The organism is Microtetraspora fusca (assembly GCF_001570365.1).
GTDB classification, from domain to species: Bacteria; Actinomycetota; Actinomycetes; order Streptosporangiales; family Streptosporangiaceae; genus Microtetraspora; species Microtetraspora fusca.
Genome location: NZ_BBYK01000072.1, coordinates 1 through 96477, shown reverse-complemented (window position 1 = coordinate 96477; position 96477 = coordinate 1). Strand labels below are relative to the sequence as shown.

General features: G+C 69.9%; 91 protein-coding genes, 1 other RNA gene and 1 pseudogene. 56 read left to right on the top strand and 37 right to left on the bottom strand.

The genetic code is table 11. From position 1 onward, the window contains the following. On the top strand, window positions 1–407 hold a 407-nt coding region (locus AWQ68_RS34380), incomplete at its 5' end, for a type II toxin-antitoxin system PemK/MazF family toxin (protein ID WP_157546157.1). A 362-nt stretch (window positions 408–769) separates the two neighbouring features. Then, window positions 770–1477, top strand: coding sequence for an alpha/beta fold hydrolase (locus AWQ68_RS34375; RefSeq protein WP_066948922.1), 708 nt, complete (start codon window positions 770–772; stop codon window positions 1475–1477). A gap of 45 nt (window positions 1478–1522) precedes the next feature. On the opposite strand, the gene AWQ68_RS34370 is transcribed toward AWQ68_RS34375, so the two are convergent. Continuing rightward, on the bottom strand, window positions 1523–2158 hold the full coding sequence (locus AWQ68_RS34370; protein ID WP_066948919.1) for a LysE family translocator: 636 nt from the start codon (window positions 2156–2158) through the stop codon (window positions 1523–1525). Between the two features lie 196 nt (window positions 2159–2354). Here AWQ68_RS34370 and AWQ68_RS34365 point away from each other — a divergent pair, with 196 nt between their 5' ends. Then, window positions 2355–3074: a glucose 1-dehydrogenase gene (locus AWQ68_RS34365; protein WP_066948912.1), complete on the top strand. Its 720-nt coding sequence runs from the start codon at window positions 2355–2357 to the stop codon at window positions 3072–3074. A 12-nt stretch (window positions 3075–3086) separates the two neighbouring features. Here AWQ68_RS34365 and AWQ68_RS34360 read toward each other — a convergent pair whose 3' ends face one another. Further along, window positions 3087–3809 carry a VOC family protein gene (locus AWQ68_RS34360; protein ID WP_066948910.1) on the bottom strand — a complete coding sequence of 241 codons (723 nt, stop codon included), beginning with the start codon at window positions 3807–3809 and terminating at the stop codon, window positions 3087–3089. 306 nt (window positions 3810–4115) lie between these two features. Beyond that, a complete protein-coding gene (locus AWQ68_RS34355; protein ID WP_218007156.1) occupies window positions 4116–4412 on the bottom strand; it encodes a carboxymuconolactone decarboxylase family protein in 297 nt (98 codons plus the stop codon). 229 nt (window positions 4413–4641) lie between these two features. On the opposite strand from AWQ68_RS34355, the gene AWQ68_RS34350 reads away from it, so the two are divergent. Together AWQ68_RS34350 and AWQ68_RS34345 are read left to right on the top strand one after the other, a co-directional pair. Next, on the top strand, window positions 4642–5889 hold the full coding sequence (locus AWQ68_RS34350; RefSeq protein ID WP_066948908.1) for an MFS transporter: 1248 nt from the start codon (window positions 4642–4644) through the stop codon (window positions 5887–5889). A 581-nt stretch (window positions 5890–6470) separates the two neighbouring features. Then, a complete protein-coding gene (locus tag AWQ68_RS34345) occupies window positions 6471–7742 on the top strand; it encodes a M48 family metallopeptidase (RefSeq protein ID WP_066948905.1) in 1272 nt (423 codons plus the stop codon). Between the two features lie 270 nt (window positions 7743–8012). Here AWQ68_RS34345 and AWQ68_RS34340 read toward each other — a convergent pair whose 3' ends face one another. Next, window positions 8013–8447: a hypothetical protein gene (locus AWQ68_RS34340; protein ID WP_157546154.1), complete on the bottom strand. Its 435-nt coding sequence runs from the start codon at window positions 8445–8447 to the stop codon at window positions 8013–8015. A 287-nt stretch (window positions 8448–8734) separates the two neighbouring features. Continuing rightward, on the bottom strand, window positions 8735–8977 hold the full coding sequence (locus AWQ68_RS34335) for a hypothetical protein (RefSeq protein ID WP_066948899.1): 243 nt from the start codon (window positions 8975–8977) through the stop codon (window positions 8735–8737). A 1037-nt stretch (window positions 8978–10014) separates the two neighbouring features. Here AWQ68_RS34335 and AWQ68_RS44460 point away from each other — a divergent pair. From AWQ68_RS44460 to AWQ68_RS34305, 5 genes and pseudogenes are all read left to right on the top strand, one after another. Further along, the gene (locus AWQ68_RS44460; RefSeq protein ID WP_218007155.1) at window positions 10015–10257 is read left to right on the top strand and encodes a plastocyanin/azurin family copper-binding protein; all 243 of its coding nucleotides are present in this window, start codon (window positions 10015–10017) and stop codon (window positions 10255–10257) included. Beyond that, window positions 10254–11222 carry a metallophosphoesterase family protein gene (locus AWQ68_RS34325; RefSeq protein ID WP_066948894.1) on the top strand — a complete coding sequence of 323 codons (969 nt, stop codon included), beginning with the start codon at window positions 10254–10256 and terminating at the stop codon, window positions 11220–11222. The genes AWQ68_RS44460 and AWQ68_RS34325 overlap by 4 nt, the downstream gene beginning before the upstream one ends. Window positions 11223–11353: 131 nt before the next feature. Then, a complete protein-coding gene (locus AWQ68_RS34320; protein ID WP_066948892.1) occupies window positions 11354–11884 on the top strand; it encodes a DUF6529 family protein in 531 nt (176 codons plus the stop codon). 379 nt (window positions 11885–12263) lie between these two features. Then, a pseudogene (locus AWQ68_RS34315) lies at window positions 12264–12605 on the top strand (tyrosine-type recombinase/integrase); the annotation flags it as partial. 807 nt (window positions 12606–13412) lie between these two features. Next, the gene (locus AWQ68_RS34305) at window positions 13413–13730 is read left to right on the top strand and encodes a hypothetical protein (RefSeq protein WP_157546148.1); all 318 of its coding nucleotides are present in this window, start codon (window positions 13413–13415) and stop codon (window positions 13728–13730) included. Between the two features lie 649 nt (window positions 13731–14379). On the opposite strand, the gene AWQ68_RS44455 is transcribed toward AWQ68_RS34305, so the two are convergent. The 5 genes from AWQ68_RS44455 to AWQ68_RS34280 all read right to left on the bottom strand — a co-directional run bounded on the left by AWQ68_RS44455 (window position 14380) and on the right by AWQ68_RS34280 (window position 18156). After that, the gene (locus AWQ68_RS44455) at window positions 14380–14775 is read right to left on the bottom strand and encodes a hypothetical protein (RefSeq protein ID WP_218007154.1); all 396 of its coding nucleotides are present in this window, start codon (window positions 14773–14775) and stop codon (window positions 14380–14382) included. A 19-nt stretch (window positions 14776–14794) separates the two neighbouring features. Then, an RNA gene (gene rnpB / locus AWQ68_RS34295) (RNase P RNA component class A) lies at window positions 14795–15198 on the bottom strand. Window positions 15199–15274: 76 nt separating this feature from the next. Beyond that, window positions 15275–16573 (bottom strand): bifunctional RNase H/acid phosphatase, encoded by a 1299-nt coding sequence (locus AWQ68_RS34290; protein ID WP_066948884.1) that lies wholly within the window; start codon window positions 16571–16573, stop codon window positions 15275–15277. Further along, window positions 16570–17310 (bottom strand): zinc ribbon domain-containing protein, encoded by a 741-nt coding sequence (locus AWQ68_RS43055; protein ID WP_066948881.1) that lies wholly within the window; start codon window positions 17308–17310, stop codon window positions 16570–16572. Before AWQ68_RS43055 ends, AWQ68_RS34290 begins: the two co-directional genes overlap by 4 nt. A 30-nt stretch (window positions 17311–17340) precedes the next feature. Continuing rightward, window positions 17341–18156: a Nif3-like dinuclear metal center hexameric protein gene (locus tag AWQ68_RS34280; protein ID WP_066948879.1), complete on the bottom strand. Its 816-nt coding sequence runs from the start codon at window positions 18154–18156 to the stop codon at window positions 17341–17343. A 125-nt stretch (window positions 18157–18281) separates the two neighbouring features. Between AWQ68_RS34280 and AWQ68_RS34275 the strand changes: the two genes are divergently transcribed. The 4 genes from AWQ68_RS34275 to AWQ68_RS34260 all read left to right on the top strand — a co-directional run bounded on the left by AWQ68_RS34275 (window position 18282) and on the right by AWQ68_RS34260 (window position 22858). Further along, entirely contained in the window at window positions 18282–19319 is a 1038-nt protein-coding gene (locus tag AWQ68_RS34275) for a dipeptidase (protein ID WP_066948876.1), read from the top strand. A gap of 11 nt (window positions 19320–19330) precedes the next feature. After that, window positions 19331–20431, top strand: coding sequence for a M20/M25/M40 family metallo-hydrolase (locus tag AWQ68_RS34270; protein ID WP_066948963.1), 1101 nt, complete (start codon window positions 19331–19333; stop codon window positions 20429–20431). Window positions 20432–20516: 85 nt separating this feature from the next. Then, a complete protein-coding gene (locus AWQ68_RS34265; RefSeq protein WP_066948873.1) occupies window positions 20517–21374 on the top strand; it encodes a hypothetical protein in 858 nt (285 codons plus the stop codon). A 185-nt stretch (window positions 21375–21559) separates the two neighbouring features. Then, a complete protein-coding gene (locus AWQ68_RS34260) occupies window positions 21560–22858 on the top strand; it encodes a HAMP domain-containing sensor histidine kinase (protein WP_245656384.1) in 1299 nt (432 codons plus the stop codon). A 1-nt stretch (window position 22859) separates the two neighbouring features. On the opposite strand, the gene AWQ68_RS34255 is transcribed toward AWQ68_RS34260, so the two are convergent. Beyond that, window positions 22860–24455 carry a thiamine pyrophosphate-binding protein gene (locus tag AWQ68_RS34255; RefSeq protein ID WP_066948961.1) on the bottom strand — a complete coding sequence of 532 codons (1596 nt, stop codon included), beginning with the start codon at window positions 24453–24455 and terminating at the stop codon, window positions 22860–22862. Window positions 24456–24574: 119 nt separating this feature from the next. Next, window positions 24575–25591, bottom strand: a complete 1017-nt coding sequence (locus AWQ68_RS34250) for a 2-hydroxyacid dehydrogenase (RefSeq protein ID WP_169809041.1) — start codon at window positions 25589–25591, stop codon at window positions 24575–24577. A gap of 313 nt (window positions 25592–25904) precedes the next feature. Here AWQ68_RS34250 and AWQ68_RS34245 point away from each other — a divergent pair, with 313 nt between their 5' ends. The 5 genes from AWQ68_RS34245 to AWQ68_RS34225 are packed head-to-tail and all read left to right on the top strand — an operon-like array spanning window position 25905 to window position 31529. Further along, complete coding sequence (locus AWQ68_RS34245) at window positions 25905–27737, top strand: SCO2524 family protein (protein WP_066948866.1); 1833 nt, start codon at window positions 25905–25907, stop codon at window positions 27735–27737. A 2-nt stretch (window positions 27738–27739) separates the two neighbouring features. Then, window positions 27740–28654 (top strand): SCO2523 family variant P-loop protein, encoded by a 915-nt coding sequence (locus tag AWQ68_RS34240; protein WP_066948863.1) that lies wholly within the window; start codon window positions 27740–27742, stop codon window positions 28652–28654. Next, the gene (locus AWQ68_RS34235; protein WP_066948860.1) at window positions 28651–29616 is read left to right on the top strand and encodes an SCO2522 family protein; all 966 of its coding nucleotides are present in this window, start codon (window positions 28651–28653) and stop codon (window positions 29614–29616) included. Before AWQ68_RS34240 ends, AWQ68_RS34235 begins: the two co-directional genes overlap by 4 nt. Window positions 29617–29642: 26 nt before the next feature. After that, window positions 29643–30578, top strand: a complete 936-nt coding sequence (locus AWQ68_RS34230; protein ID WP_066948958.1) for an SCO2521 family protein — start codon at window positions 29643–29645, stop codon at window positions 30576–30578. A 6-nt stretch (window positions 30579–30584) separates the two neighbouring features. Beyond that, a complete protein-coding gene (locus tag AWQ68_RS34225) occupies window positions 30585–31529 on the top strand; it encodes a hypothetical protein (protein ID WP_066948857.1) in 945 nt (314 codons plus the stop codon). On the opposite strand, the gene AWQ68_RS34220 is transcribed toward AWQ68_RS34225, so the two are convergent. Then, on the bottom strand, window positions 31492–32688 hold the full coding sequence (locus AWQ68_RS34220; protein ID WP_066948854.1) for an NAD(P)/FAD-dependent oxidoreductase: 1197 nt from the start codon (window positions 32686–32688) through the stop codon (window positions 31492–31494). The two genes, AWQ68_RS34225 and AWQ68_RS34220, sit on opposite strands and share 38 nt — an antisense overlap. Window positions 32689–32906: 218 nt before the next feature. On the opposite strand from AWQ68_RS34220, the gene AWQ68_RS34215 reads away from it, so the two are divergent. Then, complete coding sequence (locus tag AWQ68_RS34215; RefSeq protein ID WP_066948852.1) at window positions 32907–33710, top strand: SDR family NAD(P)-dependent oxidoreductase; 804 nt, start codon at window positions 32907–32909, stop codon at window positions 33708–33710. On the opposite strand, the gene AWQ68_RS34210 is transcribed toward AWQ68_RS34215, so the two are convergent. From AWQ68_RS34210 to AWQ68_RS34190, 5 genes are all read right to left on the bottom strand, one after another. Beyond that, a complete protein-coding gene (locus tag AWQ68_RS34210) occupies window positions 33711–35282 on the bottom strand; it encodes a glycoside hydrolase family 43 protein (protein WP_084464710.1) in 1572 nt (523 codons plus the stop codon). 491 nt (window positions 35283–35773) lie between these two features. After that, window positions 35774–37144 carry a glycoside hydrolase family 5 protein gene (locus AWQ68_RS34205; protein ID WP_066948849.1) on the bottom strand — a complete coding sequence of 457 codons (1371 nt, stop codon included), beginning with the start codon at window positions 37142–37144 and terminating at the stop codon, window positions 35774–35776. Between the two features lie 67 nt (window positions 37145–37211). Then, a complete protein-coding gene (locus tag AWQ68_RS34200; protein WP_066948847.1) occupies window positions 37212–38066 on the bottom strand; it encodes a carbohydrate ABC transporter permease in 855 nt (284 codons plus the stop codon). Beyond that, on the bottom strand, window positions 38063–39064 hold the full coding sequence (locus AWQ68_RS34195; protein ID WP_066948844.1) for a carbohydrate ABC transporter permease: 1002 nt from the start codon (window positions 39062–39064) through the stop codon (window positions 38063–38065). Before AWQ68_RS34195 ends, AWQ68_RS34200 begins: the two co-directional genes overlap by 4 nt. 93 nt (window positions 39065–39157) lie before the next feature. Beyond that, the gene (locus AWQ68_RS34190; RefSeq protein WP_245656381.1) at window positions 39158–40420 is read right to left on the bottom strand and encodes an extracellular solute-binding protein; all 1263 of its coding nucleotides are present in this window, start codon (window positions 40418–40420) and stop codon (window positions 39158–39160) included. A 214-nt stretch (window positions 40421–40634) separates the two neighbouring features. Between AWQ68_RS34190 and AWQ68_RS34185 the strand changes: the two genes are divergently transcribed. Both AWQ68_RS34185 and AWQ68_RS34180 read left to right on the top strand, forming a co-directional pair. Then, a complete protein-coding gene (locus AWQ68_RS34185; protein WP_066948839.1) occupies window positions 40635–41651 on the top strand; it encodes a LacI family DNA-binding transcriptional regulator in 1017 nt (338 codons plus the stop codon). A gap of 114 nt (window positions 41652–41765) precedes the next feature. Continuing rightward, a complete protein-coding gene (locus tag AWQ68_RS34180; protein ID WP_169809040.1) occupies window positions 41766–43595 on the top strand; it encodes an alpha/beta hydrolase in 1830 nt (609 codons plus the stop codon). Between the two features lie 22 nt (window positions 43596–43617). On the opposite strand, the gene AWQ68_RS34175 is transcribed toward AWQ68_RS34180, so the two are convergent. Next, window positions 43618–44883: an MFS transporter gene (locus tag AWQ68_RS34175; RefSeq protein WP_066948834.1), complete on the bottom strand. Its 1266-nt coding sequence runs from the start codon at window positions 44881–44883 to the stop codon at window positions 43618–43620. A gap of 379 nt (window positions 44884–45262) precedes the next feature. Here AWQ68_RS34175 and AWQ68_RS34170 point away from each other — a divergent pair, with 379 nt between their 5' ends. The 3 genes from AWQ68_RS34170 (at window position 45263) to AWQ68_RS34160 (ending at window position 49611) form a co-directional block, all read left to right on the top strand. Further along, the gene (locus tag AWQ68_RS34170) at window positions 45263–47578 is read left to right on the top strand and encodes a chitinase C-terminal domain-containing protein (protein ID WP_066948832.1); all 2316 of its coding nucleotides are present in this window, start codon (window positions 45263–45265) and stop codon (window positions 47576–47578) included. 309 nt (window positions 47579–47887) lie between these two features. Continuing rightward, window positions 47888–48508: a copper resistance CopC family protein gene (locus tag AWQ68_RS34165; RefSeq protein ID WP_066948829.1), complete on the top strand. Its 621-nt coding sequence runs from the start codon at window positions 47888–47890 to the stop codon at window positions 48506–48508. Next, the gene (locus tag AWQ68_RS34160; protein ID WP_218007152.1) at window positions 48505–49611 is read left to right on the top strand and encodes a CopD family protein; all 1107 of its coding nucleotides are present in this window, start codon (window positions 48505–48507) and stop codon (window positions 49609–49611) included. Before AWQ68_RS34165 ends, AWQ68_RS34160 begins: the two co-directional genes overlap by 4 nt. Here the strand turns inward: AWQ68_RS34160 and AWQ68_RS34155 are convergent. After that, on the bottom strand, window positions 49569–50768 hold the full coding sequence (locus AWQ68_RS34155; RefSeq protein WP_157546145.1) for a hypothetical protein: 1200 nt from the start codon (window positions 50766–50768) through the stop codon (window positions 49569–49571). The genes AWQ68_RS34160 and AWQ68_RS34155 overlap by 43 nt on opposite strands. A 148-nt stretch (window positions 50769–50916) precedes the next feature. Between AWQ68_RS34155 and AWQ68_RS34150 the strand changes: the two genes are divergently transcribed. After that, window positions 50917–53595: an alpha/beta fold hydrolase gene (locus AWQ68_RS34150; protein WP_066948824.1), complete on the top strand. Its 2679-nt coding sequence runs from the start codon at window positions 50917–50919 to the stop codon at window positions 53593–53595. A gap of 19 nt (window positions 53596–53614) precedes the next feature. Beyond that, complete coding sequence (locus AWQ68_RS34145) at window positions 53615–54571, top strand: ABC transporter permease (RefSeq protein ID WP_084464708.1); 957 nt, start codon at window positions 53615–53617, stop codon at window positions 54569–54571. A gap of 10 nt (window positions 54572–54581) precedes the next feature. Here the strand turns inward: AWQ68_RS34145 and AWQ68_RS43050 are convergent, their stop codons facing one another. Continuing rightward, window positions 54582–54755 (bottom strand): hypothetical protein, encoded by a 174-nt coding sequence (locus AWQ68_RS43050; protein WP_157530335.1) that lies wholly within the window; start codon window positions 54753–54755, stop codon window positions 54582–54584. Between the two features lie 220 nt (window positions 54756–54975). Here AWQ68_RS43050 and AWQ68_RS34140 point away from each other — a divergent pair, with 220 nt between their 5' ends. Then, complete coding sequence (locus AWQ68_RS34140; protein WP_066948820.1) at window positions 54976–57087, top strand: ATP-binding protein; 2112 nt, start codon at window positions 54976–54978, stop codon at window positions 57085–57087. Between the two features lie 125 nt (window positions 57088–57212). On the opposite strand, the gene AWQ68_RS34135 is transcribed toward AWQ68_RS34140, so the two are convergent. After that, window positions 57213–58187: a 4-epi-cubebol synthase gene (locus AWQ68_RS34135; protein WP_157546142.1), complete on the bottom strand. Its 975-nt coding sequence runs from the start codon at window positions 58185–58187 to the stop codon at window positions 57213–57215. A gap of 415 nt (window positions 58188–58602) precedes the next feature. Between AWQ68_RS34135 and AWQ68_RS43045 the strand changes: the two genes are divergently transcribed. The 4 genes from AWQ68_RS43045 to AWQ68_RS43035 all read left to right on the top strand — a co-directional run bounded on the left by AWQ68_RS43045 (window position 58603) and on the right by AWQ68_RS43035 (window position 60645). Next, on the top strand, window positions 58603–58845 hold the full coding sequence (locus AWQ68_RS43045) for a hypothetical protein (protein ID WP_157546139.1): 243 nt from the start codon (window positions 58603–58605) through the stop codon (window positions 58843–58845). Window positions 58846–58941: 96 nt separating this feature from the next. Next, entirely contained in the window at window positions 58942–59982 is a 1041-nt protein-coding gene (locus AWQ68_RS34130; protein WP_218007151.1) for a PP2C family protein-serine/threonine phosphatase, read from the top strand. Window positions 59983–60070: 88 nt separating this feature from the next. Further along, complete coding sequence (locus tag AWQ68_RS45420) at window positions 60071–60481, top strand: hypothetical protein (protein WP_066948812.1); 411 nt, start codon at window positions 60071–60073, stop codon at window positions 60479–60481. Next, window positions 60478–60645 (top strand): hypothetical protein, encoded by a 168-nt coding sequence (locus AWQ68_RS43035; RefSeq protein WP_157546137.1) that lies wholly within the window; start codon window positions 60478–60480, stop codon window positions 60643–60645. The genes AWQ68_RS45420 and AWQ68_RS43035 overlap by 4 nt, the downstream gene beginning before the upstream one ends. Here the strand turns inward: AWQ68_RS43035 and AWQ68_RS34120 are convergent. Continuing rightward, on the bottom strand, window positions 60642–61226 hold the full coding sequence (locus AWQ68_RS34120; RefSeq protein WP_066948809.1) for a DinB family protein: 585 nt from the start codon (window positions 61224–61226) through the stop codon (window positions 60642–60644). The two genes, AWQ68_RS43035 and AWQ68_RS34120, sit on opposite strands and share 4 nt — an antisense overlap. Window positions 61227–61776: 550 nt before the next feature. On the opposite strand from AWQ68_RS34120, the gene AWQ68_RS34110 reads away from it, so the two are divergent. Beyond that, a complete protein-coding gene (locus AWQ68_RS34110) occupies window positions 61777–62682 on the top strand; it encodes a proteasome assembly chaperone family protein (RefSeq protein WP_066948804.1) in 906 nt (301 codons plus the stop codon). 57 nt (window positions 62683–62739) lie between these two features. Next, a complete protein-coding gene (locus AWQ68_RS34105; protein ID WP_066948803.1) occupies window positions 62740–63816 on the top strand; it encodes a Gfo/Idh/MocA family oxidoreductase in 1077 nt (358 codons plus the stop codon). A gap of 83 nt (window positions 63817–63899) precedes the next feature. On the opposite strand, the gene AWQ68_RS34100 is transcribed toward AWQ68_RS34105, so the two are convergent. Continuing rightward, window positions 63900–64694, bottom strand: coding sequence for a tyrosine-protein phosphatase (locus AWQ68_RS34100; RefSeq protein ID WP_066948800.1), 795 nt, complete (start codon window positions 64692–64694; stop codon window positions 63900–63902). 334 nt (window positions 64695–65028) lie between these two features. Between AWQ68_RS34100 and AWQ68_RS34095 the strand changes: the two genes are divergently transcribed. Then, window positions 65029–66240, top strand: a complete 1212-nt coding sequence (locus AWQ68_RS34095) for an SGNH/GDSL hydrolase family protein (RefSeq protein ID WP_066948797.1) — start codon at window positions 65029–65031, stop codon at window positions 66238–66240. A gap of 139 nt (window positions 66241–66379) precedes the next feature. Here the strand turns inward: AWQ68_RS34095 and AWQ68_RS45415 are convergent, their stop codons facing one another. After that, window positions 66380–66673, bottom strand: coding sequence for a hypothetical protein (locus tag AWQ68_RS45415; RefSeq protein WP_245656379.1), 294 nt, complete (start codon window positions 66671–66673; stop codon window positions 66380–66382). A gap of 485 nt (window positions 66674–67158) precedes the next feature. Beyond that, window positions 67159–67611: a MarR family winged helix-turn-helix transcriptional regulator gene (locus AWQ68_RS34085; protein ID WP_169809039.1), complete on the bottom strand. Its 453-nt coding sequence runs from the start codon at window positions 67609–67611 to the stop codon at window positions 67159–67161. Between the two features lie 62 nt (window positions 67612–67673). Here AWQ68_RS34085 and AWQ68_RS34080 point away from each other — a divergent pair, with 62 nt between their 5' ends. After that, window positions 67674–68807 carry an FAD-dependent oxidoreductase gene (locus tag AWQ68_RS34080; RefSeq protein WP_066948792.1) on the top strand — a complete coding sequence of 378 codons (1134 nt, stop codon included), beginning with the start codon at window positions 67674–67676 and terminating at the stop codon, window positions 68805–68807. Window positions 68808–68963: 156 nt separating this feature from the next. Continuing rightward, the gene (locus AWQ68_RS34075; protein ID WP_218007150.1) at window positions 68964–69347 is read left to right on the top strand and encodes a hypothetical protein; all 384 of its coding nucleotides are present in this window, start codon (window positions 68964–68966) and stop codon (window positions 69345–69347) included. 44 nt (window positions 69348–69391) lie between these two features. Here the strand turns inward: AWQ68_RS34075 and AWQ68_RS34070 are convergent, their stop codons facing one another. Further along, a complete protein-coding gene (locus tag AWQ68_RS34070; RefSeq protein ID WP_066948786.1) occupies window positions 69392–69928 on the bottom strand; it encodes an ATP-binding protein in 537 nt (178 codons plus the stop codon). 133 nt (window positions 69929–70061) lie between these two features. On the opposite strand from AWQ68_RS34070, the gene AWQ68_RS34065 reads away from it, so the two are divergent. Both AWQ68_RS34065 and AWQ68_RS34060 read left to right on the top strand, forming a co-directional pair. Continuing rightward, window positions 70062–70841, top strand: a complete 780-nt coding sequence (locus AWQ68_RS34065) for a helix-turn-helix domain-containing protein (RefSeq protein ID WP_066948945.1) — start codon at window positions 70062–70064, stop codon at window positions 70839–70841. Further along, the gene (locus tag AWQ68_RS34060) at window positions 70832–71137 is read left to right on the top strand and encodes a DUF397 domain-containing protein (RefSeq protein ID WP_066948783.1); all 306 of its coding nucleotides are present in this window, start codon (window positions 70832–70834) and stop codon (window positions 71135–71137) included. The genes AWQ68_RS34065 and AWQ68_RS34060 overlap by 10 nt, the downstream gene beginning before the upstream one ends. A gap of 87 nt (window positions 71138–71224) precedes the next feature. On the opposite strand, the gene AWQ68_RS34055 is transcribed toward AWQ68_RS34060, so the two are convergent. The 3 genes from AWQ68_RS34055 to AWQ68_RS34045 form a co-directional block, all read right to left on the bottom strand. After that, entirely contained in the window at window positions 71225–71866 is a 642-nt protein-coding gene (locus AWQ68_RS34055; RefSeq protein ID WP_245656387.1) for an HAD family hydrolase, read from the bottom strand. 40 nt (window positions 71867–71906) lie between these two features. Beyond that, window positions 71907–75782, bottom strand: coding sequence for an ATP-dependent RNA helicase HrpA (gene hrpA, locus AWQ68_RS34050; RefSeq protein ID WP_066948781.1), 3876 nt, complete (start codon window positions 75780–75782; stop codon window positions 71907–71909). Window positions 75783–75880: 98 nt separating this feature from the next. Continuing rightward, entirely contained in the window at window positions 75881–76420 is a 540-nt protein-coding gene (locus tag AWQ68_RS34045; RefSeq protein ID WP_066948778.1) for a winged helix-turn-helix domain-containing protein, read from the bottom strand. Window positions 76421–76659: 239 nt separating this feature from the next. Between AWQ68_RS34045 and AWQ68_RS34040 the strand changes: the two genes are divergently transcribed. The 4 genes from AWQ68_RS34040 to AWQ68_RS34025 all read left to right on the top strand — a co-directional run bounded on the left by AWQ68_RS34040 (window position 76660) and on the right by AWQ68_RS34025 (window position 79775). Next, the gene (locus tag AWQ68_RS34040; RefSeq protein WP_066948775.1) at window positions 76660–77559 is read left to right on the top strand and encodes a carbohydrate kinase family protein; all 900 of its coding nucleotides are present in this window, start codon (window positions 76660–76662) and stop codon (window positions 77557–77559) included. A gap of 80 nt (window positions 77560–77639) precedes the next feature. Beyond that, a complete protein-coding gene (locus AWQ68_RS34035; protein WP_066948772.1) occupies window positions 77640–77933 on the top strand; it encodes a hypothetical protein in 294 nt (97 codons plus the stop codon). An 86-nt stretch (window positions 77934–78019) separates the two neighbouring features. Then, window positions 78020–78730 carry an HAD family hydrolase gene (locus tag AWQ68_RS34030; protein WP_066948770.1) on the top strand — a complete coding sequence of 237 codons (711 nt, stop codon included), beginning with the start codon at window positions 78020–78022 and terminating at the stop codon, window positions 78728–78730. A 319-nt stretch (window positions 78731–79049) separates the two neighbouring features. Beyond that, a complete protein-coding gene (locus AWQ68_RS34025; RefSeq protein WP_066948768.1) occupies window positions 79050–79775 on the top strand; it encodes an FHA domain-containing protein in 726 nt (241 codons plus the stop codon). Between the two features lie 13 nt (window positions 79776–79788). Here AWQ68_RS34025 and AWQ68_RS34020 read toward each other — a convergent pair whose 3' ends face one another. Together AWQ68_RS34020 and AWQ68_RS34015 are read right to left on the bottom strand one after the other, a co-directional pair. Further along, window positions 79789–81255 carry a serine/threonine-protein kinase gene (locus AWQ68_RS34020; protein ID WP_066948765.1) on the bottom strand — a complete coding sequence of 489 codons (1467 nt, stop codon included), beginning with the start codon at window positions 81253–81255 and terminating at the stop codon, window positions 79789–79791. 314 nt (window positions 81256–81569) lie between these two features. Next, window positions 81570–82844, bottom strand: coding sequence for an MFS transporter (locus AWQ68_RS34015; protein WP_169809038.1), 1275 nt, complete (start codon window positions 82842–82844; stop codon window positions 81570–81572). A 185-nt stretch (window positions 82845–83029) separates the two neighbouring features. On the opposite strand from AWQ68_RS34015, the gene AWQ68_RS34010 reads away from it, so the two are divergent. The 5 genes from AWQ68_RS34010 (at window position 83030) to AWQ68_RS33995 (ending at window position 86200) form a co-directional block, all read left to right on the top strand. Further along, window positions 83030–83530, top strand: a complete 501-nt coding sequence (locus AWQ68_RS34010; RefSeq protein WP_066948760.1) for a cupin domain-containing protein — start codon at window positions 83030–83032, stop codon at window positions 83528–83530. Between the two features lie 2 nt (window positions 83531–83532). After that, window positions 83533–84183 (top strand): ArsR/SmtB family transcription factor, encoded by a 651-nt coding sequence (locus AWQ68_RS34005; protein ID WP_066948757.1) that lies wholly within the window; start codon window positions 83533–83535, stop codon window positions 84181–84183. Between the two features lie 178 nt (window positions 84184–84361). Then, window positions 84362–84757: a YciI family protein gene (locus tag AWQ68_RS34000; protein ID WP_066948755.1), complete on the top strand. Its 396-nt coding sequence runs from the start codon at window positions 84362–84364 to the stop codon at window positions 84755–84757. After that, complete coding sequence (locus tag AWQ68_RS43030) at window positions 84754–84924, top strand: hypothetical protein (RefSeq protein WP_157546131.1); 171 nt, start codon at window positions 84754–84756, stop codon at window positions 84922–84924. The genes AWQ68_RS34000 and AWQ68_RS43030 overlap by 4 nt, the downstream gene beginning before the upstream one ends. Window positions 84925–84928: 4 nt before the next feature. Further along, window positions 84929–86200, top strand: coding sequence for an RNA polymerase sigma factor (locus AWQ68_RS33995; RefSeq protein ID WP_066948934.1), 1272 nt, complete (start codon window positions 84929–84931; stop codon window positions 86198–86200). Window positions 86201–86322: 122 nt separating this feature from the next. On the opposite strand, the gene AWQ68_RS33990 is transcribed toward AWQ68_RS33995, so the two are convergent. Continuing rightward, window positions 86323–86739 carry a RidA family protein gene (locus tag AWQ68_RS33990; RefSeq protein WP_066948752.1) on the bottom strand — a complete coding sequence of 139 codons (417 nt, stop codon included), beginning with the start codon at window positions 86737–86739 and terminating at the stop codon, window positions 86323–86325. After that, a complete protein-coding gene (locus AWQ68_RS33985) occupies window positions 86736–87362 on the bottom strand; it encodes a TIGR03086 family metal-binding protein (protein WP_218007149.1) in 627 nt (208 codons plus the stop codon). Before AWQ68_RS33985 ends, AWQ68_RS33990 begins: the two co-directional genes overlap by 4 nt. Window positions 87363–87422: 60 nt before the next feature. Here AWQ68_RS33985 and AWQ68_RS33980 point away from each other — a divergent pair, with 60 nt between their 5' ends. Further along, on the top strand, window positions 87423–87911 hold the full coding sequence (locus AWQ68_RS33980; RefSeq protein WP_218007148.1) for a MarR family winged helix-turn-helix transcriptional regulator: 489 nt from the start codon (window positions 87423–87425) through the stop codon (window positions 87909–87911). Window positions 87912–88163: 252 nt separating this feature from the next. On the opposite strand, the gene AWQ68_RS33975 is transcribed toward AWQ68_RS33980, so the two are convergent. After that, window positions 88164–88856: an alpha/beta fold hydrolase gene (locus AWQ68_RS33975; protein ID WP_066948744.1), complete on the bottom strand. Its 693-nt coding sequence runs from the start codon at window positions 88854–88856 to the stop codon at window positions 88164–88166. A gap of 308 nt (window positions 88857–89164) precedes the next feature. Beyond that, window positions 89165–89818 (bottom strand): class I SAM-dependent methyltransferase, encoded by a 654-nt coding sequence (locus AWQ68_RS33970; protein WP_218007147.1) that lies wholly within the window; start codon window positions 89816–89818, stop codon window positions 89165–89167. Window positions 89819–90099: 281 nt separating this feature from the next. Here AWQ68_RS33970 and AWQ68_RS33965 point away from each other — a divergent pair, with 281 nt between their 5' ends. Continuing rightward, the gene (locus tag AWQ68_RS33965) at window positions 90100–90507 is read left to right on the top strand and encodes a cytidine deaminase family protein (RefSeq protein ID WP_218007146.1); all 408 of its coding nucleotides are present in this window, start codon (window positions 90100–90102) and stop codon (window positions 90505–90507) included. Between the two features lie 102 nt (window positions 90508–90609). Here the strand turns inward: AWQ68_RS33965 and AWQ68_RS33960 are convergent, their stop codons facing one another. After that, window positions 90610–91416 carry an MBL fold metallo-hydrolase gene (locus AWQ68_RS33960; protein ID WP_066948736.1) on the bottom strand — a complete coding sequence of 269 codons (807 nt, stop codon included), beginning with the start codon at window positions 91414–91416 and terminating at the stop codon, window positions 90610–90612. 58 nt (window positions 91417–91474) lie between these two features. Between AWQ68_RS33960 and AWQ68_RS33955 the strand changes: the two genes are divergently transcribed. The 6 genes from AWQ68_RS33955 to AWQ68_RS41575 all read left to right on the top strand — a co-directional run bounded on the left by AWQ68_RS33955 (window position 91475) and on the right by AWQ68_RS41575 (window position 96416). Continuing rightward, window positions 91475–91891: a MerR family transcriptional regulator gene (locus AWQ68_RS33955; RefSeq protein ID WP_066948733.1), complete on the top strand. Its 417-nt coding sequence runs from the start codon at window positions 91475–91477 to the stop codon at window positions 91889–91891. A 247-nt stretch (window positions 91892–92138) separates the two neighbouring features. Beyond that, complete coding sequence (locus AWQ68_RS33950; RefSeq protein ID WP_066948730.1) at window positions 92139–92795, top strand: hypothetical protein; 657 nt, start codon at window positions 92139–92141, stop codon at window positions 92793–92795. A 69-nt stretch (window positions 92796–92864) separates the two neighbouring features. Next, a complete protein-coding gene (locus AWQ68_RS33945) occupies window positions 92865–93233 on the top strand; it encodes a hypothetical protein (protein ID WP_157546128.1) in 369 nt (122 codons plus the stop codon). Window positions 93234–93531: 298 nt separating this feature from the next. Continuing rightward, window positions 93532–93681, top strand: a complete 150-nt coding sequence (locus AWQ68_RS43025; protein ID WP_157546125.1) for a hypothetical protein — start codon at window positions 93532–93534, stop codon at window positions 93679–93681. A 1070-nt stretch (window positions 93682–94751) separates the two neighbouring features. Next, entirely contained in the window at window positions 94752–95087 is a 336-nt protein-coding gene (locus AWQ68_RS43020) for a hypothetical protein (protein ID WP_157546122.1), read from the top strand. A 426-nt stretch (window positions 95088–95513) separates the two neighbouring features. Next, window positions 95514–96416 (top strand): VOC family protein, encoded by a 903-nt coding sequence (locus AWQ68_RS41575; RefSeq protein WP_084464705.1) that lies wholly within the window; start codon window positions 95514–95516, stop codon window positions 96414–96416. Window positions 96417–96477: the final 61 nt, after the last annotated feature.

The following is a 96477-nucleotide window of genomic DNA, read 5'->3' as shown; positions in this document are numbered from 1 at the left end:
CTCCCGCGGCGGGGACCCGGACCGGCACGCCGCCCACCCGGCGAGGCGAGCCCACGCGCGGGCGGCCGCACGCAGCGGACGCGGGCGCGGCGCAGCGTCCTGGCGAAATCTGGTGGGCGGACGTGCCGTTCGAGGACGGGCCCGGCTCCAAGGTGCGGCCGTGCGTCGTCCTGAGGACGCACCGGGGCGGCGCGGAGGTACTGAAGATCACCAGCCAGGACCAGCGGCGTCGCAGCGACCACATCGAGATCCCCACCCGCACCTGGGACCCCGACGCCGACCACAACAGCTTCCTCGACCTCAGCGACCCGATCCGGGTCACCACGTCCGCCTTCCAGGACCGGGCCGGGGAGCTGGACCGCGCGATCTGGCGTCACGTGTGCTCACTGCACGGGATCAGCCGATAGCCGCCGACCCCCGAAACTCGTCTCGGGATCGGCGCCGCGCAGGCGGGCAGGGACGGCCGATCCCAACGGATAGGTCGAGCCGCTCTCCTTGAAGCAGACGACGCCGATGAGGGCTCCACCGGGATCGACGAGGCCGAGTCGGACCGGATCGACGCCGAACTGTCCCACCACCTCGCCCGCACCGTCCGTACGCTGTCTCAGCCCAGCCCATGACCGAACGGGTCGCGGCTCCGGAAGTGATCCCTCTGCTCGTCCACGACATGCGCGGGCCGGAAAAGCCGCCGGCCGGATGAAGGCTGGTCCGTTTCGGCCGGTGGTGAACGTCTCCTCTTCTTGAGGAAAGCGGCGGTTATCGTCCGCGTATGGACATTACCGATCACTTCAGCACCGCTGGGGGAATCCGGCTGGCCTACCGGACGTGTGGTCCTCGTGACGCCCCACCGCTCGTGCTCCTGCACGCGCTGGGTGAGAGCGCCGCCGATTGGGACGCCGTCATCCCCGCTTTCGCCGACAACTGGCGGGCGTACGCGCTCGACTTGCGCGGCCACGGAGGAAGCGACCGGCCCGGCGACTACGGGCTGGAGTTGATGCGCTCCGACGTGCTCGGCTTCCTGGACGCGCTCGCGCTCGATCGGGTGGATCTGATCGGGCACTCCATGGGAGGTCTCGTCGCGTACCTGCTGGCCGGGAATCATCCGGAACGGGTCAGCCGCCTGGTCCTGGAGGACGTCCCGGCACCGCTCCCCCGTGAACGCGTCGTCCCCACCCGGCCGGACGGCGACCTGCCGTACGACTGGGACATGGTGCTGGCCGTCAGGAGACAGATCGACGACCCCGACCCAGCATGGATGGACACGCTGGGCCGGATCACCGCGCCGACCCTCGTCATCGCGGGCGGCCCCGCGAGCCACATACCGCAGGCACGGGTCGCCGAGCTGGCTCAGCGGATCCCGAACAGCCAAACGATGACCATTCCGGCCGGGCACCTCGTTCACGCCGCCGAGCCACGCGCGTTCTCGGAGGCGGTCCTGACGTTCCTCAGGCAGACGAAGCCGCTCCCGTCACGCTGAAGACCCTTACGGGCGGGGACGCTCGGCCAGGCAGGCCGCGTTCTACTACTCCGCGGCCACCCGTACTCCCAGGGTCACCAGTGTCAGCCCCAGCAGCCCGTCCTGCATTCGGCGGAAAGCCGGCGAGTCGAGCAACCGGCGGGCCCTCCCCAAGGCGACGGCGACCAGGCTCAGCCCGGTCAGGCTGAACAGCACAGCGATGATCGCGAGCCCCAGCGCTACCGGCACCGCAACCGCCGGCCGCCCCGCGGGGACGAACTGCGGAAGCGTGGCCAGGAAGAACAGCGCCGCCTTCGGGTTGGTCAGATTGGTCACAAACCCCTGGGCCAGCGGGGAGCCGGGCAGCAGACGCCCCAAACGCCCCGGGGCCTCTTCTGGCGCCATGACGGGCTGGGCTCGCCGTGCCGCCCACAGGGACCGCGCGCCAAGCACCACCAGGAAGGCCGCGCCGGTCAATCTGACCGCGTCGAACACCGTCTGGCTGCGCAGCAGCAGCTCGGCCAGCCCGAGCGCCACCGCCGCCGCGTGGACGAACAACCCCAGGGCGCATCCGAGCGCCGTCGCAAGTCCAGATCGCGTGCCGCCCTTGACCGTGCTGCGAACAACCACGGCCGTGTCCAGGCCGGGCGTCACCGTGATCAACAGGCACAGGCCCAGATACGGAGCCAGAATTCCCCACATGTCGTGATTATCGACGACGGTATGTCCGCGGAACGACGGAACAGCGAATAACTCGTACGGACCGGCCGGGCGGCCCCCTGCCGCTCTCCGGCGACGACGACGGCAACGGACAGCACGGCACCCGCCACCTGCGGTCTTCGCGGCGGGCGTTACCCTTCCCAATGAAGGAAGGGCCCTTCCCATTGAAGGAGGGGTGATGTCCCGGCAGAGGGCAGCGCTGGTCACCGGGAGCTCCCGCGGCATCGGAGCGGCGATCGCCGTACGGCTGGCCGCCGACGGCGCTCGCGTGCTGGTCAACTACCGCACCAACCGGGAGGCCGCCGGCGAGGTCGTCGCCCGGATCACCACCGACGGCGGTCAGGCCGTCGCGGTGCAGGCCGACGTCGCCGACGCGGACCAGCTGCGGAGCCTGTTCGACGCCGCCGAGGAGCACTTCGGCCGGCTGGACGTCCTGGTCAGCAACGCCGGCATCGCGTGCCGTGTGCCGATCGGGCAGGCCACCGACGAGGACTTCGACACCGTGTTCGCCACCAACACCCGCGCGACCTTCCTGGCGTTACGGGAAGCGGCGAACAGGCTGGCCGACGGCGGACGGATCATCGTCATCTCCAGCGGCGCCACCGTACGGTCCGCCCCAGGCCGAGGGCTCTACGCGGCGAGCAAGGCGGCCGGCGAGCAGATGGTCCGCGCCGCGGCGCGTGAGCTGGGCCCGCGGCGGATCACCGTCAACAGCGTGCTGCCCGGTGCTACCCGCACCGACATGCTGACCGAGAACCGAGAGGAGTACGCCGCCCGGACCACGCTGGGCCGTCTCGGCGAGCCTGGCGACATCGCCGACGTCGTGGCCTTCCTCGCCTCCGACGCCGGCCGGTGGATCACCGGGCAGGCCATCCTCGCGGACGGCGGCCTGTTCTGAGATCTGTTCGCGCTATCGCGGGGTCAGAACACAGAACTCATGGCCATCGGGATCGGCCATGACCACCCAGCTGACCTCGCCCTGACCGATGTCGACGCGCGTCGCCCCGAGGGAGATGAGACGGTCGACCTCCGCTTGCTGATCACCATCGGCAGGTGGAGCGAGGTCGAAGTGCAGCCGGTACTTCCCGGTCTTCGGCATCAGTGGCGGACCGCCCCAGGTGATCTTCGGACCGCCGTGCGGCGAGCGAATCGCGGTCTCCTGGTTCTGGTCCCAGACCAACGGCCAGCCCAGCGCTTCGCTCCAGAAATACCCGACCTCCTGCGAACCGTCGCTCGCGAGCGCTCCGATGAATCCGCAGTCGGCGAGGAATTTGTTGTCCGGCGCGATGACGCAGAACTCGTTGCCCTCGGGGTCGGCGAGCACAACATGACGCTCCTCCGGGCGTTGACCGATGTCGATGTGCCGCGCACCGAGTTCGAGCGCCCTCGCCACCGTCTGCTGCTGGTCCTCAAGGGACGTGCTCGTCAGATCGAAGTGCATCTGGTTCTGGCCGACCTTCTTCTCCTGGGACGGAAGAAATCGGATCCGGAACCCGGTGTCATCGCTCGGCAGGAGCGTGATGCCATCGTGGGGGTCGTCGGCCATCTCCCAGCCCAGGACTCCGGCCCAAAACCGGGCGAGACGGAGCGGCTCGTGCGCGTCGAAGCAGAGCGCGACAAGGTGACAAGTCATTTCGCTCCACACCTCCGATCTGCTGATTCAAATCCACAGGCAGGGCACGTCTTCCGCGCCCATAGGGAAAACAACGCTAGGGATTCGGGGCCCGCCAAGCGAGCCGATTTCGGCCTGACGTATAGGTGAACTCAGGTTCTGACCTGCGAGGACTGCTCGTTATCGTTCGCTGGAGTTCACGGTCGTTGTTACTCAGTTGTCATCTACTGCGGTGGTCGACGCCGCCGATGATCCGCGGCCGCAGTGGACATGCGCGAGCCCGGCCCGGATCGACCGATCCTGGCCGGGCCGCGATTGTTCTGCCGGTCAGCTCGCCATGCCGGCGAACATGCCGGGCTGGTAGGAGCCGCCCGGGTTGCGCACGATCACATTGAGCCGGTTGTTGGCGTTGATCATGGCGATCAGGGAGACCAGCGCGGCGATCTGGTCGTCGTCGTAGTGCTCGCGCGCCTGGGCCCAGGTCTGGTCGGACACACCCTGGTGGGCATCGGCGATCCGAGTGCCCTCCTCGGTGGGCGCCAGCGCGGCCCGCTCGGCTTCGGTGAACACGGTGGACTCGCGCCAGGCCGCGACCAGGTTCAGCCGGGTCGCGTCCTTAGACATGGTGGCTGTGAGCGCTGATCTGCTGCGACCCCCGGGCATGATGGCCGCACCCGTTCGGCCGTGACGGTGATCTGGCCCGAGTGCACCGGCCGCGAGCCGCACCCGCTGGATGCGCTTCGCCGCGCACGCAGGGGCTACTGGGGCCGCACGCGCGGTCCCGTACGGAGAACGCCGACGATCGGGATAACCACGTGACACACGTGATCTACGCATGTAGCGTGCCCTCCTTGTGAGCCGACTCGTCGAGACCATCGCCCCTACGCGCCTCGGCGCCGGTTACCGTCGGCTGCTGATGTCGTCATGGGCGACCAACCTCGGCGACGGCATCGCGGTCGCCGCCGGTCCTTTGCTGGTGGCCTCGTTGACCGACGACCCCTTCCTGATCTCACTCGCCGCTCTGCTGCGCTGGGCGCCACCGCTCGTATTCGGCCTGTATGCCGGCGCCCTCTCCGACCGCCTCGACCGCCGCATGATCATTGTGGTCGCGAACATGGCCCGCGCCGTGATGGTGGGCGTCCTGATCGTCACGATGCTCACCCACACTCTCTCCATTACCGCGGCGCTGCTGATCCTGGGCCTGCTCGCCACCGCCGAGGTCTTCGCCGACAACACGGCGGCGACGGTCCTGCCGATGCTTGTCGACCGTGACGACCTCGCGCTCGCCAATTCCCGATTGCAAACCGGCTTCATCACTCTCAACCAGTTGGTCGGCCCGTCAATCGGTGCAGCCCTTTTCGCGGCAGGCACGACTTGGCCATTCCTGTCCGAGGCCGTTCTTGTCACCCTGGGCGTGATCTTTGTGTCGCGTATCACGCTGCCCGCACACGGTCGCGCCACCGACAGCACAAGCAACCTCTGGCAGGACATAGCAGAAGGCTTCCGCTGGACGCTGCACCACGCGGCCGTGCGAACCCTCGTCCTGACCATCCTGGTCTTCAACGTCACCTTCGGAGCGGCCTGGTCGGTCCTCGTCCTTTACGCCAGCAAGCAGCTTGGCATGGGCGCCGTCGGATTCGGCCTGCTCACCACCGTCTCGGCCGTCGGCGGCCTCCTCGGGACCGCCCTGTACGGTTGGATCACCCAGCGGGTGAGCCTGGGCAACATCATGCGCATCGGGCTCGTGATCGAAACGTTCACCCACCTCGCCTTGGCCACGACGACGTCCCCGTGGCTGGCCTCCGCGATCTTCTTCGTCTTCGGCGCCCACGCCTTCATCTGGGGCACCACGTCCATCACGGTCAGGCAACGAGCCGTCCCCTCCGAGCTTCAGGGGCGGGTCAGCAGCGTCAACATGATTGCGTCCTACGGTGGCCTCGTGGCCGGCTCAGCCATCGGCGGCACGCTCGCCGAGCATCAGGGCGTAGCAGCGCCCTTCTGGTTCGCCTTCGTGGGATCAGCGGCCTTCGTCGTCCTGCTGTGGCGCGAACTGACCCGAATAGCCCACGCAGACGAGCAGCCACAGGCACTGGCCGCCTGACGCGGCAGCAACCGTCCTCGAACATTTACGACACTCTTCCCTGCCGACAGCCCCCAAGATCGCCTTGGCGGGCCCGGTTGGGATGGGCGAATCCCCACCAGGAGTTCGATCCCGGGTGCCGCGAGCCGCTGGATGAGGATCCCCTCGATTTACCAACAGCCCAATTCGGCAACGTTCACGGCCTCTTCGTCCCGAGCGCTGATGAAGAGTGTCGACCCCGATCAATGGATGCCGACTGGTGCCGGGACGTGTAGGTCCGTTGCTGGTCCGTAAGCTTCGTAGCCGAATCGCCTCGGCAGGTTCGCTGACTTACGCTGCCCGTCGGCGTCCTGCTCCGGGCCATAGACCCCTAAGGAGTGCTCCGGCGCTCCTGGTGCTGCGACCCGCCTCAGGAGGAATCCCCCGTGATGCCAGGAGGCATGACCCGGAGACGCGCGCTATGGCTGGTAGTGACTCATCGTCCCAAGGCCCTTATTCCCTCCTGGCTGAGAGGCGGCTCGTGGCTGCCCATACCCGGATGGGGCGGAATACGGCGCTGGGCACCCCTCCCGGCCTGGTTGAACAACGGGCTTCTCCCGACGGTGGCGGGCCTGGTGGCCGCCGCCGTCAGTTGGCGCCTGGGCAAGCTCGATCAAGATCTAATCAAGATCACTGTGATCGCGTTGATCGTTACACGACTGATTCCCTTTCCCTGGCCCAAGCGGGTGCCAGATCGCCACATCGCTCGCCGCGCGGACTACCCGGACCTGCATGCGATGGTTGATGAGATAGCCGACGCACTCGGGGCTCGACGGCCGTCCCAAGTGTGTTTCGCGCCCGTCGCAGACTCTGGCACCACCCGGCTGGGGCCGCGGCGTTCAGAGCTGTGGATCGGCTTGCCGTACGCGATGGGGTTCGAACGAGCGGAGTTGCGCGCCGTCATCGCCTTCGAACTCGCCTTCCTAGAAGCGCATCGGTCATGGTTGCTCAGCGCACTCCTGGAGGTCTGGACTTCGGAGATGCGGAAGAAACCCGCCGTTCGGGCGGAGCTCGGTGCCGTCGCCAAGGCCCTCCTCACTCAGGCCGATAAGGTCGGCTGCCGAGTGGCGGATCCGCGAACCATGGCAAACGCGCTTCTTCGCGGTGGGCTCATGTCTGATTCGTTCACGTGGTTCGGGGGCCGCTACGCGATAGACCTGCCCTCATATGGGCTCTTCCCCGTGGACCTCTACCAGGGGTGGCGCTGGAAAGTGAACGAGGATGACCTCCTGGGCCGGATCATGCCGCGCTACCTTGAGCTCCATACGACACAGACTCTCCGCGGAGGATTCACGATCGATCGGCTGGCAGAGCTTGGCGCCACCCTCGAACACCCGCCTCAGCCTGCGGAAAACCCGATCTTGTCAGCGCTCGACCCGACCGTCGAAGCACGGTTCGCCCGCTGGCTCGGCAACCTCCTCTCGAACCCATCGAGTGTGTACTGGTTCGTCACATTCGGCGAGATGCCTGACGCAGTCTGGGACGAATTGATAGGGCATCTCCACGATCGCGTCCTCCAGGCCACGGCCGAACTCGTCGGTCGGCCGAACCCAACGCTCACCGACCTGGTGGAAATCGTGGCGGACGGCCGCGGGACAGAAATCAAATGGGAGCACAGAGACTCGCTGTGCACCCACTCGTCAGCCGGAGTATGCGCCCTTTTCCCAGTCCTCCACCGCAACCTGCGATTGAAGGGCTACCGCTACACCCATGCTCTACGTCAACGACAACTCGTCGGGCCGGGTGGAGACCGTATCGATGTGGTACGGCTAGCGCAGGGAATCGAGCATGGCGATCAACTACCCGAGATTCTCGCGCCCACGGCGAGTTCGTGAATTACGCTCCCGAACCGTCGGATCCCTCCTTCGACGCGTGGACGCCATGGTTAGATCACCGAGATCCGATCTGTCCTGAGGGCTGACCTGCGGCGACTGGCCGGCTCATGCGCTGAGCTGGGCTTTCAGCATTCGCCGCTTCTCATCGTTTCGCGCTGCTTTTCGCGCTAATGTGCCCTGACGCCTCGCTTGTAAGGCAAGGTCTTTGCTACTCCCCTGGAAAAGACACTCATCGGCCCTCGGCCAGGCGTCCGTCACCAAGGCGGCAACTCAGCCCGAGCCGTATCCCTTGACGAGCCAGCGCCCGCCTTCGTTCTGGACCGTGAACGGGTGGGTCCACAGGTCGCCGTCACCGGTGAACTCGTGGGCACACAGCTTGAAGCTGACCGGGACCCGGACACACTGTTCGCCCGGTTCGCAGTCGATGGCCTCGTAGGGGTCGCCGACTTCGAGGCCCGAAATGTCGATCCAGTTCTTGAAGGGGCCCTGTGAATGCTCGAACTCCATCGAGTAGTCCTCGCCGGGGACCATCAGGGCCAGCGCCGTCTCCGAATCCTTGGCGGTCATCGCCTCCAGCCACACCGCGACGACCTCCTGCGGGGTCGCGTTCGCGGGCGGCATGGCCACTTCGTGCCGGGACGGAACGCACACGCACCCGGCCATCAATGGCAGCGCTAGCAGATAGCACCAGACCCGGAAATTCATGAATCGATATTGTAGATCGACTCAGGACTCCAGTTCATCGTGAACGAGTTCTCCGCCGACGTAGTCTTGATGCGCTTCAGGTCGGCCGGCACCCTGGGCCGGGACAAACGCCCCGAGCCCAAGGGCACCACGGTCAGGCGTCACATGTCGTAGATCTGATCACTGGGTTGGGCTGATCAGCGAGGATGCATGCGCGTTCTCCGTGAGCTGCGCTTTCGGCTTCCGCTGACTCTCAGCGTTTCACGCCGTTTTTCGGTCTCGTGTGCCCTAGATGTGCCCTGCGTGGCCTAGCTGATCCAGTTGACGAACACACCGACAGGTATGGATAGCAGCGCGCCGATGCCGATGTACATCCACTGGCGGCGGCGCTCGGCACGGATCATCTCCTGGACTACAGCAACGATCCCAAGCGGGCCGCCCAGCGTGGACCCGACGGCAAGGATGGCGATACCCACATAGCGAAAGGTCTGGCTCTCGAGGACGAGGAAAGGCGCAGACGCATCTCCGAGGTATCCCGGTGGCTCGGTCATGAGTCGATCACCACGACAGTCGATCTTTACGGGCATCTCGTGCCGGAAGCCTCCGAGCGGGCTCGCACAGCCCTGGATGCGGCGTTCAGTTCCGCGCTCGATGTGCCCCCGATGTGCCCGGGGCAGGAGTGAGCCAGGAATAGGCCAGCGGAAACTCTTACACCACTTCCGTGGACGCAACCCAGAGACGGAACAGGCCCGTAGCTTCGGCCCTCCCTCTATCCCTCGACTGCCGTCGCTATTACCGCGAGTCTGGAGTGGGCCGACCGAGCCATCCCGAGCTATCAGCTTGGGAATCGGCTGCTGATCTTCCCGCCCCGAGCTGGGAAGGGGGCGCGCAGCTCAGCGATGCTCGGGTCGCCGTGAGTCCCCGTCCCCGTCGCTCTGAGGGCCGGGCGGACTCACTGGCTAGGACTCCTTGTTCGTTTCGATACGCATGAATTGACGGGCGAGGAAACCCGGCGGGGCGATAACCTCCAGGTATTTCTCACTAAAATATCCCCGCGAATTTCAGAGCACAGCAAAACCTAGCATTCCGCGGTTTCGGGAGATTAACGCCGGGGATACGGCGAAGGTGGGACATAGGTGAGGAAATACTTTAACTATGCAACTATCTCCGGCGATATGAGCGGCAACGTCGCACGTCCAGCGGTTTCACGTGGCTTCGGTCAGTTCAGGGTAAAAACGCTCTGGATCGCGACTACCGGCCGACCCATCCGGACTTCAAGGCACCGGAGTTCACGCACTGGGGCATCGAGAGAGACATGAGTATGAGTCACGATATTTATCCCCGCATACCGCGCCTACCGGCCCTGATCGGCGCACTTGCTCTGATTGGCGCAGTTGGTCTGGTCACCGCTTGCGGCGGCCCGCCGTCCCGCGGCCCGGCGTCCCGCGGGATCACCCCGGGCGCCGGCCAGAGCCTGCCCGGCGTGCCCGGCGGCACCGGCCCGGCATCTGCCATCCCGGCGCTGCCCAACACGGCCACAGCCGCACCCACAGGCGGCGCGCCGGCCACGCCGGTGGGCCCGAACTCCGTGACGATCAAGAATTTCGCCTTCCATCCCGCTGCGCTGACCGTCAAGGCAGGCACTACGGTCACCTGGACCAACCAGGACCCTGAACCGCACACCGTGACGAGCCAGGGCCAGGGGCCGCTCCGCTCCGCCGCGCTGGCGTCCGGTGCCCGCTACCCCTACAAGTTCACCACGCCGGGCACCTACAAGTACCTGTGCAGCATCCACCCGTTCATGACCGCCACTGTGACGGTGACCCGGTGACCGGCCCTATCGATCCGCGTGGAGCCGAGCCCACGCCGGAACACGGGATGTCTCGCCGCCAACTGCTGCGCCACGCCGGCTGGTTCGGATCCGCCGTGGTCTTGATGGTGGCCGACGGCCAAGTGATCAGCAGCATCGCAGGCAGCCAGGACAGCGCCGCCGCACAGGCCGCCGCCAACTCTGGCTCGCTGCGGTTCGTGCAGATTTCCGACAGCCACATCGGCTTCACCGGCGCCGCCAACACCGACGTGAACCGAACGTTCACCGAAGCGCTCAATCAGGTCAACAGCCTGGGCTTCCAGCCCGACTTCGTCATGCACAGCGGCGACCTCACCCACCTGTCCACCCCGGGCCAGTTCGACCAGGTCAAGCAGATGATGACCGGCCTGCGTACTGGTCGCGTCTTCACGGTGCCCGGGGAACACGACTCGATCGGCGACGCGGGACATGCGTACCGGCAGCGGTTCGGCGCAAACACCCTCGGCGACGGCTGGTACAGCTTCGACACCCATGGCGTCCACTTCATCGCTCTGGTCAACACCCTGCACTTGGAGCAACTCGGGCACCTTGGCACCGACCAGATCGACTTCGTCCGCAAAGACGTCACTGGTCTATCGGCTGACACTCCCATCGTTGTGTTCAGCCATATCCCGCTGTTCGCCATGTACCCGGCCTGGGGCTGGGGCACCAATGACGCCATCAAGGTCCTAGGCCTGCTACGCCGCTTCTCCTCTGTGACCTGCCTGAACGGCCACGTGCACCAGCTGTTCACCAAGACCGAAGGCAACGTCACCTTTCACAGCGCCACCACCACCGCCTACCCGCTGCCCAAACCGGGCATGGGGCCGGGCCCCCTCCCGCAGGTGGTACCAGCCGGCCGCCTCAAGGACGCACTGGGCATCCGCACTGTCACCTACCGCAAGGGCGTAAGCGGCCTGGCCGTCACCGACCACAAGCTGGCATGAAGCCTTCCGCGGCCCTCGCCGCCCGCCTGAGCACGGCCGCCGCCATCGCCGTCAGCGGCTGAATCCACGCCGACCTCTACCTCAACGGCGGCTACCGAAGGGAGCAGACAGACGTGGGAGCCCCGCCGAGGATGTCACCGACCCGGCTTCGGCTGGCGACAGCCGCCGGGCTCGCCCTGGCCGTGACGGCGGCCCTGTACGCGTTCGGCCGGATACACACCCCGGACTACGCCAGCAGCCTGTTCGGACGCCGCGGTAACGATGCGAACATTCTCAAGGCGCAAGTCGGCACCGCCCTGCTGGGCCTGGCCTTCTACCAGCTCATATTGGCGCTGTGGATCTACCAACGGTTACCCGGGGCCGGTGCCGCCCCCCGCCCGATACACCTCGCCCATCGCATCGGCGGAGCCGTGCTGTTTGTGCTTTCCCTACCCATCGCCTACCACTGCATCACCGCCTACGGAGTGCAGACGGACAGCGCCCGGGTCGCCCTGCATTCCCTCGCCGGCTGCTTCTTCTACGGCGCATTCGCCGCGAAAGTACTCATCGTCCGCAGCCGGCACCTACCCGGCTGGGCGTTGCCGCTCGCCGGCGGCACCCTGGTCACCCTCGTCGCGATCCTGTGGTCCGCAGCGGCGCTCTGGCAGCTGGCCCAGCCGTAGGTGGTAGCAGTCAGTCACCCGCGCGCATCGACACCAACAGGGCTGGAATCCGCCAGCATCCGCGGCTCTTCCGGGTGGTGGCGCAGCGGGGCACTGACGCAGCCGTAGGAAAGACGGGGGCCGCGCCAGCTCGCACTCCGCCATCCCGTCTGCCGTCGACCCCCGCCGCGGAGCGGCAGCGGGCCGGTGACGGAGGTGCAAGCCCTCACCACGAGTGGACTTTTTCCGTCGTCGTGTCCACGTTCACGAGCAGATGCAGGCGACCAAGCTGGTGCCATTGAAGACCAGGGCGTCGAGGCGGACCGTCCCGGTCCGATGACTTGGTGCTGGAACAGATCACAGCTCACATGCAGCGTTACGCCCCAGGCGTGAACGAGGTGCTCGTGACCAACCGCTCCGGCCGGCCGGTACAGCGGTCGACATTCGGGACGTGCTGGCGTGCAGCGGTCGCCGCGGCCGGCCTGCCCAAGGGACTCGCTTTCACGACCTGAGGCACTTCTACGCGTCGAGTTTCATCCGGGCGAGCTTGAACCCGAAGGTCATTCAGGCGCGCCTGGGGCACGCCACGATCGCCGAGACGATGGACACCTACGGCCACCTGTTCCCCGACGATGAGGATCTGGGCAGAGGTGCGGTCGAAATCATGATCGCTGCGGCGCTGGCGGAACAGCACCGGAACAGCGGGACCTGCCCCGATCATAAGCGCAGGCCGGACACGTAGTGGCGGACGAGTCGGCCTGTAGGCCGGGTTCTAATTTGGCGTGGCCCCTACCTGCACGGAACGGCCCTACCCTGCGGCTGACCTGCAATTACGCTTCCGTTCGTTGTCATTGCTTGCCAGTGATTTCCAGCACCATGTGCCCCCAAAGTGCCCCCGCCCGCACGAAGCCCACCGGCCGGTGGGAAGATGACTGACATGACGATCAGCAGAAAGGTCGATGCCGCGTAGGCGGCCTGGCCGCGTCCGCGCGGGGCTTCCGCGCCAGCCCCGGATGCAGGATGACGCCACGATTATCCCTGGCCTGTCCTCGGCAGCCCTCGCCGAAGTGCGGCGGATCGAGCGCCAGAAGAAGCACCTAGGGCCGGGCTCGGTCGGGGCTGCCTTTACGCGTTGGCGCATCTTCGTCCACGAACCGAATCGACGCCTCTGGAACTACGAGAGCGGCGGTTGCACCGAATGGGCCTGCTGCGGAGACCCATGGCAGGCCCGTGAGCACCTGGAAGCGGTGATGTTGGCGATGTCCCGCCGGCGGGCGCGCGAGCTCCGCAGCTTGGTCGAACCCCTGGATAGACGCTACTAATTCCATGAGCGGGCTCGACCTCGAACGGCTACCCCAGATCATCGAGATCTGATCCGTCCTGACGGCTGACCTGCGGCGACTGCCCAGCTCACGCGCTGAGCTGGGCTTTCAGCGTTCGCCGCTTCTCATCGTTTCGCGCTGCTTTTCGCGCTCATGTGCCCTGGATGTGCCCTCGGGTGCGCAGCCAGCTACAGCCGTTGCCGCTCTTGGTGGGTAACATCCTCGCCGTGGACGATCTCCAACTTTGGGACAATGAGGACCTGACGGTGGCGGCTGTCCTTGTCACCGTGCTTCTCCTATTGCCTACTGTGGTGATGGTCGCGTTCTGGATGCTTCGTCGCCATAGGGAACGGCTGGTGCCGCTGATGCGGCCCGCGCTCCGGGGCCTGGTGCGGGGACTGTGTTCCGGCTCCGTCGTAGGCGCCCTCGCCGTCTGGCTACTGTTTCGAGACGGTCGATGGGATCGTGTCCTCGCCTTCACCTTCTTGGGCGGTCTGATCTGGACCATGAGCGAGATTCGCGAGGAACTCAAGCGGAAGACATAAGCTTCTGCGATCAGCCGCGGCAACCTGTCCTGATCTCTCGTCTGCCTTCGACCCATCCGAAGGACAGCGGGCCGGCGACGCCAGGTCAGGCCCGGCCTCGTGTGTACATGTTCCCGGTGACCTTCCTCGCGCGCTGGTTGTCCTGCCTGCACGGCTGGGCTTGACCTGGAGGAGTCGGTCTGCTGGGCTCTGCCGGGGTCGATGGCGGGCGAGCGATCAGGGCTTCCAGTCCCGCCATCTACGGCCAGCACGTTCCGCGGGCCACCTCTCGGAGTCTGAGCGCCCCGGGGTTTGGGGCAGCGCCCCAAGGTTGTCGCTGCTCCTCTGGAAAAAGACTCTCATCTGCATATACCATGCCGTCAGTTCGCCGACCGTCGTTCCCCTGCTTGCCGGCGGGCAGCGCGACCGCGAGGCGGGACCGGCCGAAGAGCCGCACGCCCGCCGTGGCGAGGCGCGCGGCCCAGCCGGCTGATGCTCGTGTGCGTTCCCGCGTCATGCGGGGCCGTGGCTGGCTTCCTTGGCTGCGTTGTGCTTCCTGGTGCTCTTCCCCTGGCTGCTCTCGGGCGGGTGTCCCTCTGCTCGGTGCTCACCGGTTCCCGCCGAAGGCGGCTTGAAGACGTAGGGAAAGTTGTAACGGGGCGGCCCGAACCTAGATCAGCCTGCTTGTGTATCCCGCATCGACCAACCTCTTGAACGCCAGCTCAACTTCCGCCGGCATCTCCTGGGGGATAGCGAAGCCCTGCTTCGGGTACTCCGCAATCCGCTGAGTGTCGCCAACGATCATGTTGATTACCCGGTGGGACTGTGGAAGCAGCGGTACGCCCACCACATCGAACGTACGTTCGATTCGACGGTACGCCTCTGCAGCATCCAGCGCCAGCAACCGTTCCAGGCCACCATGACGTGGCTGACCGGCTTTCAGTTCCGTTTCAACCCAAGCGGTTGCAGTGGTGAACCAAGCGAATCTGTCGAGCGTCTGACCGTGCTTAGCCAGCGTGGGTGTGCCCTGAGTGTGCCCTGATCTTGCCTGCCCGGTGCTCCACACCAGGTCACAGGCTTTGGGGCGGACGAGTCGGCCTGTAGGCCGGGTTCTGTGGCCGGCTTTCGCCGACCGGCGACCATCCATCTAGGACCGCCGTTGCCGGCGGCCTCAAGCGGTCTACCCGCGCGGCTCGGACGGGCAGCCCTCAAACGCCGCGCGCGGGACGCTCCTCGCGGAGCGTCCCTTCTTGACCTTGCTCCAGGTGGGGTTTACCGAGCCGCCCACGTCACCGTGGGCGCTGGTGGTCTCTTACACCACCGTTTCACCCTTACCCCCGCGAAGGGGGCGGTCTGCTTTCTGTGGCACTGTCCCGCGGGTCACCCCGGGTCGGTGTTACCGACCACCTCGCCCTGTGGAGCCCGGACCTTCCTCGGCGGGATCCCTGCGCAGTACGCGGGACCCCGACGCGGCCGCCCGGCCGGCTCGTCCGCCGTGCGTCCCAGCCTAACGGCCTCCCAAGCACTGTCCAACTCGGCGGCAAGCCCCCGGGATGCCCCCCGGCTCAGCCCAGATGGGCGGTGTCGTTGAGCGCCCGTACGACGGCGGGGCCGTCGGCGTAGTAGTCGATGGCCGACAGACACGCCACGTCGAGATGCATCCGGTAGAGGGATTCCGGAGGCGCCATGAGCGCGAAGCGGAGCAGCAGCTTGATCGGCGTGACGTGCGAGACGACGAGCACGGTCTTGCCCTCGTGCTCGGCGACGATCTGCTCCCTGGCGCGCTCGACCCGCAGTCCGGCCTCCGTGAAACTCTCTCCGCCGGGCGGGGCGACCGAGGGGTCGCCGAGCCACGCGGCCAGTTCGGCCGGCCAGTCCCGCTGGATCTCGGCGAACGTGTGCCCCTCCCAGGCGCCGAAGTCGGCCTCCCTGAGATCCCGCTCGACCCGTACCGGCACGCCGGTACGCGCCGCGACCGCCTCGGCCGTCTGCCGGGCCCGCGTCAGCGGGGAGCTGACGATCACGTCGATCGCGTACGGCTCGCGCGAGAGGCGGAGCGCGGCTGCCTCGGCCTGGGCGAGACCCCGGGAAGTGAGCGAGGGGTCGCCCACCCCGGAGAAGCGCTTCTCCACCGACAGCGGCGTCTCGCCGTGCCGGAGCAGCAGGAACGACGTGGCGACCCGGGTGGGACGGGCCATCCAGCCGGTGCCCTCGGCGCGCTCCCGCCGTACGGCCGCGGAGGCGACGGACGGTCCGGGGGCCGGGGCGGTGGGCGCAGCGAGGGAGGCGGCGGGCTCGGGCGCGATCTCCGCCTCAAACGCCGACTCAGGCGCGGGAGCGACTCGGGCGGAAGGCCCGGGCGTGGCGGCGGCCTCGGCGGCGGGACGGGCGGGCTCGGCGGCGGGACGGGCGGGCTCGGCCAGGGGCTCCGCGACGCCGGTGGACTCCCACTTCAGACCCTTGGCGGCGGCGTCCATGGCCTCGTTGGCGAGGCGGTCGGCGTGGCTGTTCCGCTCCCGGGGAATCCACGTCCAGGTGACGCGGAGCCGCCGGGCGAGCGCGCCCGCTTCGAGTGCGAGCGGTCGCAAACCCTCATTCTTGATCTTCCAGCGGCCGGCCATCTGCTCGATGACGAGCTTGGAATCCATCCGCACCTCGACGGAGGCGCCCTCGCCGCCGAGGGCCAGCACGGACGAGAGCCCCGCGATCAGGCCGCTGTATTCGGCGACGTTGTTGGTCGCGGTGCCGATCGCCTCGGCGGTCTCGGCGAGCACCAGGCCGTCGGCGTCCTTCACGACGGCGCCGTATCCCGCCGGTCCCGGGTTGCCCCGGGATCCGCCGTCGGCCTCGACGACGAAGCTCACAGGCCGGACTCCGCGGTGCGGACCAGGATCCGGCGGCACTCCTCGCAGCGGAGCACCTCGTCGTGGGCGGCCGCGCGGATGCGGTTGAGGTCGGCGATGGACAGGGTGGTCCGGCAGCCGAGGCAGCGACCGCCGTGCAGCATGGCCGCGCCGACGCCGAACTGCTCGCGCAGCTTGCCGTACAGCGCCAGCAGGTCGTCGGGGATGTCGGCGGCGATCGCGGGACGGCGGTCCTGCAGCTCGGCCGCCTCCTTGTCGATCTCGGCGAAGGCGGCGTCGCGCCGGGCCTCGGCGGCGGCCAGCGTCGCGGCGGCCTCGTCGCGCTGCACCTTGAGGTCGGCGACCTGGGCGTCGGCGGCCTCGCGGCGCTCCATGATCTCCAGCACGACCTCTTCGAGGTCGCCCTGGCGGCGGTGCAGCGACGCGATCTCCGACTGGAGGCTCGCCAGGTCCTTGGGCGAGGTCACCTGCCCGGAGTCGAGGCGCTTCTGGTCACGGTCGATCCGGACCCGTACGGCGTCGACGTCTGCCTCGGCCTTGGCCTGCTCCCTGGCGAGGTCACCGGCCTCGGTCTCGGCGGCGATGGCCTGGGTGGCGGCACGGGCGAGGCTCTTGGAGAGCTCCTCGATCTCGGCGAGCTCGGGCAGGGTGCGCCGGCGGTGCCGGAACCGGTCGAGACCCGCGTCGAGCTCCGCCAGGTCGAGCAGACGCTTCTGTGCTTCGGGTGCGGCCTTCATCGCAGATCCTCAAGGTGCTCGCGGGGGCGATTACGGTGTCGTCGACGTCCACGCGTCTGTGACGATGCGGGAGACGCGCGCCTCAACATTAATGCCCTTCGCGGCCAGGGCGGACGTCAGACGCTCGGCGGCGTCGGCCAGCCACGGCCACTCGGTCGCCCAGTGGGAGGCGTCGATCAGCGCCGGCCCTCCCTCGGCCTCCACGAACTCGCTCGCCGGGTGGTGGCGCAGGTCGGCGGTGAGGAAGACGTCGGCTCCGGAGGCGCGGGCCGCCCCGAGCAGGGAGTCGCCCGCGCCCCCGCTGACCGCGACGGTGACCACCGGGCGCTCCGGGTCGCCCGCCACCCGCAGCGGCCCCGCCGTACGGGGCAGGCCGGCGGCGGCGCGCTCGGCGAACTCGCGCAGCGGGACCGGGGACGGCAGCGTCCCGACCCGGCCGAGGCCGCGTCGCGGGTCGTCGGCTGAGGGCTGCAGCGGGCGCAGCTCCCCCGGCAGGCCGACGGCCCTGGCGAGGGCGTCGGAGACGCCGGGGTCGGCGACGTCGGCGTTGGTGTGCGCGGTGTAAAGGGCGACGTCGTTCCTGATCAGCCGGTGGATCACCCGGCCCTTGAACGTGGTGGCCGCGACGCTGGTGGTGCCGCGCAGATAGAGGGGGTGGTGGGTGACGACGAGGTCCGCCCCGTATTCGAGCGCCTCGTCCACGACGGCCGCGACCGGGTCCACGGCGAAGAGGATCTTCCGTACCGGCTGCGCGGGGTCCCCGCACACCAGTCCGACGGCGTCCCAGGACTCCGCCCAGGCGGGGTCGTACAGGGTCTCGATCTCGGCAACCACGTCCGCTAGCACAGGCGCAGACTACCGTCGGCGGCGTCTCCCCGAGATCGCGGCGGTCCTCCGGCCGATCTCGGGAACGGCGGAACGGGGGCGGTGAGTGTAACGTCCGAGAGACACCGTTTAGAAGGGACTCCAGGATGCCCTCTCGGGACCTGCACAGGGACGCCGTCGTCGCCGACACCCACAACGACCTCCTCATGGCCGTCTCGGCCCGGCCGCCGCGCCAGTGGGCCTCCTTCTTCCGGCGGCAGTGGCTGCCGCAGCTCGTCGAGGGCGGCGTGGACGTGCAGGTCCTCCCGGTCTTCATCGACGAGGAGTTCCGCCCGGAGGGGGCGCTCCGCCAGACGCTGCGGATGATCGAGTGCGCCCACGTGCTGGCCGAGGGCAACGCCGACGCCGTACGGCTCTGCGTGGACGGCGACCAGATCGACGAGGCGCTCGCGCAAGGCCGGATCGCCCTGGTCCTGGCGATGGAGAGCATGCCCGGCGTCGACGCGAGCGTCGAGCTCATCCCCACGATGTACCGGCTCGGCGTGCGGGTCGCGTCGATCGCCCACTGGGGGCGTACTCCCCTGGCCGACGGCAGCGGCGAGGACGCCACCGGGTCGCGGCTGACCGCGGCGGGCGTCGAGGCCGTCCAGGAGATGGAACGGCTCGGCATGATCTTCGACGTGTCGCATCTCGGCGCGTCCGGCGTGGAGCACGTCCTGGAGATCGCGACCCGGCCGGTCATCGCCACGCACTCCTCGGCCCGCGCGCTGCGCGACCACCACCGCAACCTCACCGACGAGCAGCTTCGCGCGGTCGCCGCGACCGGCGGCGTGATCTGCGTCAACTTCCTCGCCGCCTTCCTCGCGGAGGACGCGCGCTCGGTCACGATCGACCACCTGGTGGACCACATCGAGCACATCGCGGGCGTCGCGGGCATCGACCACGTGGGGCTCGGCCCGGACTTCATCCGCGAGGTGTACGCGGACCTCACCCCGCCCTGCTGCGAGGGGAGCTCCAGCGGGCTGGACACGGACGCCGCCATCCCCGGCCTGGACGGACCGCGCGGCATGCCCCTGGTCACCGAGGGGCTGCTCAAGCGCGGCTTCTCCGAGGACGAGACCGTCAAGATCCTCGGCGACAACGTGATGCGGCTGTTCCGTTCGGAGCTGGGACGCGGCCAGTGAGCCTGGAGGCCATGCTGGCCGACTTGGAGGAGCTCGTCCTGTGCGAGTCGTACTCCTCCGACCACACGGCGGTGGCGCACAGCGCCAAGGCCGTGGCGGCGCAGGGGCTGCGCCTCCTGGGCGCGGAGCCCGAGACGATCGTGATCGACGGGGTCACCCACCTGAAGTGGACGTTCGGCACGCCCCGGGTGCTGCTCCTCGGCCACCACGACACCGTGTGGCCGATCGGCTCGCTGCGCGCGCATCCGTGGTCGGTGGTCGACGGGGGGGCGCGCGGGCCGGGCGTCTTCGACATGAAGGCGGGGCTCGTGCAGCTCTTCCACGCGCTGGCCTCCCTGCCGTCCCTCGACGGGGTGTGCGTGCTGGTCGTGGGCGACGAGGAGCTGGGGTCCCCGACGTCCCGGCCGCTCATCGAGTCGGTCGCGGCGGGCTGCGCGGCGACGTTCGTGCTGGAGGCGAGCGCCGACGGCGGCGCGCTCAAGACGGCGCGCAAGGGCGTCTCCCGCTACGAGCTGTTCGTATACGGCAGGGCCGCGCACGCCGGCCTCGAACCCGAGCGCGGCGCCAACGCCGGGGTCGAGCTGGCGCACCAGATCCTGGCGATCACTGAGATCGCGCACCGGGTGGAGTCCTCGTCCGACGCGGGCATGGTGTCGGTCACTCCCACGCTGCTCTCGTCGGGGACGAGCACGAACACCGTCCCGGCGACCGGCCGGGTGGCGATCGACGTCAGGGTGCCGGACCTCGCGGCGCAGCGGCGGGTGGACGAGCTCATGCGCGCGCTCACCCCGCGGCTCCCGGACACCCGGCTGGAGCTCCACGGCGGCCCCAACCGCCCGCCCCTCGACCCCGCGTCGTCGGCCGCGCTCTTCGCCCGTGCCGTACGGCTCGCGGACGATCTCGGAATGGGGCCGCTGCGCGGCGTCGCCGTCGGGGGCGCCTCCGACGGCAACTTCACCGCCGGCGTCGGCTGCCCCACCCTGGACGGCCTGGGCGCGGTCGGAGGCGGCGCGCACGCCGCGGACGAGCACGTGATCGTCGCGGAGATGCCGGTGCGCGCGCGGCTCGTCGCGGCCCTGGTCGGCTCGGTGCTCGCGGAGACCGCCGCGTGAGCGAAGATCCCCGCCTGAGCGGAGATCCACGACTGAGCGCGGATCGCCGCCTGAGCGGGAAAGCGGCCTGGGCGGCGAACGCGCCGTGAGTACGGACCCCGCGTCGAACCGGGAACGCGCCGCGTGGGCCGCCGCCGAGGAGGCGGCGGCGCGCTGCGGCGCCCAAATCCGCGAGCTGGACGAGATCGCGGACTTCGAGCGGGTGGTCGGGCTGTTCGACGAGATCTGGCACCCGGATCCCGCCACCCCACCCATCACCGTGGAGATCATGCGGGCGCTGTCCCACGCGGGCAACTACGTGGCGGGCGCGTTCGACGGCGACCGCCTCGTGGGCGCATCCGCCGGGTTCTTCGCCGCGCCCGCGGGCGAGGTGCTGCACTCGCACGTCACCGGCGCGGTACGGCGCGGCGCGGGCTTCGCGCTCAAGCTGCACCAGCGGGCCTGGGCGCTGCGGCGCGGCCTGACCCGCATCACCTGGACCTTCGACCCGCTCGTACGGCGTAACGCCCACTTCAACCTGACCAAGCTGGGCGCCCTCCCCGAGGAGTACCTGCCCGAGTTCTACGGGCCGCTGGCCGACATCGTGAACGCGGGCGACGAGTCCGACCGCGTGCTCGCGGTGTGGCGGCTGGACGCGCCCCATGTCGTACGGGCGTGCGGGCGTGAGCCGTACCTGCCGGAGGTTCCGCGGGGCGCGGTCGAGGGAATCTCGGACGAGGGCGGACGGCCGGTCGCCCGGCCGGTGGAGGGCCCGGCGGTCCTCGTCGCCGTCCCCGAGGACGTCGAGTCGCTCCGCCGCGCCGATCCCGCGGCGGCCGGGGCGTGGCGGCTCGCCGTACGCGAGGTCCTGGGCGGTCTCATGGCCGGCGGTGCGTGGGTCACGGGGTTCTCCGGCGGCCGCTACGTGGTGCGCGTCGAAGGAGAAGAGGCGGGGAAACCATGAAGGTCGATATCCCGGCCTGAGCCGGTTCCGCACCCCGGTTGGACCATCCCGGGAGGGACGTTTGCCCAGTTTTGACGTCAAACATCCCTCCTAACCCCAGAACCTGACCTAGTGTGATCATCTGGTCACGGGGGGATCGGGTGAGCGTTTGGCACGGGTGGTCGATACGGACACGCCTGACGGTGGTGTCGAGTGTCGTCATGGCGCTGATCTGCGCCGTCGCGTCGGTGTTCATCCTGATGGCCGTCCGCGAAAGCGCCACGGACTACCACCGGCAGCAGCTCGTCGCCGACTCCGTCCGGGTCGTGCAGGAGCTCCGGCGCAAGGGCGTCCCGACCAGCATCCCCGACCCCGGCGAGGCCGCCATCCAGCTCTACAACCCGGTCGGGACGCTCGTGGCCGCGACCCCGGACGTGAAAGGCGGGCCTCCGCTCGGCGACTTCGGCACCCCCAACATCGACACCTACGCCATCAGGCACCTGTGCGACATGCCGTCGTTCCCCGGCGAGTGCAGGATGGTGCTGGCCTTCCCGATCGACCTGGCCAACGGCGTCTGGTGGCTCTACGCCGCCAGCCCCGATGTGCCGTGGTACGTCAGCGGTCCGCTGCTCGGCACGATCACCGGCGGCTCGCTCCTGCTGGTTCTGCTGACGGCGCTCGGCGCCTATCGCACGGTCAACAAGACGCTCGCCCCCGTGGACGCGATCACCGACAAGCTGGCGAAGATCACCGCGAGCGATCTCAGCCAGCGGGTTCCGGTGCCTCACTTCCAGGACGAGCTCAGACGGCTCGCCGTGACCGCGAACCAGACGCTGGACCGGGCCGAGTCCGCGGTGGACCGGCAGCGCCGCTTCGCCTCCGACGCCTCCCACGACCTGCGCAGCCCCTTGACGGCCATGCGCGCCGAGGTCGAGGAGGCCCTGCTCCACCCGGACGAGGCCGACTGGCAGGAGACGGGCAAGGCGCTGCTGGAGAGCATGGACCGGCTCCAGCACCTGGTCACCGACCTGCTGCAGATCGCCAGGCTGGACGCCGGCGCCCCCGGGAGGAACGACCCGGTCGACCTGTCCCAGCTGGTCGCGGGCGAGCTCGACCGCAGGCCGCGCAAGGTCGTGGTGAACCGGCGGCTCACCCCCGGCGTGGTGGTGCGAGGCGATCGGGGTCGCCTGGCCCGCCTGCTGATCAACCTCCTCGACAACGCCGAACGCCACGCCGAGCGCGAGGTGACGCTCGTGGTCGAACGCCAGGGGGACACGGCCGTGATGGAGGTCGTGGACGACGGCGGCGGCATCCCGCCCGATCAGCGGGAGATGGTGTTCCAGCGATTCGCCCGGCTCGACGCCGCGCGCACCAGGGACGCCGGGGGCACCGGGCTCGGCCTGCCCATCGCCCGGCAGATCGCCGAGACCCACGGCGGCTCACTGACGCTGGAGGACTCCCCCAAGGGCGCGCGGTTCGTGCTGCGCATCCCGCTGCCCGGCTGAGTCAGCCGGGCTCCCGGAAGGAGATGACCGTGGGCAGCGGCGTCTTGAGCGCCTCGGCGACCGCGTCGCCCAGCTCCTCCGGACGGTCGGCGACCCGTCCGCACGCGCCGTACGCGGCGGCCAGGGTCATCAGGTCCGGGGCGTGCAGATCGACCCCGACCGGCGGTATCCCGCGCCGCCGCATCTCGTCCCTGATCTGGCCGAAACCGCCGTTAACCGCGACCACGATCGGCAGGCTGAGCCGCAGCTCGACGGCGGTGGCGAGCTCCTGCACGCTGAACTGCAACGCGCCGTCGCCCGCCAGCACCACGACCGGCCGGTCGGGCCGGCCGACCTTGGCCCCGATGGCCGCGGGCAGCGCGAACCCGAGCGTGCCGTACCCGGCGGGGAAGAGGAACCGGCCGGGCGGGTCCACCGGCATCCCGACGATCGCGCCGTGGTAGCTCATCATCGAGTTGTCGCCGACCACGACCGTGTCGGCCGGCATCGCCTCGCGCAGCGCGGCGAGCTGCGGGGCCCACCGCCGGGCCACCTCGCGCAACTCGGCGTCGCGCTCGCGCTCCACCCGGCCGTCCGGCATGGGCGCGTCCTTCGTCTCCGGCACCCGGGCGGCCAGCCCCTCAAGGGCGAGGCACGCGTCGGCCAGCACCGGCACGTCCGCCACGTGGTCGCCGTACATCTGGGCGGGGTCCACGTCCACGCGGATCAGCCTTCCGGTCAGGACGAACCGGTCCTCCCACAAATCCGCCGGGGCGAGCTCGGTGCCGACGGCGAGCACGACGTCGCAGGAGGCGAGCCAGCGCCGCACGACCGGCAGGCGCAGCGTCGCGCCCAGGCACAGGTGGTGACTCTCCGGGACAGAGCCCTTGCCGTTCACGGTGGTGACCACGCGCGCCCCGATGCGCTCGGCCAGCAGCATGGCGAGCCGCCCGGTTACCTGCTCGTCGTCGCCGGGCCGCTGTGCGCCACCGCCGAGAACGATCGCGGGCCGGCGCGCCCCGCGCAGCAGCCCGGCGGCCCGGTCGAGCGCGGCCGGGTCGGGCACCCGCGGCATCGGCCGGTACGGCACGGCCAGGTCGGCGCTCCCCCGGCGTTCGAGCAGGTCGGCGGGTACCTCGACGTGGACGGGGCGCGGACGGCCCTCGGCGAACGAGGTGAACGCGCGGCCCACCGCGGCCGGGATCTCGCGGATGGACGTGACGCGGTGGCTCCACGCGCAGAGCGCGCCCAGGGCGCCGGACTGGTCCTTGCTCTCGTGCAGGTAGCCGCGCCCCAGGTAGGGGTGGTCGCTCGGCACCCCCGGCGAGAGCAGCAGCACGGGCGAGGAGTCGGAGTACGCCTGGGCGAGCGCCGTCGCCGCGTTGACGGCGCCGGGGCCGGTGGTGGTGAGCGCGACGCCGGGCCGTCCGGTGACCCGGGCGTACCCGTCGGCGGCGTATCCGGCGCCCTGCTCGTGCCGGGGGGTCACGCAGGAGACGCCGCCGCGGGCCAGCTCCTCATAGACGGCCAGGTTGTGCGTGCCGGGGATGCCGAAGACCGTGTCCACACCGTGTGTCCGCAACGCGGCGACGAGCACCTCCGCCCCCGTGGCTTCCATCTCCACCCCCACACGGATTTCGACGCCAGGGCCGGTACGTGCGCATCGTATCTTCGGGTTGCCACACCGTGACAGAGGGCCGCATTTCCGGCTATCCGGATATAGAGGTATTAGATGGGCTAAATATGTCCGCGAATCACGACGTTGGGGTCGGGCCTGCCGCTCAGCAGATTGACGACGGAATCCACCGCCTGGCGGACCATCCGCTCCATCGACTGTTTCGTGTGCGACGCGATGTGCCCGGTGACGTACATGCGGTCGCCGAAATCGTTCAGCAGGTCCTTGGCGACGCTCGAATCCTGGTAGTAGCCGTCGAAGACCGCCATCGCGAGCCGCCCGCCGGCGAGCGCGTCACGCAGCGCCTCGGGATCGACGACCGAGGCCCGCGCGGTGTTGACCAGGATCGAGCCGGGACGGACCCGCGCGAGGACGCGACGGTCGATCAGCCCGACGGTCTCGGCGTTGCCGACCATGACGACGAGGACGTCGCTCCACTCGGCCAGCTCGGCGAGCTGCCGGAACCGCACCCCGAGGGTCATCTCCTGGTCTTCTCTGCGGGTGCGGTTGTAGTAGGAGACCCGACAGCCGAACCCGAGCCGCAGGATGCCGGCGATGCGGGCGCCGATCTGCCCCAGGCCCACGATGCCGATCTTCTTGCTGACCAGCTCGTCGGGCAGCTCCTCGGCCCCCGACCAGTGCGGATAGACGGTGCCGAGATGCCGGGGGATGCGCCGGCTCGCGTTGATGATCTGCCCGATGGTGAACTCCGCCACGGCGTCCGTCGTCCGCCCCGGCGTGTTGGTCACCACGATGTCGCGCCGGCGGGCCGCCGCGACATCGATGAAGGTCTCGTAGCCGATGCCCAGGAACGCGATGACCCTGAGCCCGTCCGCGAGCTCCAGCGCCTCCTCCGAGACGACCTCCTCGCCCCCGTGCAGGTAGGCCACCGCGTCCGCCAGCTCGTGCCGCAACGCCTGCGCCGTCGGCGTCTCCTTGCGCCCGATGGACACCACCCGGCAGCCCAGGCCGTGCAGCGGGGCGAGGAGCCGCTCGTCGATGCCCGCGCCGCTCACCACGATCTTCGCCGCGCCGACCGCGGCCCCCGTGAGCGCCACCTCGCCACCTGCGACATCCACGGCGGATATGTGATCGCTCGTCCGCATTTGAGGCATGATCAGGTCTTTCGGCGTAAATGGCGGGCATTTCGGATTTTCGACACAGTCGCCTTCTCGCACGGACTCGCCGTAACGGATTCGGCGCGTCGGGAAACCCGGAATACCACAACGGTGCTGACCTTCCCAAGTGTAGGTCCGGCCGGGTACGTGGTCTCTCCCCGAAGGCGATGGAATCTCTCTTGACTTATTGTTGAAATGGAATTCAGTGGTAAGAATGGCAGCCATCCGTGCCGGACGACGTCGCCCGGCCGGATCTTCGTGGCGAGGGAGATCCATGAAACTTCAGCCGCGCCAGCAGCTCCTGGAGCTCTGGGAGGCCGCCGCACGCACCTCCTACCGGGACAGGCAATGGGGGTGGGGCGGGCGCGACGGCTCCAACTCGATCGCGGACGCCGAGCAACTCCTGTGCCTGATGTACCCCGCGGCGGAGCTCCCCGGCTTCCGCCTCGACACTCCCGACGAGACCGCGGACGACGTGCTCAACGCGCTGGAGGTGCTCGGCGACAGCGTCGAGATCCCCCGGCTGCTCCTGCGCCTCTTCTCGCAATACCTGCGCAGCTACACGTACGAGGACGGCCGGCCGGACTTCTCCGGCGGCAGCTACTTCCAGCCCGCCATCCCCGGCGACGAGATCACCCCTGACCAGCGCGCGATCGACATCGTCGACTCCTATTCCATGTCGATCACGCTCATGCTCAGCATGCTCGGCTTCCTCAAGGTGTTCCGCCAGAGCGTGCGGCGCGAGGGCATCCGCCGGGAGATACGCGAGCTGGAGACCCTGGCCGGCGACCGGCTCTCCGCCGCCATGGTGGGGATGCTGCGCAGCTTCTCCGTCAACGCCTTCGAGCCCTCGTCTCCGCAGGGCGAGGCGCTGCTGCGCACCGCCAACCAGACGGGCGCGCCCAGACGGCGCGTCCTGGACGACTTCCAGAGGCGGCTCCAGGAGGTCCGCGCCGGGCTGCGCGACCTCTCCATCGGGTCCGGCGTCGTCGACCTCGACAACCCCAACCTGCTCTTCGAGTGCGGCTGGTCCTGGAGCGTCGTCAAGGACGCCCCGACCGTCGAGACGAACCTGCAGGTCGGCCAGCAGCCCAAGGGCATCGCGGCCGACACGCCCTACCTCTACTTCACCGTGAACGCCCTGGTCGGCCTCGTCGACCTGTGGTCCGAACGCACCCGCGTCCTCGGCCTGCTCAACGACGACCAGCAGAAGCTCGCCTCCGCGCTCCAACTCCGCTGGGACCTCACCCAGGCCTACTGGCGCACCGTCGCAACGTACGGCAAGGGCCGCTGGCCGCTGGAGGACATCCCGTGGCGGACCACCGACGGCAAGGAGTCCGACTACTACAGCCTCGGCGTCACCGCCATGGTCGTGCAGTACCTCGCCCGCAGCAGGGCGGGCGACGTGGACCTCAACCGGGTCGCCGGCGTCCTGGAGGAGCTGGCGATGCGGGCGCGCATCACCCGCAGGGCGGTCGCGGACGACCCGCCGGTGGCGCTGCACGCGCCGGGCGTACGGGTGAACCTCCACGGCAGCGACGAACTCGGCCCCCAGATGATCTGGGTCGTCTCCGACTTCGCCATCACGCTGCTCAAACGGACGATCTGGGTCTCCAACGTGGCGCAGAGCTCACGTACCAGAGAACGGCTGCACAACCTCGCCGACCAGATCTGGCAGCACATCCAGGCCCGCCAGTTCGCCGGCGGCGTCCACAGGGGCCTGTGGGACCAGCCGGCGAACGCCTTCCCCGACATCGGCCTCCAGTACGAGCAGCCCTCGTGGTACTTCACCGAGCGGGTCGTGGAGTTCCTCGTGTCGCTGGCGCAGGCTTCGGGCGAGGCTCCGCTGCGCAGCTCCCAGCTCGTCGAGATCGCCGGGGAGATGCTGAGCGAGGCCGAGCATCTCCTCAACAGGGAGCAGGTGCTGCGCCCCGCCCTCCCGGGGCAGCACCTGCGCTCCAGCGTCAGCGGCGTCCAGGCCGCGCTGCAGCGCGCCCGCGCCATCATGGGCGAGCGTCCGGGGAGCGCGATCGCGCTGATCAGCGACGCCCTGCTCGAACTCGAACGCCAGGCGACCGCGCGCGAGAACGCGTCGGAGGCGATGTAGCGATGCTCGTGTTCGCCATCTCCGACAAGGGCGGCACCGGCCGCTCGGTCACGAGCAGCAACATCGTCTACCGCCGCGCGCTCCAGGGCAGCGACGTGTGCTACCTCGACTTCGACTTCGGCTCGCCCACCGCCGGGGCGATCTTCAGCGTCAGCTCGGCGGCGCGCGGCACCATCCAGGGCGGGATGCACGGCTACTTCGAGGGCCGCATCGCCGACCCGCACCGCATCGACATCTGGGCCGAGACCGACCGCGAGGGGCTGCGCGCCAAGCCGCCCGGAGCGGGCCAGATGGTGCTCTTCCCCGGCGACGAAGGCGGTGGGGAGTTCTCCACGGTGAGCGAGGAGATGCTGCGGCGGTGCGTCCGGCTCTTCACCCGGCTGGAGGAGGAGTTCGACCTGTGCCTGGTCGACCTCAGCGCCGGTCGCTCGTTCGCGGCCCAGATGGCGCTCGCGGCCACCGCGCGGCTGCCCGGGGTGCCCTTCCGCTGGCTCGTCTTCCACCGGTGGACCCGCCAGCACATCATCGCGGCCCACGGCCTCGTCCGGGGCAGGCAGGGCCTCCTCGCGGCGGGCGTGGAGCACGGCCACGACGAGGAGACCCTCGCCGATCACATCCGCTTCGTCCGCACCGCCGTACTCGAACCGGACGCCGCCGAGCTGGAGGGGCTGCGCGAGACGCAGAAGGCGTGGCTGAACGAGTGCGACCGCGAGCTGCGCGAGCTGGCCCGCCGGTACGGCGTGGGCCGGACGTCGATGCTCGGCAAGATCCCGCTCGACCCCGTGCTCCAGTGGCGCGAGCAGCTCATCTCCGACGAGGACGTGCTGTCCAGCCAGATCGCGAACGCCGAGACGGTCGCGGCCTTCGACGACCTGGCCAAGAAGATCGTCGACGACAGCGCGTGGGAGGCCCTGTGACGCCGGCGTACGCCACGTTCGGCGAGGTCGAGGCGGAGCGCAGGGTCGCCTCCGCCCCGCTGTCGCACGTGTCCATCGAGCTGGGCCACCTGTACATGGAGGACTTCCAGGCCGGGCCGGAGCGGCTGAGAGAGCAGTTCCGGCACGTCGCCCCGTGGGCCGAGACGATGCGGGCGAGCTGGCGGGCCCGGGTTCCCGGCGGCCGGGCCAGGGTGAGCACCTGCTTCCTGATCGACGACTACTTCAGCAGATTCAGCACGCCGTCCGAGCTGGTGCCGATGGTGCTGGAGGCGGCGGCCGAGTGCGACCTGACCATCGACTACCTCGCCCGCGAGTCCGCCTGCGCCGAGGCGGACGGCGTGAAGCTGGCCCGCCTGGTGGAGGACCGGCTGGTCACCGACCCGCCTCCCGGCACCGACGGCTCGCGCCCGCCGGTCACCGAGACCGGCTGGCTCTGCAACGGCGCCAGGTCCCCGTACGGCGGCGCCGTACAGGTGGCGATGGGGTCGGCTCAAGGGTGGGAGCCGCCGGCGCAGAACGCCAAGCGGCGGCACTCGATCTTCGTCGACGTCGAGCTGTGGGACAGCGACAGCCGGGGCCGCACCTGGTCCTGTCCGTTCCTGGCCGCGGTCTGGCAGCTCCTGCGGCTCGGCATGATCCGCAACGACGGTGAGCTGCCGGTACGCCCGACGCCGCGCGGGCCGTCGTTTCCGGCGAGCTGGGACGAGCTCCCGGCGGTCGTCCAGCTCAACCCGGCCGCGGCCCCGTTCAGCGCGTACACGACGATGTCGGTGCTGTCGCCGCGATTCCTGCCGGTGGAGCTGGCGGTGCGGACGATCCTCAGCCAGGTCTTCGTGGACGCGGCGGTCCTGCGGCAGGTGGCCGACCGCAGCGGCGGCGAGGGCATCCCCCTGCCGGACGAGCTCGTCGATCGCATCTCCTACATCTTCCTGGGGGCCTGACCGCCGGATCCGTGATCGGAGCGCACATGCTGGTGATGGGGGAAGTCCGGACCGGGCTCCTGCAGAACTCGGGGGAGATCCCCGAGTCGCTGTGCCAGGGCGTCCTCGGACTGCTCTCCGGCGAGCGGGTGCGGATCTCGCGCCGCCCCATCGTGTACGCGGTGTCGCCCGACCAGCTCACCGGGGTGGACTGCCGGCTGGCGTCCGCGGCGCGGGCGAGGGTCCGAGGGGTCGGGACGGTGCTGTCGCGGGCGTCGGTGACCGGCGGGCGGGTGCTCCAGGGGTCGTCCCACATCCAGGTCGCGCGCGCCGAGGCCGACCACCGCCTGTCGTGGTCGCACTACCTGGCGCGGCCCGGCGTGGTCGAGGTGTTCGGCAAGATGCGCGTCCCCGATCTGGCGGACGGCTTCGCCGACAGCGGCGCGTGGAACGACTGCCTGGATCTCGGCAGCGTGAGCGAGCGGTTCATGGACGCCGTGCAGGCGTCCCCTCTGCTGGACAGGAAGGCGCCCTTCCGCAGCGCGCGGACGCGGCTGCGCTGGGTCGCGGTGGCCGAGGAGCCGGGCCGGGAGGGCCCCGGCATCCGGTTCACGCTGGGCCGCGACCGGGTGCGGACGCTGCGCCTGGTCCTGCCGGACGGGTTCACCCCCGATGTCGTGGACTTCTGTGAGGACCTGGCGCTGCACGACTGGCTGCTGACCACCCTGCTGGTGATCGTCGAGAGGGCCAGGGTGGGCACGGCGACGCGGGCGGAGGTCACCGCCAAGCTGGCCCCGGCGGTGGACCACCTGCTGCACCTGTGGATGCCGGCGGCCCGGCTGGACGACGGCTTCGCCCCGCTCTGGGAGGCGCTGGAGCGGCGTCCGGGATTCAGCCGCCAGTGGCAGTCACTGGTCGCGCGCGTACGCGACCAGATCGCGATCAACACGTTGGCTCTGCTGAGGGAGGCGGGCGGGTGGTAGGTGCCCATGCCAGGTAAGACGAGGATCTCTGCCGAGATCATCCCCCGCACCCTCCGGAAGGTCCTCATCACCGCGGCGGTCGGGGTACCCACGTACTTCCTCACCAACGACAACGGGCCGGCCTTCAACGGCGAGCACACCGCCTGGGCGCTGGTGCTGACGGTGTTCATCAGCGCCGTCGTCTTCCTGACGCAGTACCTCATCGAGGTCGACAAGCAACTCGAGGCGACCCGCCACGAGATGATCACCGGTCTGTCTCGGATCACCAAGGCGACCGAGCTGTTCAACCGGGTGGAGGCGTCGGCGGTGCAGACCGACGTGATCACGCAGCTGGTGAGCAACGCCACCCGGGTGGACAAGGAGATGCCGGCGCTGGTGCAGGCGTTCGCCCAGTCGGAGATCGCGCGGATCTCGACGCTGCTGCGGGAGCTGAGCGAGGGCAACGTCATCTACGAGGGCGAGGACCGCGACTGGCTGCTCGGCCTGACCCGCAACACCCAGCGCACCCTCGACGCCCTCAGCCTCAACGTGGTGGACCAGGGGCCGAGCGAGTTCGACGGCGGGTTCTGGACGACGGACGCGGGCCAGCGCTACCTGGAGGCCCAGCGCGACCGGCTCCGGACCGGGGTGCGGATTCGTCGGATCTTCTTCGTGGACCGCACCGAGCGGGTGGAGTCGGAGATGTTCCGCCGGATCTGCAAGATGCACACCGAGATCGGGATCGAGGTGCGCATCCTCACCCCCGAGGACCTGTCCAGTCCGCTGGGGCTGCTCGACTTCATCATCTTCGACGACGACGTGAGCTACGAGATCACGCCGTCCGCGCCGCAGGTGGGACAGATCACCACGCACACGTTCGTGCACACGCTGCTGGTGCTGGAACCGCCCCGGGTGCGGCAGCGGATCGAGCGGTTCAAGGAGCTGTGGGAGCTGGCGTCGAAGCCGTCCTGAGCGGGGTGAACGCGCGGTCCGGGCGGCAGATCTCCAGGCTCCGCGCGATTTCCTCGTCGGCGCGGCCGTCCAGCACGGCCGAGACCAGCTCGGCGGTGGCCGGGGCGAGGGTGATGCCGAGGCCGGCATGTCCGGTCGCCGCCACCAGCCTGCGATGGTCGTCGACGTACCCGATGATCGGGATGTGGTCGGCGCTCGCCGGGCGGAGCCCGGCCCAGTGGCGCTCGACCGGCCAGTCCGCCACGGCCGGCATGAGCGTGGCCGCCCAGCGGGCGATCTCGTCGCGGCCCGCGGCGGTCGGGGTGGGGTCGCCCACGCCCTCCTCGTAGGTGACGCCGACGGCGAGCCGCCCGTCGTGCCGGGGCACCAGGTACGGATATCCGGTGCGGCCGCCGGAGCTGATCTCGGCGAAGACGTGGTGGCGCAGCGGGTAGGTCGTGAAGCCGGGACGGCGCACGTTGTACGCCTCGCCCTTGATCGGCAGCATCACCGCGTCGAGGGCGGGCAGCAGCAGGCCGCTGAGGTGCCCGGCGGCCACGACGACGGTTTCGGCGTGGATCGTCTCGCCGCCCCGCAGCTCGACGCGCGCGCCACCGGGGCCGGACTCCACCCGCAGGGCGCGGGTCTCGACCCGTACGGCGACGCCGGCGCGCTCCATCGTGCGGCGCAGCGCGCCCATCAGCTCGCGCGGGTCGAGGGCCAGCTCGTCCGGCAGCAGGAAGCCGCCGACCACCGCCTCGCTGAGGAGGGGTTCGAGCGACCGGGCCTCGACGGCGGTGAGCTGCTCGACCCTGAACGGCGACGCCTCCCACTGGGGCAGGATCTCCGTCTCCAGGCGGGTCATCTCCTCGTCGTCGAGGGCCACCTGGATGTCGCCGCCGTCCAGCACCGGGACCTCGACGCCGGAGATCCCGGCCAGCTCGGCCAGCCACGCCGGGTAGAGGTCGCGGCTGTGTTTGATGACGGAGCTCAGCCGGCCGAGGCACGAGCTCTCGGTCTGAGTGAGGATGCCGCCCATCGCGGCGTCCGAGGCCCCGAGGCCGAGCTGGGACGCCGCCTCGACGAGGACGACGCTCCTGCCCTCCGACCTGATCCTGTGCGCGATCGCGCATCCGATGACTCCGCCGCCGACGATCGCGACATCACAGGTCTCACGCACGCAAGCTCCCCATGCTTCGCCGTATTCCGGCTTCCACAGTAGGTGAGGTCAGGACGTTCAAGAAGGTCACACACGCGTGCCTCATGGGAACTTTATCGCGAAAGAATCTTGAGAGTAAGGCGAACTCACACGATTGCTGAAGTGTCCTGTTTGCACCGTTGTCAAATGGCTCGTACAACTCGAATGAGGCCGGCGGAAGCAGCGGGAGAGGGACGCGGATGAGCAGAACCGTCGTCGTCACGGGCGGAGCCTCGGGGATCGGCCGGGCGCTCGCCCGCGAGCTGGTCGCGCGGGGCGCGCGTGTCACGGTGGCCGACATACGGAACGCCGAGGAGACCGCCGCCGAGCTCGGCTGCGCGCACGCCGTCCTCGACGTGACGGACGCGGGCGCGGTGCGCGACCTGTTCGCCGCCGTCCGGGACGAGCACGGCCGGCTCGACTACGTGTTCAACAACGCCGGCATCGCGATCGGCGGGTACGCGGACGAGATGACGCTCGACCACTGGAACGCCGCGATCGACGTCAACCTGCGCGGGGTGGTGCACGGGGTCCACGCGGCCTACCCGATCATGGTGCGGCAGGGCTTCGGGCACATCGTGAACACCGCCTCCCTCGCCGGGCTCACACCGGCGCCGCTGATGGCCCCCTACACGGCGAGCAAGCACGCCGTCGTCGGCCTGTCGCTGGCGCTGCGCGCGGAGGCCGCCGCCCGGGGTGTCCGGGTGAGCGTCGTCTGCCCCGGTTTCGTGGACACCCCGCTGCTCGACCACGCCAATCCGGGCCTGCCGCCGACGGAAATCGGCGAGCAGGCCCGGCGGGCGGCGGTGCGGGCGCAGGGGCGGCTCTACCCGGTGGACGCGCTGGTCCGCGACATCCTGCGCGGCGTGGCGCGGAACCGCGCGCTCATCGTGGCGCCCGCCTCGGCCCGGCTCGCCTGGCGGCTCGTACGGCTGTCGCCCGCGCTGGCCACGCGGGCCGCCGGCCTCGCCGTACGGCGGGCGCGGTGGCAGAGCGGGCGGTAGTCAGAGCCCGCGGTACTCGAACCAGTCGAACGCGGCGGAGTTCTCGCCGGGACGCCCGTTCGAGCTGGCGTACATGCCGATGTAGGCGCCGGTGAAGCCGCCCGCGACGGTGGAGGACAGGATCCGGCCGTCCACGGGCCCGCCGAGGTCGCGCCACTCGTCCGGCGCGAGGGCGTACCGCGCGCGGTAGTCCTGCCCGTGCGCCTCCACACCGAGGTGGACCCGCCCGGGCGGCACGTCGGCGCGGGCCAGGAGGCGTTCGGCTCCGGCCTCCCGTACCCGCAATTCGAGGCCGCGCGCGGTGAGCACCACGAGGATGTGGAAGTCCTCGTTCTGCACCAGCGCGAGCCCGGCGCACTCGTCACCGTCCGGGACGAAGTCGAGCGCGGTGTACGCCGCGAAGTCCCGGTGCTGCTGGCGCCGGGCGACCAGGCTCGGGCTCTCCCTGCGTGCCACCGTCTCGGGGCGGGCGCGCAGCCATAGGCGGCCGCCCGACAGACTCCAGTACGGCTCGCGCGGCGTGCGCAGGTGGTTCCAGACGGGCGACAGCCGTACGCCGTCGAAGTGGTCGCAGACGGGGGCGGCGGGCCAGCGATGCGGGGCGAGCGCGGGAGAGCGCCGGATCGGCGTCACCTCGCCGACGACCGGCCATCCGTCCTCCCAGGTGACGGGGGTGAGGAAGGTCTCCCTTCCCAGGTTGGCGAAGTCGCCTCCGTACGGGCGGGTGGCGAGCAGCACCATCCACCACTCCCCCGCCGGGGTGTCCACCAGGTCGGCGTGGCCGGTGGCGGCGATGGGGTGGTCCCGCCCCTTGGCGCGGTGGGTGAGCACGGGGTTGCGCGGGTCCGGCTCGTACGGACCGGTCACGTGGCGGGAGCGAGCGATCATGACGGCGTGGTCGCGGGCGGTGCCCCCTTCGGCGGTGAGCAGGTAGTACCAGTCGCCGATGCGGTAGATGTGCGGGCCCTCGGACCAGACGGCGCGGCGGTGCACCGCCTCCCAGATGACGTGCTCCTCACCCGTCGGGGTCAGGCCGTCGAGCCGCCGGAGCCAGACCTCGGTCTCGCCGGGATAGCGGGCCGCGTCCTTCTCGCGGGTGCCGAGCACCCACGCGGTGCCGTCCTCGTCGAAGAACAGGGACGGGTCGATGCCCCGGGTCTCCGGCAGCCAGTGAGGGTCGCTCCACGGCCCGGCCGGGTCGTTCGCCGTGACCACGAAGTTGCCGCCGCCGCCCACGAGTGTCGTGATCATGTAGAAGACGCCGTCGTGGTGGCGGATCGTCGGGGCGTAGACGCCGTCCGAGAGCGCTACACCGTCCAGGTCGAGCTGGGACGGCCGGTCGAGGATGTGCCCGATCTGCCGCCAGTGGACCAGGTCCCGGCTGTGGAAGATCGGCACGCCGGGGAACCACGCGAAGGTGGAGGTGACGAGGTAGTAGTCCTCGCCGACACGGCAGATCGAGGGGTCCGGGTGGCAGCCGGGCAGCACCGGATTGCGGAAATACCCGGCTTCCGCGGGAAAGGCCGCCAGGCCCGGAGCGTCCTCCGTCACCCTGCTCGTCCCAGATGTCATTCGGACGGTTCCTCCTCATAAGTGATAAGTGAGCGGTCGGTTTGGGGCGCGGTGTCCACAGAAGCGGCGGAAGCGGACGCGCCCACGGATCAGTCGGCCGGCCAAGAGCGGGGGCGAGCGGGAGAGGGGTCTCGGCCCGGCGGAGCCGTCGCCGATCCGCCGGCGGCCGAGACGGGCGGGCTCCGCCTGGGGCCGGCGTCGTCCGGGAGGGCGGGTGGCCGCGCGCGAACTACGGGTACGGGCGCGACGGCGGAGGGGTCAGGCGGCCGGGCCTCGCACGCTGCGGAAGACGAGACCCGGCCACTCCTTATTGGAACATGCCAATGCGCGAATTTCGCCGCAATATCCGGTGAATTCTGCATATATCGCTGCACAACGTTCACCGCGACACTCCCTGAACTCGGCATTCTCGGCGAGGGTCACGGCCACATGCCGGGTGTCCCACGGCTCGCCGCTCAGTGGAGCGGGCGAGTCACGGTCCAAAGGGGCGCCTACCGCGCCAGATTCCCGGCCAGGAGCTCGATCAGGGGCTCCCGCCGTACGCACTGGGCGAGCGCGAAGGAGTCGGCGAGGGCCACGAGCTCGTCGTCGGACAGGCCGCGGAAGAGCTCCGCGTACTCCGGCAGCAGGGCCTGGGCGATGAGGATGTGCCGCAGGAGATCGTCGATCTGGTAGCGGGCGCCCCAGGGGTAGGGGTCCCAGTTCGGGAACTCCCGCTCCATCAGGCGGTGCAGCGGCGCGAGGTCGGCCGCCGCCTCCTCCATGGTCGATCCCCACCGGTCGGCGCCGAGCCGGTTCTTCTTCGCGATGAACGGCCCGAACCTGTCCATGTACGGCCCATCGGCGTAGACGAGCCCCTGGAGGCCGACGTCCTTGTACGTCCACAGCGACCACCCGGCCTCGTGCGCGTCGTAGATCTCGAGCTGGTCGCGCAGGATCTGGTACCGCTGAGCGTCGATCTCGGGGTCGCCCGTGTAGACGGGGCCGAACTCGCCGACCCACACCGGCGTGCCGGTCTCCCGCTGGAAGGCGGTCCGCCGCTCGAAGGCGCTTTCCAACTCGGCGCGGTCGCACCACTCGCCGCGCGTGTAGCCGGGGTACGGCCCGCCGTGCGCGAACCCGGCCAGCGCGTAGTCGTGGCAGACGAACACCGTGTTCTCGTACACCTCACGAAATATCGAGAAGTCGGTGGAGTAACGGTTCCCGTCGAGGAAGAGCACGTGCGCCGGGTCCACCGCGCGCACCGCCTTGACGAGGCGGTCGTAGAACGGCCCGACCACGCGCCCCTCGACGTCCCCGGGCTCGTTGACGGGGTTGTAGCCCGCGACCCACGGGTTGTCCTTGTACCGGTCGGCGATCGTCTCCCACATGTGGACCGCCCGGTCCTGGAAGTGCCGGTGGTGCCAGAAGAAGGCGATGTGGGTGGGGTTGTCGGAATGCCAGTGCTGGTTCTGGGCGCCGGGGAGGGCGTGCATGTCGATCACGGAGTAGATGCCCCGGTCGCCGAGCAGGCCGATGACGCGGTCCAGGTGGCGGAAGCCGTGCTCGACGATCTCCATCGGGCGGTCGTCGGATTCGAAATGCCGGTAGTTGACCGGGATGCGCACGCAGTTGACCCCGAGATCCGCCAGCAGGTCCGCGTCGGCGGCGTCGAAGAACGCGGTGAGCAGCCGGTCGAAGAACAGCTCGTAGCGCTCCTCCCCCAGCACCTCGCGCACCGCGGCCCGCATCGAGGACTCGTTCGCCGGGTAACCGGTGATGAAGTTCTCCATGTTCATCCAGCCCCCGAGGCCCACTCCGCGCAGCCGCACGGGCGCGCCGTCGGCGGTGACGAGGCGGGATCCGGACACACGCAGGGTCATCACAACTCCTTCTCAAAGGTGCCGGGACGCGGCCCGGCGGTCATCGTGTTCGGCCGAACGCCGAAGGTCATCCCTTCGTGGCACCCGCGGTGAGCCCGCCGATGAGCTGGCGTTCGGCGACGCCGTAGAAGGCCAGTGCCGGCACCATCGCGAGCACGATGTACGCGAGGACCTTGGCGGTGTCCGAGACGTACTGGCCGGAGAACTGCTGGACCCCGAGCGGGACGGTCCACCAGTTGGGGTCGGTGAAGATCACCAACGGCAGGAAGAAGTTGTTCCAGCTCGCGACGATCGCGAGCACGGACACCGTGGCCAGCGCGGGCCGGGCCATCGGCAGCAGGATCCGCCAGAAGAAGCCGAAGGCGGTGCATCCGTCGATGGTCGCCGCCTCCTCGACCTCCCTCGGGATCGTACGGAAGAAGGAGCGCAGGATGATGATCGTCATCGGCAGCCCGAAGGCGGCCTGCGGCAGGATCACCCCGAACGGGTTGTCCAGCAGCCCCATCGCCCGCACCAGCACGAACAGCGGCAGGATCGCCACCGTGAACGGGAACATCAGCCCGACCGTGAACAGCGTGTACAGCGCCTCCCTGCCGCGGAACGCGAAGCGGGCGAAGACGAAGGCCGCCATGGCCGACAGGCCCACGACGACGAGCGTCGTGGCCAGGGCGATGAAGACGCTGTTGAGGATCTGCCGCCAGAACAAGCCCGACGTGAGCACGTCCGTGTAGTTCTCCGGGACCCACGGGGACGGCAGGCCGAACGGGTTCGTGGAGAGCTGCGCGGTGTCCTTGAACCCGCCGATGAGCGCGAAGAGCAGCGGCACGACGACGAACGCGCCGAGCACCACGACGAGGGTCTGGAGCGAGACGGATCGGAGGATGACGCCCGGTCGCCGGGCCTGGGTGCGGTGGGTGCTCATCGCTGGTCCCGCATGGTGGTGATCGCTCCTTCGGTGTCGCGGCGCAGGACGTACCGCTGGTAGCCCAGCGCGAAGATCAGGCTGATCAGGAACATGACGACGCTGATCGCGGTGCCGTAGCCGACCTGGGACCGCTTGAAGCCGAACTGGAACATCGTGACGGCCATGGTCTCGGAGGAGTGGATCGGGCCTCCGGCGGTCAGGACCCACACCAGGTCGAAGAGCTGGATCGCGCCGATGACCGAGAGGAAGACGCTGATGCGGATCGTCGGCCCGAGCAGCGGCAGGGTGATGTAGCGGAACTGCTCCCACGAGCTCGCCCCGTCGATGGAGGCCGCCTCGCCCAGCTCCTTGGGGATGCCCTGCCGCCCGGCGAGGTAGAGGATCATGTGGAAGCCGAAGTACTTCCAGGTCATGACGATGAACACGGACACGAGGACGGTGGACGGGTCGCCGAGCCACTCCGACTCCAGCGACTCCAGCCCGACGGCGCGCAGGATCTGGTTCGCCAGCCCCTCGTCCGGCGACAGGATCATGGTGAACAGGACGCCCGTGATCACCTCGGACAGCATGTACGGCGCGAAGAACAGCATCCGGTAGACCGCGCGCCCGCGCATCTTCTGGTTGAGCAGCATCGCGATGCCGAGCGCCAGCGGGAGCTGGATCGTGACCGACAGGACGATGAGAACCAGTCCCCGCCACAGGTCGCCGAGAAAGACCTCGTCGCCGAACATCCGGGTGAAGTTGTCCAGCCCGACGAACTGGGTGGGCAGGCCGCCGAGGCCGTTCCACTTGAACAGGCTGGTGTAGCCGGCGACGGCGATCGGCACCAGCACCAGGAGGGTGAAGAGCACCAGCGCCGGGAGCAGGAACATCGTGATCGTCACCAGGCCGCGGAACCTCCGGCGGCGGGCCTCCGGAGGCGCCTGCGCGCGCGCCGTACGTTGATGGGCCGCGGGGCTCTCCGATCGCTCGCCCGTCAGGGCCGGGGGTGTCACGTCGCTTCGCTCCGTCCGTCGTCTCGTCGGTCCGTGTGGGGCGCGCGGGCCGGGCGGGGTCGTCGCCCGGCCCGCGTCGTCGCCCCGGTGGGCTTATTCGGACTTGGCCGTCTCGGTGATGGCCTGCGCGACCTCCTCGGGGCTCTTGGAGCCCGCGATGAGCGCCGCCACGCTGTCGTTGACCTCCTGGCCCACGGCGGGCGGGTAGGCCTGGTCGAGGTAGAGCTGGAACCCGGTCGCGGAGGCGAGCGTCTTGGCGACGACGGCGAGGTTCGCGTCCTTGACCGCGTCCTCCTCGCCCTTGAGCACGGGCAGGAGCGCGCCGGACTCCACCACCTTGCGGTGCTGGGCCGGGTCGTGGAGGAACTTCAGGAAGTCGAGCGCCTCGGCCGGGGCGTTCGCGCCGACCGCGTAGCCGCCGCCACCGCCGAAGGCGTCGGCCGCCGAGCCCTTGCCCCCCTCGACGGCGGGGAAGGGGAAGAAGCCGAGGTTCTCGCCGAGACCCTTGCCCGTGTCGTTCTCGACGGACGGGGCCCACTGGCCCATCAGCTCCATCGCGGCCTTGCCGTTGCTCACGGTGGCCGCCTGGCCGTCCGGGGTCGAGTAGCCCGCGCCGAGGAAGCCCTTCTGGAAGGGCTGGAGGTCGACGAGCTGCTTGAGGTGCTCGCCCGCCGACACGAACTCCGGCTTGGTGAAGTCGTGGTCGGCGCCCGCCTGCTTGAGCGCGTCCAGGCCGGCGATGCGCATGGCGAGGTAGGCCCAGTAGTAGTGGCCCGGCCACTTCTCCTTGCCGGCGAGGGCGATCGGCGTGATGCCCGCCGCCTTGAGTTTCTTGACGTCGTCGAGGTACTGGCTCCACGTGGCCGGCGGCTCGGTGATGCCCGCCTTGGCGAACAGCGCCTTGTTGTACCAGAAGCCGACCATGCCGATGTCGTTCGGGATCGCGTACGTCTTGCCGTCGAACTGGTACGCCTGCAGCGAGGCCGTGGTGAAGTTGCCGATCCAGGAGGCGGTGTCTGCGGAGAGGTCCTTCACCAGCCCCGCGTCGATCTGCTGCTGCAGAACGCCGCCGCCCCAGGTCGCGTAGACGTCGGGCGCCTTCCCCGACTGGGTCGCGGTGGCGATCTTGGCCTTGAACGCCTCGTTCTCGATGGGGACGTTCTTGATCGTCACGTTGGGGTGGGCCGCCTCGTACGCCTTGGCCTGCTCCGCGAGGAGGGACTTCAGCGGCTCGGTGGTGCCGATGTTCCACCACTCGACGGTGACCTTTTCGGACGCGGCCTTGTCCGCCGCTCCGTCGCCGCCCTGGCTGGAGCAGCCCGCGAGGACGAGCGCGGCCGTCGCGAATAAGACCACACCTCGTCGCGTCAACGACATGTCAGTGCTTCCCTTCCTTATCTCCGGACTCGCACGGAGCCCCGTGAAAGTTTCAGGTGCACCCCCGAATATTTCGTGACCCGGAGAATAGGTAAATGGCGCGTTACGCGTCAATAGCGTTCGTGGGAGCGATCCCATAGCGGGCAGGACAGCGGGACAGCGAATCCGAAAGTTTTCGGCTACGCTGTGATCCATGCCAGCGCAGAGACGGGTGACGATCGCCCTGATAGCCAAGGAGGCCGGAGTCTCCGTCCCCACTGTCTCGAAGGTGATCAACGGCCGGCCCGAGGTGGCGTCCGAGACCAGGCAGCGGGTCGAGCGCCTCCTCCACAAGCACGGCTACCAGCGCAGGACCGGCCACAGGGACGGGCCGGTCGGCCTCATCGACCTGGTCATCGCCGAGGTCGAGAGCCCGTGGGCGATGGAGCTGATCCGCGGCGCCGAGACCGTGGCGCGCGAGACGGAGGCGAGCGTGGTCGTCTCCGTGCTGCACACCAAGTCCGGCCCCGGCCGCGACTGGATCGACCGCATCGCGGCCCGCCGCACCGACGGCGCGATCATCGTCGGGTCGCACCTGTCCGCGCGCCAGCAGGCGCAGCTCAACGCCCGCGCCATCCCGTTCGTCGTGGTGGACCCGGACGGCGAGCCCGCCCCCGGCATGACGTCGGTGGGCGCCACCAACTGGCACGGCGGGCTGGCCGCGACCCGGCACCTGCTCGAACTCGGCCACACCAGGATCGGCATGATCGGGGGCCCGCCCGACATGCTCTGCAGCCGGGCCCGCATCGACGGGTACCGGGCCGCGCTCGAGACCGCGGGCCTCGACGTGGACCCCGAGCTGATCAGGAACGGCGACTTCCTCGTCGGCTCCGGCCGGGACCAGGGGCACGCGCTGCTGTCGCTGCCCGCCCCGCCGACCGCGATCTTCGCCGGCTGCGACATGCAGGCGTTCGGCGTCTTCGAGGCCGCCAGGCAGCGCGGCCTGCGGGTGCCGGAGGACCTGTCCGTGGTCGGCTTCGACGACCTCCCCCTCGCCCGTTCCGCCTGGCCGCCGCTGACCACCGTCCGCCAGCCGCTCCAGGAGATGGCCGCGCTCGCCGCCCGGATGGTCCTCTCCATCGGCCGGGGCGAGGTGCCCGAGCCGCGCCGGATGGAACTGGCCACCGATCTGGTCGTCAGGGAGAGCACCGCGCCTCCGCGCGTCGCGTGACCGGCCCTCCCACCGGGCGGCTCGTACCCGCTGACCTCTTCAAGGTCCGTACGGCTCGCCCGGCGCGCTAGGGTTTCTCGCGAAATGTCCAGGTGGGCGAGACGGAGCGGACGGTTGCGGGGTTGGCGTGGAGCGGCCGTCACGGCGCTCATGGCGGCGATCGTTACGGTTCTCATCGGCGGCCCCCGCATGGCGCACGCCGCCGAGCGGGCCGCGGGGACCGAGGAGCGGCCGTGCCCGGTCGCGGTTCCGGCGGGCACGACCTGCGGTTACCTGCTCGTGCCCGAGCGGCGTGACGTGCCGGGCAGCAGGACGATCCGGGTGGGCTACGCCGTCCACCGATCGACCTCGCCGCAGCGCAGGCCCGACCCCGTGGCGTACTCCAGCGGCGGCCCCGGGTCGCCGTCGCTGCGGCTCGTCGGCTTCCTGACGCAGATGTTCCCGGACCGGGACGTGGTCGTCGTCGAGCAGCGGGGCAGCCGCTACTCGGAGCCCTCGCTGGCCTGCCCGGAGGTGGTGCGCGGCCTGGTCGAGACGCTGAAGAAGCCCACGGCGACGGCGGAGGAGACCGCGCCCGTCCGGCAGGGCGCGCTGGCCTGCCAGAGCCGTTACCAGGCCGAGGGGATCGACCTGCGCGGCTACCGCACCGAGGAGATCGCCACCGACGTGGCGGACCTGCGCGCGGCGCTCGGCTACGAGCAGTGGAACCTGATGGGCGTCAGCTACTCCACCCGCACGATGGCGGAGGCCGCCGCCAGGGACCCGCGCGGCACCCGCGCCCTGGTGCTCGACTCGTTCCTCCCCGCCCAGGTCAACTGGTACGACGACGCCGCGCCCGACCTGCGGGCGACGCTGACCAAGCTGGGCGCGGCGGGCCGGTTCGACGAGATGCTGGCCCGGTACAACGCCGCCCCGGCCGCGTACCAGACGAAGGATCCGCTGACCCGCAAGCGGATCGACGTGCGGCTGACCGGCGACGACATCGCGACGATCCTCGGCGAGGCCATGCGGGAGACGGAGTTCCTCCCGCTGGTCCCCGCGCTCGTGGACGCGCTCGCGGACGGCAGGACGGAGCTGCTCCGGCCGGTCGTCGACGCGGCGGGCGACGCGCTGACCTCGCACGACTGGGGCCTGTACTACGCGGTCCAGTGCCAGGACGAGGTGCCGTTCAACACGTTCGCCGCCACTGCCGGGCCGCGGCTGTTCACCGGCGTCGCGGACGCCGCCGTGTGCGCCGCCTGGCACCTGCCCCGCAGCTTGGACGAGTCCGGCCCCGTCGAGGCGCCGACCCTGGTCCTCGGCGGGCAGTACGACCCGACCACGCCGCCGGAGAGCGCGCGGGCGGCCGCGGACGACATCCCGACCGCCCGGTTCGCCGAGTTCGCGGGCGTCGGGCACGGAGTGTTCCTGGCGAGCGAGTGCGGACGCCGTACGATCTCCGCGTTCCTCGACGCGCCCACCTCGGCCGCCTCCGGCGCGCCCGCGGCCGGTTCCGCGGGAGCGGTGTGCGATCCGGGCGCGGGCGCCTCCGCCCTGGTCCGGCCGGGTGACCTGCACCTGACGGCCGCGCCGTACCGGATCTCGCAGTCGCCGGCGCTGATCGCCCCACTCGCGGTCTTCGTGCTCGTGGCGGCGGCGCAGCTCGCGGCCGGGCTCGTCGCGCTGGTGCGCCGCCGGGGCGGCGGCGCGGTGCGCGCGCTGGCCGGGCTGACCGGGCTCGCCTTCGCCGGTCTGACCGCGCTGAGCGTCACCGGCGTGCCCGACGACATCGTGTTCGCCATCGGCCTTCCTCCGGCGATCGCCTGGTACGGCCTGCTCGCGGCGGCCTCCATGGTGTTGTCGATCATCGCCGCGTTCCGGCTGCGCGCCGCCTCGGCCGACATCGTCCCCGTGATGACCGGTCTCGTCTTCCTCACCTGGATGTACGGCTGGGCGCTCGCCTGACCCACCGCCGAAGGCGGGCCTCCTAGGGGACGCTCCTGATCTTCCAGACGAGGACGGCGCCGAGCAGGGTGAGCCCGCCCGCGGTCAGGTAGAGCACGGTGTACCCGCCGAAGCCGGCGACGATCGGGCCCGCGAGCACCGGCCCGAGCACCTGCGGCCCGGAGTTGGCGATGTTGATCAGCCCGAGGTCCTTGCCCCGGCCATCCGCGGCCGGGAGGACCTGAGTGATGAGGGCGTTGTCCACCGCGAAGTACGCGCCGAAGCCGATGCCGAGGATCAGCGCCCCGGCCAACGTCACGTGCCACTGCGGCCAGAGCGCGAGCATGACCGCCGGGACCGCGCTGATCGTGCCGGCGATCGTGACCAGGAGCTTCCGCCTGCCCAGCCGGTCGGAGAGCATCCCGGCGAGCACGGCGGTCAGGACCACGGCCCCGGTGTAGATCAGGATCAGCAGGAACAGGCCGTCGCTCGCCCTCTCCCCGGGAAACAGCCGCTCGTAGCCGACCGCGTCGGTGAGGAAGTACAGCAGGTACAGCAGTGCCATCGCGTTGCCGAGGCTCATGAGGAACCGGGTGACCCACGCCCAGGCGAAGTCGGGGTGCCTCCTCGGGCTGATCCAGAAGTGCTTGAGCGTGAAGGACGGGCGGTGCTCGCGCGGGAGGACAGGATCGCTGGTCGTCAGCACGAACGGCAGCACGCACACCGGGAGGATCAGGCCGATCAGCAGATATCCGGACGTGACTCCGGTCGCGACCATGGTCACGAGCCCCACGCCGACCACGACGCCGACCGACTGCGTGAGGCCGATCCATCCGGACACGCCACCACGCTGGCTGACCGGCACGTGGTCGGGAACCCCGGCGGACAGCGCGGCCTGCAGGGAGTTGAGTCCGATCTGCGCCAGGCACCAGCCCAGGGCCACTCCGGCGACCGTGTTCTGCGTGGACAGGAACAGCAGTCCGAGACAGCCGAGCAGCGCGCCGAGCAGCGTCCACGGGTGCCGCCGCCCGAACCTGCTCGCCGTACGGTCCGACAGCGCGCCGGCGATCGGGTTGGCGATCAAAGCGGCCGCCGCGCCGATCCCGGTGACCACGGCGAGGGCGGCTTCCTTGTTGCCGGGGGCGATCTCGCCGACCTGCTCGGGGAGGAGCACCTGCAGCGGTCCGAAATAGCCCATCCAGAGGACGAGGTTCCCGAGGGAGATGAAGGTGATCCAGCGTGGCCCCACTCGCCGTACCGGTTCGGCGAGGGCGGCAGGAAGGTCGGAGGCCTGGTCGGTGACGTTCATGGGCGTCCATTCCCGAAAGTGAGGGGTGCTCGGATGCTACGCCTCAGCCCAGAACAGGTGAATACGTAGAGCACCCACCAGACGGGCCGACTACGGCGCTCGGTCACATGAGGCCGCAGAACAGCGGGACCGGCGGGGACGTCCGGCGGTGCCAGGGCAACCGGCCACAGGTTATCTTTTTGGAAACTTTCCTAAAAGAGAGCATTGACCGCCCAGGCCGGAGGACCTAACTTCCAGATCGAGACCCCTGGGGGCGGGGTGCGCACGAAGTCCTGTCGCCTATGGAGGTGGCCCGCCCGTGTTCTCTTCCCGACCGTCCTCATCCCGATCGCCCGCCGTACCTCCGGCCGCTTCCGCCCCGAAACCCACCCGTCCGCGTGTGCGGACGGTGCTGGCGGCGGCCGGAGCGTCCCTCGCCCTCGTCGCCGGCGCGCTCACCGGAGCGGCGGCCGCGGCGGCCGACAACGAGACCTGCCGCCCCGACGGCCTCTACCGGACGCCCGGTGTGGACGTTCCGTACTGCCTGGTCTACGACGAGGCCGGGCGGGAGAAGATGGGCTCCGACCACCCGCGCCGGATCATCGGCTACTTCACCGGGTGGCGTGACGGGAAGCACGGCCAGCCGTCCTACCTGGCCAAGGACATCCCGTGGAGCAAGATCACGCACATCAACTACGCCTTCGCGCACGTCGGTTCGGACAACAAGATCTCGGTCGGCGCGAACGGCCCGGACAACCCGGCGACCGGCATGGAGTGGCCGGGCGTGGCCGGAGCCGAGCTCGACCCTGCGCTGCCGTACAAGGGGCACTTCAACCTGCTCAACAAGTACAAGAAGGTCAACCCGCACGCCAAGACGCTGATCAGCGTGGGCGGCTGGGCCGAGACCGGCGGCTACCTGGAAGGGAACGGCCGGGTCGCCTCCGGCGGCTTCTACACCATGACCGTCAACGCCAACGGCTCGGTCAACCAGGCCGGTATTGACACCTTCGCCGACTCGGCGGTGAAGTTCGTGCGCGACTACGGCTTCAACGGCGTGGACATCGACTACGAGTACCCGACCTCCATGAAGGACGCGGGCAACCCGCTCGACTGGACCGTCGCCAACGCGCGCCGGGCGAACCTCATGAAGGGGTACGCGGCGCTGATGAAGACGCTGCGCGAGAAGCTCGACCGGGCCTCCGCCGCCGACGGCAAGTACTACATGCTCACCGTCGCCACGCCCGCCTCCGGCTACCTGCTGCGCGGCATGGAGACCTTCCAGGTCGCCCAGTACCTCGACTACGTCGACATCATGTCGTACGACCTGCACGGCGCGTGGAACGAGTTCGTCGGGCCCAACGCCGCGCTGTACGACGACGGCAAGGACGCCGAACTCGCCAAGTGGGGCGTGTACACCACCTCGCAGTACGGCGGCATCGGCTACCTCAACACCGACTGGGCCTACCACTACTTCCGCGGCGCGATGCCGGCCGGGCGGATCAACATCGGCGTGCCGTACTACACGCGCGGCTGGAAGAACGTCAACGGCGGCACCAACGGCCTGTGGGGCACGTCGAACGGCTCGAACTGCCCCATCGGGCTGACGACGTGCGGCGACGGCGCGCGCGGCGTGGACAACCTCTGGCACGACGAGGAGAACGGCAAGGAGGTCGGCGCCGGCTCCAACCCGATGTGGCACGCCAAGAACCTGGAGAAGGGCATCACCGGCTCGTACGGCGCGGCCTACGGCCTGGACCCGGCGAACGACCCCGAGGACCGGATGACGGGCACCTACACCCGCTACTACGACTCCACGATGGCCGCGCCCTGGCTGTGGAACTCGGCCAAGAAGGTGTTCCTGTCCACCGAGGACGAGCAGTCGATCGGCGTGAAGGCGAACTACGTCAAGGACAAGGGCCTCGGCGGTGTCATGATCTGGGAGCTGGCCGGCGACTACCGGTGGACCGGCTCCGAGTACTTCATGGGCGACACGCTGACGACCCTCGCCTACGACACGCTCAAGACGGCCGCGCCGTACGGGGCGACCATGGCGAAGGTGAACATCCCGGCCGAGAAGCTGAACGTCACGGTCGAGGCGACCGGGTTCCCCGTCGGCGACAGCAACTACCCGATCAACCCCAAGCTGAAGATCACCAACAACTCGCAGACGACGATCCCCGGCGGGGCCGAGTTCCAGTGGGACTACGCGACGTCCGCGCCGAACAACGCCAAGGACCAGTCCGGGTTCGGGCTACAGGTGATCAGCAGCGGGCACACCGGCAGCAACGTCGGCGGCCTCAAGGGCGACTTCCACCGGGTCTCGGTGAAGATCCCCACCTGGCAGTCGCTCGCGCCGGGCGCGTCGGTCACGCTGGACTACGTCTACTACCTGCCCGCCCCCGGCCCGGCGAACTTCACGCTGACCTTCGGCGGCAAGACGTACGGCCTGGCCTTCGAGAACGCCCGGGGCGGCACGTCCCCCAGCCCGAGCGCCTCCCCCAGCGCGTCGCCCAGTGCCTCCCCCAGCGCCTCCCCCAGTGCGTCTCCGAGCGGCGGCGCGTGCACCGCGCCCGCGTGGGCGTCCGGCACGGTCTACACGGGCGGCCAGCAGGTCTCCCACAAGGGCCACAAGTGGCAGGCCAAGTGGTGGACGCAGAACGAGGAGCCGGGGACCACCGGCGACTGGGGCGTCTGGACGGACCTCGGCGCCTGCTGACCTGCCCCCGCCGAACCTCCCGGCAGAGACCCGTTCCCGGAGCCCCGCCGGCTCCGGGAACCCTCCTGACCTCCCCGGGCCGCGTGATCCGTACGCCCCCCACACGCGGCCCGGGGACTTTTCCCTTCTCCGGCGGCCCCTGCGCCGCCAGGCCGCGAGCCGCGGTGGGCCCGCCGGAACTTTTGCTCGTTCTCCGAGGGCGACGCCACAGGGGATGCGGGCTTCCGCCGACCCGGCGGGAGCCGTACCGGTGCCGGACAGGTGGGACCATGTCTGGGTCAGGAAGCATCCAATGGAAGGTCATCATCGGTGAGGCGGCTACTCACGGTCCTGCTGCTCGCCTGCGCCGCTCTGCTGGGCGTCGCGGCGCCGGCGCAGGCGCACAACGTGCTGGTCGGCAGCGACCCCAAGGACGGCGCCCAGGTCTCCACCGCTCCGGAGCGGATCACGCTGAAGTTCGACCAGCCCGTACGCCGGGACTTCGCGCGCATCGCGGTCACCGGTCCCGACGGGGCCGAGTACGCGCAAGGTGAGATCGCGACGAAGGGGAACGACGTCTCGGTCGGCCTGGCTCCGCTCGGCCCGGCCGGCGCGTACACGATCGGCTATCGCGTCGTGTCGAACGACGGCCACCCGGTCACCGGAACGATCACCTTCACGCTGACCGCGGCCGGACCGGCCGCCGGGCAGTCCTCCCCCTCGGCCGAGCCCACGCCGTCCCCCTCGGCGGCCTCGACTCCGGCGGCGGGCGACCCGCTGCCCCCGGCCGCCGGAGGGGAGCCCGGCTCCGCCGCCTCGGCCGCCGACCTCGCCGCGCAGAGCTCGTCCGGTGGCTGGGTGTGGGGTCTGCTCGTCGTCGCCGCCGCGCTGCTCGCCCTGTCCGCGTACGTGCTCGTCCGGCACGACCGCAGGCTGCGAGGCGCGGCGTGACCGCGACCGGAGCCGCCGAGAGCCCGCAGAGCACCGAGACCCCGGAAAGCACGGAGACCCCGGAAAGCACGGAGAGCCTGGAGAGCCCGGAAAGCACGGTGAGTACGGAGCCGGTGGCCCGCCCCAGGCTGGCCGTCGCCGCGCTCACCTTCGCGGGGCTGCTCACCGCGCTGGTCTCGACCTGGCTGACCCTCCCGAAGGCCGCGCAGGGCATCGTGATGCCCAGCCCCCTGGTCGACTTCGGCCTGCCCGTCATGCGGCTGGTCCTCGACGTGGCCGCGACCGCGACCGTCGGGCTCAGCCTGCTGCCCAAGCTGCTCGGCTTCGGCGATCCGGAGCGCACCGAGCCGGTCGCCTCGCGGGCGCGGCACTGGGCGGTGCTGTCGGCGCTGGTGTGGGCCGCGTCCGCGCTCGTGTCCACCGTGCTGAGCGCGGCCGAGCTGAACCCCGGCCAGGCGCCCGACGTGGCCGAGTTCGTCGAGCGGATCGGCTCCGGCCAGGGGCTGATCGTGAGCGCGTCCAGCGCGATGGTCAGCGCCGCCGTCGGCATGCTGGCGGTCAGGTTCGGCGAGAAGGTCCCGGCCGAGTTCCGCGTGCTGGTGGCGGCGTTCGGCCTGCTGCCGCTGCCGGTGACCGGTCACGCCTCCAACTGGTACTGGCACGACCTGAGCATGGTCTCGATGGAGCTGCACGTCATCGGCTCCGCCGCGTGGGTCGGGGGCCTGCTCGCGCTGGCCGTGCTGCTCGCGGGCAACCGCGACCTGCTCGCGGCGACGCTGCCGCGCTTCTCCCGGCTGGCGACGGCGGCGCTGCTCGTCGTCGGCCTCACCGGCCTCTTCAACGGAGTGGTCGAGCTGCTGCTGACGCCGGGCCAGGAGTTCCCGCTCTCGCTGGTGACCACCGGCTACGGCCGGCTCGTCGTCGCGAAGATCCTTTTCGTCGGTGCGGTGGCGCTGCTCGGGGGCAACATCCGCTGGCGGCTGCTGCCCGCGATCAGCCGGCGGGCCCCGACGGCGTTCGCCGCCTGGGTGGCGTTCGAACTCGCCGTCATGGGCCTCGCCTACGGCGTGGCGGTGGCGCTGACCCGCGCGCCCGTCGCCTGATCCCGATCGCCGTCGCGCAGGCGGTACTTCCAGGCGACGATCTCGGCGACGATCCAGACCGCGAGGAGAAGGCCGCCCGCGAGCGGCCACGAGTCCACCGGGTACGGCGGCGCGGCGAGATAGTGGCCCTGCACCGCGAGGCCGCCGTAGACGCCCGCCGTGGCCAGGGCGGCGCCGAGCACGGGCCGGACCAGGCGAGCGGCCATCGTGTCGCCCAGCGGGAGGCAGCCCATGAAGGCGAGGTCCACACCGACGGCGGCGAGCACGAAGAAGAACGGGATGGCCGAGGCCGGGAAACCCATCCCGACGAAGAGCGGCCAGACCAGCGCGCGGTAGGCGACGTACGCGCCCGCGACGGCCGTGGCCGTCCACGTCCGCCCGACCATGTGGCGGGCGATGACCAGGATGAGCATGCCCGCCACTCCGACCCAAAGCGGGTAGAGCAGGTCGGGCACCGGCAGCGAGAACCTGACGATCATCTCCCGGTCCACCGCGCGGCCGAGCTGGTTGGCGGCGAACGCCAGCAGGCTCGGCTCCGCGTACGGATCGCCGCGGTCCCAGGAGGCGATCTCCAGCACGCCGTACTCCTGCTGCTGGGCGGGGAAGTGCAGGTTCTCCAGGAAGAAGACGAACAGCGCGCCGAGGACCAGGGTGCGCCGCCGCTCGGTCCGCGCGTCGCCGCGCGGCGCGCCGAGCCACCACCCCCGGGTCACCCCGGCGATCATCAGCCCGCTGCCGATGAACAGCAGCGCGTGCGAGGGGCTCCACGCGGTGATGTCGAGGCCGTTGACGCGGTGGTTGATCAGGTCGAGCGGGATCGCGATGAGGAAGACGCCCGTGCCCCACACGATCAGCCTGGAGGCCAGGCGGTCCACGCCGTAACCGGTGTACCAGTGGACGATGGTCAGCCCGACGGCGATGACCGTGCCGACCGTGTTGAGCAGGTGCGGCGGGGCCAGGTCGTCGCGCAGCCAGCGGAAGTGCCAGGACACGTCCCAGGACGCCCCCAGCACCTTCAGGACGAACGCCGTCAACCAGCCGAGGTAGAGGACCCGGAACAGTTCCGCCGGAGTCTCCCTGCCGGCCTCCCCTCTGGTCCAGTACGGGAGGGCCCAGTCGAGGATCCGATGAGGTGTTTGCCTGAGCGTTCCAATCACGCGCGAAATGATGCCGTCCGCTCACCCGCTACGCAATCGGGGACAACCCGGATACCTCCTGGATATCCGGCCGGGGACCGGCTCGGACGGCCCCGCCGGGCCGGGCGTCTCAGCCGGTTCTCAGGACGGCCTGAGTAGGCTCCCGGGCATGACGTTTCGGGGTGGGCGGCGCGCCCTTGCCGCACTGGTGGCGCTCGCGCTGGTGGTCGCGGGCGGCCTCACCTGGTACCTGTGGCCGTCCGAGCCGCGGGTACGCGGGCAGGACGTGGCCATCTCCGTCGTGGACGGACCCGCCGACGACCAGCACGTGACGCTGGACGCCGCCTACTTCCCGCCCGCCACCGGCGGCCGGGCCCCGGCCGTGCTCCTCGCCCACGGCTTCGGCGGCAGCAAGGACGACCTGCGGGACGAGGCGGCCCGGCTGGCCGGGCGCGGCTATGCCGTACTGACCTGGTCGGCCCGCGGGTTCGGGCGCTCCACCGGCGAGATCGCGCTGAACTCGCCGGACTACGAGGTGAAGGACGTGCGGGCGCTGGTCGACTGGCTCGCCCGCCGCCCGGAGGTGCGGCTCGACGCCGACGGCGACCCCCGGGTGGGCATCGCGGGCGGCTCGTACGGCGGGGCGATCGCCCTGATGGCCGCCGCCTACGACACCAGGATCGACGCCATCGTGCCGCAGATCACCTGGTACGACCTCGCCGACGCGCTCTTCCCCGAGTCCACCGGGCAGGGGCCCGAGCACGGCGTGTTCAAGAAGATGTGGGCCGGTCTCTTCTTCAGCTCGGGCGGCAGCGCCCTGCCCGGCGGCGCGCCGGGCGGGCTGGCCGCCCTGGCCGGCGGCGGCTCCGGTGCGCCCGCGGCGCAGGGAGCCTCCCGTCAGGCCCAGTGCGGCCGCTTCCTGGCCGAGATCTGCGACATGTACCTGACCGTCGCGGAGACCGGCCGGGCGACGCCCGAGGCGGTGAAGCTGCTGCGCGCGTCGAGCCCGGTGTCGGTGGCCGGCCGGATCAGGATCCCGACCCTGCTGATCCAGGGTCAGCGCGACTCGCTGTTCCCGTTGGGGCACGCGGACGCCAACGCCCGGGCGATCGCCGCGACCGGCGCGCCGGTGGAGGTCGCCTGGATCAGCGGCGGACACGACGGCGGCGGGTCCGACAGCGACACCGAATGGGTGGAGGAGCGCACCACGGCGTGGCTCGACCGCTGGCTCAAGGACTCTCCCGTCCCCGGCGTGCGCGCCGGCCGGACCACCGCCGATGCCGGCACGCCCGGCGACGCCGTGAAGGCCGCCACGCCCGAGGGCACCGCGACCGCCTCGGCGCCCGCCGGGGACGTCGAGGGGGTCGAGGGCTTCACGGTGTCGCGCGACGGCGGCCGGGACCCCGGCACCCGCCGCTCCCTCGTGGTCCACGCGAGCGCGCCCTCGTACCCCGGTCTGGGAGGCGCCTCGCGGACCGAGGTGCCGGTCATCGGCCCGGTGCAGGAGATCGCGAACCCGCCCGGCGGCTCCCCTGCGTCCGTCTCGATCGTGCCGGGGATGAGCCTGCTCGGCGGCGCGAGCGCCAACCCCGGTGTCTCCGTGGACGTCCCCGGGCAGGCCGCGGTGTTCGAGTCCGCGCCGCTCGCCGCGCCGGTCCACGTCACCGGCGCCCCCACCGTGCGGATCAAGGTGTACGGCACGGGCGAGGTCACCCTGTTCGCCAAGCTCTACGACGCGAGCGGCGGACGGCTCGCCGTGCTGCCGTCGAGCCTGGTGGCGCCGCTGCGCGTCACCGCGTCGGAGTCCGGCGCGGAGGCGACCGTCACGCTCCCCGCGATCGACCGGCGCTTCGACGCGGGCCACCGGCTGCGGGTCGTGCTGACGACCACCGACATGGGGTACGCCACGCCGTCCGCGCCCGCCGCGTACCGGGTGGGCCTCGCCGGCGGGACCGTCTCGCTCCCCGACGACGCGTCGCTGGTCACGCCCGCGACGGGGCCGGCCTGGTGGACATGGGCCGCCCCGCTGGCCGCGATCGTGGTCGCGGCGGCGCTCCTCCTCGCCGGCCGCCGCCGTACGGCTCCCGCCGACGAGCGCGAGGACGGCGACGGCGCTCCGCTGCGGATCACCGGGCTGACCAAGCGCTACCGCAACGGCGAGAAGGCGGTGGACGACCTCTCCTTCCAGGTGGAGAAGGGCCAGGTCCTGGGCCTTCTCGGACCGAACGGCGCGGGCAAGACCACCACGATGCGGATGATGATGGGCCTGATCCACCCGGACGAGGGCGAGATCCACATCTTCGGCCGCCGGGTGGTCCCCGGCGCTCCGGTCCTGTCGCGGCTCGGATCGTTCGTGGAGGGGCCCGGGTTCCTCCCGCACCTCACCGGCCGGGCCAACCTGGAGCTCTACTGGCAGGCCACGGGACGCCCCGCCGAGGACGCCCACCTGGACGAGGCGCTGGAGATCGCCGGGCTCGGGGCGGCGCTGGACCGGGCGGTGCGCACCTACTCGCAGGGGATGCGCCAGCGGCTCGCCATCGCCCAGGCGATGCTCGGCCTGCCCGACCTGCTCGTGCTCGACGAGCCCACCAACGGGCTGGACCCACCGCAGATCGCCGAGATGCGCGCCGTGCTCAAGGCGTACGCCGAGGGAGGCCGCACGGTCATCGTCTCCAGCCACCTGCTCGCCGAGGTCGAGCAGGCGTGTACGCACGTGGTGGTCATGCGGCGCGGACAGCTCGTCTTCCAGGGACCGGTCGCCGAGCTGCTCGGCACCCACTCCCCCTCGGACGGCCCCGGCCCCCGGCTGGAGGACGTCTTCCTGGACCTGATCGGAGAGGCGCGTTGAGCCTGAAGGGAGGGCTCAGATGAGCCTGAACGGTGACGGGGCGTCCGCCCCGGCGAACACGCCCGCGGCCTCGGCCGGCGGCGTGGTGACCTCTCCGGGCGGGCCTCCGGCGTCCTCGACGCGGACGTCGGGGGCGGCGCCGGGGTACGCGCCAGGCCGGACGCTGTCGCTGCGGGTGGAGTTCGTCCGCCAGCTCCGGCGCCGCAGGACGATGGCGATGTTCGGGCTGCTGCTCGCGCTCCCGTGGGTCCTGGTGGTGGCGTTCCAGTTCGGCCCGGGGCCCGGAGGCGGGCAGGGCGGCGGTATGCGGCTGTCCGACCTCGCCACCCAGGGCGGGCTGAACTTCGCCGCCTTCGCCCTGTCGGTCTCCGCGAACTTCCTGCTGGTCGTCGCGGTGGCGCTGTTCTGCGGCGACACGGTGGCGAGCGAGGCGAGCTGGTCGTCGCTGCGCTACCTGCTCGCCGCCCCGGTGCCGCGCGACCGGCTGCTGCGGCAGAAGCTCGTCGTCGCGATGGCGTACTCGGCCGCCGCGGTGACCGTGCTGCCGCTGATGGCGCTGCTCGCGGGCACGGTCGTCTTCGGCTGGAACGACATCCAGGTGCCGGGCACCGGCGAGACGATCCCGGCCGGGGACGTGCTGCCGAGGTTCGCCGTCGTGGTGGCCTACGCGCTGGTGAGCCAGCTCGTCGTGGCGGCCGTCGCGTTCCTGCTGTCGGTCGGCACGGACTCGCCCCTGGGCGCGGTCGGCGGCGCGGTCGGGCTGGTGATCGTGAGCAGCATCCTGCAGGCGGTGGAGGCCCTGGGCTCCATCCGCGAGTTCCTGCCCACGTTCTGGAACAACGCCTGGACCGACGCGCTCTCCCCCGACCCCGACTACAGCGGGATGATCAAGGGCGTCGCCGTGTCCGTGACGTACTCGGTGATCCTCGTCGCGTTCGCCTTCCGGCGGTTCCGGGCCAAGGACGTGGTGTCCTGACCCGCACCGACTAGTCCCAGTGCGGGGGGCGTTCCTCGATCAGTCGCGCGTCGTCGGACTCGGCGTCGCCGCGCCACTCGCCCCAGCCGAGGTCGGTGTCGTCGCTGGTCTGGTCAGGCAGCACCGACAGACCCTCGTCGAAGAGGTCCACCGGCCGCATGTCATCCGGATGCCGCTCAGTCACATGACGATGTTAACCGGCGCGGCCGCCGGGCGCGGGTCCCGCTCGCACGTCGCCACCGCGCACTGGGGGCGACAAATCACGGTAATCCCGTACGAACCACGCTGAGCGGCGATTTCCCGCAAAGGTGGGATTCGAAGATCCCCGACCCAAACATTCAACCCTCAGCAAAGGTACGACGCGGAAACAGGTAGCAGGCCGGACGCGACCCCCGTGAGGCGGTATGGCAACGCCATCAGGATGGCGTCGAGAGGGCAACCTGCCCGCGGAGCTGACCAGCTTCGTGGGCCGGACCAGGCTTCTCACCACCATCAGACAGCGACTGCACGACTCCCGACTGGTCACCGTGACCGGGATCGGAGGTGTGGGCAAGTCCCGCACGGCCCTGCGCATCGCCCATCTGATGCGCCAGGAGTTCAAGGACGGCGTCTGGTACGCCGATCTCGCGCGGCTGCAGGACGCCGGCATGGTCCAGCACACGATCACCGCGTCGCTGGGCATCGCCGACCAGTCGCACCGGGCGGGTTCCGAGACCCTCGCCGAGTGGCTGGGCGACCGCGAGATCCTGCTCATCCTGGACACGTGCGAGCACCTGGTGGACGCGTGCGCCGAGCTGACGCACGACCTCCTCACCAGGGCGCCCAACCTGCGGATCATCGCGACCAGCCGCCGGTCGCTCAACGCCCCCGGCGAGTTCACGGTCGCGGTCCCGCCGCTCGCCGTACCGGGCGATGACCCCTCGGAGAACCCGTACACGAACGAGGCGGTGCAGCTCTTCGCCGTGCGGGGCAGCGCGGTCGTGCCCGACTTCGTGGTGGACGAGAGCAACGTGCAGGCCGTGTCCGAGCTGTGCCGGCGGCTCGACGGCATCCCACTCGCCATCGAACTCGCCGCCGTACGGCTGCGCGCGCTGTCGGTCGAGCAGATCCTCGCGCTCCTCGCCGACCGGTTCAGCCTGCTGGCCGGCGCGAGCCGTACGGCGCTGCCCCGGCACCAGACGCTGCGCGCCGCGATCGGCTGGAGCCACGAGCTGTGCGAGCCGGCCGAGCGGCTGCTGTGGGCCCGGCTGTCGGTGTTCGCGGGCGACTTCGACCTGGACGCGGCGCGTTACGTCTGCGCCGGGGACGGGCTGGACGCCGCGACCATCCTCAACGTGATCTCCGGCCTGGTCGACAAGTCGATCCTGTTCAGCTTCACCACCCCGGTCGGCCACCGGTACCGGCTGATCGACACGCTCCGGCAGTACGGCGCCGAGTGGCTGGAGAAGCTGGGCGAGACCGAGGCGCTGCGCCGCCGCCACCGCGACCACTACCTGGAGCTCGCCCAGCGCGGCGAGCACTCCTGGTCGGGCCCCCGCCAGGTGCAGTGGTACGTGCGCATGCGGCAGGAGCACGACAACATCCGGGTCGCGCTCGACTACTGCCTCTTCGACCCGATCGAGGCCAGGGTCGGGCTGGAGCTGGTGTCGTCGCTGTGGTTCCTCTGGGTGGCGTGCGGGTTCGCCCGCGAGGGCGCGGTCTATCTGGAGCGGGCGCTCGCGGCGTCCCGGGTGCCGAGCAAGGAACGGTGCAAGGCCCTGTGGGTGCTCGCGTACATCCGGAGCGCGCAGGGGGACCTGCCGGGCGCGCTCGCGGCGGCCGAGGAGTGCAGCAACGAGGCGGTGCGGGCCGGCGACTCCGGGGCCGTCATCCTGGCGACCAAGATGCAGGGCACGACCGCCATGCTCCAGGGCGACGCCAAGAAGGCCACGGCCCTGCTCGGCGTGGCCATCGAGTTCCACCGGGGCGGGCGCGAGCTCAACCCGGGCCTGCTGCCCGCGATCGTCGAGCTGTCCATGGTCCTGTTCGCGCAGGGCGACTACGAGGAGGCCGAGGGCCTGCTCACCGACTGCGTCAAGGTGTGCACCGAGCGCGGCGAGCAGTGGCTGCGGTCCTACGCGTGGTACGCGACGGCGCAGGTCCAGCGGGCCACTGGCCGCCACGGCGAGGCGCTGGAGAGCTGCAAGGCTTCCGTGCGAATCAAGCGCCACTTCCACGACGTCCTCGGCATCGTGCTGTGCGTGGACGTGATGGCCGGGCTCTACCTGGAGATGGGGCGGCCCGAGTACACCGCCCACCTGCTGGGCGCGGCCCAGACCAACTGGCGCACCTTCGGGCTGCCGCAGTTCGGGGCGCCCTTCTTCACGAACGAGCACGAGCAGTGCGTCAAGGAGTGCAGGAAGCTCCTCGGCGACGCCGCCTACCAGGACGCGTACAACAGGGGCACTCGCCTCTCGCTGACCGAGCTGATCGAGTACGCGCTGGACGAGTTCGACGAGCCGTCTCCCGCCGACTGACGGCGCGCCGCCGCCCGCTGGTCACGGGGAGCGCGGTGGCCCGGCGACGCGGCCGGCGGGATGGATGCCGGGCGCGCACCGCCGGGACCGACGCGGTCCCACCCCTGCGGGAGCCGGGCGGGTTCTCAATCGGCCATGGCCGTCACGTAGCGGGAGCTGGTCAGCGAGTAGTCCACGCTGCCGCTGATCCAGCGTTCGAGGCCCTTGACGTACGCGGCGACGCCGGGCGAGCCGAGGGCGTCGAGGCGGGGCCTGAGCGCGACCATCCCGGCGACCGCCTCGTTCCGCATCACGCCGATCAGGTCCATCGCCTCCTGCGTGGAGCACCCCTTGTGCCGGCACAGCACGCTGACGAGGTTGTTGTTGATGTTCGGGCCGGAGCGCTCCTTGGCGTAGGAGATGAGGTCGTTGTCCCACACGACGACGTCGTTCGCGTGCTCGGTGATGGCCCGCACGTCCGGGTGACGCCACTCGTCGGGGGTCAGGTACGCGCCGGCGGCCACGTCGACCAGCGCGAAGACCGTGAGCATCGCGCCGGTCCTGCGGCGCATGACGATGTAGTCGTCGAAGGTGGGGACGACGTCGTGCTCCCGGTTGGCCGCCTCCCAGACCTGGGCGAAGAGGTAGTCCTTGGTCATGGCGCGCCAGCGATCGAGCTGGTCGGCGTTCCCCGCGGCGGCGATCCTGGTCTTGATTTCGAGCAGCGACCGGGCGAAGACGTTGCCGACGGGGTCTCCGTCGCCGAGATCGTCGATGACCGAGATGAACTGCGGGAGCGCCCTGGCGATCTCGGCCGCCGCCCGGTCCGACTCGCAGAAGACGTCGTCGAAGGCGAAGAGCCACACGCACCAGTCCGTGACGATCTGGCACAGCTCCCGCGCCGCGTACGGGTACGTTCTCCCTCCCAGCCACCCGTACCTGGCCGCGCCGTAGCGGGCGAGGTTGTCGGCGCCCTCGATCATCCCGGACGCGGCCAGCCAGGCCAGCGTGTCCCTGTCCACTTCCTCGACGTACGGATTGACCTCGCTGGGGAACGGACAGGTCAGTTCGGGGATGCGCAGCCGCGGGCTGTTTTCGGTAAGTGGGGATGGATTCGACACGCCCAACAGCATGACTATCGAACCAACAAATCGCTACACCTTTCGTCGATATTTATGGGCAGTCGCGAGCTACATGAGGTTCGTGAGGTTAGGGGCGGGTTCATTCCGTTTGCGGCATGAGGCAGTCATTAGCTGCATGAGGGCTTGCTGTTCCCCATGTGTTCCCCATACGGGACGGCGCACCAGGCCCGCCTCGCCCTCCGCGAAGACCTGAGAAGGCCCCGCATCATCCCGGTGCGGGGCCTTCCTTCTACCATCCAGGGGTGAACGCCGCGCTCTCACATCACCAAGACAGCTCCAGGGAAGCGCGTTGGTCGGGGGAACCATCGGCCGGCGTCCCAGTCGAGTCTGTCCAGCCAACGGCTCTGTCGCAGATTCGGTGGTGACGGAACGTCCCGGCACGTAACAGTAAGCCATGCATGATCTCGATAAGCTTGTGAATGTGGTGTTTTCCGGGTTATTGCCGCTGGTCGTGGCGGACGAAGGCGAGACGGTCTGTACTCACCGAGAACGGTTGTCCGAAGAAGGATTATGGGGACTGCCGATGCCGCAGGACTTTCCGCCCGCGCCGCCGACCGAGCGGGAGATCCAGCGCCGTCGGGTGGCCGGCTCTCGCGGACAGCGACCTCGCGCTGTGGCACAGGTGTTCGCGGTGTAATAAGGAAGGGTGCCCTTCAGAGAGCGACCGGCAGGTCGCCGCAGGCCATGGTACGCAGCTCGGGCCCTGGTAGCCGTTCCGCTCGCGCTGATCGTCGTGATCACCGCCACCAATCTGGCTACTCCTGGTCACCTGCACCTCGGACCGCTCCTGGTCGCCGCGCCGGCGCTCGCTGCGGTGACCCTGGGGCCAAGACTGACCGCGTTGACCGGTGTGCTGGCCCAGGGGGGCCAGGTGGTCATCGGCGTCGTTCTCAACGATCTTTCTTCGGTGGAGCGCATGGCGCAGATGGCCTCCGTGGTGTTGGTGTCGGTGTTCGCGGTGATCCTGTCCGGGGTGCGGGAGCGGCAGGTGCGGGAGCTGAGATGGGTGCGGCATGTCTCCGAGATTGCCCAGGGCCTGGTGCTGCGTCCGCTGCCCCCGCGGATCGGGCCGCTGCGCGTGGCCGCGGTGTACCTGGCGGCGGAGACCGAGATGCAGATCGGCGGCGACCTGTATGCGGCGGCCCGGACCGCCTGCGGCACGCGGCTGATCGTCGGCGATGTCCGCGGCAACGGCCTCACCGCCGTGGGTGACGCCGCGCTGCTACTGGGCGCTTTCCGAGCGGCCGCGCATCGGCAGGCCGACCTGGCGGAACTCACCGCCTACCTGGACGCGAGCGTCTGCTGGAACCTGGCCGAGCCCGGTGAGGACGATCTGGCGCGGGAATGCTTCATCACCGCGATCCTCATCGACATCCCCGACCACACCCCCACGGTGCAGATGGTCTACTGCGGCCACCCCCCGCCGCTCCTGCTGCGGCGAGGGCGGATCAGCACACTCTGCGCCCGCCAGCCCGGCCCCCCGCTCGGCCTGCAGTTGGGCATGCCCTGCCACCACGCTGACACGTTCGACTTCAAGGCCGGCGACCTTCTCCTGCTGTACACCGATGGCGTGATCGAAGCACGCAACGCCCAGGGCGACTTCTACCCGCTTACCGAACGCGCCGTGGCCTGGACCGGGGAGCGCCCGGACGTTCTCCTGGAGCACCTGCGCACCGACCTACTCGCACACGCGGGCGGTCGACTGCGCGACGACGCCGCCGTGATCGCCATCGAACGCCAGTATCTGCACTCGCATACAAGCCACCAGCGCTAACGCGGAGTTTCCCTCCCTGTCAAACTAGACAGAGGCGGCAAACAGGTACATAACTCTGTATCGAGGGTGGGGAAGGAGACATCCCTTCGTGGGAGCACGACAGCCAGACCCGGAGACCCCTGACCCGCAGGTACGTGAGCGGGCCACGGCCCGCCGCTATTCCGCGGCGTACAAGGCCCGGATCCTGCAGGAGTACGAGCAGCTCGACAAGGCCGGCAAAGGCGCGCTGCTACGCCGGGAAGGCCTGTACTCCTCGCTGATCTCCAGCTGGAAGACCGCCCGAGACCACGGCGCCGCCGAGGCACTGGCCCGACCGGTCGGCCGGCCCAAAGCCGACCCCCGGGACAAGAAGATCGACACGCTGGAGGGCGAGGTCGAGCGGCTACGCGCCGAACTCGACAAGACCCGCCAGGTGATCGAGGTGCAGGGAAAGCTCTTCGCGCTGCTGGATCAGCTCGCCACCAGCAGCGAGACGCCCACGCCCCGGGGCGAGCAGTGACCCACGCCCACGCCGTTCCTGACACCGGGGCGGCCCGCGCCGTGCAGGAGGAGGCGGCCGAGGAACTGGCCCCGCTGATCGGACGCCGTGCGGCGCTGCGGGCGTGCGGTGTGCCGCAGGCCACCTGGTACCGCAAGAACCGCAAAAGCCCCGCTAAGCCTTAATTGGTGCGGGCCGCCCTGGCGGCCTGCTCGATCTTCGCGCAGTAGGCTGCACGGGCTTCCTCGTCGATCTGCTTCTCGTGTTCGGCGCGCAACCCGGTCCGGCCGTCGAGTCCTTCGCGCAGGATGTCGGCGTGTCCGGCATGCCGGGTGGACTCGCCGAGGACGTGGACCATGATGGCGAACAGGTTCGTGTGCCAGGCCGGCGTTGACTCCGGCCACCACGGCACATGGCCGGGGGCGTCGAGGGGAAGCTCGTTGATCGTCGCGTCCGAGTGTTCCCACGTGCGCCGGTAGAACCCGATGATCTGATCGCGGGTCTCGTCCTCGGTCGCCCACAGATCGCTGCCGTTGGAGTCCTGCCACCGGGGCAGCGGTTCCGGGGAAGGGCGGTCGAAGACCTCGCCGAAGTACCTGGCCTCGACGGTGGCCACGTGTTTGACCAGGCCGAGGAGGTTGGTCCCGGTCGCTGTCAAAGGTCGGCGGGCGTCGTATTCGGACAAGCCGTCGAGTTTCCAGAGCAGCGCCTTGCGGTCCCGCCGCAGTCTCTCGTGCAGGTTGTCTTTCGCGAAATCATCGATCATGGGTCACGATTCTGTCAGGCTGCCGCTCGGCCGCACCTGACCTGCCCAACATGCCGTACGGACCCCCAGATACTGTGCGTCAAGTAGCCGCTCACACTACTTGAAGTACTTGCCGCACGACTGAGAGTCACCAAAGATAACTGTCGTTGGCGGGGGCTTAGTCCTGCGATCGGGCAAGTGCGCGCTGACCTTCGGCGCGTTCGTACAGCAGGTCGAAGTCTTCGCAGGTGAGCCGATAGGCGCGGTGCTGGCACGTCTTGTGGTGGTCGATCACCCGCCACCCCGCTGACGCTCCTCGATCTTGGCCAGCATGCTGGCGAGCGCCTTGCTCCTCCTTTCGAGCCTCTCGCGTTCCTTTGGGCTGGCGGTAGCGGCGCTCTCCCCCGCCCGCGCGAACCAGAACAGCTTGGTCGCGAACTCTTCCAGATTCCGGGTCCGACTCCATGGGATCCGTTGTGCACCGGGTAGTGTCCACCCCACCAACTCGGAATCCGTGGGACCTTTCGATGGTTCACCAGAGAAACGTTCATGAGGAAAGGCTGGGACGCAGGTGCTCGACCCGACGGATCTCTACAGGCTCGACGGCGACGCGCCCGAGCTGGCCGATCCGGTGCTGCTCTACCACTTCGAGGGCTTCGTGGACGCGGGCGCGGCGGGCCGGCTTGCCGTCGGACACCTGCTCGCCGAACTGGAGCACCGCCTGATCGCCACGTTCGACGTCGACCGGCTGCTCGACTACCGCTCACGCCGTCCTCTGATGGTCTTCGACGGCGACCACTGGGTGGACTACGAGACCCCTGAACTGGCGGTCTACCTGGCCACCGACGTCACCGGCACCCAGTTCCTGATCATGACCGGCCCCGAGCCCGACCGCGAGTGGGAGCTGTTCACCGAGGCCGTCGGCATGCTGGCGACCCGGCTCCGCGTCGGCAAACTGGTGACCGTGCACGGCATCCCGATGGGCGTCCCGCACACCCGCCCGCTCGGCCTCACCGCGCACGCCAGCCGTCCCGAGCTGGTAACCGGGGCGCCCAGCCCGTTCGGCAAGGTCCAGGTGCCGGGCAGTGCCGCCGCGCTGATCGAGCTGCGCCTCGGCTCCAAGGGCCACGACGCGCTCGGCTACGCCGTACACGTGCCGCACTACCTCGCCCAGGCGGAGTATCACCAGGCCGCGGTCACGGCGCTCGAAGCGGTCACCCGGGGCACCGGCCTGGTCTTCCCCACCGACACGCTCCGCGCCGCCGCGGAGAAGACCAACGCCGAGATCGAGGAGCAGATCCAGGCCTCCGACGAGCTGTCCGGCGCCATCCGGGGCCTGGAGCAGCAGTACGACGCGTTCCAGGCGGGCGCCGAGCGGGAGAACCTCCTCGCGGAGAACACCCCGATGCCGACCGGCGACGAGCTGGCCGCCCAGTTCGAGGCGTTCCTGGCCGAGCGCGACGACAGCGAGGGCTGAGCCGCCCCGGCCGGGCGGCCGGACGGGTCGCCCGCCGCGGGCCAATATCGTTGGGCCATGCCCCAGGAGTCTGAGATCCGCGTCGGCCTCGCCGGATACGGCACGGCCGGAGAGTTCTTCCACGCCCCGCTGATCGCCGCCACGCCCGGCCTCCGGCTGGCCGCGGTGGTCACCGGCGCCCCGGAGCGGGCCGCCCGGGTACGGCGGGCGCATCCGGGGGCGGAGGTCCTCGCCTCGGCCGACGACCTTCCCGGCCGCTGCGACGTCGTGGTGATCGCCTCTCCCAACCGCACGCACGTGCCGCTGGCGCGGGCGGCGCTGGAGGCGGGCCTTCCCGTCGTGGTGGACAAGCCGCTCGCCGGGTCCGCCGCCCAGGCACGCGACCTCGTCCGGCTGGCCGCCGAGCGCGGCCTGATGCTGACCGTGTTCCAGAACCGGCGGTGGGACGGCGACTTCCTGACGATCCGCCGCCTGCTGCCCGAGCTCGGCACGATCCACCGCCTGGAGTCCCGGTTCGAGCGCTGGCGGCCGGTGCCGAAGGGCGGCTGGCGCGAGCTGGGCGACGCGGACGAGATCGGCGGCGTGCTGTACGACCTCGGCAGCCACCTCGTCGATCAGGCGCTCCAGCTCCTCGGCCCGGTCTCCACCGTGTACGCCGAGACCGACGCGCGCCGTCCCGGGGTCCGCTCCGACGACGACGCGTTCGTCGCGCTGACCCATGTGAGCGGCGCGCGCTCCCACCTATGGATGAGCGCCGTGGCGGGGCGGCTCGGCCCGCGCTTCCGGGTGCTGGGCTCGCGCGGCGCGTACGTGAAATGGGGCCTGGACCCCCAGGAGGCGTGCCTGCGGGCGGGCGAGCGGCCCGACGGGACGGCACGGGCCGACGGCGCGGCCTGGGGCGTCGAGCCGCCGGACCGGTGGGGAGAGCTCGGCGTCGAGGGCGACAGCCGCGCCGTCCCGACCGAGCCGGGCGCGTACCAGGAGTTCTACGCGGGAGTCGTGGCGTGCCTGAGGGACGGCGCTCCCCCGCCGGTGGACCCGCGCGACGCCGTCGCGTGCCTCGCCGTCCTGGAGGCGGCGCGCCGCTCCGCGGAGAGCCGGTCCACGGTCGCGCTGCCCACCGTCACCTCTTAGGTCGCTCCCCCAGCGACGGCGTCGCGGCCGGGACCCGCTCGCCGGCTGCGGCGCGACGGGACCCGGCTCGGCGTTCCTCGCCGTCAGTCGCGGAGCCGGGAGCGGAGGACGTCGGTGTCCCGCTCGGTCCAGCCGTTGCGCTCCAGCCAGCCCAGGGGGCCGCCGAACCGCAGGTCGAGAGTGTGCAGGAACTGCGCCATGTACTCCGGGCGCGGCAGGTGGTGGTCGGCGGGCTTGCCGTCGAGGTCCGCGCGGTAGGTGTCACTGGCGCGCAGGCGGGCGAGGACGCCGTCCAGCCGCTCCCCTGTGGCGACGTAGTCGGCGATGATCGCCTCGCGGGTCACCCCGGCCACGGAGAGGGCGAGCGCGCTCACCACGCCGGTGCGGTCCTTGCCCGCGGCGCAGTGGACCAGCGCCATGCCGTCGTCGCCGGCGAGCACCCGCAGGGCCGCCACGACCGAGTCGGGCCGGGCGCGCAGATATCCGTAGTAATAGCCGGTGACCCGCAGTTCCTCGTCGACCTTCGGCGACCGGCCCCAGGGCAGGACCCGGTCCCCGTCGATCACGTCGGCCTCGACGTCGGTGAACCGGCCCGCCTCGGCGAAGAGGCTGAGGTGGTGGTGCCCCACCTCGGGGAGCCGGGTCAGCGGGCCGGGCCCCTCCAGCCTTACCTCCGCGTGGGAGCGCAGGTCGACCACGTGCCTGAGCTTGAGATCTCCGACCAGGCGGACCAGGTCCCCATCGGTCAGTCCCTGGAGGTTGTCGCCCCTGAGGACCCGCCCGAACCGGGTGGCCCCTCCGTCGGCGGTGGGCAGGCCGCCGAGGTCCCTTACGTTGACGGCGCCGTCAAGAGCAATCCAGCGTTCGTTGTCGTTCATCGCCTCGACCCTATCCAGCGCACGCGTCGGCGCAATGAGGTGCGAGTTAATGCTCGGTGGCCCGGCGCCGTCCTCCGTACGCGCGGGATGTCAGGAGCATGTATCAGGACAAGTCCACACATAACGGAACTTGTCAGAGCGCACGGCGCGACGGCGTGACGAGGAGGAAGACCGGCATACCCGTCCCCACCTGGCGATCTTGAACAACGACCTGGAGATCTGGGACGGGATGGACCGATTTTCCCTGTCGATTCGCCGCTGACTGATGCGTCTACTGTGACAAATGCCCGTAATGTAAGCCGTCGCACGGTGCGATCGAACCAGGAGGACGACGATGCGACGGCCGGTTCACCGGTTGGCCATGGCGGCGGTGGTCATGACTGCGGTGGCGGGAGTGCTTCCCGCGTCACCGGCCGGGGCCGAGTCCCGGCACCTGGTGGGGACGTGGTCCACCGCGAGCGACCGGCTGACCGCCACCGACCGGCTCGCCATCACGATCGGCGGCCAGACCGTCCGCATGGTGGCACGCACCAGCGTCGGGGGGGCGGGCCTGCGCGTCCGCCTGTCCAACGTCTTCGGCAGGAAGCCGGTCACGTTCAAGAACGTGCACCTCGGCTTCCAGGCGTACGGCGCGGAGCTCGTCACCAAGTCCAACCGCCCGCTCACGTTCGAGGGCCGCAAGTGGATCACGGTGCCGCCCGGCCAGGCGGTCTGGAGCGATCCCCTGGAGGGAAAGATCTCGGGCCGCCAGGACGTGGTGGTCAGCGCCTACGTCCCGACCGCCGTGGAGGAGGTCACCGGTCACGACCGGGCCTACGCGACCACCTACCTCTCCACGCCGGGCGACCACGCGGCCGACGAGACCGCGGAGGCGTTCACCGGCACCAGCACCCAGTGGTACTTCCTGGACCGCATCGCGGTGACCACGGGCGGCGGCGCGGGCTCCGTCGTCGCGCTCGGCGACTCCATCACCGACGGCACCGGCCAGGGCAGCGACGCGAACCGGCGGTGGACCGACTACCTCTACCAGCGGTTCGGACAGGTCCCGACCGCCAAGCGGATGGGCGTGCTCAACGTCGGCATCGCGGGGAACCGGGTGCTGCAGCCCGGCGTAGGCCCGAGCGCGCTGAGCCGGTTCAAGCGCGACGTGCTGTCCCAGCCGGGCGTCCGCACGGTCGTGGTCCTCGAAGGCATCAACGACATCTCCCGGGGCGAGTACACCTCGGCGAAGCCGCTGATCAACGCGTACAAGAAAATGATCAAGCTCGCGCACGCGAAGAAGCTGCGCATCCTCGGCGGCACGCTGACGCCGTTCTACGGCTACTCGACCTGGACGGAGGAGCGCGAGGAGATCCGCCAGGAGGTCAACGTCTGGATCAGGACCAGCAAGGCGTTCGACGGCGTGATCGACTTCGACCAGGCGGTGCGCGACCCCGGGTTCCCCGCCCAGCTCGCCCCCGTGTACGACCACGGCGACCACATCCACCTCAGCGACGCCGGCCGCCGCAGGCTCGCGTACGCGGTGCGCCTCTCGCAGCTCGTCTGACGGCGCGGGCCGACTCCCCTCGGCCCAGCTCCTCCCGGCCCCTTACCGTGGCACCCTCACGGGGTGCCACGGTCTGTGCGAGGTGCTCCGCGGAGCGTCCTCGACGAGTGGCCGGCTATCCAACCCCCGCTGTGAGTGGTCACGCCCCGCTCTTCTTCGGGGAACGTTTGTGCTTGGAGGCGCGGTATGCCTCAACGGACTTCTTGGACGATCGCCAAACGCCATCCGCACCTTGGACGGCGGACAGTCGGCCCCGTTGGGCGGCCTGTCGGAGTGCCTGAACGGTGAACTCGTCATCGGCCAACGCCGCCAAGGGAACCATGCGGACGGGACCGGCAACGTTCGGCACGATGAAGCGGTTAAGGTTGTCTTCCATCGCGCGAGCGATCAGCTCACCCAGAGCGCCGTAGTCCCCGGCGTCGGCGCGACGCATGGCAGTCAGGTACGTCTCGCGTTGTCTCTTGAACACGACGATGGGGGGGTACCCTTCGCACCCACCGCGCGGCCCTGGTCCAGCAAGGCCTGGACCTCACGCAAGACGAGGGTGTTGCCCTCCAGAGCGGTCGAGTGGTGGGCTTCCTGGTGCCAGATGTCCGCCCAGATGTCCTGGGCTTCGGTAGGACTGGGGAGGCCGCCGAGACGCCGATTCAGCTCATTCAGGGCTCGATCCAACCGCGTATAGACGGTGGCCCTGCTTGGGCGGCCCCTACCTGCCACTGAACCTCACGTGTGCACGGGCGAACCGCAATTTGATATGCCTCTCGAAGAGCTAATTGTACTTATCAAATTCGGCCGCGTACGTCTTTTCTTGCAACCCTGGGCGGTCGCCGGCACGCCTGCGGCGAGCGGGCACGCAGCCGGGCGACGTGGCGTTCTGGGCAGCCTGGCCGCCGGAGAGCCGAGCCGGTCTTCCCGCAGTCAGTTCCCGTCCTGGCGCAGCTCCGTGGTGGCCGATCGGTACGCGCCGGCGACGCGCGAGAACATGTCCAGCAGCAGCGGCGCCTGCTCGGGCGTGTAGTGCGTGGCGATCGCGTCCAGGTGCCTCCGGGACTGCGCGCAGGCGGCGTCGTAGTCGTCCAGGCCGCCCTCGACCAGTTCCACGGTGACCGTGCGCCGATCGCGTTCGCCGCGCACCCGGCGCACGTAGCCCGCCTTCTCGAGCCTGTCGATCAGCCGCGTCGTCGAGGCGGACGGCAGCCCGAGCTCCTCGGAGATCGCCCCCACGGAGAGCGGTCCGCGTACCTCCAGCAGGATCGTTGCGGCGACGTCGACGGGTTGCAGGCCGAGCCGGTCGGCGACCGCCTCGTTGTACAGCAGGATCGCGATCAGGAACTCGCGGAAGATCGTTTCTTCTGGATGTCTGGCGGCCACCTCCCGAATCTACTCCAGAGCAATGTATCTTCGAAGTGAAGATACTTTGAAGTGGAGAAGATGTGGACGTTCTCATCATCGGCGCCGGAGTGGGCGGCCTGGCCGTCGCGCGCGTCCTGCTGGCCGCCGGTCACCGGGTACGGATCTTCGAGCAGGCGCCGGCCCGGCGGGAAGGCGGAAAGGCGCTGCTCGTCTGGAGCAACGGCAACGCCGTCCTGAACGATCTGGGCATCGGCCTGGACGACGTCGGCGCCCGCATCGACCGGATCGACGCGCTGACCTCCGGCGGCCGGCTGCGCATGAGCATGAACATCGCCCACGCGGCCGACCGGTACGGCTTTCCGACCAAGGCGGTCCCCCGCCGTGATCTGATGGACCGCCTGGCCGGCGGCCTGCCGGACGACCTCGTGCACTACGGCATGACCTGCCGGAGCGTGACCCAGGACGAGAACGGCGTCACCGTGACCTTCGCCGACGGATCGACCGCGACCGGAGACCTGCTCATCGGAGCCGACGGCCACCATTCGGCCGTACGGCGCCACCTGTGGGGCGACGGCGCCGTGCGACCGGCGACCTTCGGCACCTGGCAGGGCCTCAGCCCGATCGAGATCCCCATCACCGACACGACCCGGCACCTCATGATCACGGGCCGGGAGGGCGCGTGCGGGCTCATGCCCGCCGGGAACGGCCTGCTGCAGTGGTGGTTCGACACGCGCTGGTCGCCCGCAGCCCCGCGGCCGACCGCGCCGCTGGCCGAGCTGAGGCGCCGGTTCGGGCACTGGGCGTCGCCCGTCCCCGAGGTGCTCGCCGCCGCCACCGAGGACGACCTCGAATTCTTCGGACACCACTGGAACAAGGTCCGCCGGGTGTGGGGGGAGGGCCGCGTCACCCTGGTCGGCGACGCCGCCCACACCATGCCGCCCACTTTGGGGCAGGGCGCGAACCAGACCCTCGAGGACGCGTGGGTGCTCGGGCAGGAGATCGCCAAGGGCGGCGACGATCCAGCGGTACGGCTGCGCGCCTACGAGCAGGCCCGCTATCCGCACATATCGCTGGTTTCCCGGATGGCCAAGCGCAACCCCGCCAACTGGCGCACCCCTCCACTGTTCGCCCGGCTGATCCCCGAAACAGCACAGACCGCCATGCTCGCCCGCTTCAGCAACCGCCTGACCGCGACCGCCGCGCCACCTGTATGACCAAGCTCCGGACGCCGCCCACCTCGGGGATCCCGCTCCTCCGTGTGGGCGGCCACATCCGTCGGCCGCATCGCCCACTCCCGACGGCGTCGGAACGAAGGCCGGCATCGAAGGCGGCGCGGCTACGCGCTCCGATCTCTGTCCTAGATTGTGCCTGTGACGACAGAGCGCAGGCGTGATGAGGTGTCGCAGCACGTGCCGGAAGGTGGCGGTCGGCCGCGAAAGATCGGCTGGGGTGTGCTCGCGCTCCTCCTGGCCGCGTTCGCGGTCTTCGAGAGTGTCAAGTACGGCGTGCCGACCACCGTCGCCGCGCTCGCGTTCTTCGTGCTGATCGACCTGGCGCGGCTCGCCGGGGTTCGTCCGCCCGGCGCGCTCTACCAAGCCGTGCACCGTGTATGGATCCCGCTCGTGGTGCTGGTCGCCTACACCGTCGGGCCGATCGCGTGGCCGCCGCTGTTCACTGCCGCCCTTGGTTGGCTCACCCGCATCGCCCTTGAACGAGCGTCCGGGCGCGGATTTCCGTCAACCGACGGCGCTTGACCGTTCATCGAATATCCCCGCCCCGACTTCGAAACAGGCACCGGTCAGGACCAGGCGACGAGCTGGAACCAGACGGACTTGCCGTACTGGGTGAGGGTCCAGCCCCAGTCGTGGGAGAAGGTCTCGACGATGGCGAGGCCCCGGCCGCCGACGTCGAGGTCGCGGGCCCGGCACCGGCGCGGCAGGGCGGGACAGGGGTCGTGGACGTCGACGACGAGCAACTCGCGCTCACGGCTCACCGAGATGCGCACGGTGCTCGTGGCGGGGACGCCGACGGCTCCGTGGGTGACGGCGTTGGTGACGAGTTCCGAAACGAGGAGTTCGGCGACCTCCGGGATGTCGGGTGCCGCCTTCCAGTCGACGGCCACATCACGGACGAACCGGCGGGCGGACGCCAGGCACCTCCCGTCCCGCGGGATCCACTTCTCGCCCAGGACGGGGGCGAGCCGCTCCGGGGCGTACGCCGTGCGTTCGTAGATGGTGGCGCGGGCGGTGGCCGCGCCGTAGGCGGCGGACCCCGCGCGCCCGGTGGACGCGATGCGAGCGGTTGATGTCGTACGTCCGCCGAACGACTGTTTCATCGCTGCTCTCCTGGGGTCTCGAATTCCCAGAACCAGCCTGCCGAGGCGGCGCTACTGTCTGTAAAGGATTGGTTACCAAGGCCGCTTCTTGCGGATCGGCTTCACGCGATTGAACTCCGGCAAAGGGGGCATCGTGGTCGACGTCTATTCACCACAGTCGATATGGGGCAGGGAGCTGCGCCATTACCGGCAGGCGGCGAGCCTCACCCAGGCCCAGCTCGCCGAAAAGATCCACTTCAGCGAATCCCTGATCAGCGGCGTCGAGACCGGCCAGCTTCCGGCCAGTCCCGAGTTCGCCGGGGCCTGCGACCAGGCCCTCGGCACCGGCGGCGCGCTGGGCCGCCTGCTCGACTGGCGCAAGGGCCAGGTCTTCCCCTCCTGGTTCGGCAAGTGGCGCGACAAGGAGCAGGTCGCCACCACGTTGCGGACCTACGAACCCCTGCTGATCCCCGGCCTGCTCCAGACCGAGGCGTACGCGCGGGTGGTGTTGCGCGGCGACGAGACGGCGGTGGCGGCCCGCCTGCACCGGCAGCTCATGCTCACCCGCGAGGACCCGCCGCCACCGGTCCTGAGATGCGTGATCGACGAGGCGGTGCTCTATCGGCCCATCGGCGGTCCGAAGGTGATGCACGAACAGCTCCGCCATCTGGTCCGGGTGACCGGCCCACGGCTGAGCGTTCAGGTGGTGCCCCAGGGGATGCACTCCGGCCTGCTCGGAGGTTTCGTAATCGCGACCCTGGACGGCGGAGCCGACGTACTGTATGCGGAGACCGCCGTCCGGGGCATCGCCACCAGCGACCACGAGGACGTCGGCACAGCGATCGAGCGGTTCGAGGCGATACGCACAGAGGCGTTGCCGCTGAACATGTCCCTTGAGCTCATTGAGAGAACGGTGGAGGAACGATGGACCTGAGCAAGGCGCGCTGGCGCAAGTCGAGCTTCTCCGGCGACAACGGCGGCAACTGCGTCGAGGTCGCGGAGCTGACCGGCGTCGCCGCCGGCCCCCCGCATCCCGTCCGCACTGCGGCGGTCGGCGACGCCGCCCACAGGCTGGGCCGCCTCGCGGGCGCCGCCCACAAAATGGACCACGACCGGCTGATCGCCGTACGCGACTCGAAGGACCCCGAGGGTCCCAGCCTGTTCTTCACTCCCGCCGAGTGGGACGCCTTCGTCGCCGGGGTCAAGGCCGACGAGTTCGACCTCGCCTGATCCCGCTCCCGCCCCCTCCGTACTCATCCGCCTCCGGCCGCCATCCCCCTCCCGTGCCGGCCGGAGGCGGCCCAACCGTACGGATCGTCAGGTGAGGCGGGCGGCCAGGTCGGCGAGGCTGTCGACGACCAGGTCGGCCTGGGACGCCTCCGGACGCTCCGCGTGGAGGTAGCCCCAGGGCCCGCGGCGCAGCAGCGCGGCGCGCATGCCCGCCCTTCTCGCCGGAAGGACGTCGTTGTCGATCCGGTCGCCGACGTAGAGGATCTCCTCCGGACTCCGGCCCGCCACGGCCGCGACCTTGGCGAAGAACTCCGGCGCGGGCTTCTCGACCTCCCAGGCGGCCGAGGTGTGGATCGCGTCCACCGGCAGGTCCATGGCGAGCAGCGCGTCGTACGCCTGGCTCGGCTGGTTGCCCGCGACGATCAGCTCGTATCCGGCGGCCCTGAGCGCGGCGAGGCTGTCGCGCACGTCGGGGTAGAGGTCGTCGCCGTCGAAGTTCTCACGCAGGCCGTCCGGGTCCTCCGCGCGCCACGCCGCGATCTCGGCGTCGAGGTCGAGGCCGGGGCGGACCACCTGGAACGCGTCGGCGTGCGAGCGGTCGAGCGCGGCCATCCCGCCGAGGACGCCCATGAACGTCAGGCGCGGCACCCCCAGCCGGTCGGCCCAGCGGGACCAGATGCGCGTCTCGTCGATCAGGGTCTCACCGACGTCGAACACCAGTGATCGGATGTTCACGGCCGCTCCTCCACGCTTCTCTCACGCTGTCCCGTCACAGCCGCTCCATCGCCTTGCGGATGCGCTTCTCCGAGACCGGGGTCGGGGTCCCGAGCTGCTGGGCGAAGAAGCTGACCCGCAGCTCCTCGATCATCCAGCGGATCTCGCGTACGGCCGGACTGTCGCGGTCCACCGGCTTGAGCCGGTCGAGCAGGTCGCGGTACTCGTCCTCGATGTCGTGGATCTGGTGCATCCACTCGCGGTCGCGGTACGGGTCGTCCGGCAGCTTCTGCAGGCGGCGCTCGACCGCCCGCAGGTAGCGGTGCAGGTCGGGCAGCCGGACGTAGCCGGTCGCGGTGACGAAGCCGGGATAGATCAGGCCGTCGAGCTGCTCCTTGATGTCGGCGACCGCGTCGGCCGGGCCGGCGACGGCGTTCTGCACGGTGTGCCAGGTCGCCAGGACCCGCTCCACCTTGCCGACGACGTCCTCGGTGGTGTCGTACAGCCCGGCGCGTACGTGGTCGTGCAGCCGCCCGAAGCCCGCGGCGTCCCAGGCGGGGCCGCCGGCCTCGGTGATGAGCCGGTCGGCGGCGCAGGCGGTGCAGTCGTCGAACAGCTCGGTGGCCCCTCCGTGCGGGCTGCGGCTGAGCGCCAGCTTCTGCGTCATGGTCAACCCGCGCAGGATGGCCTTGGCCGGGTTGACCGAGCCGAGCAGCAGCAGCCGCCGGGTGCCCGCCCACATCGCGCGTTCCTGCTCGGCGGGCGTGTCGAACATCCGCACCGCGACGCTGTCCTTCTCGTCCACGAGCGCGGGATATGCCTTCATGCGGCCCTGCTCGAACACGCGAGGCAGCGTGCCGATGGTCCATTCGCGCAGGCCGCTGCGTTCCAGGTCGTCGGCCGCCTTCGACAGCGTGGCGCGCAGCCGGGGGGCGAGCCGCCGTTTGAGCCCGTCGAGGTCCTTGTCCTCGGCGATAACGTGCTTCCTGTCGTCGATCACGCGGTACGTGATGCGCAGATGGTCGGGCACCTGATCCGGCGCCCAGGCGTCGCGCGGGATGGTCACGCCGGTCAGCCGGTGCAGCTCCCGCTCCAGCACGTCGAGCAGCGGCTCGGCCGGAGCACCGCCCTCGTGCGCCACCCGTTCGAGCACGGCCTTGGCGTAGTTGGGCGCGGGCACGAAGTTGCGCCGCAGCTGCTTGGGCAGCGACCGGATCAGCGCGGTGACCAAGTCCTCGCGCAGGCCCGGGATCTGCCAGTCGAACCCGGTGGGCTCGACCTGGTTGAGCACGGCGAGCGGGACGTGCACGGTGACGCCGTCGGCGTCGGTGCCCGGCTCGAACTGGTAGGTGAGGCGCATCCGCTGGCCGCGCTGCCGCCAGGCGTCCGGATAGTCCCGGGCGCTCACCCCCGCGCTCTCGTTGACCAGCATCTCGGGTGAGAACGTCAGCAGGTCGGGCTTGGCGGGAGCCGTCTTCTTCCACCAGCTGTCGAAGTGGCGTCCGGAGACGACGTCGGCGGGGATCCGCTGGTCGTAGAAGTCGAACAGCGTCTCGTCGTCGACCAGGATGTCCCGGCGGCGGGCCTTCTCCTCAAGCTGCTCGACCTCCTGGAGCAGCTTGCGGTTCTCGTGGAAGAACTTGTGGTGGGTGCGCCAGTCGCCCTCCACCAGCGCATGCCTGATGAACAGCTCGCGGCTCAGCTCGGGGTCGATCCGGCCGTAGTTGACCTTGCGCTCGGTCACGATCGGCACGCCGTACAGGGTCACCTTCTCGAAGGCGACGACGGCGGCCTGGTCCTTCTCCCAGTGCGGCTCGCTGTAGGTGCGCTTGAGGAGGTGCTGGGCGAGCGGCTCGACCCACCCGGGCTCGATCTTGGCGTTGACCCGGGCCCAGAGCCGCGAGGTCTCCACCAGCTCGGCGGACATGACCCACTGCGGTTGCGCCTTGGCCAGCGCCGACCCCGGGAAGATCGCGAAGCGGGCGTTGCGGGCGCCGATGTACTCGGTGATGGGACGGCGCGGCCCGTCCGGCTTGCGTGCGCCCTTCGACTCGACGACGTCCTTGACGCCGATGTGCGACAGCAGCCCGGACAGCAGCGAGATGTGCACCCGCTGCGGGTCGGCGTCCACGCTGTTGACGACGACGCCGAGGTTCTTGGCCACCTGGCGGAGCTGGCTGTCGATGTCCTGCCACTCGCGTACGCGCAGGTAGTTGAGGAACTCGCTGCGGCACAGCCGGCGGAACGCGCTGGAGGACAGCTCGCGCTGCTGCTCCTTGAGGTACTTCCACAGGTTGAGGTAGGTGACGAAGTCGGATTCCTTGTCGGCGAACCTGCGGTGCTTCTCGTCGGCCGCCTGCTGCTTGTCCACCGGGCGCTCGCGCGGGTCCTGGATGGACAGCGCCGCCGTGATGATCATGACCTCGCGGACGCAGCCGTTCTTGTCGGCCTCCAGCACCATGCGGGCCAGCCGCGGGTCCACGGGGAGCTGCGCGATCTTCCGGCCGACCGGGGTCAGCCCCTTGGCGTCCATCGCGCCGAGCTCGTGCAGCAGGTTGACGCCGTCCTTGATCTGGCGGCTGTCCGGCGGCTCGACGAACGGGAAGGCCGCGATGTCGCCGAGGCCCAGCGAGGTCATCTGGAGGATGACCGACGCCAGGTTGGTACGGAGGATCTCCGGGTCGGTGAACTCGGGCCGGCTGAGGAAGTCCTCCTCCGAGTACAGCCGGATGCAGATGCCGTCGGAGGTGCGGCCGCAGCGTCCCTTGCGCTGGTTGGCGCTCGCCTGCGAGATCGGCTCGATGGGCAGCCGCTGCACCTTGAGCCGGTGGCTGTACCGGGAGATGCGGGCGGCGCCGGGGTCGATGACGTACTTGATGCCGGGGACGGTGAGGGAGGTCTCGGCGACGTTGGTGGCCAGGACGATCCGGCGGCCGCGGTGCGACTGGAACACGCGGTGCTGCTCGGCCGCCGACAGCCGGGCGTACAGCGGGAGAACCTCCTCGTTACGCCCCTTCAGCGCGTCGGCGGTGTCGCGGATCTCGCGCTCGCCGCTGAGGAAGACGAGGATGTCGCCCGGCCCCTCGGCGCACAGCTCGTCCACCGCGTTGGCGATCGCCTGCGTCTGGTCGTCGTCCTCCTCGATCGGGCGGTAGCGCACCTCGACCGGATAGGTGCGGCCGGAGACCTCGACGATCGGCGCGTCGCCCTGCGGGGAGGCGAAGTGCCGCGCGAACCGCTCGGGGTCGATCGTGGCGGACGTGATGATGACCTTGAGGTCGGGCCGCTTGGGCAGGAGCTGCCTGAGATAGCCGAGGATGAAGTCGATGTTGAGGCTGCGCTCGTGCGCCTCGTCGATGATGAGCGTGTCGTAGCGCAGCAGCAGCGGGTCGGTCTGCATCTCGGCCAGCAGGATGCCGTCCGTCATCAGCTTGACCAGCGTGCCGTCGCTGGAGTGGTCGGTGAAGCGCACCTTGTAGCCGACGACGTCGCCCAGCGGGATCGACAGCTCCTCGGCGATGCGCTCGGCCACCGTGCGCGCCGCGATCCGGCGCGGCTGCGTGTGGCCGATCAGCCCGTGGACGCCGCGGCCCAGCTCCAGGCAGATCTTCGGGAGCTGGGTGGTCTTGCCGGAGCCGGTCTCGCCCGCGACGATCACGACCTGGTTGTCCCGGATGGCCGCGAGCAGGTCGTCCTTGCGCTGGCTGACCGGGAGCTGCGGCGGATAGCTGATCGACGGCATGGCCTCGCGCCTGGCCGCGACGCGGAGTTCGGCCGCCTCGATGTCGGCGGCGATCTCGGCGGCCACGGCCTGGCGAGCCTTGCCGTCCCGTATCTTGCGCATGCCGTCGATGCGCCGGCGGAGCCTGCGCTGATCGCGCAGCATCAAGTCAGGCAGGCTTCCCTGCAGATCGGCGAGCGAAGTTTTCATCCCGCCGTAAGCATAGGTAAGACCGGGTATGTCTCCGCCACCGGATTACCGCCGGGACCGTCGCGCCCCGGCGGTCCCGGCAGCCCGCCCGCCCCGGGTCAGGCCTTCGGCCCACCCCCGGCCACAACCGCGGGGACACTGCGGACGAACCGGTAGCCGACGTTCCGCACGGTCACGATCTTCCCGGCGTGCCGGCCCAGCTTCCTGCGCAGCCGCAGGACGTGGACGTCGACCGTGCGGGGGCTCTCGTCCCCGTACTTGTCCCACACGGCGGCCATGATCTGGCGGCGCGTGTAGACGCGTCCGGGCGCGGAGCACAGGAAGTCGAGCAGCTCGAACTCGCGGTAGGTGAGCTCGACGTCGCCGCCGTCCACCCGCACGGTGCGGGCGGAGCGGTCCACGACGAACCCGTCCACCTCGGCGGCATCGTCGTCGCGCCGCGCGGCGGGCGCGGGCGGGGCCTGCCACGCGTCCCGGACCTGGGACGCCTGGGACAGGGGGACGACGTGCCCGACGATGATGAGCGCGGCCTCCGCCCCGGGGAGGGGGACCACGCTGAGTACGGTGCCCTCGTCCGCCCCGGCCCGGTCCCGGACCGGCTCACGGGTGGCGAGGTCGATGATCTCCGCCTGGGTCATTGCGCTTCTCCTTCGGACCTGGTGACGTGCCGGATCTTGTGGAACCGGAGGTCAACAGGCGGCGGCGCAGACGCGGAGCAGGTCGATGTGACGGCGCTCGGTCAGAACTCGCCCTGATCTCATGTCAGCCATCATGACAGCGAAATTCTATGGTGTCCAGGTAGGGATTTAGGAATTAGCGGTTGACGATCCGCCACTGCCAGACTTCTGGGCGAGAACGGCACCCAGCGGGAGGAACTGTGATCATCGTGTGCGGCGAGGCCCTCGTCGACCTCGTCCCGACCGGCGGGGAGAACACCTGGCGCGCGGTGCCGGGCGGCGGCCCGGCCAACACGGCGGTCGCCGTCGCACGGCTCGGCACTCCGGCCCGGCTGCTGTGCCGGCTGTCGCGGGACGGGTTCGGACGGCGGCTGCGCGACCACCTGACCGCGAGCGGGGTGGACCTCTCCCTCGCCGTCGAGGCGGACGAGCCGACGACGCTGGCGGTGGTGGACCTCGACGAGCACGGCTCCGCGGACTTCCGGTTCTACATGGAGCGCACCGCCGACTGGCAGTGGACCCCCGGCGAGCTGCCCGCGTCGCTGCCGCCCGGCACCCGCGCCCTGCACGTCGGCTCGCTCGCCTCCGTCGTACGGCCGGGCGCCGACGTGCTGCGCTCGTGGGCCGCGGGCCACCGGGACGAGGTCACGGTGGTCTACGACGTCAACGTGCGGCCGGCCGCACTGCCGGGGCGGGAGCCGTACCTGGAGGAGGTGGAGGCATGGCTCGGGGCGGCGCACGTGGTCAAGGCCAGCGAGGAGGACCTGCGCTGGCTGCACCCGGAACGCGCCCCGCTCGACACGGCGCGGGCGTGGCTCGCCGAGCACGATCTCGACCTCGTCCTGGTGACCAGGGGGGCGGCCGGAGCGGTCGCGCTGCCCCGCGGCGGCTCCCCCGCGGAGGCGGGCGGCGTGCCCGTACGGGTGGTGGACACGGTCGGCGCCGGGGACGCCTTCACGGGCGCCTTCCTGCACGCGACCGCCGACCGGGGCATGGCGCTCCCGGACGCGCTGCGCTACGCGGTCCTCGCCGCCGCGCTCACCTGCACGCGGGCGGGCGCGGCGCCGCCGTCGCGCGCGGAGGTCGATGCCCGCTTCTAGCGGTTTGTCCGGGCGCGTACCGTTTGTCACACATAACGGAGGGTAACCAGAAGAGGGGATACCACTGTCCAGGGGGGAACATGATCAGCACTCTCCACAGAATGGGGCTGCGCTCCAGCATGATGTACACGGCCGGGCTCGCCTCGATCGGCCTCGCCGCCGCGTCCTGGTTCCTCTCCAGGAACTACGAGGCCGCGGGCCAGGACCGGGCGGACCGCTGGGGCATCTTCGTCGGCGAGTGGGCACCGACCTTCTTCGCCATGGGGGTCGCGCTCCGCATGGAGGAGATGCGCGACATGAAGCGGCACGAGATGGCCGAGTGGCAGGAGACCCAGCAGCAGGCGATGCGCGCCCCCTCCCGGGCCGGAGTGTGAGCTGATCGGAGCCCGCGGTCCCGGAGGGCCGCGGGCCTCGCCATAGCCGGACGCCGGTGGAGGCCGACGGGCGGCCTCCGGCGAGAATGGGACAAGTGAGCACTGACCTTCACTATCCCGAGCCGACCAACCCGGCGTTCCTCTTCGACCTCGACGGCACCCTGATCGACAGCGTGTACCAGCACGTGATCGCCTGGCGTTCGGCGCTGGCCGAGATGGGCATCGACCTGTCCGTCTGGCGGATCCACCGGCGCATCGGCATGAGCGGCGGCCTTTTCGTCACCGCGCTGCTGCGGGAGACCGGTTTGTCACTCACGCAGGAGCAGATCGACGATCTCCAGCACGCGCACGCGGCCGCCTACACCGAGCAGATCGACTCGGTGAAGCCGCTGCCGGGGGCGGTCGAGCTGCTGGCCGAGCTCACCGAGCGCGGGGTGCCGTGGGCGATCGCGACCAGCGGGTACGCCAAGACCGCCCGGCGGGCGCTCGACATGCTCCGTCTGCCGGAGGACACGCCCATGGTCACCCGCGACCTGGTGCGCCGGGCCAAGCCCGACCCCGACCTCTTCCTCGCCGGCGCCGCCCTGCTCGGCATCGACCCCCGCTCGGCGATGGTGGTCGGGGACAGCGTCTGGGACCTGCTCGCCGCGCGCCGCGCCGGGTCGCTCGGGATCGGCCTGCTGTCCGGCGGGTACGGCAGGGACGAGCTGGAGCGCGCGGGCGCGTTCCGGGTGTACTCCGACCCCGCCGACATGCTCAACCGCCTCGACGAGCTCGGCGTACGGCAGAACCCCTGACAGCGTTTCCGCGCCCGCCCGCCGGTGACGATCGGTCAGGCGGGCGCGGGCGCGGATCTCGTCGGCGGCGCCGTCGCGGCCCCCGCCACCCCTCCCCCGGTTCTCACTCGCGCAGAGAACATTTCCCCCTCCTTGCGCCGATGGATTCTCCGGCGGATGCCGGATTTCCGACAGGCCGGAAATCCACCGGCGGCGATTGCGGTCATCCCCCTGCGCGTCCGTGTTTTCCGGGCCATTGACATCGTCTGCCGTGATCCCGAATTTGCTAACCTCGAAGATTCAAGGGTGTCGTCGTCATCCGCGCGGAGGCCCAGAGGAAATGCGGACGATCCTCCTGCAGGCCGAATCCCCCGGGCCCGAATCATCCACTCTGGAGATCCCTCCCGGTCGTGAGGTCAGCTTCGGCCGCGGTGACCGATCCGCCCCCGTCGACTTCCCGCTGAGCCATCCCGGGGTCTCGCGGCGGGCAGGGGCGATCCGTGCGGTGGATGACTACTGGCTGCTGACCAACCTCAGCCGCGCCGCCACCCTCGTGGTGGAGAACCCCGAAGGCGGCGGCGAGTTTCTCAAGGTGGCTCCCGGGCGGGCCGCGGCGCCCGTGCCGTTCGAGTTCGCCCGCGTGGTGCTGCCGGTCGCCGACGGGTCGTGCTCGTTCCTGGTGTTCGCCTCACAGCACAGCTACATCGACTTCGACGCGCCGGAAAGCACCGCGGGCGAGCCGACGCTGTCGGCGTTCGCCGTGGACGAGACGGCGAAGTACTTCCTGGTGCTGGTCGCGCTGTGCGAGCCGCGGCTGCGGGACTGCTCGTCTCCGGTCATTCCCACGGTTCCCGAGGTGCTGGAGCGCCTGCGGCGCGTTCCCGGCGGCGCGGAGCTGACCCGGCCCGCCGTCAACTTCCACATCGACTATCTGGCCAGGACCAAACTGCGCGTCAAGGAGGCGTCCGACGTGCGGAAGGCCGACTGGCAGCGGGCCGCCCTGGTGTCCGTCGCGCTCCGGTTCGACCTCGTCACCGAGGACCACCTGGCGCTGCTCGACGGCTGAGCGCGCGCACGTTTCACGGCTGGTAGTCGGCGCGGAAGCGGCGCACCCGGTCCACATACTGCTGGAAGCGGGCCGGTACGCCGTTCTCCTGGCGGATCACATCGTCGGAGGAGCGGAAGGCCGCCGCCCCCAGCAGACCCTGGTCCCCGGGCACCCCGGCCAGCAGCGGCAGCCGTACGCACAGGTAGCGGCCGACGGCGGGGATGGAGTCCTCGGGGGGCAGCGGAGGCGTCGGGATCTCATCCCGCCTGTCCACCGGAAGGTAGAAGCGCATCACGGACGGCGTCCACCGCGCGAGGCCGTACTCGTCCTTGGCCGGATCGGACAGGTCGGGGTCGAAGCCGCTCTCCGCCTTCAGGATCGCGGCGACGAGCGCCGGCGTCAGGCCGGGCTCGCCGCACGAGGTGCCGGCCTGGACGATCAGCCCGCGATATTCGCGTGGAATGTCGGAGTCGGTACGCAGCCAGCGCGCGTAGGGGTCGGGCCGGTGGTCCACGGCCGTCGCGCCCGAGCCGCACGCGAGCACGAGGAGGGCGGCGGCGGCCATCCCGAGGACGGCGCGTCCCCTGGTCCGCGCCGGCACGCGTACGGTGCCGGCGAGCACGCGGGCCCGCTGCAGCTGGCGCGCCGCCTCGGGCCGGGACCTCGGGCGGGGCGACAGGCAGTCGCCGATCCAGGTCCGCCAGGCGTCCGGCAGCGAGGTGGGAAGCGCCAGGTGCCGCTCGCCGGCCGCGTACTCGGCGGCCGCGACGTAACGCGCGCGGGGCGTGGGGGCGCTGAAGGGCAGATGGCCGGTGAGCAGCTGGCAGGCCGTCACGCCGAGCGCCCAGATGTCGGCCGAGGTCCGTACGGCGTGGCCGCGCTCGGTCAGCGGCTCACTCCAGCGCTCCGGGGGCACGTGGTCGATCGACCCCGCCGGAGGGAGGTAGCCGTGGGTCCCGTCGATCTCCGTGGCCAGGCCGAAGTCGGCGAGCCGGATGGAGCCGTCCGCCATCAGGAGCACATTGCTCGGTTTGAGGTCGCCGTGCATCCAGCCCTCGGCGTGCAGATGCGCCAGTCCCTCGCAGATCTCCGTGATCAGTCTGGGCGCGTCGGGAACGGGGGTTCCCGGAGCCCCTGCCCGGAGCAGGTCGGCCAGCGACCCCTCGGCGAGCTCCATGACCAGGACGCAGGCGCCGTCGAGGTCCGGATCGTCCGCGTCCTCCACGACGAGCGTCTCGCTGACCTGGACGATGCGCGGATGGCGGAGCGTGTGGTGGAGGCGGATCTCCCGCTGGGTCATGTCCCGCAGGTGCCGCAGCTGGCGGCGGGTGACGGTGCCGGTGGGAAGGAACTTCAGCGCCGCGGGCGCCGCGTCGCCGTTCACCGGCCGTGCCTCGTAGACGCTGGCCCAGCTGCCGGAGGCGATGGGCCGGGTCACCCGCCAGTCACCGACGCGGTATCCCGTCGGCACGCTGACCGCCCAGCCCTCGGTGTCCATGTGGCGCCCCATCTTCTCGACGTCACTCTGTCAGCGCACAGTCAGTGCGCATGGTCAGCTGCACCGTCATGCTAACCGTTGAGGATCTTCGAATTCGAGGGAATTCGGCAACGCCGAGGAATTTGTGTGAAATGCGCGGCTCCGCATCCCACTCCTCGCCACGCGGCGTCGCCGTGCCACTTGCCGCCTCGATGGACCCCATGAGGCACTTATGGCATTTAGCCCTTTTTACACATCTTCGAAGCGTTTCACGCTGAACCGCTCCGCACCCGCCGGCCGCCCGGTGACCCGGGGCGTTCGGACGGGTGGCGGGCTCAGGAATCGGCGGTCAGGACAGCCGACCGGTAGGAACGCCACACCGTGACGTCGTAGCAGATGGCGAGCGCGGCTCCGAGGAGCAGCGGCGCGCCCGCGACGCCGACCGGCCCGGAGAGCATCGCGGTCGCGGCGACGGGGCTCACCGAGACCGCGACGCTGCGGGCGATGCCGGCCATGCTCGCGGCCGCCGTACGCTCGCTCGGCCGTACGACCACCGCCATGAACGCCTGGCGGGCGGGCACGTCGATCTTCGAGAGGCTCTGCCGTACCAGGAGCAGGGCGACCGCGGCGCCGAGCCCGGGCGCGAACGCGACGCAGGCGAGGATGATGTTGGACACGAAGTGCGGCAGCAGCATCGCGGCGAGCAGACCGCGACGAGCGGCCAAGAGGGGCGCGGCGAGCTGGGCGAGCGCGGGCAGCAGGTTCGCGGCGAAGAAGATGAGGCCCAGCTGCGAGGTGGTCGCGCCGAAACGGTGCGCGAACCACCAGGCGAGGACGGCCTGCACGACGAGACCCCCGGCGAAGGCGTCCACGGCGAACAGGCCCACCAGGCGGCGCACCCGGCGCGGCAGCCGCGACATCGGGACCGGGGCGACGTCCTCCGCGTCCCCGTTCTTCGCGTCCCCGTTCTTCGCGGCGACCCCGCTCGCGGCGACGGCGCCCGCTTCGGCGGCGGGCGAGAGCCCGAGGAACAGGAGCACGGTCGCGGCCGCCAGCACCGCGTACAGCGCGAACGCGGCGTCCCCGGCGGAGACGACGTGCTGCAGCCCCAACGCGGCCGCGGCCAGTCCGCCGAGCGCTCCCGCCGCGAGCGCCGTCACGTTGTAGACGGTGAAGATCCCGGTGAGCCGCGCGGGTTCGCACGTCTGGGCGAGGATCGACTGCTCGACCCCCGAGAAGGGGGTGTTGTCATTGGTCGACGGCGAGATGGTGCCGACGAACGCGGCCGCGACCAGGGCCGGATACGACTCGCTGACCGCGAAGACGGCCCCGGCGAGCGCCATCAGGCATCCGCACACGATCAGCGCGCGCCGCCGGCCCCAGCGGTCGGCGAACAACCCGAGCGCCAGGCTGGACGCCACGGACCCCGCCGACGCGACGGCGAGCAGCATCCCCGTCTGCCAGGGAGCGTCGCCGTCCTGGGCGAGCATCCCGGCCAGCAGGACGCTCGTGCATCCGTACCCGAAGGTTCGCAACGCCCTCGCGACGACGACCAGCCAGGCATCCCGCGCCATCCGGCGCGACGGCATCCGTTCCGACCACGCAGTCACGGGCCCACGCTGAGGGGCCGCCCACGCCTCCGCCATCCCGACACGCCCCCGCCGCCCCCTGGCACCCCAACCAGGGGCGCGGAGAGCGTCCACTGCTCAACCGGGACCGGTGCCACCGGGCCTCTTGTCGCTGAAGATTCAGGTCGCTATTCTAAAAATCCTTAGAATTCGAGAGGAGACGGACGATGTCGTACCCGAAGGAGCGATACCTGGCCGAGGCGGGCGAGAGCAGCGGAGTGTTCCGGCCCGCGTCCACCCCGCCCGACCTGCGGATGCGCCCGGACGGCACCGGGACGAACGTGCACTACCTCGCCACCGGGGCATCGACCCACGGGCACTTCGGCCTGTACCGGTGGGAGATGGGTTCCCGGCCGTCCGGCCCCAGCCCGCATTTCCACCGCACGATGACCGAGTCGTTCTACGTCCTCTCCGGCACCATCCGGCTGTACAACGGGGAGCGCTGGGTGGACGGGACGCCGGGCGACTTCCTTTACGTGCCGGAGGGCGGAATCCACGCGTTCCGGAACGAGTCGGGCGAGCCCGCCTCGATGCTGCTGATGTTCACCCCGGGAGCGCCGCGGGAGTCGTACTTCGAGGAACTCGCCGAGATCGCGACCACCGGACGGGAACTCAGCCCGGAGGAGTGGACCGAGCTGTTCCGCCGGCACGACCAGTACATGGTCTGACCATGGCCGAGTACCCCGAGGAGCCGATCTACCAGCAGCTCGCCCGCATCGGCAAAGCGTTCGGGAGTCCGGTGCGGTTGCGGCTGCTGGACGTCCTGGGTGAGCGCGAGCGCACGGTCGAGGAGCTGGCCGAGGACGCGGGGATCCCGCTGAAGAACACCTCGGCCCAGTTGCAGCAGCTGCGCGCGGCGCATCTCGTGAGCGGTCGCAAGGTGGGGACGCGGGTCTACTACCGGCTCGCCGACGAGCGCGTCCCGCAGTTCCTCGGCCGGTTGCGGGACTTCGCGCACGAGCGGCTCGCCGATCTCAGGAACGCGGTGTCGGACCACATCGACTCTCTTGAAGGGGTGACCGCCGACGAACTGGCGGCCCGCATGTCCGACCCCGGCACGATGGTGCTCGACGTGCGCTCCGCCGCCTCCTACGCCGAGGGGCACCTGCCGGGCGCGGTCTCGCTGCCGCTGGCAGAGCTGGGGGACCGGCTCGACGAGCTGCCGCACGACGTCGAGATCGTGGCCTACTGCGGCGGTCCGTTCTGCGTGGTGTCGCCCCGGGCGGTCCGGTTCCTGCGCGACCACGGCTACCGGGCGCGACCGCTGGAGGGCGGCATCACGGGCTGGCGCGACTCCGGCCGGCGGGTGGACACCACCTGACCCTGTCGTACGCGTCGAGTGTGCCGCGCTCCTCGGAGTCCGAGAGGTCAGAGGAGCGTCCACGGCCTGGAACCGGCTGGTCGGAGATTTCCTCCGCGAATTCTCCCGAGGATGTCGAGAATGGGATCGCGGGCTTCGACCTGGGGTGAAAACGCCGACAAGCTCAGGGAGCGAGACCATGAAGTACATGCTGCTGATGCAGTTCAGCGGGCAGACCGACATCCCGCCGATCCACACCTGGCCGGCGGAGGACGTCACGGCGCACATCCAGTTCATGCGCGAGACGGACCGCAAGTTCGTCGAGGACGGCCTGTTCGTCGACGCCCAGGGGCTCGCGGGCCCCGACCAGGCCCGGATCGTCCGGGCCGGCGACGGCGGCCCTGTGATCACCGACGGCCCCTTCCCCGAGACGAAGGAGTTCCTCATCGGGTGGTGGATCATCGACTGCGAGAGCCCCGAGCGGGCGGCCGAGGTCGCCGCCTACATCTCGGCCGCGCCCGGCCCCGGCGGCAAGCCGCTCAACATGCCGATCGAGGTGCGCCAGGTGATGGAGGCTCCGCCCGAGGAGCTGTGACGCGTGGACGATCCGGGTGCCTGCCGGCTCACGAGCCGCCGGACATCCCCGACGACGCCGTTCCACGCGGCGGCGCCGACCGGGACACCGGAACGGCGGGCCCCGGCCGGCGACGCTGCACTGACGCGGCGGTCGTACGCGGCTCCGTGGCCGGACGGCCGGGGTGAGCCGGTGAGCACGCCTGCCGTCGACGACTTGCTGCGCGAACTCGCGCCGCAGGTCGTCGGCCTGCTCACCCGCCGCTTCGGGGACTTCGACGCCGCCGAGGACGCGGTGCAGGAGTCGCTGCTGGACGCCGTCGCCCAGTGGCCGGCGCAGGGCGTGCCGGACAACCCGCGGGGCTGGCTCATTCAGGTCGCCTGCCGCCGGATGGCCGACCAGGTGCGCAACGAGCAGGCCCGGCGTCGCCGTGAGGAGTTGGTGGCCTCCCAGGATCCGCCGGAACGGCGCACGGCGCCCTCCGCCGAGGAGGCACTCGAGGCGGAGCGGGACGACACACTGATCATGCTGTTCCTGTGCTGCCACCCCGCGCTGACCCCGGCGTCGGCGATCGCCCTCACCCTGCGCTCCGTGGGCGGCCTCACCACGGCCGAGATCGCCCGGGCGTTCATGGTGCCCGAGGCCACCATGGCCCAGCGGATCAGCCGGGCCAAGCAGCGCATCAAGGCGTCCGGCGTGCCGTTCCGGATGCCTCCGCCCGGGGAGCGGGCGACCCGGCTCGGTTCGGTGCTGCACGTGCTGTACCTCATCTTCAACGAGGGGTACGCCAGCAGCGCGGGCCCCGACCTGCACCGCGTGGAGCTCTCCCGGGAGGCCGTCCGGCTGACCCGGCTGGCCCATCGGCTGCTCCCCCACGACTGCGAGGTGGCCGGGCTGCTCGCGCTGATGCTGCTCACCGACGCCCGCCGCCCCGCCCGCACCGACAAGTCGGGGATGCCCGTTCCGCTCGCCGACCAGGACCGGAGCCTCTGGGACGGCCGCGCCATCGCCGAAGGCGTCGCGCTCGTCACCCGCACCCTGGCCAGAGGCTCCGTCGGGCCGTACCAGTTGCAGGCGGCCGTCGCCGCGCTGCACAGCGAGGCGGCGACGGCCGAGGAGACCGACTGGCCGCAGATCCTGGCGCTGTACGGCCTGCTGGAGCGGATGTCCGACAACCCCGTGGTGTCGCTCAACCGCGCGGTCGCCGCCGCCATGGTCCACGGACCCGCCGCCGGCCTGGAGATGCTCAAGGCGCTCGACGGCCGCCTCGCCGGGAACCACCGCTTCCACGCAGCCCGGGCCCACCTACTGGAGATGGCCGGCGACCGCCGGTCGGCGGTCGAGGACTACCGTACGGCGGCGAGCCGGACGACCAGCATCCCCGAGCGTGACTACCTGACCACCCGCGCCGCCCGCCTCACCGATCGGACCGCGTCCCTTCCAAGCGAGCAGCTCGACACGTGAGCGCGCGAAGCCGCTCCGGGGAGCGGGTGCCCGGTCTCCCGTCGGCGAGGCCACCGACGCGGACGAGGACGGGATGTGCACGACCCCGCGTCACTTCCGGGCGCGACGGCAGGGGTTCTGCCTCAGTCGCGCGCACCTGCGAGCACGGCGACGGCCTCTACTTCGACGAGCTGGTCGTTGTAGCCGAGCACGGTCACGCCGAGCAAGGTGCTGGGCACGTCATGCTCGCCCATGTACTCCCGGTACACCTTCCACGCCGCGCCCAGGTCACTCTGCCGGGAGGAGGCCACGTAGACGGTGGTCTTCACGACATCCGTCAATGACGCGCCCGCCCCTTCCAGCGCGGTTACGAGGTTGCGCATCACCTGGTGCGCCTGGCCGGCGTAGTCGCCGATCGCGACGGTCTCGCCGTTGAGATCAAGGGGACATGCGCCGGCCACCCAGATGGAACGCACCGGCGCGTCGGCGACCGCGGCATAGGCGTAGTCCACCTGCTGCGTGAGCTGGTGGTTGCGGATCAATCTGACGCTGCTGCTCATATCGTGCTCCAACTCGAAGATTCGGGCCAGCTCGGTGAGCGACCCAGGATTGCGACGATCTCATCCAGACGCGACCCGCCCGACCACGTGAGCGCCGGCGCGAAGGCCGCCCCGGGCTCGCGGCGCGTCTTGCCGTCGGGTACGGCTTTCGCCACGGCGAGGGCCACGTCCAGCAGGTCCGGCGGGAACGTGACCTCGCCCCCCAGCGCCTTGGCGAGATCCCAGGAATGCACCACGTAGTCGATGAAGTGAAAGCTGATCGCCTGCGCCCCGGGGAAGACACTCCCGCTTCCCAACTCGGGCAGCGGGAACATGCGCTCCAGCACGCCGTCGACGGCGAAGGCCTCCATGACGTGTTCGGCTGAGGCCCGATAGCTCGCCACGGGGTCGTCGTCGAGAGAACGCAGCTTCCACCGGGCGAGATCGCCGTCTCCCCTGGACGCCGCGGCGAAGCCGTAGTGCTGCGTGGCCATGTGCGCGAGCAGACCGTACACGGTCCATCCGAGGCAGGGCGTCGGACGGGACAGGTCCGTGGGCCGCACTCGAGCCGCCACCTCGACGCTGGCACGGACGGCCTGGGCGTCGAGTGCGACAAGATCGGCTTTGGCGACCAGCTCATTCATGTGCACTCGCATATGATCTGCATCCCTGCTTATGATCTGTCAACTGGGTATCTTGGACCTGTGACGGGCCGCCGCGACATCGCCGAGATGCTGCATCCTCTTTTGCAGTCGCTCATCGCGGCGGAACTACCGGTGCTCGCGGCACATGGAGTCTCGATGTGGGGCTACGCCGTGCTCGGCGCGCTGGACGACGGTTCGGTACGCACCCAGGCCGCCCTCGCCGAAGCGATCGGCGCCGACAAGACCCGCATCATCAGCACCCTCGACAGACTTCAGGCGGCCGGGCTGATCACCCGCGAACCGGACCCTCGCGACCGCCGGGCGAGGATCCTCACGATCACCGACGAGGGCCGCAAGGTGCGCGGATCGGTGCGGGCCGAGATCCAGGCCAACGAGGAGCGCCTGCTCGCCCGCCTGCCCGAGGCGGACCGTCACGGCTTCCTCCGCGCCCTGCAGGCGCTCTACCGACTGCCCCGCGAAGAGATCACCGAGAGATCTCCACTCGATCGGCGCCCCACTCAGCGATCGAACGCGACGCACAACCGCTGATCTCCACCCCAAGCGGATCCCGACGCGTGACAGGCAGGAGGACCTGCACCGGCACAACGCGACCCCGCTGCTGCGGGCCTTCATGGACGAACTTCCCGAGCACATGGAAGGGGGGCCCGAAGCCTACTTCGGCGTGATGAGGAGCCGCTATCCGGACATCGCATTCTGACCGAGCCGCAGCGGACCGGCGAGAGTTCCCGACGGAGCGAGACTCTGTCCGGCCGCTGTCGGCAGGTCGTTACGAGCGCGGGCTCACGTGGTGGCGGCGTCGAGCAGGATCCGTGCGAGCTCGCGCGGCTGGGAGAACATCGGCCAGTGGCCGGTGTCCATCTCGACGAGCCGCCAGTTCTCACTGGTCAGCAACTCGACCACGTCCTCGGTCGGCTTGTCGCCGTCGAGCAGGCACTTGATATACGTCGCCGGCAGCTCGCCGAGCGGCCGCTCCAGCACGGCCTCCTCGGTCAGCGTCGCCCCCGGGTGCGGCGTCGAGCCGGCCACGATCCGGGCGATCTGTTCGGTGGTGAGCCCCTGGCCGTCGTAGTCCGCCGCGGTCAGCGGCGGCCAGAAACCCTGATTCTCGGCGATCGACTCCACCACCACCCGGCCGTACGGGTGGGTGACGAACGCCGCCCCAGGCCTCGGAACGTTCGAGTCCACGAAGACCGCGCGAGCCAACCGGTCCCCGATCCGCTCCGCGGCCTGCCCCACCGGGATGCCCGAGTAGCTGTGCCCGACCACGACGACCTCACGCAGGTCGAGCCGTTCGACCAGATCGACGATGTCCCGGACGTGGGTCTGCTGACCGGCCGGCACGCCTCGCTTCTCGGCGAGGCCGGAGAGCGTCAACGGGTGGGCGCCATGGCCCGCCGCGCGCAGCTCCGGCACCACCTCGTCCCAGGCCCACGCTCCCAGCCACGCCCCGGCAACCAATACGAATTCCGCCATGGCGGAAACCTAGCGAAGCCGTCCGACAATTTTCGCCCTCGCCGCCGCACGCGACCGATCCACCGCCAAGGCGACCCGGGCCTTCGCCGCCGAGCGTGCAGCCCGGCCCCCCTTCGGATGACACGCAGCGGTCACGGACTTCCACCTTCTCCCGCAGCGGGTACGGGGAGAAGGCCGTGTAAAGGGCCTCCAGCGCGCGATCGAGATCAGACGGCACCGCGCTCGGATGCCCTTGCCGTCGAATCGAGTCGCTGGCGCTCTCCCCCAGGATGACCGGTAGTCGTCATACGTGCGGATCTGATCTGCGCTTACGTCACCATCGGCTTACGGGCGAGAATCTGGATCCCTGTTGATTCGTGCCCGTTCATGGTGGACACCGTGATGGTTCGGGCGTCGATGGGTTCGAACCCGACGAGCAGAGCGGAGAGCCACTCGCGGGAGTGATGGCGGCAGACGGCACCGTCGCCTGTTTCGAACACGCCATAACAGCCGTAGTCCTGCACATACCGGTCGTAGCGGCTGCGGTTGCGTTCGTCGTCTTGCAGCAGGAGATCGCTGATGTAGAGGATCCCGCCGGGCTTGAGGACGCGGTTCAGCTCGGCGATCAACCGATGTTGGGCTTCATCACCGGGGACGCAGGTCAGCACGGCGAAGAGCAGGACCGCGTCAAAGCTCGCGTCCGGGAAGGGCGAAACGGGCGGTGCGTCCAAGACCGCGAAGCGCATGGCGGGGTGCGGACCACGTGCCCGCTTGACCATTTCTGGTGAGGTGTCCACGCCCGCGAGGTCGTGAAAGCCATGCTGTTCCAGCTCCTCCATGGTGCGGCCGTATCCGCATCCGTAGTCGAGGATCGCGGCGTTCGCGCCGATCCCGTCGAGCCAGGCCAGATGGAGCGGGTGAGTGAACGTCTTCGTGGCCGCGACGGCATCCCAGTAGGAAACCTGGCTGTCAAGGTCGGACACGGGCGGATGCCTCTCTGCGGCTCGGTTAAAGCCGCTCATCCTGCCATGGCCGCGGGGCGCTCGACGACTCGACGAACCCGCCGACGTCCTTGATCCACACATGCACCGGTTCACCCGCAAGCGGGGACCAGGCGTGACCTGAGGCGCAAAGGACCACAAGTGAGGATAAATCGAATCGCCCTCGGCACCGCTCGGCGGGATAGTTCTCGGACGTTCAGTCTCATGTGCTGCGGAGGCGCCCAATGCCGGCATTCCCCTGTTCTGACCTGACCAGCGACGACATGGAACTGATCGAGCACGCTCGCCGGATTGTGGATTCGCACGGCGAGGGGCTGGTCCACAGCATGGGCGCTGCCGTACGTGATCAAGAGGGCCGCATCCACGGCGGCATCAACCTCTTCCACTTCACCGGTGGTCCGTGTGCCGAGTTGGTGACCCTCGGAAATGCCCGCGCTCACGGAGCACGGGAGCTGTCGGCGATCGTCGCGGTGGGAGACGAGGGACGCGGACCCGTCGGACCGTGTGGACGCTGCCGCCAGATCTTGTTCGATTACCACCCGCGGATCCGGGTTCTGTCGCCGACCGAGAGCGGCATCAAGAGCGTACGGATCATCGACCTGATGCCTCTGGCGGGGCGGTGGGACGCTGTGGAGGGCACCCAGCCTTTCAATGCCGACGCGGTCGAGTAGACGCGCCGCGATGCGACCAGGCGATGAGTTCCTGCCAGATTCCTTGTTCCACACCTCGATCACGGCCTCCTCGCGCCGCCGCCATCTGGATGCGCCCGAAGGTCATGATCGGACGCGGGCGAACTCCCACGGATCATGCGCGGATACGACGGTCACCTCGTCGCCGTGTTCACGCACGAGCGCGCGCAGCCGGTCCTGGGTGGCGACGCGGGCCGCCTGGTCTACCTGGGATTCGTGCTGCACGATGTCCATGAGCGGATGCCCGTGCGGGGTGTCGTCGTCCAGTTCACGGTGGTAGAAGTAGGCGTCGCCCGCGTGCAGCAGCCATCGGTCGTCATGGCGTACGGCTACTCCGGCGTGACCCGCGGTGTGACCGCCGAGCGGCACCAGCAGGATCTCCGGCGGCAGGCCCTCCAGCGGACGCGCGCCGGGGAACCCGAACCAGTCCTGACCACCGTCGCTGCCATAGGTGATCCAGTGCGGATCGTGCGCCCAGTGGGCGGGGCGGTAGCGGCGGCTCGGAGCCTCGGCCAGTGCGGTCCTGTATTCGGCTTCCAATACATGAACCCTCGCCTGCGGGAAGTCAGGCAGCCCGCCGGAGTGGTCCACGTCCAGGTGCGTGACCACGATGTCGCGAACATCCGCGGGGTCATACCCGAGACGAACGACCTGGCGGATGGCGGTCTCATCTGCGTCCAGAAGCGGTTCGGTCAGCGTGACCCAGTCGGCGGCCAGCGACTCCTCGGGCCGCCGGACATCGTCCAGCCCGAGGCCGGCCTCCACCAGCACAAGGCCGGCGTCATCGGTTTCGACCAGCAGAGCGTGGCACACAACCGGCATGGGACTGAGGGCGCTGTAGGTCGGCTCGACCTCCCGCAGCGACCCGACGTTCAGGTGATGGATCTTCATGCGCCCTAGACTGCAACTTGAACCGCGGTTCAAGTCAAGGAGACAGGAAGTCACCGACGTGGACGAGACGCTTCTGGATATCGGCGAGGTCGCCGAGCACACCGGGCTGGCCCCTTCGGCGCTGCGGTTCTACGAGCGCAAAGGTCTCATCTCCAGCGCAGCCCGCAACGGTCTGCGCCGCGCCTACCGACCCGAGGTGCTGGAACGCCTCGGACTGATCATGTGCGCACGCAGCGCCGGCTTCGGGATCGCCGAAATCGGCTCATTTCTGGGAGCGGGCCCCGGTGACCGGGAGATACGCGAAAAGATGGCGGTCAAAGCCGGGGAGTTGAACCAGCGCATCGACCAGTTGATCCGGTTGCGCGACGCTCTCGACCACGCCGCGACCTGTGACCACGAGCCTCTGACGGACTGTCCCGACTTCAAGCGAGCGGTGTGGAACGCCCGAACCGAATCGACCGCCTCTTCCCATTGATGCCGAGCCGCAGGGCAGCCCGGCCGCCAATCGGACGCAGGGCCGCGAGGCGGCGCGGAGTGCCGTCCTTGACGGCTTCACCAATCCAGAGGACGACGCCCTGATCTTCACCGGCGCTCGGGGCAGCATCCTCTGGCGAAGCACCTTCAATGATCGTTCCCGGCGAGGGGCCGATGTGCTTGTGTCGCGTCCCGGCAGGGTCCGACTGCAGGACTTGCACAGGGAACGCGGTGTGTAGGTTGAGGCCGTGGATCTTCCATCCCATTGGCTGCCCCGGCCGCCCTTCAGCCCGGACGACGAGACCCTGGCCGACTTCGCCTCGTTACTCGCTGACGCGGTTGCCCAAGGACCCGACAAACCGATTCCCTATACCTTGGCCGCGCCGAAGTGGCAGTTCCTTTGTTATGTCGCCGAGCAAGCAGGATACGTTCTCCACGGCTCGTACAATCCCTCGATCGAGCGCTTCGAGCCACGCCGGTCCTACGACAACGAGGACTTCGGTAATCGCACAGCCGTCTATGCGGCATCGGACGGCATCTGGCCGATGTTCTACGCGATACTCAACCGCGATCATCCGCTGTCGATGGTCAACTCGTGTAGGGACGTCGCCGGCGAGCCCTACTACTACTTCTCCATCAGCCGGCCCGTGCTCGACCTCGGCCCATGGCAGGAAGGAACGGTCTATCTCCTATCCGCCGAGGGGTTCGAGCATGAGCCTCCGGTACGAGGTGTTCGCCAGCGCCAGGTGGCCAAACTGGCGCCGGCCCGGCCGGTGGCCAAGATCCGGGTGATTCCCGAGGAATTCCCATTCCTAAGTGACGTGCGTGGACACGACGACGCGATGATTCAGGCCCGATCCGCAGCCGACCCCGACGGTTTTCCGTGGGTTGAGCCTTCCCCGTAAGCGATCGTCAGCGCTGGGCGATCACCCTGGGAGCCTGCATGGTCAGGGCTCACAACTTGGTCTCCTGGGGTGCTGGAAATGGGTGTGGATGCGAGCCGCCGTGTGCCTCTGTTGCAGTACACGGCCCTGCATTCATTCCTGATGATGGCCCTGCTTACGCTCGACGACTGCACAGATGAGCGCCGCGAGCAGCATTCCGAACCCTGCCTTCACCGCGATATCAAACGTCTCTGGGCCGGAAGAGAAGTCGCGACCAAAGATCTGGACTACGCCTACCAGCGGCAGAAAGAGCAACACAACGCCAGCGGCAAGGAACCCTCTTCGAAAGATCCCAGTGGCATCGCCCGGGTTCAGGAATGCGCGATACGCCGCATGTCCAAGGACTCCCAGCGGAAGCAGCACCAAAAGACTGTCAAAGAGGTCAGTCATGACGAGTGATCGTATGCCAGGGCGGCGTGGTGGGGGAAGCGAGCGCCAGATAGACGGCAGGGCCTATACCGATTAGCACGGCTGAGGACGGTGGGCGCGTGCCGCAGAAGTCGCACGGCCATTGCAAGCACTGAAGGTCCCGAGCTCGAACCGTCAGACGCGCCCACGCCGGTGGACTCCATCGACGGATCTCTTGCACCACGGCGTCCGCCTCTATCCCGACAGTCGGATATTCGCCAAGCCATGCCTGTTCGGCGCCGGAAGGACTGTCGGTCGCCGCGCGATCGATCGATGCACCGATGCCCTCGTGACCGAGGATCTCCACCATGACACCCCGCGGGTGTTGCTCGGCCACTCGGACCCGTTCACCAGGGACCAGGTCGACTCCTGCGGCATCGAATCGCTGCACGAGATCATCGTGTCGCGGGACGTGTTAACCGTTCACCTACCTCGTTGAGCAGGGAGAACCGTGGTTTGAGCTGTTCTAACCGGCCCCTTTTGCTCATGCATTCGTTGATCTGAAGCTCTGGCGTGTGGCCGGTGACGCCTGTTCTGTCGCGTCCTCTTGACCTTACGCTGCTCGTCATGGACAACGGTGGAACATTTCTTCGCGCGGCGGACATAACTACGACGCTGGACACCGTGCTCACTGCCATGCGAGCCGTGGATGCCGACGTCGCTTACCGCGTAGGGGGCACGAGCGCAGCTCTTCTCCAAGGTGTTCAGCTTCCTGCCGGGGATATCGACCTCCTGGTGGCGCGGCGAGAGGATGTGGATCGGTTCGCTGCCGCGCTCACCTCGTTCCCCTGCCTTCATGCCGCCTCGTGGCTTCCACAGTCCTCGCAGTACTTCACCAGGTACGAGGTGCACGGGGTCAAGGTGGAAATAAGCACCGTTGAGAGGCAGGTTGACTCTGACGCGATGGAATGCGTTGGCCGCGGCCCATGGCAGCACTACGTGTGGATCGCATGTGGCTCGCACCAAGTTCCTGCGGTTCGTTTGGAACTACGGCTGGCTACGGAACTCGTACGGGACAGGGCCGATCGTTACGACCCCCTCCTCGACCATATGAGCGCGCACGGGTGCGATTTTGACCTGCTACATAGGGCCATGAGGGACCAGGGTCTGTCAGCGGAATGCCGGCGTCTGGTCTGGGATCGCCTCGCCCACTCCGCTCCCGCCCCCTGATAGCTGCCAAAGATCGGTGAATTGCGGCCGCGGTTCCGCCAAGGGGGCATTGCCCCCCTGCTTGCAAACTGGAGCAAGTTTCGTCGCTCGCTTTTCCCCATACGTCTCCCCGACCGATGGGATATCCATGAAACTGCATGGCGTGGCGCCTGAGGTGTTCATCGGTCGCACCAGGGTGTTAGGCCTTGGTCTGGGCGTATATGGCGGATGGAGCTTTTTCAAGAAGCCGATCGTCCGGCGTGACGGCGTCAGCACCACGGCGACCGTTGTCGGATACCACCCCGGGCCGCGAAGCGGATCCTGGCCTTGGCCTTTCGGCCGGCGCACGGACTACCGGGTATGGAGGCGACCGGCATCAACGGGAGGGCCAACGTGCTGAAACCGTCGAGGTGGACGTACTGGCTGATCTGCGCAGCCACTTCCACGGTGGTCACCGAAGTCCTTCTCCTCGTACTGGGCATGACGGGCATCTTGAAACCTCCATTTGATGACTGGCGCGAGGAGATGCTTGCGATGGCGCTATTTATGCCATTCGTCGCCGGCCTTTCCGTACTCCGATCCCCACCGGATGAAAGTGATTTTCAGAATTGGCCCCGAAATCCCGTCGCCTTCGGCCTGCTGTACGGACTCATTACCCCAACGCTCTTTGTTCTCTTGAGCGTGGGACCTGGTTAGTGACGTCCACGACACCTGGGAGCGCTCGTGGTCCGCTCAACAAGAGTCGAGCTGACATCCTCACATTCAGCCTGACCAGTAGGTCAGACCACACGCTCTCGCGCAGAATCGTCAGATCATCGAAATCTGATGACGTGCGGGCTGCGGCCTGGGCCGATTGATCGCATTCGCTGTTGACCTGTGGTTTCGGCTTCCGCTGGTTCTCATCGGCTTTGAGCGGTTTCCACGCTCATGTGCCGTGAGTGTGCTCTCGCGGCAACCCAGCACACCGTCTGACCTGCCAACCTTGATGCCCGCCCTGCGAGAGTGGCATGGCGGGATTCGCGAACATACTCCCTCCGGCCCAGCGGACACCGGTGTTCGGGACCTTCGGCATCAGCGCCCCTGTCCTCGTCGGTCTCACCCACTGGTGTATACAAGGCGAACATGACAGCGGATACCTTTACGGATTCGACAGCATTCCTCGCCTCCAAGGGCGCCGCCGAGATCCCTCACCCCGGCGGCACGCTCCTGGAGCACCTGCACCGCGTCGTGGCCCAGCTCAAGGACTGGGACGCGCCTGAAGAGGTGCAGCTCGCCGGTCTGTGTCACGCGACCTACGGCACAGATGGCTTCGACCACCGGCTCCTCGACCTCGCCGATCGGGCCGCGCTGGCCGAGGTGATCGGGGCCCCGGCCGAGGCGCTGGTGTATCTCTACGCCTCCTGCGACCGCGCGGCCACCTATCCCGCCCTGCGCTTCGTAGACCGCTTCACGGGTCGGCCGGTTGCCCCCTCCGACGCCGGACTTCGGGCGTTCATCCTGATCACGGCCGCGAACGAGATCGACGTCGCCCGGCACAACGCGGACATCCGCGCGGAACACGGGGCCGCGCTTCACGCGTTCTTCGCCCGTAATCGGGACCTCCTGCCACCGGTGGCCTGGGAGGCCGTCAAGGAGACCTTCGCCGTCCGCATTGCGAGCCTCGATCACCTCGTCCTGACCGTGGCCGACATCCCCCGGACGATCGACTTCTATCGGGACGCCCTCGGAATGGAGCCGGTGACTTTCGGCGGTGGCCGCCACGCGCTCGCCTTCGGTTCCAGCAAGATCAACCTGCACCAGGCCGGGCACGAGATCCGGCCGCACGCCCTCCGCCCCGTGCCGGGCAGCGCCGACCTCTGCCTGATCACCCACTCGCCCCTGGATCAGGTGGCCGCCCATCTGACCGCCGCCGGCGTACCCATCGAAGAGGGTCCGGTTCCCAGGACCGGCGCGCTCGGCCCGATCACCAGCCTGTACATCCGGGACCCGGACCACAACCTCATCGAGATCTCCAACTACGGCTGAGGAAGCATCCCTGGTTCACGTCTGGACAGCCGTACCGCGAAGTGCCGGCTCAGGTGGCGCT

Excerpts from the sequence above, each read along its gene's own strand:
- AWQ68_RS34375 (WP_066948922.1), top strand. The coding sequence starts at position 770 with ATGGACATTACCGATCACTTCAGCACCGCTGGGGGAATCCGGCTGGCC.
- AWQ68_RS34370 (WP_066948919.1), bottom strand. The coding sequence starts at position 2,158 with ATGTGGGGAATTCTGGCTCCGTATCTGGGCCTGTGCCTGTTGATCACG.
- AWQ68_RS34365 (WP_066948912.1), top strand. The coding sequence starts at position 2,355 with ATGTCCCGGCAGAGGGCAGCGCTGGTCACCGGGAGCTCCCGCGGCATC.
- AWQ68_RS34360 (WP_066948910.1), bottom strand. The coding sequence starts at position 3,809 with ATGACTTGTCACCTTGTCGCGCTCTGCTTCGACGCGCACGAGCCGCTC.
- AWQ68_RS34355 (WP_218007156.1), bottom strand. The coding sequence starts at position 4,412 with ATGTCTAAGGACGCGACCCGGCTGAACCTGGTCGCGGCCTGGCGCGAG.
- AWQ68_RS34340 (WP_157546154.1), bottom strand. The coding sequence starts at position 8,447 with ATGAATTTCCGGGTCTGGTGCTATCTGCTAGCGCTGCCATTGATGGCC.
- AWQ68_RS34335 (WP_066948899.1), bottom strand. The coding sequence starts at position 8,977 with ATGACCGAGCCACCGGGATACCTCGGAGATGCGTCTGCGCCTTTCCTC.
- AWQ68_RS34320 (WP_066948892.1), top strand. The coding sequence starts at position 11,354 with ATGTCACCGACCCGGCTTCGGCTGGCGACAGCCGCCGGGCTCGCCCTG.
- AWQ68_RS43055 (WP_066948881.1), bottom strand. The coding sequence starts at position 17,310 with ATGAAGGCCGCACCCGAAGCACAGAAGCGTCTGCTCGACCTGGCGGAG.
- AWQ68_RS34275 (WP_066948876.1), top strand. The coding sequence starts at position 18,282 with ATGCCCTCTCGGGACCTGCACAGGGACGCCGTCGTCGCCGACACCCAC.
- AWQ68_RS34270 (WP_066948963.1), top strand. The coding sequence starts at position 19,331 with ATGCTGGCCGACTTGGAGGAGCTCGTCCTGTGCGAGTCGTACTCCTCC.
- AWQ68_RS34255 (WP_066948961.1), bottom strand. The coding sequence starts at position 24,455 with ATGGAAGCCACGGGGGCGGAGGTGCTCGTCGCCGCGTTGCGGACACAC.
- AWQ68_RS34245 (WP_066948866.1), top strand. The coding sequence starts at position 25,905 with ATGAAACTTCAGCCGCGCCAGCAGCTCCTGGAGCTCTGGGAGGCCGCC.
- AWQ68_RS34240 (WP_066948863.1), top strand. The coding sequence starts at position 27,740 with ATGCTCGTGTTCGCCATCTCCGACAAGGGCGGCACCGGCCGCTCGGTC.
- AWQ68_RS34230 (WP_066948958.1), top strand. The coding sequence starts at position 29,643 with ATGCTGGTGATGGGGGAAGTCCGGACCGGGCTCCTGCAGAACTCGGGG.
- AWQ68_RS34225 (WP_066948857.1), top strand. The coding sequence starts at position 30,585 with ATGCCAGGTAAGACGAGGATCTCTGCCGAGATCATCCCCCGCACCCTC.
- AWQ68_RS34215 (WP_066948852.1), top strand. The coding sequence starts at position 32,907 with ATGAGCAGAACCGTCGTCGTCACGGGCGGAGCCTCGGGGATCGGCCGG.
- AWQ68_RS34210 (WP_084464710.1), bottom strand. The coding sequence starts at position 35,282 with ATGACATCTGGGACGAGCAGGGTGACGGAGGACGCTCCGGGCCTGGCG.
- AWQ68_RS34205 (WP_066948849.1), bottom strand. The coding sequence starts at position 37,144 with ATGACCCTGCGTGTGTCCGGATCCCGCCTCGTCACCGCCGACGGCGCG.
- AWQ68_RS34200 (WP_066948847.1), bottom strand. The coding sequence starts at position 38,066 with ATGAGCACCCACCGCACCCAGGCCCGGCGACCGGGCGTCATCCTCCGA.
- AWQ68_RS34185 (WP_066948839.1), top strand. The coding sequence starts at position 40,635 with ATGCCAGCGCAGAGACGGGTGACGATCGCCCTGATAGCCAAGGAGGCC.
- AWQ68_RS34175 (WP_066948834.1), bottom strand. The coding sequence starts at position 44,883 with ATGAACGTCACCGACCAGGCCTCCGACCTTCCTGCCGCCCTCGCCGAA.
- AWQ68_RS34150 (WP_066948824.1), top strand. The coding sequence starts at position 50,917 with ATGACGTTTCGGGGTGGGCGGCGCGCCCTTGCCGCACTGGTGGCGCTC.
- AWQ68_RS34145 (WP_084464708.1), top strand. The coding sequence starts at position 53,615 with ATGAGCCTGAACGGTGACGGGGCGTCCGCCCCGGCGAACACGCCCGCG.
- AWQ68_RS34140 (WP_066948820.1), top strand. The coding sequence starts at position 54,976 with ATGGCAACGCCATCAGGATGGCGTCGAGAGGGCAACCTGCCCGCGGAG.
- AWQ68_RS43045 (WP_157546139.1), top strand. The coding sequence starts at position 58,603 with ATGCATGATCTCGATAAGCTTGTGAATGTGGTGTTTTCCGGGTTATTG.
- AWQ68_RS34120 (WP_066948809.1), bottom strand. The coding sequence starts at position 61,226 with ATGATCGATGATTTCGCGAAAGACAACCTGCACGAGAGACTGCGGCGG.
- AWQ68_RS34105 (WP_066948803.1), top strand. The coding sequence starts at position 62,740 with ATGCCCCAGGAGTCTGAGATCCGCGTCGGCCTCGCCGGATACGGCACG.
- AWQ68_RS34100 (WP_066948800.1), bottom strand. The coding sequence starts at position 64,694 with ATGAACGACAACGAACGCTGGATTGCTCTTGACGGCGCCGTCAACGTA.
- AWQ68_RS34095 (WP_066948797.1), top strand. The coding sequence starts at position 65,029 with ATGCGACGGCCGGTTCACCGGTTGGCCATGGCGGCGGTGGTCATGACT.
- AWQ68_RS45415 (WP_245656379.1), bottom strand. The coding sequence starts at position 66,673 with ATGCGTCGCGCCGACGCCGGGGACTACGGCGCTCTGGGTGAGCTGATC.
- AWQ68_RS34070 (WP_066948786.1), bottom strand. The coding sequence starts at position 69,928 with ATGAAACAGTCGTTCGGCGGACGTACGACATCAACCGCTCGCATCGCG.
- AWQ68_RS34060 (WP_066948783.1), top strand. The coding sequence starts at position 70,832 with ATGGACCTGAGCAAGGCGCGCTGGCGCAAGTCGAGCTTCTCCGGCGAC.
- hrpA (WP_066948781.1), bottom strand. The coding sequence starts at position 75,782 with ATGAAAACTTCGCTCGCCGATCTGCAGGGAAGCCTGCCTGACTTGATG.
- AWQ68_RS34045 (WP_066948778.1), bottom strand. The coding sequence starts at position 76,420 with ATGACCCAGGCGGAGATCATCGACCTCGCCACCCGTGAGCCGGTCCGG.
- AWQ68_RS34035 (WP_066948772.1), top strand. The coding sequence starts at position 77,640 with ATGATCAGCACTCTCCACAGAATGGGGCTGCGCTCCAGCATGATGTAC.
- AWQ68_RS34030 (WP_066948770.1), top strand. The coding sequence starts at position 78,020 with ATGGGACAAGTGAGCACTGACCTTCACTATCCCGAGCCGACCAACCCG.
- AWQ68_RS34025 (WP_066948768.1), top strand. The coding sequence starts at position 79,050 with ATGCGGACGATCCTCCTGCAGGCCGAATCCCCCGGGCCCGAATCATCC.
- AWQ68_RS34020 (WP_066948765.1), bottom strand. The coding sequence starts at position 81,255 with ATGGACACCGAGGGCTGGGCGGTCAGCGTGCCGACGGGATACCGCGTC.
- AWQ68_RS34010 (WP_066948760.1), top strand. The coding sequence starts at position 83,030 with ATGTCGTACCCGAAGGAGCGATACCTGGCCGAGGCGGGCGAGAGCAGC.
- AWQ68_RS34005 (WP_066948757.1), top strand. The coding sequence starts at position 83,533 with ATGGCCGAGTACCCCGAGGAGCCGATCTACCAGCAGCTCGCCCGCATC.
- AWQ68_RS34000 (WP_066948755.1), top strand. The coding sequence starts at position 84,362 with ATGAAGTACATGCTGCTGATGCAGTTCAGCGGGCAGACCGACATCCCG.
- AWQ68_RS33990 (WP_066948752.1), bottom strand. The coding sequence starts at position 86,739 with ATGAGCAGCAGCGTCAGATTGATCCGCAACCACCAGCTCACGCAGCAG.
- AWQ68_RS33985 (WP_218007149.1), bottom strand. The coding sequence starts at position 87,362 with ATGAATGAGCTGGTCGCCAAAGCCGATCTTGTCGCACTCGACGCCCAG.
- AWQ68_RS33975 (WP_066948744.1), bottom strand. The coding sequence starts at position 88,856 with ATGGCGGAATTCGTATTGGTTGCCGGGGCGTGGCTGGGAGCGTGGGCC.
- AWQ68_RS33965 (WP_218007146.1), top strand. The coding sequence starts at position 90,100 with ATGGAACTGATCGAGCACGCTCGCCGGATTGTGGATTCGCACGGCGAG.
- AWQ68_RS33960 (WP_066948736.1), bottom strand. The coding sequence starts at position 91,416 with ATGAAGATCCATCACCTGAACGTCGGGTCGCTGCGGGAGGTCGAGCCG.
- AWQ68_RS43020 (WP_157546122.1), top strand. The coding sequence starts at position 94,752 with ATGGAGGCGACCGGCATCAACGGGAGGGCCAACGTGCTGAAACCGTCG.
- AWQ68_RS41575 (WP_084464705.1), top strand. The coding sequence starts at position 95,514 with ATGACAGCGGATACCTTTACGGATTCGACAGCATTCCTCGCCTCCAAG.